Origin of the sequence: Leeuwenhoekiella blandensis MED217 (assembly GCF_000152985.1) — a bacterium.
Taxonomy (GTDB): domain Bacteria; phylum Bacteroidota; class Bacteroidia; order Flavobacteriales; family Flavobacteriaceae; genus Leeuwenhoekiella; species Leeuwenhoekiella blandensis.
Window position 1 is genome coordinate 1,193,517 of the sequence record NZ_CH672395.1, and the last position, 115,343, is coordinate 1,308,859.

General features: G+C 39.7%; 99 protein-coding genes and 2 pseudogenes (2 of these 101 cut by a window edge). 69 read left to right on the plus strand and 32 right to left on the minus strand.

Going from position 1 to position 115,343, the window contains the following annotated elements:
- The 4 genes from MED217_RS05205 to MED217_RS18465 form a co-directional block, all read left to right on the plus strand.
- A protein-coding gene (locus tag MED217_RS05205) for an OsmC family protein (RefSeq protein ID WP_009779431.1) crosses the window boundary here: on the plus strand, positions 1–78 show its end. Its footprint begins 342 nt before the window's first position; only the last 78 of its 420 coding nucleotides appear in the window; its start codon lies off the left edge, out of view; the stop codon is at positions 76–78.
- Between the two features lie 102 nt (positions 79–180).
- Positions 181–1,248, plus strand: a complete 1,068-nt coding sequence (locus tag MED217_RS05210; RefSeq protein ID WP_009779432.1) for an MraY family glycosyltransferase — start codon at positions 181–183, stop codon at positions 1,246–1,248.
- Positions 1,241–2,383, plus strand: a complete 1,143-nt coding sequence (locus tag MED217_RS05215) for an aminotransferase class V-fold PLP-dependent enzyme (protein WP_009779433.1) — start codon at positions 1,241–1,243, stop codon at positions 2,381–2,383. The genes MED217_RS05210 and MED217_RS05215 overlap by 8 nt, the downstream gene beginning before the upstream one ends.
- Before the next feature lie 2 nt (positions 2,384–2,385).
- The gene (locus MED217_RS18465) at positions 2,386–3,384 is read left to right on the plus strand and encodes a UDP-N-acetylglucosamine 4,6-dehydratase (RefSeq protein ID WP_009779434.1); all 999 of its coding nucleotides are present in this window, start codon (positions 2,386–2,388) and stop codon (positions 3,382–3,384) included.
- On the opposite strand, the gene MED217_RS05225 is transcribed toward MED217_RS18465, so the two are convergent.
- Complete coding sequence (locus tag MED217_RS05225) at positions 3,381–4,118, minus strand: tyrosine-protein phosphatase (RefSeq protein WP_009779435.1); 738 nt, start codon at positions 4,116–4,118, stop codon at positions 3,381–3,383. The two genes, MED217_RS18465 and MED217_RS05225, sit on opposite strands and share 4 nt — an antisense overlap.
- Positions 4,119–4,316: 198 nt before the next feature.
- Between MED217_RS05225 and MED217_RS05230 the strand changes: the two genes are divergently transcribed.
- The 9 genes from MED217_RS05230 (at position 4,317) to MED217_RS05265 (ending at position 20,429) form a co-directional block, all read left to right on the plus strand.
- The gene (locus tag MED217_RS05230; protein WP_009779436.1) at positions 4,317–7,127 is read left to right on the plus strand and encodes a triple tyrosine motif-containing protein; all 2,811 of its coding nucleotides are present in this window, start codon (positions 4,317–4,319) and stop codon (positions 7,125–7,127) included.
- Positions 7,128–7,375: 248 nt separating this feature from the next.
- Positions 7,376–10,411 (plus strand): SusC/RagA family TonB-linked outer membrane protein, encoded by a 3,036-nt coding sequence (locus MED217_RS05235; protein WP_009779437.1) that lies wholly within the window; start codon positions 7,376–7,378, stop codon positions 10,409–10,411.
- A gap of 10 nt (positions 10,412–10,421) precedes the next feature.
- Complete coding sequence (locus MED217_RS05240) at positions 10,422–11,900, plus strand: RagB/SusD family nutrient uptake outer membrane protein (RefSeq protein WP_009779438.1); 1,479 nt, start codon at positions 10,422–10,424, stop codon at positions 11,898–11,900.
- A 14-nt stretch (positions 11,901–11,914) separates the two neighbouring features.
- Positions 11,915–14,035 (plus strand): CIA30 family protein, encoded by a 2,121-nt coding sequence (locus MED217_RS05245; RefSeq protein ID WP_009779439.1) that lies wholly within the window; start codon positions 11,915–11,917, stop codon positions 14,033–14,035.
- Between the two features lie 20 nt (positions 14,036–14,055).
- On the plus strand, positions 14,056–15,702 hold the full coding sequence (locus MED217_RS05250) for a family 16 glycosylhydrolase (RefSeq protein WP_009779440.1): 1,647 nt from the start codon (positions 14,056–14,058) through the stop codon (positions 15,700–15,702).
- Positions 15,703–15,718: 16 nt separating this feature from the next.
- The gene (locus tag MED217_RS19185) at positions 15,719–15,898 is read left to right on the plus strand and encodes a hypothetical protein (protein WP_009779441.1); all 180 of its coding nucleotides are present in this window, start codon (positions 15,719–15,721) and stop codon (positions 15,896–15,898) included.
- 41 nt (positions 15,899–15,939) lie between these two features.
- A complete protein-coding gene (gene bglX, locus MED217_RS05255; RefSeq protein ID WP_230199237.1) occupies positions 15,940–17,997 on the plus strand; it encodes a beta-glucosidase BglX in 2,058 nt (685 codons plus the stop codon).
- Positions 17,997–18,761 (plus strand): glycoside hydrolase family 16 protein, encoded by a 765-nt coding sequence (locus tag MED217_RS05260; protein ID WP_009779443.1) that lies wholly within the window; start codon positions 17,997–17,999, stop codon positions 18,759–18,761. The genes bglX and MED217_RS05260 overlap by 1 nt, the downstream gene beginning before the upstream one ends.
- A gap of 108 nt (positions 18,762–18,869) precedes the next feature.
- Positions 18,870–20,429, plus strand: a complete 1,560-nt coding sequence (locus MED217_RS05265) for an NAD(P)/FAD-dependent oxidoreductase (RefSeq protein ID WP_040532597.1) — start codon at positions 18,870–18,872, stop codon at positions 20,427–20,429.
- A gap of 62 nt (positions 20,430–20,491) precedes the next feature.
- On the opposite strand, the gene MED217_RS05270 is transcribed toward MED217_RS05265, so the two are convergent.
- Positions 20,492–20,707: a hypothetical protein gene (locus tag MED217_RS05270; RefSeq protein ID WP_009779445.1), complete on the minus strand. Its 216-nt coding sequence runs from the start codon at positions 20,705–20,707 to the stop codon at positions 20,492–20,494.
- A gap of 143 nt (positions 20,708–20,850) precedes the next feature.
- Entirely contained in the window at positions 20,851–21,267 is a 417-nt protein-coding gene (locus tag MED217_RS05275; RefSeq protein WP_009779446.1) for a hypothetical protein, read from the minus strand.
- A 269-nt stretch (positions 21,268–21,536) separates the two neighbouring features.
- Here MED217_RS05275 and MED217_RS05280 point away from each other — a divergent pair, with 269 nt between their 5' ends.
- The 10 genes from MED217_RS05280 (at position 21,537) to MED217_RS05325 (ending at position 34,550) form a co-directional block, all read left to right on the plus strand.
- Positions 21,537–22,922 carry a glycoside hydrolase family 28 protein gene (locus tag MED217_RS05280; protein ID WP_040532599.1) on the plus strand — a complete coding sequence of 462 codons (1,386 nt, stop codon included), beginning with the start codon at positions 21,537–21,539 and terminating at the stop codon, positions 22,920–22,922.
- Between the two features lie 377 nt (positions 22,923–23,299).
- Positions 23,300–24,940, plus strand: a complete 1,641-nt coding sequence (locus MED217_RS05285; RefSeq protein ID WP_009779448.1) for a TldD/PmbA family protein — start codon at positions 23,300–23,302, stop codon at positions 24,938–24,940.
- Between the two features lie 31 nt (positions 24,941–24,971).
- Positions 24,972–26,288: a TldD/PmbA family protein gene (locus MED217_RS05290; protein WP_009779449.1), complete on the plus strand. Its 1,317-nt coding sequence runs from the start codon at positions 24,972–24,974 to the stop codon at positions 26,286–26,288.
- 117 nt (positions 26,289–26,405) lie between these two features.
- Complete coding sequence (locus tag MED217_RS05295; RefSeq protein WP_040533258.1) at positions 26,406–27,026, plus strand: DUF4159 domain-containing protein; 621 nt, start codon at positions 26,406–26,408, stop codon at positions 27,024–27,026.
- Positions 27,027–27,035: 9 nt separating this feature from the next.
- Positions 27,036–28,028: an AAA family ATPase gene (locus tag MED217_RS05300; RefSeq protein ID WP_009779451.1), complete on the plus strand. Its 993-nt coding sequence runs from the start codon at positions 27,036–27,038 to the stop codon at positions 28,026–28,028.
- Between the two features lie 6 nt (positions 28,029–28,034).
- A complete protein-coding gene (locus tag MED217_RS05305) occupies positions 28,035–28,931 on the plus strand; it encodes a DUF58 domain-containing protein (RefSeq protein WP_009779452.1) in 897 nt (298 codons plus the stop codon).
- 1 nt (position 28,932) lies between these two features.
- The gene (locus MED217_RS05310) at positions 28,933–30,165 is read left to right on the plus strand and encodes a BatA domain-containing protein (RefSeq protein ID WP_009779453.1); all 1,233 of its coding nucleotides are present in this window, start codon (positions 28,933–28,935) and stop codon (positions 30,163–30,165) included.
- Complete coding sequence (locus MED217_RS05315) at positions 30,162–32,381, plus strand: hypothetical protein (protein ID WP_009779454.1); 2,220 nt, start codon at positions 30,162–30,164, stop codon at positions 32,379–32,381. The genes MED217_RS05310 and MED217_RS05315 overlap by 4 nt, the downstream gene beginning before the upstream one ends.
- Complete coding sequence (locus MED217_RS05320) at positions 32,374–34,113, plus strand: hypothetical protein (protein ID WP_009779455.1); 1,740 nt, start codon at positions 32,374–32,376, stop codon at positions 34,111–34,113. The genes MED217_RS05315 and MED217_RS05320 overlap by 8 nt, the downstream gene beginning before the upstream one ends.
- Positions 34,114–34,250: 137 nt before the next feature.
- Positions 34,251–34,550, plus strand: a complete 300-nt coding sequence (locus MED217_RS05325; RefSeq protein WP_009779456.1) for a hypothetical protein — start codon at positions 34,251–34,253, stop codon at positions 34,548–34,550.
- Between the two features lie 120 nt (positions 34,551–34,670).
- Here MED217_RS05325 and MED217_RS05330 read toward each other — a convergent pair whose 3' ends face one another.
- Positions 34,671–35,303 carry a nitroreductase family protein gene (locus MED217_RS05330; protein WP_009779457.1) on the minus strand — a complete coding sequence of 211 codons (633 nt, stop codon included), beginning with the start codon at positions 35,301–35,303 and terminating at the stop codon, positions 34,671–34,673.
- A 93-nt stretch (positions 35,304–35,396) separates the two neighbouring features.
- On the opposite strand from MED217_RS05330, the gene MED217_RS05335 reads away from it, so the two are divergent.
- From MED217_RS05335 to MED217_RS05345, 3 genes are read left to right on the plus strand one after another with little or no spacing between them, the layout of a single operon-like run.
- A complete protein-coding gene (locus MED217_RS05335) occupies positions 35,397–35,756 on the plus strand; it encodes a winged helix-turn-helix transcriptional regulator (protein WP_009779458.1) in 360 nt (119 codons plus the stop codon).
- Positions 35,753–36,169 (plus strand): Fur family transcriptional regulator, encoded by a 417-nt coding sequence (locus tag MED217_RS05340; RefSeq protein ID WP_009779459.1) that lies wholly within the window; start codon positions 35,753–35,755, stop codon positions 36,167–36,169. Before MED217_RS05335 ends, MED217_RS05340 begins: the two co-directional genes overlap by 4 nt.
- 41 nt (positions 36,170–36,210) lie before the next feature.
- On the plus strand, positions 36,211–38,172 hold the full coding sequence (locus MED217_RS05345; RefSeq protein ID WP_009779460.1) for a heavy metal translocating P-type ATPase: 1,962 nt from the start codon (positions 36,211–36,213) through the stop codon (positions 38,170–38,172).
- 1 nt (position 38,173) lies between these two features.
- Here the strand turns inward: MED217_RS05345 and MED217_RS05350 are convergent, their stop codons facing one another.
- Genes MED217_RS05350 through MED217_RS05365 form a run of 4 tightly spaced genes read right to left on the minus strand, consistent with a single transcriptional unit; the run spans position 38,174 to position 41,050 of the window.
- Positions 38,174–38,833, minus strand: coding sequence for a hypothetical protein (locus tag MED217_RS05350; RefSeq protein ID WP_009779461.1), 660 nt, complete (start codon positions 38,831–38,833; stop codon positions 38,174–38,176).
- Positions 38,830–39,663: an ABC transporter permease gene (locus tag MED217_RS05355; protein ID WP_009779462.1), complete on the minus strand. Its 834-nt coding sequence runs from the start codon at positions 39,661–39,663 to the stop codon at positions 38,830–38,832. Before MED217_RS05355 ends, MED217_RS05350 begins: the two co-directional genes overlap by 4 nt.
- A complete protein-coding gene (locus tag MED217_RS05360; protein WP_009779463.1) occupies positions 39,660–40,511 on the minus strand; it encodes an ABC transporter ATP-binding protein in 852 nt (283 codons plus the stop codon). Before MED217_RS05360 ends, MED217_RS05355 begins: the two co-directional genes overlap by 4 nt.
- Entirely contained in the window at positions 40,505–41,050 is a 546-nt protein-coding gene (locus tag MED217_RS05365; RefSeq protein ID WP_009779464.1) for a hypothetical protein, read from the minus strand. The genes MED217_RS05360 and MED217_RS05365 overlap by 7 nt, the downstream gene beginning before the upstream one ends.
- Before the next feature lie 231 nt (positions 41,051–41,281).
- Here MED217_RS05365 and MED217_RS05370 point away from each other — a divergent pair, with 231 nt between their 5' ends.
- From MED217_RS05370 to MED217_RS05390, 5 genes are all read left to right on the plus strand, one after another.
- Complete coding sequence (locus MED217_RS05370) at positions 41,282–42,115, plus strand: GLPGLI family protein (protein WP_083777981.1); 834 nt, start codon at positions 41,282–41,284, stop codon at positions 42,113–42,115.
- Positions 42,116–42,117: 2 nt separating this feature from the next.
- Entirely contained in the window at positions 42,118–42,960 is an 843-nt protein-coding gene (locus MED217_RS05375) for a GLPGLI family protein (RefSeq protein ID WP_009779466.1), read from the plus strand.
- A 31-nt stretch (positions 42,961–42,991) separates the two neighbouring features.
- Positions 42,992–43,810, plus strand: a complete 819-nt coding sequence (locus MED217_RS05380) for a GLPGLI family protein (protein WP_083777982.1) — start codon at positions 42,992–42,994, stop codon at positions 43,808–43,810.
- Between the two features lie 10 nt (positions 43,811–43,820).
- Positions 43,821–44,633, plus strand: coding sequence for a GLPGLI family protein (locus tag MED217_RS05385; RefSeq protein ID WP_009779468.1), 813 nt, complete (start codon positions 43,821–43,823; stop codon positions 44,631–44,633).
- Positions 44,634–44,697: 64 nt separating this feature from the next.
- A complete protein-coding gene (locus MED217_RS05390; RefSeq protein WP_154648912.1) occupies positions 44,698–47,265 on the plus strand; it encodes a porin family protein in 2,568 nt (855 codons plus the stop codon).
- Here MED217_RS05390 and MED217_RS05395 read toward each other — a convergent pair.
- The gene (locus MED217_RS05395) at positions 47,262–49,067 is read right to left on the minus strand and encodes a family 43 glycosylhydrolase (RefSeq protein ID WP_009779470.1); all 1,806 of its coding nucleotides are present in this window, start codon (positions 49,065–49,067) and stop codon (positions 47,262–47,264) included. The two genes, MED217_RS05390 and MED217_RS05395, sit on opposite strands and share 4 nt — an antisense overlap.
- 256 nt (positions 49,068–49,323) lie before the next feature.
- On the opposite strand from MED217_RS05395, the gene MED217_RS05400 reads away from it, so the two are divergent.
- From MED217_RS05400 to MED217_RS05450, 10 genes are all read left to right on the plus strand, one after another.
- Positions 49,324–50,430 carry an adenylate/guanylate cyclase domain-containing protein gene (locus MED217_RS05400; protein WP_009779471.1) on the plus strand — a complete coding sequence of 369 codons (1,107 nt, stop codon included), beginning with the start codon at positions 49,324–49,326 and terminating at the stop codon, positions 50,428–50,430.
- A gap of 408 nt (positions 50,431–50,838) precedes the next feature.
- Entirely contained in the window at positions 50,839–55,128 is a 4,290-nt protein-coding gene (locus MED217_RS05405) for a caspase family protein (protein ID WP_195891555.1), read from the plus strand.
- Between the two features lie 603 nt (positions 55,129–55,731).
- Complete coding sequence (locus MED217_RS05410; RefSeq protein ID WP_009779473.1) at positions 55,732–57,519, plus strand: ParB/RepB/Spo0J family partition protein; 1,788 nt, start codon at positions 55,732–55,734, stop codon at positions 57,517–57,519.
- A 440-nt stretch (positions 57,520–57,959) separates the two neighbouring features.
- Complete coding sequence (locus MED217_RS05420) at positions 57,960–58,796, plus strand: DUF932 domain-containing protein (protein ID WP_009779475.1); 837 nt, start codon at positions 57,960–57,962, stop codon at positions 58,794–58,796.
- Between the two features lie 747 nt (positions 58,797–59,543).
- Complete coding sequence (locus MED217_RS05425) at positions 59,544–59,888, plus strand: single-stranded DNA-binding protein (RefSeq protein WP_009779476.1); 345 nt, start codon at positions 59,544–59,546, stop codon at positions 59,886–59,888.
- A 79-nt stretch (positions 59,889–59,967) separates the two neighbouring features.
- Positions 59,968–60,348, plus strand: coding sequence for a DUF6876 family protein (locus MED217_RS05430; RefSeq protein WP_009779477.1), 381 nt, complete (start codon positions 59,968–59,970; stop codon positions 60,346–60,348).
- Positions 60,349–60,359: 11 nt separating this feature from the next.
- Complete coding sequence (locus tag MED217_RS05435; RefSeq protein WP_009779478.1) at positions 60,360–60,557, plus strand: hypothetical protein; 198 nt, start codon at positions 60,360–60,362, stop codon at positions 60,555–60,557.
- Between the two features lie 444 nt (positions 60,558–61,001).
- Entirely contained in the window at positions 61,002–61,382 is a 381-nt protein-coding gene (locus MED217_RS05440) for a BfmA/BtgA family mobilization protein (RefSeq protein WP_187288269.1), read from the plus strand.
- An 11-nt stretch (positions 61,383–61,393) separates the two neighbouring features.
- On the plus strand, positions 61,394–62,425 hold the full coding sequence (mobB, locus tag MED217_RS05445; RefSeq protein WP_013071237.1) for a MobB family relaxase: 1,032 nt from the start codon (positions 61,394–61,396) through the stop codon (positions 62,423–62,425).
- A 5-nt stretch (positions 62,426–62,430) separates the two neighbouring features.
- Positions 62,431–64,014, plus strand: a complete 1,584-nt coding sequence (locus MED217_RS05450) for a type IV secretory system conjugative DNA transfer family protein (RefSeq protein WP_040533272.1) — start codon at positions 62,431–62,433, stop codon at positions 64,012–64,014.
- Positions 64,015–64,032: 18 nt separating this feature from the next.
- Here the strand turns inward: MED217_RS05450 and MED217_RS05455 are convergent, their stop codons facing one another.
- Positions 64,033–65,598 (minus strand): UvrD-helicase domain-containing protein, encoded by a 1,566-nt coding sequence (locus MED217_RS05455; RefSeq protein WP_009779483.1) that lies wholly within the window; start codon positions 65,596–65,598, stop codon positions 64,033–64,035.
- Positions 65,599–65,603: 5 nt separating this feature from the next.
- Positions 65,604–67,484: an ATP-dependent nuclease gene (locus MED217_RS05460; RefSeq protein ID WP_009779484.1), complete on the minus strand. Its 1,881-nt coding sequence runs from the start codon at positions 67,482–67,484 to the stop codon at positions 65,604–65,606.
- A gap of 144 nt (positions 67,485–67,628) precedes the next feature.
- Here MED217_RS05460 and MED217_RS05465 point away from each other — a divergent pair, with 144 nt between their 5' ends.
- Positions 67,629–68,999 carry an RNA-binding domain-containing protein gene (locus MED217_RS05465; protein WP_009779485.1) on the plus strand — a complete coding sequence of 457 codons (1,371 nt, stop codon included), beginning with the start codon at positions 67,629–67,631 and terminating at the stop codon, positions 68,997–68,999.
- A gap of 5 nt (positions 69,000–69,004) precedes the next feature.
- Here MED217_RS05465 and MED217_RS05470 read toward each other — a convergent pair whose 3' ends face one another.
- The 8 genes from MED217_RS05470 to MED217_RS05510 all read right to left on the minus strand — a co-directional run bounded on the left by MED217_RS05470 (position 69,005) and on the right by MED217_RS05510 (position 76,208).
- Complete coding sequence (locus MED217_RS05470) at positions 69,005–69,376, minus strand: hypothetical protein (RefSeq protein WP_009779486.1); 372 nt, start codon at positions 69,374–69,376, stop codon at positions 69,005–69,007.
- Between the two features lie 7 nt (positions 69,377–69,383).
- Positions 69,384–70,238, minus strand: coding sequence for a DUF4138 domain-containing protein (locus tag MED217_RS05475; protein ID WP_009779487.1), 855 nt, complete (start codon positions 70,236–70,238; stop codon positions 69,384–69,386).
- A complete protein-coding gene (gene traM / locus MED217_RS05480) occupies positions 70,235–71,164 on the minus strand; it encodes a conjugative transposon protein TraM (protein ID WP_009779488.1) in 930 nt (309 codons plus the stop codon). The genes MED217_RS05475 and traM overlap by 4 nt, the downstream gene beginning before the upstream one ends.
- 30 nt (positions 71,165–71,194) lie before the next feature.
- The gene (locus tag MED217_RS05485; RefSeq protein ID WP_040532604.1) at positions 71,195–71,809 is read right to left on the minus strand and encodes a conjugal transfer protein TraK; all 615 of its coding nucleotides are present in this window, start codon (positions 71,807–71,809) and stop codon (positions 71,195–71,197) included.
- An 11-nt stretch (positions 71,810–71,820) separates the two neighbouring features.
- Positions 71,821–72,663, minus strand: a complete 843-nt coding sequence (locus MED217_RS05490; RefSeq protein ID WP_009779490.1) for a hypothetical protein — start codon at positions 72,661–72,663, stop codon at positions 71,821–71,823.
- 1 nt (position 72,664) lies between these two features.
- Positions 72,665–73,246 carry a hypothetical protein gene (locus tag MED217_RS05495; RefSeq protein WP_009779491.1) on the minus strand — a complete coding sequence of 194 codons (582 nt, stop codon included), beginning with the start codon at positions 73,244–73,246 and terminating at the stop codon, positions 72,665–72,667.
- 4 nt (positions 73,247–73,250) lie between these two features.
- Entirely contained in the window at positions 73,251–75,653 is a 2,403-nt protein-coding gene (locus tag MED217_RS05500) for a TraG family conjugative transposon ATPase (protein ID WP_009779492.1), read from the minus strand.
- 270 nt (positions 75,654–75,923) lie between these two features.
- The gene (locus tag MED217_RS05510; RefSeq protein WP_009779494.1) at positions 75,924–76,208 is read right to left on the minus strand and encodes a hypothetical protein; all 285 of its coding nucleotides are present in this window, start codon (positions 76,206–76,208) and stop codon (positions 75,924–75,926) included.
- 189 nt (positions 76,209–76,397) lie between these two features.
- Between MED217_RS05510 and MED217_RS05515 the strand changes: the two genes are divergently transcribed.
- From MED217_RS05515 to MED217_RS05540, 6 genes are all read left to right on the plus strand, one after another.
- A complete protein-coding gene (locus MED217_RS05515; protein ID WP_013071244.1) occupies positions 76,398–77,033 on the plus strand; it encodes an N-acetylmuramoyl-L-alanine amidase family protein in 636 nt (211 codons plus the stop codon).
- Between the two features lie 165 nt (positions 77,034–77,198).
- Positions 77,199–78,521, plus strand: coding sequence for a hypothetical protein (locus tag MED217_RS05520; RefSeq protein WP_009779496.1), 1,323 nt, complete (start codon positions 77,199–77,201; stop codon positions 78,519–78,521).
- On the plus strand, positions 78,494–79,141 hold the full coding sequence (locus MED217_RS05525) for a condensin complex protein MksE (protein WP_009779497.1): 648 nt from the start codon (positions 78,494–78,496) through the stop codon (positions 79,139–79,141). The genes MED217_RS05520 and MED217_RS05525 overlap by 28 nt, the downstream gene beginning before the upstream one ends.
- Positions 79,138–82,389 carry a ligand-binding sensor domain-containing protein gene (locus MED217_RS18470; RefSeq protein ID WP_148211692.1) on the plus strand — a complete coding sequence of 1,084 codons (3,252 nt, stop codon included), beginning with the start codon at positions 79,138–79,140 and terminating at the stop codon, positions 82,387–82,389. The genes MED217_RS05525 and MED217_RS18470 overlap by 4 nt, the downstream gene beginning before the upstream one ends.
- A gap of 23 nt (positions 82,390–82,412) precedes the next feature.
- The gene (locus MED217_RS05535; protein ID WP_009779499.1) at positions 82,413–83,366 is read left to right on the plus strand and encodes a hypothetical protein; all 954 of its coding nucleotides are present in this window, start codon (positions 82,413–82,415) and stop codon (positions 83,364–83,366) included.
- A gap of 10 nt (positions 83,367–83,376) precedes the next feature.
- Positions 83,377–84,561: a Shedu immune nuclease family protein gene (locus MED217_RS05540; protein WP_009779500.1), complete on the plus strand. Its 1,185-nt coding sequence runs from the start codon at positions 83,377–83,379 to the stop codon at positions 84,559–84,561.
- A gap of 20 nt (positions 84,562–84,581) precedes the next feature.
- On the opposite strand, the gene MED217_RS05545 is transcribed toward MED217_RS05540, so the two are convergent.
- The 8 genes from MED217_RS05545 to MED217_RS05580 all read right to left on the minus strand — a co-directional run bounded on the left by MED217_RS05545 (position 84,582) and on the right by MED217_RS05580 (position 91,683).
- Positions 84,582–85,706: a DUF3800 domain-containing protein gene (locus tag MED217_RS05545; RefSeq protein WP_009779501.1), complete on the minus strand. Its 1,125-nt coding sequence runs from the start codon at positions 85,704–85,706 to the stop codon at positions 84,582–84,584.
- Positions 85,707–85,716: 10 nt separating this feature from the next.
- Positions 85,717–87,093, minus strand: coding sequence for a hypothetical protein (locus tag MED217_RS05550; RefSeq protein ID WP_013071246.1), 1,377 nt, complete (start codon positions 87,091–87,093; stop codon positions 85,717–85,719).
- A 72-nt stretch (positions 87,094–87,165) separates the two neighbouring features.
- A complete protein-coding gene (locus MED217_RS05555) occupies positions 87,166–87,828 on the minus strand; it encodes an ATPase (protein ID WP_009779503.1) in 663 nt (220 codons plus the stop codon).
- The gene (locus tag MED217_RS05560; RefSeq protein ID WP_009779504.1) at positions 87,812–88,564 is read right to left on the minus strand and encodes a hypothetical protein; all 753 of its coding nucleotides are present in this window, start codon (positions 88,562–88,564) and stop codon (positions 87,812–87,814) included. Before MED217_RS05560 ends, MED217_RS05555 begins: the two co-directional genes overlap by 17 nt.
- 3 nt (positions 88,565–88,567) lie before the next feature.
- Entirely contained in the window at positions 88,568–88,852 is a 285-nt protein-coding gene (locus MED217_RS05565) for a helix-turn-helix domain-containing protein (RefSeq protein ID WP_009779505.1), read from the minus strand.
- 310 nt (positions 88,853–89,162) lie between these two features.
- Positions 89,163–89,999 (minus strand): RteC domain-containing protein, encoded by an 837-nt coding sequence (locus MED217_RS05570; RefSeq protein WP_009779506.1) that lies wholly within the window; start codon positions 89,997–89,999, stop codon positions 89,163–89,165.
- A 260-nt stretch (positions 90,000–90,259) separates the two neighbouring features.
- On the minus strand, positions 90,260–90,769 hold the full coding sequence (locus tag MED217_RS19195; protein ID WP_230199238.1) for a LuxR C-terminal-related transcriptional regulator: 510 nt from the start codon (positions 90,767–90,769) through the stop codon (positions 90,260–90,262).
- Positions 90,770–91,197: 428 nt separating this feature from the next.
- Positions 91,198–91,683 carry an asparaginase domain-containing protein gene (locus MED217_RS05580; protein WP_009779508.1) on the minus strand — a complete coding sequence of 162 codons (486 nt, stop codon included), beginning with the start codon at positions 91,681–91,683 and terminating at the stop codon, positions 91,198–91,200.
- A 199-nt stretch (positions 91,684–91,882) separates the two neighbouring features.
- Here MED217_RS05580 and MED217_RS05585 point away from each other — a divergent pair, with 199 nt between their 5' ends.
- The 5 genes from MED217_RS05585 (at position 91,883) to MED217_RS05605 (ending at position 96,190) form a co-directional block, all read left to right on the plus strand.
- The gene (locus MED217_RS05585) at positions 91,883–92,269 is read left to right on the plus strand and encodes a DUF983 domain-containing protein (RefSeq protein ID WP_040533278.1); all 387 of its coding nucleotides are present in this window, start codon (positions 91,883–91,885) and stop codon (positions 92,267–92,269) included.
- Positions 92,266–92,892, plus strand: coding sequence for a Crp/Fnr family transcriptional regulator (locus MED217_RS05590; RefSeq protein ID WP_009779510.1), 627 nt, complete (start codon positions 92,266–92,268; stop codon positions 92,890–92,892). Before MED217_RS05585 ends, MED217_RS05590 begins: the two co-directional genes overlap by 4 nt.
- Before the next feature lie 60 nt (positions 92,893–92,952).
- A complete protein-coding gene (locus MED217_RS05595) occupies positions 92,953–93,756 on the plus strand; it encodes a sulfite exporter TauE/SafE family protein (RefSeq protein WP_009779511.1) in 804 nt (267 codons plus the stop codon).
- A gap of 6 nt (positions 93,757–93,762) precedes the next feature.
- Complete coding sequence (locus MED217_RS05600) at positions 93,763–94,644, plus strand: sterol desaturase family protein (protein ID WP_009779512.1); 882 nt, start codon at positions 93,763–93,765, stop codon at positions 94,642–94,644.
- 127 nt (positions 94,645–94,771) lie between these two features.
- Positions 94,772–96,190 (plus strand): MBL fold metallo-hydrolase, encoded by a 1,419-nt coding sequence (locus tag MED217_RS05605; RefSeq protein ID WP_009779513.1) that lies wholly within the window; start codon positions 94,772–94,774, stop codon positions 96,188–96,190.
- A 59-nt stretch (positions 96,191–96,249) separates the two neighbouring features.
- On the opposite strand, the gene MED217_RS05610 is transcribed toward MED217_RS05605, so the two are convergent.
- Entirely contained in the window at positions 96,250–96,843 is a 594-nt protein-coding gene (locus MED217_RS05610) for a class I SAM-dependent methyltransferase (protein ID WP_009779514.1), read from the minus strand.
- Between the two features lie 116 nt (positions 96,844–96,959).
- Between MED217_RS05610 and MED217_RS05615 the strand changes: the two genes are divergently transcribed.
- The 16 genes and pseudogenes from MED217_RS05615 (at position 96,960) to MED217_RS05690 (ending at position 110,929) form a co-directional block, all read left to right on the plus strand.
- On the plus strand, positions 96,960–97,619 hold the full coding sequence (locus tag MED217_RS05615) for a peroxiredoxin (protein ID WP_009779515.1): 660 nt from the start codon (positions 96,960–96,962) through the stop codon (positions 97,617–97,619).
- Between the two features lie 175 nt (positions 97,620–97,794).
- Entirely contained in the window at positions 97,795–98,139 is a 345-nt protein-coding gene (locus MED217_RS05620) for a rhodanese-like domain-containing protein (protein ID WP_009779516.1), read from the plus strand.
- A gap of 19 nt (positions 98,140–98,158) precedes the next feature.
- A complete protein-coding gene (locus tag MED217_RS05625; RefSeq protein WP_230199239.1) occupies positions 98,159–98,656 on the plus strand; it encodes a rhodanese-like domain-containing protein in 498 nt (165 codons plus the stop codon).
- 56 nt (positions 98,657–98,712) lie between these two features.
- Positions 98,713–98,868, plus strand: coding sequence for a hypothetical protein (locus MED217_RS19095; protein ID WP_009779518.1), 156 nt, complete (start codon positions 98,713–98,715; stop codon positions 98,866–98,868).
- Entirely contained in the window at positions 98,865–99,071 is a 207-nt protein-coding gene (locus MED217_RS18715) for a cation transporter (RefSeq protein ID WP_009779519.1), read from the plus strand. The genes MED217_RS19095 and MED217_RS18715 overlap by 4 nt, the downstream gene beginning before the upstream one ends.
- A gap of 175 nt (positions 99,072–99,246) precedes the next feature.
- Positions 99,247–99,642, plus strand: coding sequence for a hypothetical protein (locus MED217_RS05630; RefSeq protein WP_009779521.1), 396 nt, complete (start codon positions 99,247–99,249; stop codon positions 99,640–99,642).
- A gap of 91 nt (positions 99,643–99,733) precedes the next feature.
- The gene (locus tag MED217_RS05635; RefSeq protein WP_009779522.1) at positions 99,734–101,080 is read left to right on the plus strand and encodes a TolC family protein; all 1,347 of its coding nucleotides are present in this window, start codon (positions 99,734–99,736) and stop codon (positions 101,078–101,080) included.
- Positions 101,081–101,095: 15 nt separating this feature from the next.
- Positions 101,096–104,257 carry an efflux RND transporter permease subunit gene (locus MED217_RS05640; protein WP_009779523.1) on the plus strand — a complete coding sequence of 1,054 codons (3,162 nt, stop codon included), beginning with the start codon at positions 101,096–101,098 and terminating at the stop codon, positions 104,255–104,257.
- Between the two features lie 3 nt (positions 104,258–104,260).
- Positions 104,261–105,367 carry an efflux RND transporter periplasmic adaptor subunit gene (locus tag MED217_RS05645; RefSeq protein WP_009779524.1) on the plus strand — a complete coding sequence of 369 codons (1,107 nt, stop codon included), beginning with the start codon at positions 104,261–104,263 and terminating at the stop codon, positions 105,365–105,367.
- 72 nt (positions 105,368–105,439) lie between these two features.
- Positions 105,440–105,964 (plus strand): DsrE family protein, encoded by a 525-nt coding sequence (locus MED217_RS05650; protein ID WP_009779525.1) that lies wholly within the window; start codon positions 105,440–105,442, stop codon positions 105,962–105,964.
- A 393-nt stretch (positions 105,965–106,357) separates the two neighbouring features.
- Positions 106,358–107,609 (plus strand): annotated as a pseudogene (locus tag MED217_RS05660) (FAD-dependent oxidoreductase).
- Between the two features lie 103 nt (positions 107,610–107,712).
- Positions 107,713–107,916 carry a YgaP family membrane protein gene (locus tag MED217_RS05665; RefSeq protein WP_009779528.1) on the plus strand — a complete coding sequence of 68 codons (204 nt, stop codon included), beginning with the start codon at positions 107,713–107,715 and terminating at the stop codon, positions 107,914–107,916.
- Between the two features lie 82 nt (positions 107,917–107,998).
- Positions 107,999–109,330 carry an MBL fold metallo-hydrolase gene (locus tag MED217_RS05670; protein ID WP_009779529.1) on the plus strand — a complete coding sequence of 444 codons (1,332 nt, stop codon included), beginning with the start codon at positions 107,999–108,001 and terminating at the stop codon, positions 109,328–109,330.
- Positions 109,331–109,333: 3 nt separating this feature from the next.
- Positions 109,334–109,815: pseudogene (locus MED217_RS05675) on the plus strand (Dps family protein).
- Between the two features lie 59 nt (positions 109,816–109,874).
- A complete protein-coding gene (locus tag MED217_RS05685; protein ID WP_009779532.1) occupies positions 109,875–110,294 on the plus strand; it encodes a methyltransferase family protein in 420 nt (139 codons plus the stop codon).
- Positions 110,291–110,929: a class I SAM-dependent methyltransferase gene (locus MED217_RS05690; RefSeq protein WP_009779533.1), complete on the plus strand. Its 639-nt coding sequence runs from the start codon at positions 110,291–110,293 to the stop codon at positions 110,927–110,929. The genes MED217_RS05685 and MED217_RS05690 overlap by 4 nt, the downstream gene beginning before the upstream one ends.
- On the opposite strand, the gene MED217_RS05695 is transcribed toward MED217_RS05690, so the two are convergent.
- From MED217_RS05695 to MED217_RS05710, 4 genes are all read right to left on the minus strand, one after another.
- Positions 110,916–112,343 carry a bifunctional metallophosphatase/5'-nucleotidase gene (locus tag MED217_RS05695; RefSeq protein ID WP_009779534.1) on the minus strand — a complete coding sequence of 476 codons (1,428 nt, stop codon included), beginning with the start codon at positions 112,341–112,343 and terminating at the stop codon, positions 110,916–110,918. The genes MED217_RS05690 and MED217_RS05695 overlap by 14 nt on opposite strands.
- A 55-nt stretch (positions 112,344–112,398) precedes the next feature.
- Positions 112,399–114,483 (minus strand): protein-disulfide reductase DsbD family protein, encoded by a 2,085-nt coding sequence (locus tag MED217_RS05700; RefSeq protein ID WP_050759318.1) that lies wholly within the window; start codon positions 114,481–114,483, stop codon positions 112,399–112,401.
- Between the two features lie 76 nt (positions 114,484–114,559).
- The gene (locus MED217_RS05705) at positions 114,560–115,183 is read right to left on the minus strand and encodes a TlpA family protein disulfide reductase (RefSeq protein ID WP_009779536.1); all 624 of its coding nucleotides are present in this window, start codon (positions 115,181–115,183) and stop codon (positions 114,560–114,562) included.
- 10 nt (positions 115,184–115,193) lie between these two features.
- Positions 115,194–115,343, minus strand: the 3' end of a protein-coding gene (locus tag MED217_RS05710; protein WP_009779537.1) for a bifunctional metallophosphatase/5'-nucleotidase. The gene runs 1,494 nt beyond the window's last position; only the last 150 of its 1,644 coding nucleotides appear in the window; the start codon falls outside the window, past its right edge; the stop codon is at positions 115,194–115,196.

A 115,343-nucleotide genomic window follows, 5' to 3' on the forward strand; every position in this document is an offset into this window, starting at 1 on the left:
ACCAAAGCAAAAGAAAATTGCCCGGTTTCAAAATTATTGAATGCTGAAATCAGTCTCGATGCTACTTTAGAAGAATAAGAAAATCTTCAATATAAATTTAAAACCTCCCCGACGGGAGGTTTTTTTATGCGCAAGAAGCAAAAGTGTAAAGTGTATCTTTGACGAACAAAAAGATAAGAAGTGTCTCCACTAGTACTTTATATTTTACCGGCAGTTGCAGCCTTTTTAACCAGTTTTATGGTTGGGAGATTGCTATGTACACAAAAGCTAGCGGCGTATTTTATCGACAATGTTGGAGGGAAAAAACTACATCAAAACGCCGTGCCTGCTTCAGGAGGAATTGCGTTGATACTGGGAGTTTTAATACCGGTCATAATTTTTGAAGGAACTTATTTTTTGTGTAATTATTTATTCCTGTTTTGCGGTGGTATTGCGATGTTTGTGTTAGGCTTATACGATGATTTAAAACCTTTGGGATGGTTGCTCAAGCTTCTTCTTCAGATCGCTATAATTACTGCAGTGGTGCTTTTAGATGATATTCGGTTAGAATCGGTATTGTTAGAACATAGTTTTATCCGGCTGCCAAATGTTTTGAGTATTATACTAAGTGTAGTGCTGATCACTTTTTTAACGAATGCCTTCAACTTTATTGATGGTGTAGACGGTTTGGCGACGGCAGTAGCACTCGTATTTGTTTTGGGGTTATTGTATTTTCAAACGCCATTTTCCGGAGTGTTTTTAATGTGTATGGCGGCGGCTTTATTCGGTTTCCGGCAATTGAATCGCGAGCCGGCGGCGTTGTTTATGGGAGATAGCGGCTCGTTATTCATTGGCTTTTTTTGTGCGTGTTTGGCGATTTTCTTTTTGGAAGCAGATTTAAACATCAACAACACGCAACTAGACTCATTTCAGCAGCGTTTACCTGTTCTGCTTGCGCTTTTTTGGTTTCCTATTGCAGATACGATTCGCGTGTTGCTATTGCGATTAAGTCGGAAACAAGCGCTTTTCAAAAGAGATAAATTACACAGTTATTCTTCGCTCATTCGTTTGGGTTATGGGCATTCTAGAATTGTGACCATTGTGGTGGTTTTGACCTTATTAAATGTATTCGGTGCCTGGTATTTAGAACCTCTTGTAGGAGTATTGTTATTTCTTGTAGTACAGGTTGCATTTAGTGTAGCACTACATTTTTATCTCAATAGTTTGATTAAGAATTTCACTAATCAAAAAGAAAACAACAATGGATGAGCCCAAAAAAATAGCACTTGCGTTGCCGTTCATTGATGCGGATGCTACAGATTATCTAGCTGAGGTTGTCAATGAAAACTGGGTGACTTCCGGCGGACCGGCGGTGACAAAATTTGAAAATCAACTTCAGGAATTCCTGTATACGGAACGGGAAGTAGTGGCTTTAAATTCAGGAACTGCAGCCTTACATCTTGCTTTAAAATTAGCTGGCGTGCAAAGTGGCGATTTTGTACTCTGCCAAACGATGAGTTTTGTGGCTTCTTCAAATCCGATAGCCTATTTAGGAGCGATCCCTGTGTTTATCGATAGTGAAAGGAGCACTTACAATCTTGCTCCCGAAAATGTAGAAGAGGCTATTGAATGGTGTCTGAAGCAAAACAAAAAGCCGGCGGCTCTGGTCGCGGTTCATTCTTTTGGGATTCCCTGTCAAATGGAGGAAATTGCCAAGCTTTGTAAAGATTATGAGATTCCATTGATCGAAGATGCAGCCGAATCTTTGGGGAGCAGATACAAAGATCAATCCTGCGGACTTTTTGGCGATTACGGAATTTTATCCTTTAACGGAAATAAGATTATTACTACCGGTGGCGGTGGTGCACTGATTTGTAAAGATGCTCAAAAGGCTGAAGAAGCTAGGCATCTGGCGCGTCAGGCGAAAAGTGCTACAACAGGATTTGAACACGATGCCGTAGGTTTTAATTATGCGATGCCGGGATTGAATGCAGCGCTTGGTTTGAGTCAGTTACAAACGCTTAAAGAACGCATTCAAAAGAAGCGGGAGCTTCATCAGTTTTATCTGGAGTGCTTTACCGAAATAGAAGAAGTTGAAGTGCTGAGCGTTCAAAATGAGGAATACTATGCCAATTATTGGCTGACTGTAATTCGGTTTACAGGAAGTGATTCAACAAGAAATCCGGAGCAATTTCAAGTTTTTTTAGCCGAAAAAGGGATTGAATCCCGTTTCCCGTGGAAGCCCTTGCATCTTCAGGAGATCTATACTAAACAACATTATTTTGGAGCGCAACATGCGGAAACCTTGTGGAAGACTGGATTGTGCCTGCCATCGGGATGTGGTTTGACAAAAGAAGATCTTAACCGAATTCAACAGGCAATAAATGCTTATTTTTCGGGCTAATTATGGAAATATCTGAGCTTAAAAACCAAACCATTCTCATAACCGGTGCCGCGGGAAGTATCGGTCGCGAATTGGTTTTGGGCCTGGCGCAATACCAACCCAAGCGACTAATTCTGGTAGATATTTCAGAATTGGGAATGCATAGCTTGCTTCAGGAAATGGCGATCCATTTTCCGAAAGTGAAGTTGAACTACTATTTAGAAAGTATTTGTGATACAGCATTTATTTCGGCTTTATTTCACAGACAGCACATAGATATCGTTTTTCACGCAGCGGCCTATAAACACGTTTCTTTGATGGAAGAAAATGTGTGTGCAGCGGTGAAAACAAATATTATGGGCGCCAAATTACTTATAGACACTTCTTGTAAACACAATATCGCGCGCTTCCTGTTTATTTCAACAGACAAGGCGGTCGAGCCAATAAGTGTGATGGGAAAGACTAAAAAGGTTGTCGAAGAATATTTGCTTTTCAAACAGACGGAAACTACGACAACACAACTCAGTATTTTGCGTTTGTGTAATGTTTATGATTCTTCAGGTTCTGTGGTTCCTGTGTTTAAAGCGCGTATACAACAACAACTTCCGCTAGAAATAAAAGGCAAAGAGGTGCGACGCGCTTTCATTCAGAAGGCCTTGATTCTGGAGCTTGTTTTAAAACTGCTGCAGTTTGACGATTCCACAGGGGTTTTTATTCCCGGTCAAACAAACGTATTGACGGTGGAGCGTATTGCCGAAAAACTCTTGAAAGAATATGCCGATACGTCTATTGAGAATTATCCAATAACCTATTTGACACTTCCGGAATATGAAAAGCAAGAAGAACTTTTGTATTCTAGCAGAGAGCAAGTCGAAGCTTCTTCGGAAGACGTACTAGCAAAAGTATACACTCCTAAACCAAAATTGAATTTGGAGCGTCTGAAGCATTGCATTCTGGCTGCCGAAGCGTTTGACAGTGAAAAAGCACGGGAATTTTTAGACGAACTTACAGCTTATGTTTAACTGAACGTAGCTGTTGTATTGCTTATGATTCGGTCGAGGTCTGGCTCGTATTTTCCTGAGAACTTCACTTTTTTCAAATTCTCAACGTGACGCATATGATGCGTGTCTGTACCAATAAAATCATACATGCCTTCACTGAGTAATTTCAACGCGATTTTAGCGATTCCGGGTCCGTAGTAACCGCTTATAGACAGGGCGTTCAACTGAAATTTACAGATGTTTTTCAGTTCGTTGTAGGTGTTATATTTTGCGTGATAAAACGCATAGCGCTCAGGATGCGCCAAGACAGGGATATAGCCAGAATTACCCACTTTAAAAAGAATTTCTCTAAGATTAACAGGTGGCTGTAAATACGACATTTCAACCAAAACATAGTTGTCCTTTAACGGCAGGATCTGCTTATTCTCTAAGAGATTTACAAGGCCGGAATCCATCATATATTCTGAAGAAGATCTGATGCTGATGTCTTCGTGGCCGTTTTCCTTTAAAAAGCTTTTCAGTGTAGCTTCAGCATCTAAAATGGTCTCCGGCGTGTTGGGATAATAATCACTCATCGTGTGCGGGGTGCAAATGAGGTTGGTGATGCCCAATTCTTTAAACTGCGTCAATAGCTGAAGGGAATCCTTTGGAGTTTTGGCTCCGTCGTCAATTCCCGGAAGAATATGATTGTGGATGTCTGTGAATTCGCCCAGCTTAGAGGCTAAGAGTTTTTTCGAACTGAAAATAGAGAACATGTTGGTGAAATTTTGGCAAAAGTAAACATTTATAGGTGGAGATAACGCACGTAGAATCAGGATTAACCTGATTTTATCAACATTGAAAAACGGCATTTTGATACTCCAAAACCCTATTGAAAATATAAAGAGCACTATTCATTTTTGACGTTGTAGAAGCGTTAAAAGATTGCTTCTAATTGAGTATCTTGCCCGTTGATGCGATATACTATACCGTTATATATTCTGTTTTTTTTGTGCCGAAATTTTATAAGTGCTGCGCAAGAATTACCTCCTGTACTCAATTTTACTCCGGAGCAGTACAATGCTGAAAATCAAAATTGGGATATTGCTCAAGGAGAGCAAGCCTTTATTTATGTCGCCAACAATTCTGGATTACTGGAGTATGACGGGGCAAAATGGAATTTATACCCGACGTCTAATAAAACCATTATGCGGTCGGTTGCAGCGCAAAACGGACGCATTTATACCGGTGCGTATATGGAGTTTGGCTATTGGGAACGTGGTAACGGCGGTTTGCTAGACTATACTTCACTAAGCCAGAACGTGACGGTTCCGCTTATAGAAGATGAGCAGTTTTGGAATATCATCCTGGTAGATAATTTGATTCTTTTTCAATCTTTAGATCGCATATACAGCTATAATACAGATACCAAGCAGTTTCAGATCATCGAATCGACCTCGTCGATCGTGAGGTCTTTTCTGGTGGGAAAATCGGTTTATTTTCAACAAGAAGGCTTGGGGTTGTACCAACTTCAGAATGGTAAGCCGGTATTGGTTTCTGAGGATGCTGCTTTTTCAGAATATTTGCTGGTGGCGCTGTTTAGTAGGGAAAACAGCTTAATGGCGGTCACCCAAAAACACGGCATTTTTCAACTGAATCCAAACGGGGAAACTTCGTCTTGGCAATACCAGGCGCGGGAAGCGATCGTCAATGAAACCGTATATTCAGCCATTCAATTATCAGATCAAACCTTGCTTTTAGGGACTATTTCCAACGGTCTGTACCACCTTGACGCATCAGGAAGTATAAAGTATCAAATCGATCAGATTTCCGGGCTGTCTAATAATACCGTGTTGAGTCTTTGGGAAGATCAGGAAGCGCACGTGTGGCTCGGTCTTGATAATGGAATCAGTGTGGTCAATACCAATTCTGCATTTAAGGTGTACACCGATTATGACGGAAGTTTAGGAGCAGTTTATGCCGCCAAGAAGCATAACGGGTTTTTGTATTTAGGAACCAATCAAGGTCTTTTTTATAGAAAAGAGGAAGATGCGACAGATGCCTACCAACTCATTCCAGATACTAAAGGGCAGGTGTGGAGTTTAGAAGTTATAGGTGATGCTCTTTTTTGTGGGCATCATGAAGGAACTTTTCGCGTAGAAGAGGATCGGGTGATCTCCATTGCAAAAATCGCCGGGACTTGGAATTTGCAACAGCTTTCTCCTGATTTGATTATTCAGGGAAATTACAGCGGACTTTATATTCTAGAACGAAAAGAGACGGGATGGCAGTTGCGTAATAAACTTGAAGGTTTTGATATTTCAAGCAGGTATTTCGCTTTTAGCGATGCGCAGCAGCTTTATGTAAGTCACGAATATAAGGGTGTTTTTAAACTGCGTATTGATAAAGATTTTCAGCGAATAACCGAATCTACATTGTTAGAGCAAATCCCAAAAGGAGCCAAGTCGAGCATATTTGAATATAATAATGAAGTGATTTATGCCTATGAAGATGGAATTTTTAGACTGAATAATTCAACGCAAGTATTTGAAAAGGACAGCATACTTTCTAATGCACTTTTAGAATCGGGAGGCTATTCCTCGGGCAAGCTCACCTACGATGCGAGTAATAATAGGCTTTGGGCGTTTAATGCACAGGAGGTGCTTTATTTTGAACCCGGAATCTTGGCAGATCAATTGAAAGTGCGTAGGATCGCATTGCCTTCAAAAACCAGAAAGGATATTCCCGGTTTTGAGAACATCACCTATTTGGGAGCAAACACTTATTTGTTTGGGAATGCGACGGGGTATATTTTGTTTGATTTAGATAAGTTTAACGAGGAAACCTACACCATTAGGTTGAGAACCATTAAAAATGGGAAGCCGGAAGGTAGACTCCAAGCCATCGATCAAACTTCTACCCAACCTTTTCATTACCAGCAGAACAGTTTTGTGTTTGATTTTAGCGTGCCGGAATATGAGAAGTTTAGAGCGGTCGTTTACCAGTATCGTTTAAAAGGACTTTATGAGGAGTGGACCAATTGGTCTTCTTCTGCTACAGCATTTTTTGAAAACTTGCCGCCGGGGACTTACACTTTTGAAGCACGTGCGCGCATAGGGGATCAATTATCAGAAAATACAATTCAATACAGTTTTACAGTGGCGCGCCCTTGGTATTTATCAGTTGTCGCGATCACGATTTATGGATTGATGCTTGTTTTGATCTTTATAGGAATTCAAGTGTTCAACCGTAAATTCTATCGAAAGCAAAAAGAACGCCTTATAGAGATCAATCAGCGTAAATTGGAATTAGCCAATTATGAGAATGAACGCCGAATTATGAAGTTGGAGAATGAGAAGTTACAACAAGATGTAGAAAGCAAGAACAGAGAACTTGCCGCTTCAACGATGAGCATTGTCAAGAAAAATGAACTGCTCAATGCGATCAAAAAAGAATTGGATTCTGATGCACAAGAGAACGAATTGAAATCGGTGATCAAGATTATCGATAAGAACCTTAATCCTAAAAAAGATTGGGAGTTTTTTAAAGAAGCCTTCAATAATGCAGACAAAGATTTTTTAAAGAAAATCAAAGAGCTGCATCCTAAACTTACGCCCAACGATTTAAAACTATGTGCGTATCTAAGACTTAATTTATCCTCAAAGGAAATTGCACCACTTTTGAATATTTCGGTGAGGAGTGTAGAGATCAAAAGATATCGTTTGCGCAAAAAAATGGAATTAGAGCACGAAGACAGTCTTGTTGAGTATATTCTAGCGGTGTAGTATACCTCATCAATTCTTAAAATCACCTATACATTACCTATACGAAAACGATAGTAATTTAGTTTATAGGTGATTACAGCCTTTACAACATAAAGTTTAACATTCTCCTGAAAGCCTTATAACGAAAGCGTTTGCGATAGAATACATCTGTTATTTCGGTTAAAACAGCTTTTGTATATTTTTTGTTGAGGTTGTTTTCTCGAATACGATATAGTTAAAAGGTAGTTTTGAATTCCAAAACACAATTTATGAAATCAATACTATCCTTGATCTTATTCGGGTTGCTCACCTCGGGGCTCTTCAGCCAGACCGGTACCGATGTGCGCGTTACAGGTACTGTGACAGATATGTCAGGAATGCCATTACCGGGAGTTAATGTAATTGTAAAAGGAACTTCAACGGGTACAAGTACCGATTTTGATGGACTTTTCAGTTTAGATGTTCCGTCTTCGAGTACCTTGGTGTTTTCCTTTTTAGGCTTTCAAACTCAGGAAATAGCCGTGAATGGAGCTGCAGATCTCAATGTACAATTGGTTGAAGATACCAGTACACTAGATGAAGTGGTCGTAGTAGGTTACGGAACACAAAAGAAGAAAGAAATTACCGGTGCGGTAAGTGTTGTAGGTTCTGAAACTATTGAGGAGCAAAATCCTGTGCGGGTAGAACAAGCCTTACAAGGTCGTGTGGCCGGGGTTAATATCAGCTCCAATTCGGGATCGCCGGGTAGTGCTTCTACGATCTCCATCCGTGGTATTTCTACCAATGGTGACAACCGTCCTTTAATTTTGGTTGATGGTGCGGTGATCGAAGATCTTAGTGTGATCAACCCCAACGACATCGAGAGCATCAACGTTTTAAAGGATGCAACTGCCGGTATTTACGGGGTGCGTGCTGCGAACGGTGTGATCTTGATCACAACAAAAGGAGGTCGCAAAAACAGTGATCTGCGAGTGGATGTAGATACCTATGTAGGTTTGCAGGAAACCACGCGTAAACTTCCGGTGCTTAATGCAACCGAATATGGTGTGATCATCAACGAAGCCTACGCAGCAGGAAATCAAGTGCCACCATTTCCTAATCTTGCTGTGCTTGGGCAGGGAACCAACTGGCAAGATGAGGTCTTTAGACAAGCTTTACTTTCAGATATAAACGCTACCGTTTATGGAGGTGGTGAAAAATCGGCATATTCTATTGGTGCGGGCTATCTAGATCAGGATGGTATTGTAGGCGGTGGAGCGGTAAACTTCAATCGTTTTACAGGAAGAGGAAGTTATGATCTGGATATTTTAGATAATTTAAAGTTTTCTTCAACAGCGATTTACACGCACTCAAATAGAAAAACCCTTTCTGAAAATGCTTTGGGATCTGTATTGTTCAATGCGGTGAATATGGCGCCTACGTTCAGTGTGCGTGATGCCAATGGTGATTTTACGATCGCAAACGGTTTGGGGAATGAGGTGATCAACCCTATTGCACAAATCGCAAATACCTTCAACAATAATGAGGTAGATAAAATCACAGGAACAGTAGGATTTTCTTATAATTTCTGGGATCATTTTACGGCAGAATCACGCTATCAGTTTAACTATTCTGAAGTGCGTGGGCGTAGTTATCTTCCTTCAGGATTGAATTTTGGAGACGGAAAAGTCTTTAATAACCTGGGCGTAAATCAATATTTTGTAAACGACAGTTTCTTTAGAGATTATACATTTGATAACTTTTTAACCTATCAAAATACGTTTGCAGATGATCATAACCTTACCGTTTTATTGGGGATGTCTGCATTCAAGACCAGCGGCGAATTTTACAATTTCACCGGGCGAGATGTGCCGGGAACTACTTTTGCCGAAGCTACCCTTGACGGCGCAGGCGAGGTTATCGATGCACGTGACATCAGCGGTCCTGCTGAGTTTGATCAGCGTTTACTTTCTTATTTTACGCGTGTTCAGTACAACTACAAGGAGCGTTATCTGCTTTCAGCAGTGTTGCGCCGTGACGGTTCTTCAAACTTTGGGCCGGAGAATAAATTCGGTTATTTCCCTTCGGCTTCTATCGGTTGGGTAGCGAGTGATGAGCCTTTCTTCGGTTCTAGTGACCTGCTCAACTTTTTAAAACTTAGAGCGAGTTACGGTATTTTGGGTAATGACCGTATTGGAGCTTTCGGATACGTTTCTACGCTTAACGCAGAAGGAACTTACGTATTTGACAACGAACTCGTAAACGGTGTTGCTGCCGGTCAGCTTTCTAATCCTGAAATTAAATGGGAGCGTCAGAAGACTTTTGATGTTGGTTTTGATGCACGTTTGTTCAATAATCGCATCGATCTTACGATGGATTATTTCAAACGTCGTACCGATGATTTATTGCTAGTGCCTCAGGTTTCGGGAATTTTAGGGGTTTATGCGCCGGGTGCTGGTGCACCTATTGTAAACGCCGGAAGTGTGGAGAACCAAGGTTTAGAATTTTCGGTTTCTTACGATCAGCCTATTGGTGACGAGGCGGGATTCAATTTAAGATACAACTTCACCACGCTTCAAAATGAAGTACTTGAAGTAGGGAATGAAAGTGGCTTCATTCCGGGTGGAAGTTTTGGTTTTGGTCAGGAGCCACCTGCACGTATGCAAGCTGGTTTCCCAATCGGGTATTTCTACGGCTTACAAACCAACGGAATTTTTCAATCTCAGGCAGAAGTTGATACACACGCAACACAAACCGATGCTACCTTGGGAGATTTACGCTACGTAGATCAAAACGGTGACGGAGTCATTAATGGCGATGATCGTGTGAATATTGGAGATCCTATCCCAGACGTTACAATGGGGCTTAATTTAGGATTCAACTATAAGAATTTTGATTTTACAGCTTACGCATTTGCTTCCATAGGCAATGACATTGTGCGCTCGTATGATCGTAATCAAAACCTGACCAATAAGACCAATTATGTCTTAGACCGTTGGACGGGACCGGGATCTACAAACAGCTATCCACGCGTAACCGTTGGGCCAAATTCTAACCTGTTGTTCTCGGACTTTTATGTAGAAGACGGTTCGTATGTAAGATTACAAAACGTGCAGTTAGGCTATAGTTTAGGAAATGAAGTCTTAGATCAATTAGGCATCAGAAAACTACGTTTTTACTTGGCGGTAACCAATGCGTTTACGCTTACAGAGTATAAAGGATATGATCCTTCAGCTTCTTCGGGAGCGCCTATTGGTGGCGGAATCGACCAAGGATTCTACCCGGTGCCACGTACGTATACTGCAGGAATGAACTTCAAATTTTAAAAGAAGAGCGATGAAAAAATATAATATACAACTTACTTTTTTAAGCCTCTTAGCCGCAGTGCTCATGGTGGCTTGCGGGGACGATTTTGTAGAAGTAGACCCCATCAATGAGAATTCAGAAGATTTTTTCAATTCTGAAGAAGACTATCAGGATGCCTTAGTCGGCGCTTACGATCTGTTACAAGCAACCTATTTGAATGTAATGGTCGGTGAGATCGCTTCAGACAATACCCTTGCCGGTGGCGAGAGCGCTACCGATACGCCGGGAATTCAGGAAATTGACAATATGACCCACACGCCGGTCAATCAGCAACTGCGTGACATTTGGGGATGGATGTTTGCCGGAGTGAATCGTGCAAATTACATTCTGGAGTTTCAGGATAAAATCGATTTTTCAGGAAAAGATCAAATCATAGCGCAAGCCCGTTTTTTACGTGCGTACTATTATTTTGAATTGGTAAAGTGGTTTGGTGACGTGCCGCTAGCGGTAGATCAACGTCTATTATTTGGAGATCAGTTTAATGTAGATCGAACTCCAAGAACAGAAGTGTATGCGCAAATTGAGCAAGACCTCATTTTTGCTGCAGAAACGCTTCCGGCAACACAGGCTGAAGAAGGACGTATCACTAGTGGCGCTGCACGCGCATTGCTAGGAAAAGCCTATTTGTATCAGGATAAATTTACCGAAGCAGCAAGTGCTTTAGATCAGGTGATCGCCGGTCCTTACGACTTGGTAGACGATTATTCCACCATTTTTGAATTAGAAGGTGAGAATAATATTGAGTCGGTTTTTGAAGTGCAATACACCGATAAAGAAGGAGCAGGTTTTGGTTGCTTGCAGTGTAGTGAAGGAAATGTAGCGGTTGGTTTCAACGGAATACGTAATTACAGCGGACCTTTATTTGACTCTGGTTTCAGCTTTAATGTTCCTGTACAGGAAGCTTATGATGCCTTTGAACCGGGAGATAGTCGTCGCGATATCGCTATTTTGAATATCGAAGAATTCGCCGCTGCAAACGGCGCTACGTACAATGAAGGTTACGAGCATACCGGCTTTTATAACCGAAAATACATCGCGCGTAAAGGAGATGCCAATTTGGGAGATGCAAATCTTACCAATCCTAACAATTATCGTTCTATTCGCTTTGCAGATGTCTTGCTTATGGCGGCAGAGGCACACAACCGTAAGGCAAATCCTAACGATGCCTTGGCAAGAGAATACTTAAACCGTGTGCGTCGTCGTGCTTTTGGCGATACCGATCACGACATCGCTGCCAGCGGTGCAACCCTTACCGATTTCATTTACGACGAAAGAAGACTAGAACTCGTAGGAGAAGGACATCGGTTCTTCGACTTGGTACGTACAGGCAGAGCAGCACAAAACATTCCGGGCTTTACACCCAATAAAAACGAATTATTCCCAATCCCTACAATTGAAATTCAGCTGGCTGGAAATCGCTGGGAACAAAATCAAGGATACACTAATTAATACACTAGGATACGATGAAAATTTTAAGATTACTAATAGCATTTTTGGCAGTAGCTCAGGTCTTCACCGCTTGTGAAGATGATGTAGTCACAAATTATGCCTTACAAGAAATATCTGCACCTACCGGTGTAGCGGCAAACTTTGCGATCACTCAGGACGATACCGGGATGGTAACCATTACCCCTGTAGGAGAGGGCGCTTCAACCTTTACCATAGATTTTGGTGTTGAAGGAGAAGCACCGCAAACCATAAATGCCGGAGAAAGTGTAACCTATACTTATACAGAAGGGGAGTATCTCGTGCGTATTACAGCAACAGGAGCTACAGGCTTGACCAGTGAGTTTAATCAGATGATCAATGTGTCGTTTACGGCACCAGAAAATCTGGATTTTGAAACTACCGTAAGTGGTCTTACTGCTGTGGTAACACCAACCGCCGACAATGCGATGATGTATGATGTGTATTTTGGTGCGAGTGAAGATGAAGAACCGGTAAGTATAATGGCAGAAAGTTCGGCTGAATTTACCTATGAAGAACCTGGTGATTATGTGGTACGCGTTGTTGCTAAAGGTGCAAGTGTAAACACGATCGAATTATCAAAAACGGTAACCATCACAGGTGCTGTAGATCCTATGGCGTTGCCGATCACCTTTGATGATCCTACGGTAAATTATGCATTCGTAACCTTTAACGGCGCTTCTTATGAAGTGGTAACCAATCCAGATCTTTCTGGAGCGAACACGACCGAATCTAACGTAGGAGCGATTACAAATTCTGGTGCACAGTATGAAGGTGGAGCATTCACCTTGGGTACTCCGGTTGATTTTAGCGGAGCTAATAAAACCATCACCATGAAATTCTGGTCTGATGTTGAAATACCTGTATTATTGAAATTTGAAGGTGGCGTTAACGGAGAGCGTCAAAACGAGATCACCAAAACCCATACGGGTTCAGGATGGGAAACGCTAAGCTTTGATTTTGCTACCGAGGCTGTAAAAAGTTATATCGACGGAAGCCAAGGTGTGGGTGAACCATTTGTACCTACGGGTCAATATGCAACGATGGTGATTTTTGTTGATGGTCCGGGTACCACTGCAGGAACCTTCTATATCGATGATATTGAACAAATCGGTGGTGCGACAGAGCCTATGATGGCTGCGCCAACTCCAGATGCTGCTGAAGCAGATGTACTTTCGATCTTCAGTGATTCGTATACAGATCCGGCTTCAGTGAACTATTTCCCGAATTGGGGGCAATCAACAACCTATGAGCAAGTAGATCTAGATGGAAACGCTGCAATTAAATATGGAAACGCTAACTATCAAGGGATCGATCTTGGCGGTGAGTACGATGCTTCCGGATACGAATTTGTGCATATCGATGTTTGGTCTGCAGATTATGCGAGCATTCCGTTTTTCATCATTGATACTTCAGGAGAGCGTCCGGTAAATTTAGAGGTTACCGCAGGAGAGTGGACAAGTATCGATATTCCGCTTTCGGCATTTATCGATCAGGGAATTTCGGTAACTAATGTATTCCAATTCAAGTTTGATGTACAGCCAGATACCGGAGGAACCTTCTATATCGACAACCTGTATTTCTATAACGAAGCGGCTGCGGCGCCAGAAAGCCCACAAGCGGCAGCACCGGCACCAACCTTTGACGCAGCAAATGTGATCTCATTATTCAGTGATGCGTATACCGATGAGGCGATGGCAACCTGGAGAACAGATTGGTCTGATGCAACACTTGAAGATATCGCAGTAGCAGGAAATGCGGTAAAGAAATATTCAGCATTAAACTTTGTAGGAGCAGAGCCGGTTAATCAAATTGATGCAAGTGCTATGACGCACTTCAGCACCGATATCTGGACAGGAGATGCGACACAAATCCGTATCAAATTGGTTGATTTTGGAGCTAACGGAACCTATCAAGGAGGAGATGACAGCGAGCACGAGATCGTATTGAATTTCGATAACGGTGACTTCACGCGCAATACGTGGGTGACTTTAGATATTCCATTGGCAGATTTCACCGGACTAACCGCGCAATCTAATATTGCTCAGTTGATCTATTCCGGAGGTCCTGCAGGAGCAACAACGGTTTATGTAGACAACGTATACTTCCATAACTAGGAATTAAATAGTAAGATATCATGAAAACGATAATTCAAATAACATCCTATTGCTTACTGCTGTTTTTAGCAGTAGGCTGTCAGGATGATGACAATACCCTTGAGCAAATCTTGGTACCTCAAAATCTTGAGGTCACTATGGATGTGACAGACGACGGCTCAGGAAACGTAACCTTTACCGCAACGGCAGATAATGCGGTGACCTACAGGTTTGCTTTTCCTGACGGAACCACAGCGGTGGCACCTAGTGGCGTGTACACCAAACGCTTTACAAGAACCGGACTCAACACCTACCAAGTGACGGTAATGGCTTACGGTCAGGGTGGAGTGAACAGTTCAAGGTTGGTAGAAGTTACGGTAGAAAGTGATTTCTCAGACCCTGAAGCGATCGAGTTGTTAACCGGAGGTGGAAGCAAAACCTGGTACTGGGCCGCAAGTGAACCTAACCATTTGGGTGTTGGTCCTAATAACGATGACCCTACGCAAAACTATTTTTGGGCGTATTTCTCATTCACCGAGCCATTTGCGTTAGCAGATATTCCTGCTGCGACCTGTGCCTATGATGACGAGTTTATCTTCAGTACCACGACCGGTGAAGATTTGACCTATGAGTATGATAATAATGGGGCGAGTTTCTTTAACAGAACCTACGCAAGCGTGGTTAATGGGGAATCACCAGATGATAGCTGCTATGAGTTTGACACGACTGGCGAGCGCGCGGTGAGTTTAGCACCATCAGAGTCTGTAGTTGCCGCAGAGCGTAAGCGCGGTACCACGATGACCATAAGCAATGAAGGTTTTATCGGTTATTATATTGGTACTAATGAATATGAAATTCTATCCCTAACCGAAAACCGCATGCTGCTTAGAGCAGTACAAGGTAACGATCAAGGTTTAGCGTGGTATATTATTTTAACTGCTGAAAAACCGGTACAGGGTAGCGGACCGCAAGCGGAAGAAGATGACTTTCCTAATTTGGTTTGGTCAGACGAATTTGACACCGACGGTGCTCCCGATCCTGCAAACTGGACCTACGATTTAGGTAACGGTCAGGTAGGCTGGGGAAATAATGAATTGCAATATTATACAGACCGAAGCGAAAATGTAGTGGTTGAAGATGGAATGTTAAAGATTACCGCGCAACGCGAAAATTATATGGGATTCGACTTCACTTCGGCACGTTTAAAGTCTGAAGGTTTACAGGAATTTACCTTTGGTCGTTATGAGATCAGAGCTAAACTACCCGAAGGTGTAGGAACTTGGCCCGCGATCTGGATGTTGGGAGCAGATTATCAAACTAATGCGTGGCCGGGAGCCGGAGAGATCGATATTATGGAGCACGTGGGACGTAATCAAAATGAGATTTTATCTACGTTGCATTTCCCCGAGAATTCTGGAGCTAATGGTATTTCTGAGATGACTACCGTTGAAACGGCAAGCAGTGAATTCCACGTGTATGCGGCAGAATGGACCGAGACGCAAATTCGTTTTTACGTAGATGATGAGTTGTATCACATTTTTGAAAACGACGATACCAAGCCTTTTGACAAGGACTTCTTTATGATCTTGAACGTAGCTATGGGTGGAAACCTTGGTGGAGACGTAGATCCTGCTTTTTCTGAGAGCGCTATGGAAGTAGATTACGTACGCGTGTACCAGCGCGATTAATTTGAAACAAAAAACGATGAAACAGTTCAAAATTGTATTGATAACAGTTTTTGCACCGTTATTTGCGTCACAAGCCCAAACCAATGGAATCAACGATTTGGATCCTGTGGTAGAGCACAAAATTGATTCGATTTTAGAATTGATGACGGTAAAGGAAAAGGTTGGGGCAAATGGTGCAATACAACGGAAGCTTTGATGTAACCGGTGCGCCTTCAGATATCGATTCAAAAACGAAACTTGAAAACTCAAGAATGGCGAAGTAGGTCTATGTTGAATGTACTCACTGCCGAAGCTACTCGTGAAGCGCAGCAGGTCGTGATGGAAAATTCAAGACTGAAGATTCCGTTGCTTTTTGGCTATGACGTGATTCACGGCTATAAAACCATGTTTCCGGTGCCTTTAGGAGAAAGCGCAAGCTGGGATCTGGAAGCGATGGAATTAAGTGCGAGTATCGCGGCTAAAGAAACAGCCGCCGCAGGAGTACACTGGACCTTCGCACCGATGATCGATGTGTCTCGTGATGCACGCTGGGGTCGTATTATGGAAGGTGCCGGTGAAGATCCTTATCTCAATGCGGTGATCGGTGTGGCACGCATTAAAGGTTTTCAGGGCAGCGATTTGACAGATATTAATACCATCGCGGCTTGTGCAAAACACTTTGCTGGTTATGGCTTTGCCGAAGCCGGTAGAGATTATAACACCGTGAACGTTGGAACTTCTGAGTTGCAAAACGCCATTTTAATGCCATTTAAAGCTGCTGCCGAAGCCGGTGTAGCGACCTTTATGAATTCGTTCAACGAGATCGACGGCGTGCCTGCAACGGCATCGACCTACTTACAGCGTGATATTTTAAAAGGCGCTTGGGACTATAAAGGTTTTATGGTTTCAGACTGGGGTTCTATAGCTGAGTTGATTCCGCATGGCTATGCTGAAGATAAAATGCAGGCGGGCGAATTGGCCGTAATCGCCGGTAGCGATATGGATATGGAAGGCCGTGTGTATGAAGAAGCGCTGGAGCCTTTAGTGAATGATAATACAATTGATGAAGCCCTTTTAGATGATGCGGTACGACGCATTTTAAGAGTGAAATTTCAGTTGGGGCTTTTTGAAGATCCTTATAAATACAGCGACACACAACGCGAACAAGAAGTATTGCTCGCAAAAGCGCACCTTGAAGCGGCCCGTGATATCGCACGCAAATCAATCGTATTGCTTAAGAATGAAAATTCGGTTTTACCATTAAGTAAAGCACTAGAAAGCATTGCTGTGATCGGTCCGTTGGCAGATGATAAAGATTCCCCATTAGGGAACTGGCGCGCACAAGCCGATAAGAATTCGGCGGTTTCCGTTTTAGAGGGAATAAAAAATATGGTGGGCGATGCGGTTCAAATCAATTATGCTAAAGGTGCTGATTTAGGAATGGGAGAACGCAGTTTCCTGATGCCATTAGAAATCAATGAAACCGATACTTCCGGCTTTGCTCAAGCGATTGAAGCCGCCAAGAAGTCTGAAGTGGTTGTTATGGTTTTAGGTGAAGATGCTTTTCAAAGCGGGGAAGGCCGCAGTCAAACCGGGATTCAATTGCGAGGTGTTCAGCAGGAATTACTCGATGAGGTGGTCAAAGTAAATACTAACGTGGTTTTGGTATTGATGAATGGCCGTCCCTTAGACATTAGTAAACCAAACGAACAAGTTCCGGCGATCGTAGAAACTTGGTTTTTAGGTTCGCAAGCGGGTAATGCGATTGCAGATGTACTTTTTGGAGCCTATAATCCGTCAGGGAAATTACCGGTTTCTTTTCCACGAAATGTAGGTCAAGAACCTTTATACTATAATCAAAAAAATACAGGAAGACCTGCGAGCGATATGGTGACCTATTCAGGCTATCAAGACAGTTCGCGTGAAGCCCTATTTCCTTTCGGTTTCGGGTTGAGCTATACGACTTTTGAATATGGAGCGATCAGCTTAAGCGCAAGCGAATTTTCAGGGGATGAAAATTTAGAGGTAGCCATTGAATTGACCAACACAGGAACTGTTGCCGGTAAAGAAACAGTACAGCTGTATCTTAGAGATTTGGTTGCTAGCCGTACACGCCCGGTCAAAGAATTACGAGACTTTAAGCAGGTAAGCTTAAAGCCCGGAGAAACCAAAAAAGTGACTTTTGAAATTTCAGCAAAAACTTTAGAGTTCTATACTGCTAATAATACCTGGGAAGCGGAGTCGGGAAGCTTCAAAGTGATGTTGGGAAGCAATTCAAGAGATCTAAAAGAAGCAAGCTTTCAATATAAAAAGTAATGAAAAGAGTTCTAATAGTTATAGCACTAATCAGTTTCGGAGTTCACGCACAAGAACGCAAATTGGTATGGTCTGATGAGTTTAACGGCGATGTCCTGGACCTCACCTCGTGGAATTTTGAACTCGGTGACGGTTGCCCTGATCTTTGTGGTTGGGGAAATAATGAGCGGCAGGTGTATACCAAAGAGAATCATCGTCTGGAAGATGGCAAGTTGATCATTACTGCAAAAAAGGAAGGAGATCGTTACACTTCAACCCGCATTACCACACAAGGCAAACACGAGTTTCAGTATGGAAGAATGGAAGCCCGCGCAAAAGTGGCGTTAGGACAGGGAATCTGGCCTGCATTCTGGATGCTGGGAAGCGATATTAAAGAAGTTGGTTGGCCGGCTTGCGGCGAGATCGATATTCTGGAATACGTGGGCAGAGAAGAAGATATGGTGTATACCACTTTACACGTACCTGCGGGGCACGGCGATACTGCCTTCAGTAAAAAAACGAAGTTTGAAGCTATTGAAGAAGGATACCACGTATATGCAGCAGAATGGTCTCCTGAGCAAATTGAGTTTTTCGTAGATGATCAATCGGTTTTTGTGTTCAGTCCCGAAGATAAAACCAAAGCGGTTTGGCCTTTTGACCAACCGTTCTACTTCATTATAAATCTGGCTATCGGAGGGAACTTCGGCGGTCCCGAAGTTGATGATAGCATCTTTCCGCAAGAGTATGCCATAGATTATGTGCGGGTCTATGAGCTTGAAGAGTAGTTTAATTTTTAGATATAGTGTTGTTTAGTTTGGGGTCTTGTGCATGCACAAGACCTTTTTTTGTACGACTACCTAAGATGATTGAAATACCGAGTATATTTGCAGCTTATGAGTACACTTACTGCGATCACCATACGGCCCGAATTGTTGGAGAATCAGGATTATATTCTTCAACAAGCCTTGGCTAAAGCCAAAATCAAACCGGCAGCGGTTAAGGATTGGCGCATACGCAAGCGCTCTATAGACGCACGGAATAAACCCGTAAAATTGCAATTGCAGATTGAAATTTGGCAGCAGGATGAACAGCGCAAACCTTTAAATCGTTTTGAGCCCAAAGAAGTAAGTACTGCACCAAAGATTGCGATTATTGGCGCCGGTCCTGCCGGATTGTATGCAGCTTTACGCGCCATTGAAGCCGGCTTAAAACCCATCGTTTTTGAACGCGGTAAAGATGTGCGCGAACGCCGAAGAGATCTGGCAAAGATCAATAAGGAGCAGCTTGTAAATCCGGAGTCGAATTATTGTTTTGGTGAAGGAGGTGCAGGAACCTATTCTGACGGAAAATTATATACCCGTTCAAAAAAGCGTGGTAATGTGCTTAAAGGATTAGAATGGCTGGTGCATTTTGGAGCGGACGAAGATATTTTGGTAGATGCACACCCGCACATTGGGACTAATAAATTGCCAAAAGTGATTTCCGCCATGCGGGAAGCGATCATCGCTGCCGGTGGAGAAGTGCATTTTAATGCAAAACTCACAGATTTGCGTATTGAAAATAAGGTCTTAAAAGGCATCGAGATCAATAAACAACAGCGATATGCTTTTGATGAGGTGGTCTTGGCTACCGGGCACTCGGCACGGGATATTTTCTATTTATTGCATGAGAAAGGAGTGAAGATCGAAGCCAAACCTTTTGCACTTGGTGTACGCGCAGAACATCAGCAGGAAGTGATCAATTACATTCAATATCACGGGGAAACTGACAACCCATATTTGCGGCCAGCGGCTTACAGCCTGGTGGAGCAGGTAGACGGGATGGGCGTGTATTCGTTCTGTATGTGCCCGGGTGGGATCATCGCTCCTTGTGCTACCCAACAGGAAGAAGTGGTCACAAACGGCTGGAGTCCTAGTAAACGCAATAATCCGTACGCCAATTCGGGAATTGTGGTTAGCGTTGAGCCTAAAGATTTACCCAATTATACTCCAGACGATCCTTTTGTCAGCTTGAATTTTCAGAAGGAAGTAGAACGTGCCTGCTGGATTGCGGGCGGAAAAACACAGCAAGTGCCGGCACAGCGTATGACCGATTTTGTAAACGGAAGAATAAGCAATGATTTTCCAAAGACTTCCTATCAACCGGGAATCGTGAGTGCCGATTTGAATAAAGTGCTTCCAAAATTGATAGCAAACCGACTCAGGAAAGCTTTTGTACTTTTTAATAAGAAAATGCCGGGATATCTTTCAAAAGATGCGGTATTGCACGCGCCCGAAAGTCGCACTTCGTCTCCGGTATCTATTCCTAGAAATGCTGAAACTTTAGAACATATAGAAGTTCGAGGATTGTACCCGTGTGGAGAAGGAGCAGGATATGCCGGCGGAATTATGTCTGCAGCAATCGACGGCATCAACTGCGTAGATGCGATAGCTAAAAAATACCAAGTGGTATAAAATGACAAAGCCCTGCATGATGCAGAGCTTTGTGTGTTTTAAAAGCTGAAAAACAGACTTGATTATTCAGCTTCTGGAGTAGTAACAGCAGCGCTGTCAACTACAACTTCAGCAGGAGCTTCAACAGGAGCCTCTTCTAATACAGGAGCTTCAGGAGTTACTTCCTCCATAGAAGTTTCTTGCATAGCCTCATCTGTAGTTGCTTCTGCAGACTCTCTGCAAGAAGAAACAGTGATGAATAAACTCAGTGCGAAACCAGCTAAAATATTGCGTTTCATAGAATGTGATTTATTGCGTTAAAAATGCGAGCGAATGTACTTTAAATTCCAATTCGCGCAACAAAAGCAATACTATTTTTTTAAACTTTTAAAAATCTGAAAATCAACGTTCTGATTGTTGTTTATCTGTGAAATAATACACTTTAGGCATAAACTTTAGCCAAAGACGAGATTTTGGACGCCAGATATTCATCACGCTGAGAAAATTCGACCCATTCCGGATGGATTTTTCTGAACTCGATCAGGGTGTAATTGCGTACGATCTGCTCTAAGAGGATACGGCGCGACTTTCTGAGCGTGGCCAGATTGATTTCCAAACATTGCGAACTGTTAGAAAAACTGATTTGCGTGCGTACAAGAGGATTCCAATAGGTTTTGATAAGTAATACCTCTTCCTGAGAATTGTGAATGTGGGAGAAAAGTTCTTGGATTTGTTGAGCTTCTTCTTCGGTTAGGTTCTGAAGCAGTTGGTTTTGAAAAAACGAACTTTTAAGTACTTGTGTGGTCCTTCTAACGGCGCTATCCACTAGAGGGTTTTTTCCTTGATAGATTAAATTCATAATGGGCAGGTTTGAATTTAGATTTAAAAAATAATTCTTTCATTAGGGTGGAGCTATGGTTGGATTGTTCTAAAAGTACTAAAAACTATAGGTTAATTAACTGTTAATCAATGTTTTTAGTGTATTTTCAACATTTCCTCTTTTAAATCTTTATAATTGATTTATACTCTTAAAGAATTGTAAATCTTTCAATAACAAGCGCGCAGGAAAGGACAGGATGAACAGTCTGGATCAAAACCATAACTTACTTTTCTAATCCAAATGTATAGATGAAAAGAATAAGATTGCTGCTAATGTTCTTGCTTACGCTCCATATAGTAGCGTGTAAACAAAAAAAATCTAGGGAGCAAGCGTTCGCATTAACACGAGACACACTTCAGGTAGAAGCTCCTTTTGGTGCCTACACAATTCAATCTCCAAACTTCGAGAATGCTCCTCGTTTGCTGATTACCGATTTTGGAGCAGACCCTAACAATAAAAAGAAAAATACCGAAGCTATTGCGGCTGCTATTGATAGCGCACATGCAATTGCTGGAGGTACAGTAGTAATTCCTAAAGGAGAGTGGCTCACGGGTAAAATCCATTTTAAAAGCAATGTAAACCTGCATTTAGAAGAAGGAGCGACGTTGCTGTTTTCAGAAGATCCTCAGGATTACCTTCCGGCAGTTTTGAGCACTTGGGAAGGGATGGAATGTTATAATTATTCACCGCTTATCTACGCCTATGAATGTGAAAATATAGCGATAACCGGAAAGGGTAAATTGAAAGCCAAAATGGATACTTGGGAGGTTTGGTTCGCCAGACCCTCAGGACATATGCAAAATCTGAAACGGCTTTATGAGATGGCTTCAAAAGACATTCCGGTAGAAGAGCGACAGATGGTAAACGATTCTGCAAACTTTAGACCTCAGTTTATTCAGTTCAATCGATCTAAACATATTTTGCTTGAGGGGATCGCTATTGAAAATAGTCCGTTTTGGGTAATCCATCCGTATTTATCTTCTGATGTTATTATTAGAGAGGTAAATGTGTTTGCGCACGGTCATAATAATGATGGCGTAGACCCCGAAATGAGTCAGAATGTGTTGATCGAGAATTGTGTTTTTGATCAGGGAGATGATGCTATTGCAGTAAAAGCAGGACGTAATCAAGATGCCTGGCGTTTAAATACACCAGTTAAAAATATCGTAATCCGGGATTGCTCCGTAAAGAACGGACATCAGCTGTTGGCGATCGGGAGCGAACTTTCTGGCGGAGTAGAAAATGTGTATATGGGCAATTGTGAGGTAGCGCCTAATGCAAAGCTCAACCATTTACTATTTATAAAGACCAATGAACGCCGCGGGGGCTATGTAAAGAATATTTATATGGAAGATATCAAAGCGGGAAGAATTGATAAGGGCATCTTAGGGATTGAGACCGATGTGCTCTATCAATGGCGGGATTTGGTACCCACGTATGAGCGCAGGTTAACGCAGATAGAACAGGTGAATATGACCAACATCAAAGCGGCGAATGTCGATTTTGTTTCCCGTATTTTAGGAGAAGAAGAGGCACCGGTTCAAAACATAAGCTTGCGTAAGGTCACTGCCGACACGATTAGAACGGAATCAGAAATACATCAGCATGTAAATGGATTTACAAATACACAGTAAAAGAAAGGTCCTAAAGTAGTCCAACTTCAAAAAGCTCCTGTAACCTGCAGGAGCTTTTTTTGTGTTTTTAAGAGGTTAGCGAATTAATAAAATTGAAGATGGAATATTTTCAAACTGATAATAAAAAGGATTCAAATTATCGATTTAGCAGTAGGCTTGAAAAATTGATAATACCGCTTATAGATTCTGTTAAAATTTTAAGTTTTTAAGCTTTTTTTAAGATATTGAGAAAATTATATCGATTAGTTTAGGGCTCGTCTCTCACTGGATTTACAGAAGATTTACTGATTTTGAATCTTGCTTTTTTAGCAGAATTTTAAAGGTTTAGGCTTTAGTGGTGGGATATAGTTCATTAATCAAAAACTCAAACCGTTTTTATGAAAAGAAGAAATTTTGTGCAATTAGCAGGATTGGGAGCGGGAGCGTTGATGGTGCCTTCAGCAATGATAGGAAACAACATCGCCGCCGAAGCATTATTAGAACCTGGTCTTGATATTGCTACCAAAAAATCACTGGCCGATGTGGCGCTAAACACCGCACGCTCCCTCGGCGCTTCGTATGCCGATGCGCGTATAGGTCGCTACCTTAATCAATATGTATTTACCCGCGAGGATAAAGTGCAGAATGTAGTAAATACTGAATCTTTTGGTATTGGGGTACGCGTGATCGCTAATGGAACCTGGGGCTTTGCATCAACTAACGATGTAACCGATGCGGGAATCAAAAAAGCCACGCAGCAGGCGGTTGCTATAGCAAAGGCAAATTCAAAAATTCAAACGGAGCCGGTAACGCTTGCTCCGGTAGAGGCACACGGCGAAGTAAGTTGGAAAACACCTATCGTCAAAGACTTTAGAGAAGTTCCGGTTTCTGAAAAGGTAGAACTGCTGCTCGACGCAAATTCAGCGGCGATGAATGCAGGAGCCAACTTTGTGAATTCGGCCTTGTTTATGGTGAATGAGCAAAAGTATTTCGCATCGACAGACGGTTCTTATATCGATCAGGATATTCACCGCATCTGGCCCACCTTTGGCGTTACAGCCATAGACCGTGAAGCCGGGAAATTCAAGTCTCGTGATGCACTCAGTGCGCCGATGGGAATGGGATATGAATATATGGACGGATTGGATAGCGAAAAGCTGAAGAGTCCTGCCGGATTCAACCTGTATCGCAACAGCTATGATATTATAGAAGATGCAACAACAGCTGCAAAGCAAGCCAAAGAAATGCTTACTGCGGAATCTGTAATGCCGGGCAAATATGATTTGGTGCTAGAGCCGAATCACCTTGGTTTGACGATTCACGAATCGGTAGGACACCCGCTGGAGCTTGACCGTGTATTGGGTTACGAAGCCAATTATGCAGGAACCAGTTTTGCTACCTTAGATAAATGGAAAGCCGGTGACTTTAAATACGGTAGCGATATTGTAAACATCGTAGCCGATAAAACCCAACCTCATTCTCTTGGTGCTGTAGGTTATGATGATGAAGGTGTGAAGACCAAGAAATGGGATTTGATCCGTAATGGAACGCTGGTAAATTATGAAGCGATTCGTGATCAGGTAAGCATCTTAGGGCAGAATGAATCCCACGGATGTTGTTATGCACAGAGCTGGAATGATGTTCAGTTTCAGCGTATGCCTAACGTTTCACTCGAGCCGGGCAAAGAGCCGTATTCAGTAGAAGAAATGATCAAAGACGTAGAAAAAGGAATCTACATCGCAGGGCGCGGTAGTTATTCTATAGACCAGCAGCGCTATAACTTCCAGTTTGGCGGTACGGTATTCTACGAGATAAAAGATGGTAAGATTGTAGGCATGTTGAATGACGTGGCTTATCAATCAAACACGCAGGAATTCTGGAATTCATGTGCAAAGATCTGTGACGAGAAGGATTACCGATTATTCGGTTCGTTCTTTGACGGAAAAGGACAACCTTCTCAGGTAAGTGCCGTTTCTCACGGTAGTTCAACGGCACGTTTTAACGGAGCTAATGTCATCAACACGGGCAGATCGGTCTAACTCTTTTATCTAACAACTAATACAAAGTACAATGGCAATATATACAGAACAAGAAGCACGTGAGATCTTAGAGAAGGCGATGAGCTTTTCTAAGGCTGATGCGTGTGTAATGAATCTTGGCGGAAGCGAGAGCGGCAACATTCGCTATGCGCGAAATACCGTTTCTACCGCCGGCCACCAGTCTAATCAAAGCTTGGCTGTGGTTTCTAGCTTCGGAAAGAAATCAGGAACGGCAACCATAGACGAATTTGACGATGAGTCTCTGGAAAAAGTAGTGCGTCGCTCAGAAGAATTGGCGCAGCTTTCACCAGAGAACCCAGAATATATGGAACCTCTAGGGCCACAAACCTATGACGAATCAATTACCTACGTAGAAGCTACAGCGAATGTAACTCCAGAATATCGTGCCGAGGTGGCTGCAAACAGTATCAAGCCTGCTGCTGAGCAGGATGTGACGGCGGCAGGGTTTTTAGATGATGGAGCAGGCTTTAGCGCAATGCTCAATTCAAACGGATTGTTCGCTTACAACAAATCGACCAATGTTGATTTTACAGTAACGATGCGTACCAACGATGGTACCGGTTCGGGTTGGGTGACCCGCGATTATAATGATATTACCAAGTTTGATGCAGAAGAAGCATCAGCAATCGCAATAGATAAAGCGGTGATGTCGCGTGAGGCGAGAGCGATCGAGCCGGGGCGTTATACCGTGATCTTAGAACCTGCTGCGGCAAGTGATCTGTTAGGTAGATTCCGTGGCGCGTTCAACGCACGTACTGCTGATGAAGGCCGAAGTTTTATGTCTAAAGAAGGTGGAGGAACAAAATTAGGAGAGAAAATTGTTGACGAGCGCGTGAACATTTGGTCAGATCCATTGCATCCTGACGTGCCTGCTTCTACCTGGAGCGGCGATGGTTTACCACGCAAAAAAACACAATGGATAGAAAACGGAGTCGTAAAAAATCTTGCCTACGACCGTTATTGGGCATCGCAGCAAGGTGTTGAGCCGGTACCTTTTGCAGCCAATATGATTATGGAAGGTGGCGACACCTCTTTTGAAGAAATGATCAAAAGCACAAAACGTGGAATCTTAGTGACGCGTTTCTGGTACATTCGTTCGGTTGACCCGCAAACGCTCTTGTTTACAGGACTAACCCGCGACGGGACTTTTTATATCGAAAACGGACAGATAAAATATCCGGTGAAGAATTTCCGCTTTAACGAGAGTCCGATCATTATGCTCAACAACCTTGAAGCTTTGGGTAAACAGGTACGCGTAAATGGAAACCTCCTACCGTACATGAAGGTCAGAGACTTTACGTTTACCAGTCTTTCAGACGCGGTTTAAACAAAAAAACAACGATAAACTGGTTACTTTATAAGTAGCCAGTTTTTCTTTTTCATTAAAATAGATTGAAGTTTGGCTTTCGCCAAAAATAGAAATAGCAAACCCCTTAAACTTCCGTTGAATACCGAATTTTTCTTCACACGATTGCAATACGAGTCGGGCGACTGGGATGTAGACCAGCGTATGCCCTCCAATATGCTCAACTCGCTTGTAGAATATACCACCCTTAAGATCAGTACCACCGAAAATATCATCTCGCTAAGTAGCGATGCGATTTTTGAATGTCCGTTTTGTTATATCTCGGGACATAAACTGGTGCAGTTTACACCCAAAGAACGCGAGAATTTTGAGAATTATGTGCGCAACGGTGGTTTTGTATTTGCAGACGATTGCAATCACGATATCGACGGACTCTTTGCAAAATCTTTTGAGCGACAAATGGAAGAGATTTTTGGCCCTGACAAACTCAAAAAAATCCCGAACGATCACGAACTCTATTCTTCCTTCTTTGAATTTGAAGACGGTCCGCCGGCAACCTCTCAGGAGCTCAACGGCTGGGGAGATGACTTGGTGCACGAGTACTTAAAAGCTATTGAGATCAATGGCCGCATCGGGGTGTTGTACAGCAATAAGGACTACGGTTGCGAGTGGGATTATGACTTTAGGAACAAGCGATTTTATAGAATAGACAATACACGATTTGGGGTGAACATTGTGATGTATGCCCTGACCTCATAACTTAAACGTATGGATAACAACTTGGTAAAAATCGAGCAGGAGGTAATGAGCCTTACGGCGAAAATCAAACAGCTCAAACAAGAAATAGGTAAGATCATCATCGGTCAGGAAGAAACGGTCGAGCAGTTGTTGATCACTTTTCTTGCTGGAGGTCACGCCTTGCTGGAAGGGGTTCCCGGGCTGGCAAAAACCTTGATGATACGCACATTGGCACAAGCCATAGATCTTAAATTCAAGCGCATTCAGTTTACGCCAGATTTGATGCCCAGCGACATCATAGGAACCGAGATTCTCGAAGAAGATCAAACCACCGGAAAGAAATTCTTTGAGTTCAATAAAGGACCTATTTTTTCAAACATCATCCTTGCCGATGAGATCAACCGTACACCGCCCAAAACACAGGCGGCCTTGCTCGAGGCCATGCAGGAATTTGAGGTGACCTATTCCGGGAAGACTTACGCCCTGGATAAACCCTTTTTTATTCTCGCAACGCAAAACCCCATCGAACAATCGGGAACTTTCCCTTTACCGGAAGCACAACAAGACCGTTTCTTGCTCTACATCCGCATCGGCTATCCAACCGAAGCAGAGGAAACCACGATTTTAAAAGCGACTACGAGTTCTAAAAAAACAAAAGTTGAATCGGTGCTTAGCGGCGAGGAGATCATACGCTTACAGCAACTCGTACGCGAAATTCCCATCAGTGACGAACTGATAAGCAAAGTGAGCAAGATCATTAGAGCAACCCGCCCTGAAACGACGAGTGACGAATACGTCAAACAATGGGTAAGTTGGGGTGCAGGTCCGCGTGCTGGTCAGGCGATGATCTTAACGGCAAAAGCCAGAGCGCTTTCACAAGGCCGGCTATCGGTGACTCCAGACGATTTGAAGTTCGTGGCTTTCCCGGTGTTGCGTCATCGCGTGATCGTCAATTTTAAAGCGGAGGCTGCAAATATTACGACAGATACCGTGACTCAAAAACTATTAGAAACCATTTTATAAATCGGGATGCAAACCAACTATCAAGAATTGCTCAAACCAGAAATCCTACACGAAGTGTCAGGACTTAACCTGATCGCTCGGGTGGTTGTTGATGGTTATTTACAAGGTTTAAATCGCAGTAAAAGTCTGGGCAGCGGTATGGAATTTAGTCAGTACCGCGGTTACGAGCCGGGGGATGATCTGCGTTTGCTCGACTGGAAAATGCTGGCGCGTTCCGGGAGGTATTACATCAAGCAATCGGAGATCGAATCTCAGGTTTCGGTGAAGTTCATTCTCGACGCGAGCAACTCGATGGCGCACCAAGAAGGCGAGCTGACCAAAATGGATTATGCTCGGGTATTGGTGGCAAGCCTTGCGTATCTCGCACATCAACAAGGGGATGAGGTAGGTCTTTTCGCTTTAAGCGAAAACCACTTGACCACCATTTACCCCAAAGCCAGTATACAGCATTTTAACCGTTTGCTTCAGGAATTACTTACGGTAGAAACCACCGGAACCTGGCCGATGAATGCGATAAGCAATGAGCGCTTGCACGAGCGAGGACGCAAAGAACTTATCTTTTTTATTACTGATATGTATGAGCATAGCGACGAACTTTCAGCATTCATAAAAGCCTTGAAAACGGCACGGAATGAAGTAGCGGTCTTACAAATTATGGGGCAGGACGAAGTGAATTTTGACTATAAAGGGACAGTGACTTTTGAAGATCTGGAGACCGGGAGCAAATTGAAGGTTTCGGCAAAAGAGGCCAAGAAGCACTATTTGGAAACCCTGCAAAACAAGCTTATACAGACTGAAGAACTATTGCTCCATCAGGACATCAGTCATCAGGTATTTACGATGGGCGAACCGCTGGGAGAAACCCTGAATCTGTTCCTCAAAAAACGCATAAATCTCGTTTAATATGTTTTTTGCCAATCCGATGTATTTATGGGCTTTACTGGGACTCGCCGTTCCTGTAGCCATACATCTATGGAGCAAAGATGAGGGCAGAACCATCAAAGTAGGCAGCATTACCAACCTTAGAGAATCTGAAAACGCGCAAACGAGAACCCTACAGCTCAATGAATGGCTGTTACTGCTGTTACGACTGCTGGTGATCGCTTTGTTAGTTGTTATTTTGGCGGAACCTTTCGCTAAAACAAAAACCAAAAATCAGGATTTGGTGTATCTGGTTGAACCGGAATTATTAGAGATTGATACCTTCAAAACTTCTATGGATAGCCTGGCGGAAATCAAAGCAGTAAGATTACTTCAAGAAGATTTTCCGGAGTATAATCCAGCCGATTCGGTGAAAACCGCTGCGACCAACTATTGGCAACTGGCACAGGATTTTGAGAAACTAAAAGCCGATAGTCTGGTAGTGTATTCGCAAACGCTCCTTAGTGGATTCAAAGGAAAACGCCCGGAAATTACCGAAAATGTAAATTGGGTAACCATTGATTCCGCTCAAACCACAGCAGGGGTTGTAGCCTTGACCCAATTACAAGATTCGATAGAAGTGCTTGAGGTAAAAAGCACGAAGGAACAGCTACGCTTTAAAAAGTCTTTTAGTGAACCTGCTGTTGTACAAAACCTGGACACGGATCTCGAGATTCAAGCGGTAGACACGCTTCAGGTTTACGCATTCGCGGAAGACAACCTGCAAACCGATCTCAAATTCCTCAAAACCGGTTTTGAAGCTTTATCTGCGTATTTAAAGCGTCCGATTGCGATCACCGATATTATTCCGAATGAAACACCGCAGGAAGGAATTTTGATTTGGCTCAGCCCAAGCGACCCGCCTGAGTTTTCAGGGATGCTACTGGATTATCAGCCGAATGCGTTTGCTTCTGATTTGATCGTAAAAAACAGCACCCATTTTTCAATGACCCAAAACCTTACCCGAAAAAATGTGGTCGAACAACATCTTGCAGAACAGTTATTGCCGCTACTCAACTTATATCCCGAGTTGGATGAAGCGGTTCACAAATACGACCGTCGCGTGCTGGCCGATGCATTTGCAACACCCTTGCACACAGCAGAAGAGCAAGAACTAAACCAAGCCTCAAACATCCCGTTGACGCACTGGTTTTGGTTGGCCTTGCTCATCACCTTGATTGTTGAACGTGTGTTATCCCGAATTCGAAAGCAATGAGCAATACAGGAAAACATAGCGTCCTAAAATTCAAACAGCGTTGGCAAACCCAGTTATGGCTATTGGTGCTTTTATTGGCGTTACTTCCGGCGGTGTTGTTATTTATTTTGACCAAGGGTATTGTGGTGAGTATTGTGCTATTTATGGTCTTAGTACTCATCGGATTTTTGCTTTACAAACCTTTGGCGCTGGGGATTTCAAAAGTGCTTGCATACATAGATGCGCGCATTCAGTATTCGGAATACAGCGCAGGATTGGTATTTCAACCTACAGAAGAATTGAGCAGTTTAGGACAGATTCAGCGGTACCGCACCGAGCAGAAATTGGCAAACGAACTTAAAGCCTTAAAACCGCCTATCGATTTTAAAGGTTTCGGTTTATTGCTTTTTGGAGTACTTGCTGCCACGGTGATTTTCAGTTTTGTATTAAATGCAAATGACAGTCTTTTTGAGGAGGAAGCAATCCAACCGGAAAACGAAATGCTCATCCGCGCTGTGGATTCCGCGGAAGCGAAAATAATTCCGCCTAAAATCATCGAGCAATCCGTTACCGTGCGTTATCCCGCATATACCGGTATAGCTCCACGCACGAGCGAAAAAATGGATATCAAGGCGCTTGAGGGTTCGCAAATCACCTGGACCTTGAAATTTGACCAGTCGGTCGATTCGGTTTTTATGGAAAGTCAATCCACGCAGTATGCGATGAAAACCAACGGAAAAACTTATCGAAGAACACAGCAATTGACGACTTCTGGGTTTTACAGTTTCCGCTTTGTGGATACCTTGGGCAATGCTTACGTTTCCGATTTACACAGCATTGAGACTTTGGTTGACGCGCCGCCACAGGTGGATCTTTTGAATCTCGACCAGTTCACTTCGTTTGAGCCAGGAGACGACAAAAACATTGCTTTTGACACTCAGATCATTGACGATTACGGTATTGGTGCTGCTTATATTGTGGCGACGGTGAGCCGCGGTTCGGGAGAATCGGTGAAGTTTCGGGAGGAGCAGATAGCTTTTAATTCCGCTATAGCGAAAGGAAGCAAACAGCAGTCGCTTTCGCAAAAGCTAAATCTGGATCAGCTCAAAATGGAGCCGGGTGACGAACTTTATTTTTACGTGCACGCACAGGATTTGAAAACACCAAAGCCCAATGTAGCACGTAGCGAAACCTATTTTGCGGTGATCAAAGACACGACCGAATATGAGTATGTCGAAGCCGGAGGAATGGGCGTCGATTTGCTTCCGGATTATTTTAGAAGTCAGCGCCAACTCATCATCGATACCAAAAAACTGCTCAAAGACAAACCGAATTTAAGTACCAAAGAATTCAATTCGACCAGCAACGAACTCGCTTTTGACCAGAAAAGTTTGCGTCTAAAATATGGAGAATTTATGGGCGATGAAGCCGAAGGTGGTCTTGCGGCACAAACCGAAGATCCCGGTGTGCTGAGCGAGGAAGAAGGTGACCCGCTTGCAGAATATTCGCATCGGCACGACAGTTCCAATGAGCATAATCTGGTGGACGAGGAGCACGAGCACGAAGGCGAAGAAACAGAGGAGGAAGATCCGCTGGAAAAATACGTACACAACCACAGCGACCCCGAAGAATCGACCTTGTTTGCAAAATCTCTAAAACAGAAGCTGCGCGAGGCGCTCAATATTATGTGGGATGCAGAATTGCACCTAAGAATGTTTGAGCCTAAAAAATCCCTGCCGTATCAAAATGAGGCGTTGAAATTGATTCAAGAGATCAAAAACAGTTCGCGTATTTATGTGCACCGTATCGGTTTTGATCCGCCGCCCATCAAGGAAGATAAACGCTTGACCGGCGAGTTAAAAGAAGTTTCAAGCACCACAAAACAGGAGGATATGGAACAAGAGGTCCGTTTTGAAGCGATTCAAAAGGCCATCTCAAGATTAGAAGCCTTGATTGTACTTAAAGCGAAACCAACTCCAGAAGATCAGGAATTGTTTAAAGAAGCTGGTAACCAACTCGCAAGCTTAGCCATCGAGCAGCCTGGGAATTATCTGGAAACCCTACAACAACTCAATTGGATCTCGCAAAACTTGGATACCGATGTCGAAACTTTGAAAGAATTACAAAACGGGTTGCTAAAAGCCTTGCCCGCTGAAGAAGTAAAGCCCAATACACAACATGCCAAATATTCTAAACTGGATGCGGTGCTGGTAAAAAATCTGGATGCCGATGAGTGAGTTGACCTTTGTACATAGCGCCTATTGGATTCCGGGATTGATTGCTGCGGTAATATTATTCGTAGTTTTTGTAGTGAAAGAATGGCCGCGCAGAAGCAGCAGTTTTGTGTTGCGTCTTGTAGCGGGATTGGTAGCCGTTATGGCACTCTTGGCAATCGCTTTAAAACCGGCGCAGTGGAGTCTGGTTGAAGGAAAACAAGGAGTTTTACTCACTTCAGGATATCAGGAAGCACAGCTGGATAGTTTGCGGGAAACAAATCCTGAGTTAAAGGAGTTGGTGTATCAAGACCATATCGACCGGGACGAATTGGATTCAATCTCCCAACTTTTTATTCTGGGAAGTGGAATACAACCGTATGATTTTTGGCAGTTAGAAGGAAGAACTGTAAACCTTTTACAAACGGAAATCCCTGATGGAATCGATCAGCTTAAGTATTCAAAAACACTGGCAGAAGGAGAAGATTTAAACCTGACGGCCCGGTACACTAAGCCGAAACCCGGAAATCAAATCGTATTGCAAGCCCCGGGAAATTTAGGGTTAGATTCGATTAAATTTACGTCTAAAGCAGATACGGTTTTTTCGCTTCAAGCGACAGTAAAAGCCCCGGGAGATTTTGTGTATACTGTAGCGGAGAAGGATTCGCTGGGAACTCTGGTGAACAATCAACCTTTACCAGTACACATAAGCCCGGAAAAGCAATTGAACGTTGTGATGCTTTCGGCATTTCCGTCTTTTGAGTTCAAGTACTTAAAGAATTATCTGGCAGAGTTGAACCATCAGGTTTTGGTGCGCAGTCAGTTGACGCAAGGCCGGTTCAAGTATGAATATTTCAATCAAGAGCGGAAGTCTTTTAATGCGTTGGCTACTTCCGGTTTGAAGGATTTAGATTTACTAATTCTCGATGCGGGAGCCTGGCAATCCCTTTCCCGAAACGAACAAAACAGTATCAAAGAAGCAGTAACGCAGGAAGGACTGGGCGTGTTTGTGATGCCTAGTGAAGACCTGTTTTACGGCAGTCAGCCCTTGATCGATTTTAAGTTCACCCGAACCGCACAGACGGAAGTTGAGCTACAAGACGGCACAGTAGTTTCAACCTTTGGCTACTATTTAGATCCTGCAACCAACTTTAATGCGACACTAAAGTCGGGAAATCAAATTTTGGCCGGACAACGATTCTTAGGATTTGGAAGCGTAAGCACCACCGTATTGTCGAATACCTATGCCTTGCAATTAAAAGGAAATCAGGAGCGGTATAACAGGTTATGGAGTGCACTATTAACCTCGGTACTCAAACCGGAAAGCGATGTGGTCTTCTGGGAAGAACGGGGAGGAATAGGTACACCTAACGAACCCTACACCATAAAATTTCGCACTGCGGTTTCTGAATTCACCCTGACCGATACAGATGGGAATTCCATTCCTGTCATACAAGATCCAGACATCCCCGAGTTATGGTTAGCCACATTTTATCCCGAAGAAACCGGTTGGTTTACCTTAAGATTTTCCACAGGAGATACGGTTTCAGAATATGCATATTATGTGTTTGCCGAAGTGGATTGGAAAGCTAGAGCAGCGCAGGGGCTCACCAAAGCCAATCAGGACTTTTTTAGAAAAGGAGATGCTGAAGTAGAAGAACTTCAAGTTAAACGTCCTATCAATCCAATATACTTTTTTGTTCTCTTTGTGCTGGCTATGGGCTATTTATGGTTGGAGCCAAAGCTGCAAAGTTAAATTCTAATACGATTTCTTAAAATATATCATTTGGGCTTATAAAATTTAGAAAGCCTTAGCATATGATGCTAAAGTACTTTTAATCTTTTGCTGGTGAGCGCTAATGCTTTGTAAATTAGAATTATAAATTTTGAACGATGAAAACTTTACTAAGCATATTCAGCATAATCACACTAAGTTTAAGCACCGCGGTAATACCGGTGAATGATGATCCTAGCACCCAACAACTCACCTTTGATGGCTATGAAGGCGGGTACTATTTTTTCTCAGACGAAGCCTATCAAGCCGTGGTTCTGGAAAGTGATTCAGAACTTGTGATGGACCTAAAAAATAATGATGCGGTAGGTGAGCAATTTGAGGTAGCTTACGAACCTAAAGCACAAACTGAGACTTCTTCAAGTCAAGGTACCATTGAAAGCATTAAAAAAATTAAATAATTTATTTTGATTCCCCTCAACGAGAAAGTCCGGATTGTGAATCCGGACTTTTTTTAGGTCTACACTTTTCGGAAGATTAAATCCTAAAAGCTATAGTGTAGAATGCTTCGGGCTGTATGCTTATTTAATTTCGGTGATGAAATCCTCTTTAGGCGTACGCACTTTTTTCATATTCACTAACCAATCATTATCGGCATCGCGATAGCCCAAAGTGAGCAACAAGGTACTTTTATAACCAGAACCTTCCAATTCTAATAATTTATCTACTTCCGCAGGAACAAAACCTTCCATAGGCGTTGCATCAACTTTTTGTTCTGCCGCAGCAGCGATAGCCATCGCAAAAGAGATATAACTTTGTTTTGAAGCGTGATCTGCCTGCCACTCTTTACCTAAGGGTTCGTACAAACTCATAATATTTTGCTTGTAATCATCCATGGTTTCGTGCGGTAACCCACGCTGATCCATCGTATAATTAAAAACAGCACTTACGCGCGCATCGGTATACCCGTCCCAGGCAGCAAAAACCAATAAATGCGAGCAATCGGTAACCTGGCTTTGATTCCAGGCCACATTCTTAATTTTTTCAAGTAATTCCTTATTGGAGATCACAAATACTTTATACGGCTGTAATCCCGAAGAAGAAGGTGCCAGGCGGGCAGCTTCTAAAATATAATCCAGTTTTTCCTGAGGTACTTCAGCACCATTCATACTTTTGGCTGCGTAGCGCCATTTTAGATCATCTAATAAACTCATATGCTAATATAATTTTTAAGCAAAATTAGCCAAGCATGGTTACATAAAGTAACTTTGTAACAAAATAGCTAGTAACATTAGAGTAACCGGGTTATGTGTGAAGCAGATTTAAATTGTAAGGAGAAAATAAGAGCCATTCACGATACTATGGATGTGCTGAGCGGCAAATGGAAAGTTTCGATCATCGCCTGTCTGTGTTTTCAGGGGATGCGATTCTCTGAATTGCTTCGGGAGGTCGAAGGTATTTCAGGCCGTATGCTCAGCAGAGAGCTCAAAGATCTCGAGATGAATAAGTTGATCGAGCGAACGGTGGTAGATACCAAGCCGGTAAGCGTGTTTTATAAGATCACGCCTTATGGTGCTTCGTTAAAAGAATTAACCGATGTTATTGCCGAATGGGGCATCAAGCATCGCGCCGTGATCACCGAAGATTTTAACAAAGTCAGCGTATGAACGAGATCGAAAGCAAACTGAAACAAAAAGACGTGCGGCCTACAGCCATGCGTATGTTGATCTATAAGTTTATGGCCGAAAAGGAGGCGGCTCAAGCTTTGACCGATGTCGAACTGGCGTTTACTAAAGCAGATCGTACCACGGTGTATCGCACCCTAAAGACCTTTGAAGAAAAAGGGATCGTACATCAGATAGACGACGGTACCGGCGTGCTTAAATATGCGCTTTGCGAACCCGGATGCCGTTGCGATATCGATCGGGATTTGCATCTGCATTTCCACTGCAATTCCTGTGACAAAACCATATGCCTTACCGAGCATAAAATACCTCACATCAATTTACCACAAGGCTTTATTGCCGAAGATGCCAATCTGGTGGTTAAAGGCATTTGTGATGCCTGTAGCAGTTATTAAATGCACTTCTGTTGCACGTTGCTTTTATAGAACTTGCAACTATGAAAGAGCATAAACATCCTCATACGCATATAGCTGATGACGCGTGCTGCGCCAAACACAGCAAAGCACCCGCTACAGAACATCAGCATCACCATACGTTGGATTTTAAAACCTACGCGCCCGGATTGTTCAGTTTTTTGATGCTGGCTTCAGGAATGCTGCTAGACCATTTTGAAGCTTCCTTTTTCAAAGAAAGCTTCCGCTTGATTTGGTATATCGTGGCCTATATTCCGGTAGGGATCCCGGTGCTTAAAGACAGTTGGGAAAGCATTAAGAAGGGAGCGGTATTTACAGAATTTCTTTTGATGAGCATCGCAACGCTGGGCGCTTTTATTTTGGGCGAATATCCCGAAGGGGTTACGGTAATGTTGTTTTATGCCGTGGGCGAACTCTTTCAGCATGCTGCGGTGGATAAGGCCAAAAGCAACATCAAGGCACTGTTAGATGTACGGCCCAACGAAGCCCTGGTGTATCGCAATGCAAAGTTCACTCCGGTTGCTCCAGATGCTGTTGAAGTAGGGGAGCGGGTTCAGGTGCGGAAAGGTGAAAAAATACCTTTAGATGGAATCTTATTAAGTGCAAAAGCTTCATTGAATACGGCTGCCTTAACCGGAGAAAGTAAACCCGATACCATTACCCAAGGCGAAGCGGTTTACGCCGGAAGCATCAATAGGGATGAAGTGATCGAGCTGCAAACCACTGCGGTTTTTAAAGAAAGTGCGATCGCACGTATTCTGGAGTTAGTTCAAAATGCCACTTCGCGAAAGTCTAAAACCGAATTATTCATCCGAAAATTCGCTAAAGTTTACACACCTCTGGTGGCTTTTTTGGCCTTAGCCTTGACCTTTTTACCCTACTTCTTTGTTGCCGATTATGTCTTTAAAGAATGGTTATACCGCGCCCTGATCTTCCTCGTGATCTCGTGTCCCTGTGCTTTGGTGATCTCTATTCCTTTGGGATATTTTGGTGGTTTGGGTGCTGCTTCCCGCAACGGGATTCTATTCAAAGGTGCTTCTTTTCTGGATGCTATGACCAAAATAAAGATCCTGGTCACCGATAAAACAGGAACCCTTACCCAAGGGGTGTTCCGTATAAAAACCATCGAAGTGCATAACGGATGGGACGAAACCCGGTTTATGGCTTATGTTAAAGCTATTGAAGCCCAATCGACCCACCCCATCGCCAAAGCGATTCAGGAGTACGATGTCGAGTTAGAAGATCTGGAGGTGAAGAACGTTGAGGAGCACAGCGGACAGGGACTGAAAGCAACCATTAATGGAAAAACGGTGCTTGCCGGAAATGCCGAGTTGCTGAACAACCATAATATCGAGGTTCCGCAAAGCCTCGATGCTATTGCGGAAACCTTGGTGCTCGTCGCCATTGAGGACCAATTTGCCGGTTATATCGTGGTTGCCGATGCGCTGAAGGCAGATGCTAAAACAGCGATTCAAAAACTGAAAGAAGCAGGAGTGCAACAAACCGTGATGCTCTCGGGCGATAAGGACAGCATAACCCAACAAATAGCGCAAAGCCTGGGGATCACGTGGGCAAAAGGCGGACTTTTACCGGAAGAGAAACTGCGTGAGGTGGAGGAATTACAGGCGCAAGGGAGTACCAAAGTAGCCTTTGTAGGCGACGGTATCAATGATGCGCCGGTCCTGGCAACGGCAGATGTCGGCATCGCTATGGGCGGTTTAGGAAGCGACGTGGCCATCGAAACTGCAGATGTGATCATTCAAAACGACGAACCTTCAAAAGTGGCGCAAGCCATGCAGATCGGAAGGTCTACCCGTAAGATCGTTTGGCAGAATATAGCTCTGGCATTTGGTGTAAAAGCAGCGGTTTTAATTCTGGGAGCCGGCGGACTTGCCACTATGTGGGAAGCGGTGTTTGCCGATGTGGGCGTAGCATTTCTCGCGATTCTTAATGCGATCCGCCTACAAAATATGAAATGGAACTAGCTTAAGGCTGAAGGTCGATCTTGTAATCGGTGATCTTCAGTTTTAAGATGCCGGTTTTGGTATCCATATTCCGCATGGTTTTGCGGTCTATTTTTGTGTCACTTCCCATAAAATTCAGTGGGATTTTAAGCTTTTCGATAGCAAAGGCAACTTCTACATAACTGGGCAACACCGTCGATGCTCGATCGTATTCCATTTTGAGTTTATAGGTACCGTTCTTTTTGGTAGTGATCTCGGAGGCAGTGATGCGTTGCTGTTCTGTATCCAGAAACAAGGTTGCCAGCGCCATATCTGAGTCTTCACCGGTAGGAATCACATTGAGCACTTTTACTGGGGTTCCGTCAAGTGTTTGCATCCCGCGATCTACGGTGATAAACGGATGTTCAAACAATTCAGAAAGTGTAAAATCAAGACCGCGTTTGGGTAAGATCACAAAGTCATCACTAGAGAATTTGAGGTCTTTCCCACGCTGATATTCCATCGTAGCGCGTTTAGTGGGCATATTGATAAACGGCGCGTCGAGATCTAGTTGAAGCTTTGCCGAAAAGGTATTCACAGCGTCCATCTTTGCTTTTATAGCGAGTAAATCGGCATCAATTTCCTGAGCATTGCAGTTCAAACCGAACAGTAAAAAAGCGATTAAATATAAGGGTTTTATCATCCTACATCTTGTTTAGTAAACAGGTACATTCCGCCAAGGGCGACTAAAAAAGTATACACAGTCAACGCGATATTATCGATTAGAATCTCCTGTAATTGCAATTCGTAATCAAAAAAGCGCTGCCAAGAATTGGTAAGTTTAGCAAAGAAAAAACGTTCCATACTACCTAAACCGAAATCGGCTTTTAAAAGCAGCGAACTCAAAATAAGAAAGAAGGCTGAGGCGATCCAGGTTTTTGCAGGTTCTTTCAACAGTATCCCAAGCGTAACACTAACCGTCGTAAAAAAAAGCATACTCAAAGTTCCCGAAGCGAAGGCCATCAGGATGCGTTTAAATGCTTCTTCCGCAGGAAAAAAATTGAGCGTTCCCAAATACACCACCAGATCACCGCTACCAAAAATACCATAGGCGAGGACAAAGGTACTCGCCATTAGCAAAAGCAACATCAACAATGTGAAAATCGCTGAGGTAAGATATTTGGCCAGCATTAATTTACGCTTGCTTACGGCCTGAAGCATCAGCGTTTTTAATGTGCCGTTTTTATATTCTTCGGTGATGAGGGCCGAGCTGACGATCATTAAGATGAGTGGTAGATTAAACCACAGCGAGTTAAGAATGATGTAGAGCAGCAAGTTTCCGTTTAAAAGTGTTCCTTCAAAATAGAAGGATTGCCGCAGATTGTCGAGTAATAATTCTAAGATCGTTGCCCCTTGAAAGTAGGCGGCGATAAGAATGATAAACTCGATAAGCAAGACCGCAGCGACCGCATACCAGGTTTTACTTTCTCTAAAAAGCTTAAATAATTCAGCTTTTAATAAGGGAATCATCATGCGTTAAGCGGAATTATAAGTTGTTCTAAGGAAATGTTGGGAACACATGAATGTACCTCATATCCTTCTTCTAAAGTGCTTCGGAGTACGGCTGAAATTGGAACGTGTTCACAATTGATGGTCACCGTGTTTGTCTCGGCGTGCAGCACATAGGGTTGAAGACTTTGAGCTTTTTCAATAGCAGTTCCTGTGAGTGTATATACCGATATAAGCGCGTTGAGCAGGGTTTGCGTAGGACCTTCATTAACGATTTTACCTTGATCGATCACATACAGATAATCGCAGGACTTTTGAAGTTCTGCCATCAGATGCGACGAAACCAAGATTGCGATATTTTGTTGCGCAAGTGTTTTAATCAATTGAATAAGCGAAGCCACTCCCGTAGGATCCAAACCAGAAAAAGGTTCGTCTAAAATTAGCATATCAGGCGCGTTGAGTAAAGCGATGGCAATGCCCAGACGCTGCTTCATCCCCATCGAAAAGTTGCGCACAGGATCTTTACGATCTAGTGGAAGTCCCACTTGAGTTAAATAATTTTCCAGCGAAGTGCGATCTGCCGGAGCAGCTTGAATTTGAGCAAAAAGTTTGAGGTTTTCGTAAGCGTTGAGGTAGGGGTACAGTCCCGGTTCTTCGATCACAGCACCTATAGGTTTAGCTTGTTTTGAAGCAATATGCACCTCACCAGAATCTGGCGTAACTAACCCACAGAGTATTTTAAACAGGGTGGTTTTTCCTGCACCGTTGCGACCTAAGAGTCCGCTGATTTTTCCGGGTTCAAGAGCGATCGAAACCGCATCGAGCACCTTTCCTGATTTATAGGATTTGCTCAGCTTGATCGCATTTAGCATTCCGTTGTGATTTTTTGTGCGTTTCTAAATTCAAATTTTGGTTCGTAATATTTCTCTAAAAAGGTACGGGACCAAAAGTATTTTTTAAAAGGAAACAACGGATCCTGAATCATAAACTGCGGGATAAAGTGATACCATTTTATACCCGCTTGCGCATAATGCTGTTTGATCTCCGTTTCCATTCCTAATTCTTTAGCAGCAGCGTATAACGCCATGCGCTGGCATTTACTGCCTTTGTAATGTTCTGCGATTTTAGGCGTAAACCCGTGCTGAAACAAGTGATCTTTGATGCGTTTGTAGTTTTGAAAACGCGACCAGACATCCATCGTCACCAGAAAAATATGAATGAAAGAAAACATCAGGCACCACAACCAGAACGCGATGATAAGTATTGTTTTTTCGGTGTAGGCTTCTACAAATTTAGTGTAGTAAAAAACCGTTTCCAGAATAAACAAAAACAACGCGCCATATAAGAGTTTGCTTACATTCCAATAGGAAACAAAGGTGCTGGGTTGTTTAGGTAAATCACTAAAGTGCATGAATAAACGGGCTGAGTGCTACAAGTATACGCATTTACAGGTTTTGATAACAAGAAAGGCTTAGGATTAACGGTATTTTTTAGGGATTAGTAGTGCACAGCGCAATTTTAGAGTATTCTTAAAAATATGGTCAGCGTGCGTACAATTTGATATAAATACTATAAAAGTAGTTTCAAAACTATTTTTGTAGTTTTAAATGAGTATCTTGTAGCCTCATCAATCAAAATATCTATGCGAACCTTTATTGTAAACTTCATTATGTTCATGTTCTGTTTTAATCTTTTTCCGCAAGCAGATACCAATTATAAGATCACGTATCAGCTTACTTACAAGCCGGATAGTACCGATCTGGCTCAATTGAAAACTGAAAATTTTCAGCTCTTTACAAATGCTAAAACCTCATATTTTCTTAGTAATGCTGTGGTCTCAAAAGATTCTACTCGAAGAAATTTTGGGATAGGAGATATAGGCAGTGATGCCTATAAACGTGCTGCAGCATCCTGGGAAACCAACTTTTCTTATAGGATTTATAAAAAGCCGCTAGAAGAGCTGGTTTATCACTGTGAAAAAATCGCAACTGATAATTTTTATTATGCTGAAGACGTACATTTTGATTGGCAGATAGGGCAGGAGACTAAAACTATTGAAGGCTTTAGCACGCAAAAGGCCACAACAAGCTTTGCAGGACGAGACTACACAGCTTGGTTTGCCGCAGCAATCCCGATCTCAGACGGACCGTATAAGTTTTACGGACTACCGGGATTGATCCTCGAAATTGAAAGTACAGACGGCGATTATAGGTTTACGATGATCGGAATTGAAAAGACATCCTTTTATCCGGTTGTAAACACACCTCCAAAATCGCTGCAAAAAGCCACTAAAAAGGAACTCTTAAGGCTGCAACAGGAGTATTATGATGACCCAATAGGCTTTTTAAATAATTGGGTAGGGAGCAACGGTGCTTCGGTACATATAGGTCTTGAAGGTAAAGCTAAACAAGACCACTATGCCAAATATGGGAAACAGTTAGCGCCCAAGATGAATAATTTTATAGAGATCTACTAGCTATGAAGTATAGCTACCTTTTAATATCCCTTTTGCTAAGTTTCAATGGGATCAGAGCTCAGCAACAAGCTGAGGTTGAATATGACTATAAAGCGGTCTATAGGCTTACGTTTCAGCAGGATTCAACCGATATTTCTTCGATAGCGGAGGAAACCGTTTTGTTATACCTCAACCCAAACCAATCCCGGTATTTGAGCTTGGGACAACAGACCAAAGATTCCCTTTTTGCCACGCTCGATCGAAATACTAAAAGTATGGCGCAGTTTAGTCGAATACGAGCGATGATCCCAAAAACGGCATTCAATTACATCATCTTTAAGTCTACCAAAAAACAGCAACTGCTGTATGCTGAAAAAATTGTAAAAGATAAATTTAAATATGTCGAAAATCTACCCTTACAATCTTGGGAGATTCAAACAGAGACTAAAGCGTATTTAGGGTATACGGTGCAACGTGCAACAACTACTTTTGCAGGTAGGAAATATACCGCTTGGTTTACTGCAGCGCTTCCCTTTAGTGACGGACCGTATAAGTTTGGCGGGCTACCCGGCCTCATCCTTGAAATTTATGACGCGCAAAAAAACTATCATTTCAGCCTTAAAGGTTTTGAAAAGCTTAAAGAACCGGTGCAGCCTAATATACGTTTGAACACCTATAAGCGTGTTACAAAAGCCGACTTTCTACAGATTAAGGAGCATTATGAACAAGACCCTTTGGACGCAATGGAGTCGGCTGGAATCAAACTCGATTTTTCTAATAGCAGCTTAAGCCGCGCACAGGCAAAACAGGATTTAAGAGCTTCTCATCAAAAAAAGAACAATGCTATTGAGCTTTTAAATAACTAATTCGTTAGTTTTAACTAAATATGTAGTAGATATGATTGATTTTAAACTTCTAGTTACCATATTAATAACTATGTTTTCTCTGAATACCTTCAGTCAAAACAAACTCAAAGGAAAACTGGAATATAAAGTCACGTATAACTTGAGCTTTCAGCTGGATTCTACAGATGCCAACTCCCGCAAGGCAGAATTGATGATTTTGTATCTGGGGGAGGATTTTTCCAAATACTTAAGTCGGGCAAAAACCATCGCCAACCCAATCGTGGTAGAAGGGAACTCTGCTCATACCTCTCGTAATGCACTGACCAATTTTCATTATGAGATCATCAAAGAACGAGATAAGGACAGTTTATTGTATCTGCTCAAGATTGATAAATCAGATGATCGTTTAGTTTATGCAGAATCTAAGCATCAATTTGATTGGCAAATAGAACAAGAGACCAAGACCATTGAAGGCTTCACTGTACAAAAAGCGATAACAAGCTTTACGGGTAGGGCGTATACTGCTTGGTTTACTACAGAAATCCCGATCTCAGACGGGCCGTATAAATTTAACGGTTTGCCGGGTTTGATCCTTGAGATCACCGATACGCAAGGCTATTGGGATTTTAAATTTGTGGGGCTTGAAAAACTCTCGCCAAAGATCACCTACCGACTCAACCTCAAACAATACGAGAAAACCACAAGACCGGCGCTAGAGAAGCTGTGGCATCGGTATAGACAAGATCCATTTACATTTGGAGGAGGCATACCTGATAATATTACCATAAGTCCGGAGGTTCATAAAAAGTATGTTGAAAGTTTTGCTAAAATGTTAGAGAAAGAAAATAATCCATTAGAACTAAAGCAATAAAGGATTTCCTATGTCAAATTTTAAATTCTTCTCGATTCTAACTTTTATACTGTTTGCTTTGAATAGTAGCTTCAGTCAAAACAAACTCAAAGGAAAACTGGAATATAAAGTTACCTATAAGCTGAGCTTTCAGCTGGATTCTACCGATGCCAATTCCCGCAAGGCGGAACTGATGATTCTTTACTTAGGTGAAGACTTTTCAAAATACCTAAGTCGGGCAAAAACCCTCGCCAACCCGATCGTGGTACAAGGGAATTCTGCACATACCTCGCGCAATGCGTTGCCCCATTTTCATTATGAGATCATTAAAGAACGAGAAAAGGACAGTTTGTTGTATCTGCTTAAAATCCCTAAAATGGAAGATCGCTTTGTCTATGCAGAATCCAAGCATCAATTTGATTGGCAAATAGCGCAAGAGACCAAGACAATTGAAGGCTTCTCCGCACAAAAGGCGACAACCACGTTTGCCGGTCGGGAGTATACTGCTTGGTTTACTACAGAAATCCCCATCTCAGACGGGCCATATAAGTTTAACGGATTACCCGGATTGATCCTTGAGATCACCGATACACAAGGCTATTGGGATTTTAAGTTTGTAGGGCTGGAAAAACTTTCGCCTAAGATCACCTACCGACTCAACCTCAAACAATATGAGAAAACCACCAGGCCGGCACTTGAAAAGCTTTGGCATCGCTACCGAAGCGATCCTATGGGCTATGCTAATAATCCTAATGTTGTTGGAACTCCTGAAGTAGATCAATTTTATCGAGACGCGTTTGCCGAGATGTTACGTAAAGAAAATAATCCTTTAGAACTAAAATAGGTTGAAGCATAGGTTTGGATTGATAGTGCTTATTTGGTGTTGGGTTTCGGTCCTTAATGCGCAAATGATCCTTACGGGCACCGTTAAAGACGAAGCGAATAAAAACCTAAGCGGGGCGACCCTTACCATCAGCAAAGATTCGGTTTCCTCGATTCTGGCCTATGCGATCTCTAAAAGCGATGGAAGCTTTAAAATACGTATCGATAATGCTCCGGAAAAACTCTTTATCAAAGCTTCGTATATAGGCCTTACCACCTTCAAAAAAATACTGGAGCGCAAATCTCAGGAGCTCGAGATCCAACTGCGTCCTTCTTCAGAAGAACTGAAAGAAGTGGTGGTCAAATCAGAAATCATTCAGCGGCGTGGCGATACGCTTAGTTTTTCAGTAGAAGCCTTTAAGGATAAAAACGATCGGGTCATTGCAGATGTTTTACGGAAGATGCCGGGGATTACGATCAAGCCGGGCGGACAAATCTATTATCAGGGTAAACCCATTCAAAAATATTATATCGAAGGGCTAGACCTATTGGAAGGGCGTTACAGCCTCGCCAATGAAAATCTTGCGGCAGACGATGTTTCTAAAGTAGAAATTTTGGAGAACCACCAACCTATAAGAGTATTAGACAGTCTGGAATTTTCTGAACGCGCCTCGCTCAATATCAAACTAAAAAACGACGTCACCCTAAGCGGAACCGCAAAGCTTGGTTTGGGCGCAACTCCGCTATTGTGGGAAGCCAATGTAACCCCGATGCTCTTTAATAAAAAACGCCAGTTTATTGCGAGTTATCAAAGCAACAACACCGGGAAAAATGTAGCCAATCAGGTACGGGATTTCAGCTTCAATCCAGGAGGTTCTACCTACGACATTGCCAAAACAGATTGGGTTTCCTTGCTCAATCCTGCAACGCCACCATTTTCTCAAGACCGCTGGCTCGACAATAATGTGCATTTGGCTTCGGCTAACGGAATTCAGCGATTGAAAAGTGATCTGGACCTCAAACTGAATCTTTCCTATCTCAACGATTACCAGCAACAACAAGGGAGCACACAGACTACCTTGTATACGCCGCAGGATACGGTTTCGATTTCCGAAGTACTAGACAACCGCCTGTTTATAAAGAATGTTCAAGGCAAGGCTACGCTGGAACAAAACACCAAAAAGAATTACCTCAAAAACCAATTGGAGTTTAATACCTATCGAAATACTGAGCGGGGAATGTTGCAACGCACGGATGCAGCGATTGCACAACACTTAAGCACTCCATTTTACGGATTTAAGAATAATTTTGACCTCTACAAAACCTTTGGAAAGCAATTGGTACGCTTCAGTTCGAATACCGGTTTTTCAGAATCTGATCAATTTTTACGGGTGCGGCCTGGGCAGTTTGAAGACTTTTTAAATGCAGGGAATCCGTATGCGGAAAGTCTGCAGAACATCACATCCAAAAAATTATATACCGACAATTCAGCAGGAATGACCAAAATGCTGGGCAAATTTACCACCACTTTAAAACTGGGCGTAGCGCTTCAGAAGGAGTCGTTAACAAGTGATTTGGTTCTGGATGATAGTGATACCCCATTAGGAAATGCTTTTCAAAATGATACCGATTTTAAAACTTCAGAAGTTTACCTCAAGCAAAGTTGGCGCTTTAAGAATACTTCAGAAACCTGGAACATCAGACTAGGCGTGCCGGTGGCTTTTAAAGCATTTGACTTAGAAGGAAGCAACGCGCAAGCGCTTGATGCCTTTGTGTTTGAACCTTCGGTATATATTCAGCACAAACTGGCGGCCAAATGGGAGCTTTCGATCTCAGGAAATCTGGATTATAACTTTGGCGGACTCGAGCGCTTGTACCCTGGATTTATTCTCACCAATTACCGAAACTTGCAACGCTATAACGCGCCTATTTTGGAGCAAGTGACACAGAATTATTCGACGTCTTTAAATTATAGAAACCCGATCAAACGACTCTTTGCCAAGGCTTCCTACAGCTATGGAAAAACTAAAAATAATTTGCTCTTTGGCAGTCAAATAGATCCTAACGGTACCAGCATTCTCGAAGCGGTGGTGCGGGATAATTATGCCAATAGCCACCGATTTAATGTTGAAGCTAGTAAATATTTGAGCCGACTTAATACTTCCCTCAAGCTGAATGCTTCGTATAGCATTTCAGAACGGGAGCAGTTGCTCAATGCAACTTTAGTCAAAAATGAGAATACCAATTTTAACCTGAATGGAAGTTTAGAATCTGAATTGAGTGCCTGGTTAAGTTTGACGTATTCCGGAAGCCTAATGTTTTACAATTCGAAGCTGAACAACTCAGAATTGCAGCAACTCAACACGCAGCAGCATAATGCTGAAGTGTTCTTTTATCCTTGGGAAAATCAATACTTCAGTTTGGGTGGCGAATACTTTAAAAACTCGCTTACCGAAGCCAATCGTAATTACTTTTTAAACCTGAGTTATCAATACACCTTTACCAAAAGGAAGATCGACTTGAAGCTCAGCTGGAATAATATGCTGAATACTGAAAATTTCATCAATGCGTCGAGCAGCGAATTTTACATCATCCAAACCCGTTATGTATTGCGGCCTTCTCAGGTTTTGGCAAGTGTTTCATTTAACTTTTAATCCACTTTGATCACTTGCGTTTGTGGGGAGATCCCATTTTCATTAAAGGCTTCGATCGAAAAGTAATAGGTCTGATCCCTGTCTAAACAACGCATAAAGAGTTCGTGCTCGTCATAAACCAACCACGACTGATATAGTTTATCAGGTGCAATACCCCAACGGATGTTATAGCCTTGTGCATTTTTGACAGTGTCCCAAGTAAGTTGCGCATCCCTGCGGTCGGTTTGTCGGTCTACTTCAAAGCCGTTTACCTTAGCCGGCTTTTTACCATAGCCTGTACCAAAAACGCGAATTTCAGAAAGCGCGAGATTGTTTCCGGGAACTTCAATATTCCTATAGCGCACATACTTAGCTTTTACCGGTTGATTGAGTACCAAATAGGCATTGGGCGTGTCTTTATAACTTTTAGAACGATCGATAACCGTTTGCCAGTTTGCACCATCTTCTGATGTTTCAATGATGAATCTATGTTTTAAGCCTTCCACACGCGTATAGATCCCGCTTTCGTGATCGTGAAAATTCAGCTGTAGTGCATATACGTTTCCGGGTTGAATCATTTTAATCGTTACCCATTGTTTAGCATCATTGGCTTCAGCAACCCAAAACGACTTCGGGTTTTCATCGGTCAATACTTCAGAAAGAATACTTCCGTCAGCATTGGTTTTTTGAGGCAATTCGGTGACTTCAAAAGCTCCATCAGTGATCGTGCTTTTGGTGATTTGCAATTGCGAGGACGAAACGGTCACCTTCCCTTTATACGATAATAACATCCAGCCGTTGTGTTCACCGGCTTTGGTAGGATGGCTCGGTGCAAAACGCGGATAATCCCCATAGCTGGTGTTGGAATACATGAGTCCGTCTTCATCAAAATACGTTGGAAACATACACAGGCGGCGCTCCCAATGCGAGTTAGAAGCCAACGCCATCGTCGCAAAATGCCAGTACTGCCCGTTGGTTTGCTTTACTGTGATCCCGTGGCCCGCTCCGTTGGTAAAGCCTCCGGGTTTAAAACTCATCGGGTTGTTGGGCATATATTCAAACGGACCTAGCGGCGTTTCGCCCACATAGACCCCGTCTCCATAGACATTGAATTGCGTTCCCGGTGCTGCGTATTGCAAATAATACTTACCCTCGTGTTTGGTCATGGAAGCGCCTTCCATATAGCCTTCTTTAAGTGTAGGGTGAAAGTTGTTTTCGCCAAAACGCTCCCAGCCGTGGGCTTCCTCATCCAGATTGATGAGGTCCTTTTTAACGCCGGTTTCCAGCATACGATCGTCTTTATCCAGCATTTTTACGCGAATAGGATGCACATTAGAAGAACCCCAGTACAAATAGGTCTTCCCGTCATCGTCGATAAACAATTCAGAATCCTGAATATTATTGCTTATAGAAGCTACCGGATTCCATAGGCCTTCCTTGGGATTATCGGTGTATAGAATGCTTCCATAGCCAGCAGGATCTCCGGCAAAATAAACCAGCGAATCCTTATAATTAAATGCGGTAGGGGCGTTGCTTCCCTCAAAAAACCACTGCTTGGGTTTAATGAATTCCCAATTAACCAGATCGGTAGAATGCCAATAGCCAAATGAGCGGGTGACAAACAGATAGTATTCCCCGCGGAATTGGATCACCGCAGGATCTGCACCCGAGCGGTACGAAATATTCTTACTCGAATTGTAAACCATATAGGTATAATCAAGATCTAAGGGATTGATATAGCTTTCAGGAATCACGGCTTGCGCCCAACTCGACGAAGTAAGGAGCGAGAGGAGTAGGATAGGAAGTAGCTGTAGTTTTTTCATAGGAGTGTTGATCTTGGTAAAAAGAACAGGGCTTAGGGAGCATAAGACCCATAGCGAAACAAGCCCGGGCTGCAACCCAAGTTTTAAGGTAAAGATAGCGTATATTCTTTGGAAGACGGGCGGAGAAGGGGAGTATGCAGGCTCCATACACCTATCAAACCCAAAGCAACACACCAAAAGTTGAGCTAACCTGCTTGCTGTTAAAGACCTAGGCTGTATTTTAGCTGAGCATAAAACAATAGCCTAGTTAAAAAGCATGGCCCTTTCAGCAAAAACCAACTATCATCTGAAACGGATTCTACCCATTGGGCTCATTTGGCTCTTTATTGGATGGGCTTTTTTATGGAGTGAATATGCCGTGCTGGGAGACGGAGCAAATACGCCCGAATCTGCCATACGCATCACCCCGCGCATTATCGTTTTTGCGAGCATCAGTGTGTTTGCCGTTGGCTGCCTGGTAGGATTTATCGAAGTGCGTTTGATCAATAAACTTTTCGCTAAAAAAAGCTTTCCGCAAAAGTTAGTCGGTAAGTTTCTGCTTTACGCCATCCTGATGTTTTGCATTATGTTGGTCTTCTTTATATTGGCTGCCGCAATTGAGCTACAGGAATCGATCTTCAGCAAAAACGTATTGGACCGCTATGTGCTGTTCTTTTTCAGCATCACCCATATCAGTACAGCAGTGCAGTTGCTCTTCTCTTTGATCGTATCCCTGCTGTATGCCGAGATCAGTGAAAATATAGGCCAACACGTATTGCTCAATTTTTTTACGGGGCATTATCATAAACCGAGGGTGGAGCACCGCATGTTTATGTTTGTCGATATGAAAGACTCTACCAGTATTGCAGAAAAGATCGGGCACAAGACCTACTTTAAATTGCTTAAGGACTATTACCAGAGTTTTTCGGAGGCCATCATCAGGAATTATGGCGAGGTCTACCAATATGTGGGAGACGAGATCGTGATCACCTGGAAGCTGCAGCGCGGACTCCAAAACAACAACGCGCTCCAATGTTTTTTTGAGATGAAAGCCGCATTGCAAAAACGACAACACCGCTTTAAGAAGGAATACGGCCTGCTTCCCGATTTTAAGGCCGCTTTGCATATCGGCCAGGTGACTACCGGGGAAATAGGAGCGTTAAAAAAGGATATCTTTTTTACCGGAGATGTACTCAATACCACAGCACGTATATTGAGTTTGTCTACCGAATTACAACAGGATTTTTTGATTTCCGAATGCCTTGCTAACCAACTTAAAGTCCCGGAAAATCTATGCTTAACCGACCTTGGCATTCAAAGCTTAAAAGGGAAAACCTTGCCGATTCGTATTTTTGCGATTAACATTAAAGAGCCGCTAACTTAGGCCTTAAAGCCACCCAACGCCCAGGCATCCCCCAGGCAAAGCCTAGGATGGTGTATGAAGAGTGTATGAAAACAGCTTTTTTTAGGCTGGAATTTCACATTTTGTTAACACACAGTAAAGTGCTGAATTTTTGAGGGGTAAAGGAGTCTTTCTTTCAAACGGGTTCTTCTCTTTGGAAAATGCTCAAGAAAAGTTTAATATCTTGAATGTAAATTATAACAGAGTATAGCAGAGTCATTTAATGATAGATATACGACGTATATTTATGTTTCGGAGGATAGTCTGAACACTCTTACTAAGACTACCAATTAAAAATTGCAGGAGGTCAAAATATCTATTCCTTTGGCGAGTATTTATCAGATAATAATAATGAGAAGACAATTGAAAATGTACTTGAACATTAAAATCATGAAGACCTTGATTCATTTATTCATGTTCTTAATAGGCACTGCCTGTTTCTCACAAGTTAAAGAACATCAGCCCGGCGTAATACTAAAGGATGTTCACTATGCTCCTGTAAGTGATGTAGTGGTTTTGGAGCAGAGAGATGAGGTGTATTCTGCAGATACCTCAGGTAAAATTATAGTACATGATCAGCAGTCGGGTAAATACTTATCAACCTTTAAAGAAGCAGATAATTATCCCATAGCTCAATTACTAAAGCTAAATGACAAGCAATTGACCGTTATTAAAAAGTTTTCTATAACGCCTAACCAACCGGTTGATTCTGTATATTCTTATGATCTTGATACTAAAAAGATAGTATCAAGATTTGCTTTTAAAGGAACTTTAAATGGAAAAAGTAATGAAAATTATATTGCTGCGGTAGTCGACGCTGATAGTCAAAATGGGATGGTTCTTTTTCAAAAAGACCCTTTTATTCAATTAGATCCTATAAAAACGAGTAAAACAGTACGAGACATTTCGTTTGCACCCAAGGATTCTATATATGCATTCACGCAGAATATCGGGTTTGATTATAAGAACGAATTGGTGGTTCAAAGATTTAATGGTGAGGTTTTACATAAGGAAGAACTTAAAGAAAGTGGCACAACGTATAGGGTGCTTTTTGAAAGTCAGGAGTCATTTTTACTTTTTCAATACGATCAAAATTTAAAGTCTCTGAGCATTTTTAGATACCAAATAGATGGTTTTGTAAAAAATACAGTTTTAGAGACATCATTTTTTACCACTGATTTACGCTTAGAACTATCAGCTGATGGGGATCAATGGGTTGTGTTCTCAGACACAAATACCTTGGAGACTCCCCTAGTGTATGGCCGTCGCATTAAGGACTATTATACCCTTTCAGAATTAAAAATAGAGAAACCCTTAAGTTACCTTTACATAGCCAAACCAAATTTGATTAGAGGCTTTATCACCTCTGATCCGGGGCGTGATGAGCCTCATACAAGTATTGAATTTAATACGCTTACCAACCAATCTCTTGCAACGGGTAGGTCTTTGGCATATGGTGATAACCGTGCTTTTTTTCTATCCAATGGGGATTACATTCTGCAAGAATACCTTTCAAATTTTGAAACTAATATTAGATATTACAAGGCGTCTACCTTTCAAAATAAATATAAGCGATTAAAATTTGGAGACTGGCTCAAACTCAATCAAGGTATTGATCTTTATGACAGGTATTTTGATAAAGGCCAACAAGAGTTTCATCATAATAGTATAGCATTTTTAGGGGAATATAAGGACCAACTTAGACTTATTGACTATAATTTAGATAAGGATACGTTCTCTTACCTGTCACCGGTTTTAAATAAGAGGAAGAGCATAGTTGATTATAGTAGTATAAAAAAACTGGCTATTGTTGTAGACCAACCTTTTTCAATTACTGAATATCCTAGTTTAAGAACTTTGGAGGTATGTACCGAGAAGAGATGCGTTCCTATGGAAGGCTTGTTTCAAAAAGCGGCATTGAGTGAAAACGGGGAGCTTCTTGCTACTATTGATCAAAATTTCTTATTTGAGATACGCAGTGTGCAGTCAATGCAAAGTATCTATAAAGAGCAGCTGATTGAAAAACATCAGTATAAGCTTCTTTCTGTGGATACGACGTCTTTTGCTCTAGCAGTACAACCCCCTTTTAGATTTGACCAATGCGTGAAGTATACGGTGTTCTATGACGTAGATGAACATCAAGATGTAAAGTCTCAAAGAAATGAATGTTTTGAGATCGATGCTTTTACTTTTCAGAACAGCAAGCTTGCCATAGCCGTCGATAACCTCGGAATTTTTATTGACGATCGGTTAATCCCAATAGATCAGGCTAATCCCACGGTTGAACTCTCTTTTAATAAAGATGCCAGTCTGTGTTTCGTGAGCCATGCAAAAGGGAATATTGATATATACGATACTACGAACTACGTTAGGAAAGCACAGTGGATTCTCGAGAATGATGAACGCCAAATGCTGGTAAGTGATTCGGGATATTATTTCGCCAATTTTGAGGCAAGTGATTTGTTGACTCTTGATCAAGAGGCCAATGGCAAGATCAGCGATTATCTAAAGCCTGACGAGGTACTCAAAGTGCTGGGCGAAATTGATCAAGAATACCTCGCAGCAATCGGAAAAGCAGAAGAACTAAGAGCAAGGGCCATAGCAACTCAACAGGCTTCCGTTGATGTTGATATCAACGCTATTCAACTTAATGGTAGTGCCAGTTTAACAACAACAAAACTTGAAAATACGATAAGTTTTGACTTCAATGGAACTCCCGAAGAATTAATTTTTAAACACAACGGAGTGAAGTTGAACAGTGAGCAATGGCACGTAGCCGGAGAGCAAATCAACCTTGATTTTGAAGTAGTAGATACACTTAATTATATAGAGATACTAGACCAGAAAACCAATAATCGAATACTAAGAGCTACAATAAATTACGAGGGTCCTACATTGGAGCCTACGCTTCATGTTTTGGCAGTGGGTGTGTCGCAGTACCGGCAAGCTAATAATAACCTGACCTTTGCAGATAAGGACGCTCTTGATATAGCGAGGTTTTATGGGGATATCCCTAAAGAGGATATTCAAGCCTATTATGACAAATTTTATGCAGAACCCTTGAGTATTCATAATGTTAATGGTGATCTTCAAATGGAAGTCATTAACAGGTTTAGAGAATCCCGTCCATATTTAGAGTATCTAGGGGCAGGTGGCCGTTACTGGTATACCTATGACGCCATTGAAGAGCGCTTTCTATTATATGATTTTAAAAATGCTAAGGTTTCTACTATGCACTTACCGCCTAAGGAGAAGATTGCACCATTATTCTCCGGGAAAGATAATTTTATTAGAACTGTTGATGGCGATGCATTCTATTTTTTGAGTAACGGTAAATGGAACCGGTATGATTTGATAAATAATTCTTTCAAACCAATCGATTTTAGTTTTGATGTTGACCTGCAATATAACAGTACGAATCTCTACCCGCTTAGCGACGAGAGGTGGTTCTTTTACGAGCCTAACTATGATGGCTTAAAGACCAATGTGACCATTACGATATATGATGGTAAGAATAAACAAACGATCAACAGCGCGATAGAAAATGACCAAGGACTCACCTTATTAAAGGTCTCATCAGATGGCTCTCATTTTTTATATAAGGATTTTTTTGAAGGACTTTATCTCTATCGTTTAGAGAATAAATCCTTTAGCTTAATTTCTGCCAGTAAAGAAATTTCAACGGCAACATTAGATAAATACTACATCAATGTAAAAGAAGGTACGATCTCCCGATCTAACGATTCTTATGAGAAGGATCAAAGGCGACTGATTTGGGAAAAATATGATTTTGATTTTCAACTTCTAAAGCAAAAGAGGCTCTTGATCGACATGAATAATGTGTTGGATGCTGTTGTCGACGCTGGTGAGTTATTTGAACTTAGACAAAGGAAAAGTTTAGCTAATAAAGATCAAGTGCTTTTATTGAATAAAGAAGATGTTTACGCGAAAGCGGGGAAGCCAGCTTCTTTCAAAAAAACAAGAGTTACGTATTTATTGAACGAACAGGCCACAAAAAAGGCAATAAAGCAAGCGCTCCAAAGCTTAAAATCTAAAGTGGGGCCCCAAGACCAAGTGATCGTATTTTTCGCAGGTCATGGAGTATTGGATCAAGAATTGAACTACTATTATGCACCACATGATATGGATTTTAATAAGGTAAAAGATTATGGGGTTTCTTTTGACGCTATCATTGCTTCTTTAGGGGAAACGCAGTCTACCAAAATGCTTTTATTGATGGATACCTGTCACTCAGGAAATACGCTGGATATGGATGCTTATGAGATTACTCAGACCAAGGGAAAAGATGGTGAGCGTGGTCGTATTGCCAAGAAGATAGGGAAAACGAAAAACCCTATTAAAGTAAGCGATGTGGTAACCACGTTATTTGATAATTTGAATACGGTTAATGGAGTGACGGTATTAGCTGCATCTTCAGGTCAGGATGTAGCTTTTGAAGCTAGAGATTTGAGTAATGGCGCTTTTACAACCGCGTATTTGCAAGAGGTAAAGTCTAGATCGAATAATAGCATGCAATTACAAGCTGAAGATGTGCCGGCAGTAAGCCTTTCGCCAAAGTTTATCAGTGACCTACGCGTCAAGATCTTAGAACTTACTCACAATAAACAAGAAATGGACATAAGAGAAAGAAACGAGCTTACCACAATACGCTTGTGGTAAGGATGCTTGTTGATACGCGCTAATAGTGTTCTTTAAGACTTTAAAAGCGCCCCATTAAAGAGAATACATAGAAAGCGGTAGGAGACTATGAGATGTATATGAATTTTTATCTAAAGCAAAATCTTCGGTTGATTTAGTGCATTTCTGACCATCAGGATAGGTTGAATGCTGTTCAACAGCACCTGAGTTCCCTAAGGCTTGAATATTGTCTAATGCGTTAATCTTGCAAAGATAAGGGGGAGTTTATAGGCTTTAGGTAATTTATATAAAAGTGCAACTATTTTCCGATACAATATCTAACTTTCCTTTGTTTACAGTAGTTTAAAAGGCTTGAGGTGTAAATGAGGTGCAAAAGGAAAAATTGTTGATAAAATTAATACAAACAACCTCAAAATTAATGTTGAGTGAAATTTATGTAGTAAAGATAGTTTATAATCATACAATATTCCCGAAAGTTAAACTCGTAAAATACTTCCATCAAAAGACTACGGCATAAAGCCATCGCTTCTGCCACTACTCATTTATTCCGTTTCCTTTTGAGCCAAGATTTTATCTTCCGTTTGGTTTCTGCTCAAATATTGTTTAATCAAAAATTTGAGTATTATGACAACAAAAGTGAGTACAACAAAGAAGCGCAATAGAGCAAAATCTACTGCTAAGAAAGAAGTAAATGGAAAGAAATCATCCGTACATCAAATTCAGAATCTGTCCATCGGCAACATCAAGCCTGACCCAGAACAGCCGAGAAAGACATTTAACGAGGATGCGTTAAAGCAGCTTTCTGAGAGTATCGAAAAGCACGGTGTGTTGCAACCAATTACGGTTAGGCAACTAAATGGCCACTACGTCATCGTGATGGGCGAAAGAAGGTATCGTGCAAGTAAATTGGCAGGTAAGAAGACTGTGCCCTGTATCGTAAGAACTTATGAGAACAATGATGTTCTGGAAGTTCAAATCATCGAAAATCTGCAAAGACAGGATGTCGAGCCTACCGAAGAAGCTGAGGCGATTGCTTACCTGAGCGAGAGATATGTACCTACCGAAATTGCAAAGCGATTGGGTAGAACGAATAACTTTATCAGACAACGCCTAAAACTGGCAGGTTTGATTGAAGGTTTTAAACAATTTGTCCGCAATGGCGAAATGACTATTTCTTTGGGTGTTGGTGTTGCACTTTTTGAACCAGAGGAACAACAGATGATGTTGGAAACGATGGGCGAAGATTTTAATGCACATCAAATCAATAGGATGATTAAAGACCAGACCTTTGACTTGGAAAAGGCATCTTTTGATGTAACTGATAAGAAGTTGGTGCCGAAGGCTGGATCTTGTGTAGAATGTCCGTTCAATGCGGCCAATCAAGGTAATCTGTTTGGCGACGGTAAAATGGTCTGTACCAAAGCAACTTGCTTTGAAACAAAGAAAAGCAAGTCGTTCTTGAACTTGATTGAGAAATCGAAGAAAGAGAATATTCTCTTGATTCCTGAAATACGACAGTACTGGGCAGATGACGAAAACAATCAGCTCATTATTTCACAGTTGGAAAAGAATGGTTTGAAAGTCTATTTACTGGATGATGTTGAAATCATCGAAAATCCAATTGAGCCAACAATTGAGGCCATCAAAATAGAATATCAACATTACGATTATTCAGAAGATGAATTAAAAGCTGAGCTTAAGGAAGCCATTGAGAACTACGAAGAAGAATTAAAAAATTACAATTCAGCAACTGACAATGGATTTGTAAATGGCATCGTTTTCCATCCTGAGACCTACCAAAACAAAAAAGTGTTTGTCAAGGTCATTGAAAAGTCAAAAGATAAATCCACGGAATATTCTGCACCATTGGCCAACAGAAAAATGGCAGATTGTACACCCGAAGAACAAATCGTGAAAATCAACGAAAGGGAAATCCGCAAGAAGCACATCGAGAACAACAAGCAGTTTGAAGAAGTTGTCCAGATGATTCGTGAGACAGACTATATCGATACCAAAAAAACACTTTCGGTAGATGAAATGGTTGCCTTTTCAATTTCGCTATTTGAAAACAACGTCGATTATGTAGGTCGGCAAAAGCACTTTTCCAAGTTTTTAGCGGGTACTTCGAAGATGACAGATGTTGAAGTTGTTGAACATTTCAAGAAGAATTTCAAAAAGGAAATTTTCCACAAATTGATTCGCTACATACTTACGAGACAAGTCCATTTTGGTGAAAGCAACCACGTCAACAATCTGACGAATATTTCATTCTACAATGCGATGCAGGGATATTACAAATCCAAAATTGCAGGCATTGAGAAGGAATATGCCGAAAAACGAGACAAGCGTGAAGCACGTTTGAAAGAGCGCATCACAATTCTTGAAAAGAAAATTCAGGAACTCAACGATTAGCTTTTGTTGTTTTGAAGAAGGGTCGGCATTTGTGCTGGCCCTTCTTCTTTTTTATGATAGTACCTAAAAATGTATTTACGAGGAAGTGGTTATCAATCAATAGTTAGCGCAAAGGTAAACTCGTAAAATACACCCATCAAAAGACTACGGCATAAAGCCGTTGCGCGCATTCCATTCCTCATTTATTCCGTTTCCTTTTGAGCTGTGATTTTAGCTTCCGTTTGGGTACTGCTCAAATATTGTTTAATCAAAATATATCATTATGAAGGAGTATCCAACAAGCCCAAAATTTCGCTACAAGAAGCTGAGGCACATTATCAATCCAACAAAAAAAAATACACGATTGAAGGTGCAGAAAGCCATTTGGCCTATTACAGAGAAAAGTATCCAGAGTATTACGCTGTGCTATCACAAAACGTTTAACCTAAAATTCAAAAGTTATGTATTTACAAAATTTGCAACAAGATGAAATTTTCGTTTCCAATGAAATGAAATCCTTGAAAAGTCTGACCCAGATGGAATCCCGACGAGGGCTTGAAAATGCCATCATCTCAAATGGAAAAATCGTTAACGTGGTATCGAACAGTTACGGGCACATTCCGAATCAATTGTTCTTCAGGAAAGCTGAAGAAATGTTGACCGATGCACAACTGAACTTCCACAAGCGCACCATCAATAAAAACGATAGGTCGTTCATCACAGACTTCATCATCGACGATAAAAGCCAATTTACGGTCAAAAACGATAAGGATTTGATACTTCCGATGCTTCGGTTCAAAAACTCTTATGATGGTAGTGAAAAGACCTCTGGCCATTTTGGGTTTTATAGAGAAGTGTGCTCAAACGGTCTGCACGTTTCACAAGCAGAAATTGAGTTTTCCATCAAGCACAGCAGGAACAATACCGACCTCATTATGCCGAGGTTGAACAATCTGTTCGATAAGTTTCTGGATAATGAGTTCTACACCATTACCAAGAAATTCGATAAAATGAAGGAATTTAAAATCATCGACACACAAGAGTTTGTGAAAGCAGTTCTCGATAAAACAAAACTTTTTAGATACGAGTGTAGCGACAAGAACAGCGACCCTTCAAAAAAGTCTCGTGAAGTCATTGAGATATTGAACCACGAAGCCTTGTTGCTCAATGAAGAACCGAATCTTTGGCTGGGCTATAATGCATTCAATTCTGTACTTCATAATGTTTTGAAGAAAAGTTTCGGCCAACAAGAACGGTTGGATAAAAAGCTGTTTGATGAAGTCTATGCTATGGCATAAATTAAATAAAGGTTTGTCCAGTACCTTAAACTGGATGGCTATATGGTAAGCATTTACTTCCAATCCCACTCAGCACATTCCCCTTCATTCCGTTACTCTTCATTTCGGGAAAAGAGCTTCACTACAAAGGTCTTGGACACAATCCCTAATTTCAGCTTTCCATTCCGTTAACCCTTTCCGCTATGCTGGAAAGGAACACTACATTCCCGAGCCAAAATTGTGAATAGAGTCCGCTTTTTCATCGGAAAGCCATCACTTCGATTTTATTAACAGGATTTTCGGTGCGGTCTTCTTGAGCCGTCACTCGAAAATCCTTAAAAACCAAACCGCTGTCTTACACATTTTAAGGGGTTTATAATGGATAAAGCCTTTGTTGTTTTTCGGGGCGTCGAAAAACAGGAACGACATAACCAATTCTAAATTAAACCCAGCCACTCATTTCGCTTAACTGTCGGTACGCTCAAATCGTAACCGGATTTAAAAGAATTGCTAATGCCCTTATGGAACTTGTCAAGACTGTACAAAGTTTTAGTGAAAAATAAGGAATCTACTTCCTTGAATCCCACAAAACGGCGGGATTACTACGTCGCAAACACACCTGATTTATTCCCTAAAAGTCTTGACAAAACCCACTCTATCCATTGTGCGATGCACGAAAGAAAAGAACAAACACCCCTTAAAATTTAATCTGAATTGAAAAGGGAAATATTAATCAAGCCTTTAAAGGGCATTTAAAACCATTTAGTTATGAGTTCTATTAGAAATCACGTACAGTTGATTGGAAACGTTGGACAAGAGCCAACCATTACGAACCTTGAAAGCGGAAAGAAAGTAGCCCGCTTCTCACTCGCTACGAACGAGTATTACAAAGACAGCAAAGGCGAAAAGCAAACGGACACCAACTGGCATACCGTAGTGGCTTGGGGCAAGACTGCTGAAATCGTTGAGAAATATGTCGAAAAAGGCAAAGAAGTAGGAATCACGGGAAAACTAAAGACCCGAACCTATACCACGGACGATGGAAACCAACGCTATGTTACCGACGTGGTAGCAGATGAAATCCTTTTACTTGGAAGCAAAAGCGACAAGTAATCTTCAAAATTAAAGAGGGTGTTTCCGTCGAAAGATGCACCCTCTTTTTCATTATCCATTAATTAAAATTAAGATAACAATGAAAGCACAAGTTAACGAAATCAAAGAGCGGTTGCAATATTTTAATGGAACAGAAATGTTCTATCAAATCCCGCTATTGAAAACACGATTTACCGATGGATTGAAATATCTTTCCGAGGTTGCCGAATGTTTTTGGCTTATTACGGATGCTTCCGTAATTGCAAAAAGTCTGATGAACCGAAGCGAATTTATAACCATCGACTTTAAAAGGTTGCCCGAAGAAAAACAGGATTATTCGGGTTACGAAGCCGAAATAATTTACAGCGATGGAAACGATAACATTTTGGAAAAACACGGCTATCGTGCCACCGATTTTCCACTCGATGAACTGCGGTTGTTTTTTGTAAATGATACGCTGATGTCACCAAGTGAATATTAAAATCTATCGCTATGGTATATCTCAATTTTACAGACTTGAGCGAGGAAGCTCAAAACCGACTTTTGGAAACGTCCAAAGAAGATGTGAAGCGAAAATTTGGGGATAGCATTCGCAAATACGTAAAAGAAAATTATGGCTGTTTTGAAACGTTGATAGAGGAAGAAGCACTTAGAAATTTATATTCCTATACCTACGTTTTCAATATATAGTTTTCGGCAAAAATGAAGCAAGCACCTCTAAAATTTTAGAGGTGTTTTTGTATGCAATTACATCTACATCAAAAAAAATTACTATTTTTATTTGGCTGAAATTCAGCATTCAAATTAAAGTAAGGTTATCCACTTTTCGACTTTCGCCGATACCCTTACACATCGAATAAATAACATATCGGAAAATCATTTTCCCTGAAAATGGCAATCGGCTTTTTAGCCGGATTGTATGGATTTTTGTCACGCGCAAGCGTGACGAAAAGGAATAGCAAGAGGGTAACGGGCTGCGCCGCGTTACATATTCCATTTTCGTTTTAATCCATTGATTTTTAATTAGTTAAAAACAAAAAGGATTTAAAATTTCCAACAATTTGCGTCAAATGGTCTTGGAACACCAGTAAACAGGGATGGATTTACGTCAAATCTTTAAAAAAGCGAAAGGAAATGGATTCATTCATCACTATCAGGTTCAAAAGAAAAACTGCCAAGCGGTTTCAGGAATTTTCAAAGATGCACTTTAAAACACACACCGAAGCGATGGAAAACATCCTTGATTTTTTCCTATATAATGAGATTTCCCCAAAGGAAAAATTGGGACCAACAGGACGTACTATCGAGGCTAAATTACTCAAAAGAATCAATGCGGTCATCGCCATAATGCGTGATGTAGAAAAAACCCAAACCAAACCTACGGTCGCAATGTTGCAATCCCTTTTTGTGATGGAAGAACCTAACAAAAAGCCATTGATAGTTGAAAAGAAATATGCCGAAGAAAAGAAAGAAGTACGCTTCCGCGAAAGGCGTAACATTAAGAACGAACTATAATTTTTTCAGCTATGTATATCACAATAACACCTCAAAAAATGGGCGGTAATTTTTCCAAAAGTTCGGCAGATTTTGTTGGCTATTTAGAGAAAGAAAATCAAGGTCTGGAACAACAGGATATGGAACATTTTTTCAATCAATACGGCGATGAGATTTCTGCTGAGGCAGTCATTAGGGAAATCGATGGGAATACCGCAAAATTGGAAAAACACGAACCAAGATTCTATTCAATTACTATTAGTCCTTCAAAATATGAATTGCAAAAACTTCAGAACAGCAGCGAAGATTTAAAACGATACACCAGAGAACTGATGAAAGATTATGTGGCTTCATTCAATAGGGAAATCAAAGGGCGACCGGTTAACATCGATGATATAAAGTACTACGCAAAAATAGAGCATCAACGCACATTTAAAGGGACAGATTTTCAGGTAAAAGAGAACCAACCGTATGCCACGAAAATTCTTCAGCTCAAAACGGAAATCCGAAACGTTCAGGAAGGACGAGCTGAGGGGAATATTAAAAAGATGAAAAAGGAAATAGCAAAATTGGAAAAACAAGCGCCCCACCAACAAAACGGAAAACGGATAGTCCAGGGAATGCGAAAAGATGGAAACCAGAGCCACATCCATATTGTCGTTAGCCGTAAGGATGCGTCCAACAGATTCAGTTTATCGCCAGGAAGCAAATACAAAGCATCCGATGTGAAGTTGAATGGGGAAACCGTAAAACGGGGTTTTAACCGAGACAAGTTTTTTGAAAGAGCAGAAAAAACATTTGATAAGACTTTTGGCTATAAGCGAAACTTTGCCGAGACCTACAAAGCCCGAAAGGATTTTGTTAAAAATCCCAATCTCTATTTCGCCGCCTTGATAAAACTTCCAGCTAACGAAAAAGCCTTGGCTTTTAAAATGATAGCAAAAACCGGATTGCCGATAGTGCCAAATATTCCAGTTAGTCAAACACAGGTTGCACTTCGGGTTCTTAAACGGTTGAGACGTGGTGCTGAAATAGCAATCAAATCAAGTTCCATTGGAATTTAATGTGTATGCAGGTGGATAATCTCATAACGATACTTTCAATTATTGGTCTGGCCAGTTGTATTTTCTATGCAGTTTTTCGGATAAGTCGGTATGCATTCATCATTAATTTTCTTGTGCTTGGTGCGATGGTATTTTATTTGAACGAGGAAAACCGACTGATTCTGATTTCTCTCTATCTGGGTTGCCCTCTCATATTAATTAACATAGGAATGTATGTGTTCCTGCATAAAACTGACAAGCCGACAAATGGCGATAGCAAATATCAGGTCAGCTTTACCACCACTAAGGGCAATTTCAAACTGGATAACATCAAACGTGGTGCATCCATCATCGGTTCCGCTGGAAGTGGTAAGACCGAAAGCGTTGTGTATGGATTTCTGAAACACTTCCGGAAAGATAGCTTTTGCGGAATTATCCACGACTATAAGGATTTTGAACTGACCGAAATGGCATATCCACTTTTCAAGGATAGCGATATCCCGTTTAAGGTCATTTCCTTTGATAAAATCATTCACAGGGTAAATCCTATCGCGCCACGCTATTTAGAGAACGAGGAAAGCGTAAACGAGGTGTCGAGAGTGTTAATCGAAAACCTTTTAGAGCAAAGAGAAAGCGGAACAACAGGAACAACAAAGTTCTTTAACGATGCAGCTGAAGGTTTGATTGGTGGGTTGATTTGGAAACTGAAAACCACCTATCCACAATTATGCACACTTCCACATTTAATTGCCATCTACCAATATCTGGACACGGACAGCCTTATCCAGTTCTTGGAAACCAATACCACATCAAGGGCAATGGCAGATGCTTTTATAAGTGGAAAGGATTCGGATAGACAAACGGCTGGTGTAAAAAGTACCCTGGCCAATGCGCTGAAACGCATTAGTACACAACGGATTTTTATGGCGTTGTCCGCGGATGAAGTGCCGCTCAATATAAACAATGAGCAAAATCCAGCGGTCATTTCAATAGTCAACAACCCGAAATTTGAAACATCATATTCGCCTGTTATTGCCACCATTATTCACACCATAACCAAACAAATGAGCGTGCGAAACAGCAAGCCGTCTTTTTTGCTGATGGAAGAAGCGCCAACCATACGGTTATTGAATATGCACCGGATTCCGGCCACGCTTCGGAGTTATGATATTGCCACTATCTATGTGATGCAGGACAAGATCCAGAACGATATGATGTATGGCGATAAGGCGAGCAAAGCTATTCTGAGCAATCTATCCTATCAGTTTTTTGGTAAGGTCAATGACCCAGACACCGCAAAATATTACGAACGCTTTTTTGAAATCATCAAGAATCCTACAAAAAGTATTAGTCGAGGGCATAACCTTGATTTTGATACCCGTATTACCACGGGCGAAAAGGAAACCCCAAAGATTAGGGCTGATATATTTTTTAGATTAAAGCAGGGCGAATTTATCACCTATGCAGATGGGAAGGATAAGAAAGTACAGTTCAAACTATCTAAAATCAACAGGCAACTACCAGAAGGAACCAAGCAATATTCAAGTGCTGATATGAACGCTAATTTTGAGCGGGTTTATGCTGAAGTGCGGTCGATATTCCAGAATTAAGTAAACGCTATTGATAGCTTAAATTAAGCTGGGAAACTGTAGGGTTGGTGTATCGATTTCAACACCCAAATTATTTAACTTTTGTTTTGTATTATCTGAAATGGACTCTAAACAAGCAATGCATAATACTTTTCTTGCTCTGCTAAAAGCAACATAACCTAACCTGGGATAATCACTTGTTCCCCTGTCAGAATGTGCATCTCTGAAATCTGTACTCGTTTCCAACCATAGATTGAGCTCGGCTTCATTTTTTGCTACTGCAAGGATGGCATCTAATTCAAGTCCTTTAAACCTATGAATATTTGAAACCATTATGGCTTCTGCATTGGTATTAGAAACGATGATTTGACGCAGGTTTTCTAATTTGAAAGGAATATCATTTTTTATAATATAGCCAAATGTATCTTTAACAAAAATGGCGAAAGAATTTTCATTAGTTATCATTTCTGAGCGAATAGCACGTATGATTTGAACAGCCATTATTCTTAAATCAAATGGTGTTAATCCGTGAGCTTCACAAAACGCACTTTGATTAGTTCCCAACGATGATAGTAGTGTGTCTTTTATTTCAGAAACGGCTGAGATCTTTGCAGACTTATCAGGGGCAAGAACATTCCCATTTAAAGCAGCAATAGCTTTTTTAACTACGTCATTTTTTTTGGCAATTATGCCGCGTTCTTTATGCGGAATATTTTCTTTTTCACATCGGGCAAAAAATTCAGGTAGCATCGATGTAATATTTTGGGTTGCATTTATAAACTTTACAGGTGTGCCAGGTATCTCGTTATGGCAATGTTGCTCAAATGTATTGTCCTGGTAAACTCGTTTGCTAAAGTTGTTTAAAAAAGTTACAATCGTCTTTACAGAGCGTCTATTCGTTTTATTTAGCTCGGTCTCATATTGATTCATTCGTGAAGCTTTGAGAATCGGGATATTTTGGAAGTTTTTAATGGAAGAATCAAAGCTTTGAATGTATTGTTCTGGGTCGCCTACGCAATATATTATTGTCTTTTTTTCCTTTCTAAGAGACTCTATAATAGAAAACATCTTATTTCCAGTATCTTGAAATTCATCGACATATAAAAACTGAATTCTGTTAGACAACATCTCTTTTATTCTTTTGTTCGTTATAGCTTTTTCAGCTAAGCTGAGCGTTTGGTCGTAAGTAATGTAGCCGTTTTTATGAAGAGAAGTTGTCAATCTACTTTTTATATAATTTTTGGCTTTGTAGTCAGGTGTCTCGCCACTATTATCAAACATTCTTTTTAGAACATCATCCGTTCCACATTGAATAAATAATTTTTCACCATTGACATCATCATTATGTAAACTTGAATACGGTATAACAATAAATTTATTCAAGAAAGAATGTATGGTCCCGATAAATAAATTAGGTGGTATGGCTATTTTCTTACCGAGCCGTTTCTTTATATTTTTTGTAGCCGAATTGGTATAGGTAACAACTATCATATAGCGATGTCGTTCCAATAATTTTAGAGCTTGGATAATTTCATCAACCATACCGTGGGTTTTTCCAGCACCAGGTCCAGCAATTACAAGTTTTGGTTTACCCACATTTACCATATTTTTTACATTAAAGGGTCTAAGAATTTAATTCCGTCCTCTATATATTTTGGGATTGAAAAACCGCTTTGGTCTTCAGTCAACGACAAAGAAAGTTGTAAGGCAAACTCACTTTTATAATCTTCAATCAATGCAAAATATTCTTCGATATCAATATCATTTGTGCCTAATTCTTCTACATATTTTTTTCCTGCATTCGGTCGTACTATTGGAATCACTTTGCACAAAATAGTCTTACCACTTCCAGATTTATTGCAGTTTATTAAATCCTTTTCAAATGTAGATAACTGAGAAATTTGGATATCTATTTCGTTTACGCCATCATATTTATTTTTAAGTTCTTGTGCTCTATTTTCAGATTGAGTCCCAATATCGCTATCCGTAAGAACTAAGCATTTAGTATGAAAACCATTCACAATTATTTGAAGAAAATTCTTAAATGCAAGCCCATTGACATTTACTACGGCAGTTGCAGATTGGTCAATTGTTTCGCCAGTCTGGATTTTATAGAATAAAGGAAAGAGAAGTTTCTCAGAAATTCCTTCTACCAATGCCAATCGTCTTGAATAAAATAAATTGACATTTTCACTATCAAGGTATTTTTTGAGGTAGTTTACCTGTCTTTTCTCTTCAGCTGTAGTTCCAAAACCATCTAATATATAATGAGCTTGAACATTGCCATTTTTGTAATGAAGGACAACGGTGTTATCGAAATCTATTTTGGTTGTAATATGGTTGGAATGTGAAGTTAGGATCAGTTGTATATCCTTTCTATAAGTACCATCCTCTTTTTTTATGAGCCCTTCAAGATTTGAGGCTAAGTGATTTTGAAGATTTGCGTGAAGATGTGCCTCTGGTTCTTCAAGTCCCACGATTCTAAAAAAAGTGGACTGTGCACGCTCTGGGTCTTCTATAAATGATAGTATCAACGAAATGAACAAAAGGTTATTTCGCCCAGTTCCATTACGTTCAATTTTTATAGGATTATCATTGTAAATTAAGCTCAATTTTCTAAGCAAGTCTGAAACATTTGGAAGAGAGAATATTAGGTCAACAACGTTATTGGACGTTTCCGTACTTAATGAAATTTTATCAAGTTGTTCAGAAATGCGATTTTTTATACCTGAAATAGCCACATTTTGTTCGATAGCTCTTTGAAGACCCACTAACCGCTTTTTCAAATCTTGATAATCGGTTTCCTCATTTGCATTTAAAACTCTAAACAACAGCCCATTATTTCTACTCGCCGAAAGTTCGGATTTTGCATCCCTCAATGCATCAAGTAGCTCAAATTTTAGTTGGTTTAGATGGTAGGCGTTTGCCAAGCTTTCATTTTGGTTACCACCGTGTATGCGATAATGGTATTTTGAAATTGGAAAATTTATTAGAATTAGTATTTCGCTTTGGGGTATTTTTTTAAATTCTTCAGGTCCTATTTCTTTTTCGTAATCCTGAAGAAATTGCCTTTGTAGGGTTATTTCTTCAATTTTATCAAAAGATGATATTGGTGCGAACGTATAAGTAAGTGTGGCCTCTGTAAAATCAGAATTACTCATCCAGTCTGTTATTACAGCCTCTTGTTTTAAATCCCAGTCTTTAAGTGTAGCTTTTATTACAATTTTAGGATATGAAATATTCTTTGGTTCAATAGAAGTATCAAGGATTGCTTTTTTAAGTTCCAGAATAGTCTCGTAATTAAAGTCTGAAATGTCTAACATACGTCTTTTGAAGAAAGATACTTCTTGGCTGAATATTAAACCTAATGAATCCAAAAGGTTGGATTTACCGATATTATTTTCGCCAATGATTTGTGTAACTGGTTTTAGTTGTACAGTAAAATTTTTAAAGTTTCTGTAGTTTAATATTTCAAGTTGGGATACATACATATAGTAATCGAAAGGTTATTTTTAGGTTATAAATTTAACAAACATTTTCCTGCATTTTGAATTAGTGTAATCCTTTTATGGTTGTTAAAACCAATTCCCACAATTTAATTTCAATATCTTTACTGTTCGATTTTTAATTAAAGAATGCCAGAAACAAACCGCATAGAATACAAACGAGAATTGTCCGATGGACTTGAAAAAGAGGTTATTGCATTTCTCAACTACCGTGAAGGTGGCATTCTATACGTAGGTATAAATAAAGACGGAAACACCTACGGTTTGGCAGATGCGGATGGCGACCAACTTAAAATTAAGGATAGGCTGAAGAACAACATCCGGCCTTCAGCTTTGGGACTTTTTGACATCGTGAGCGAAGAACGAGAAGGTAAGGACATCCTCAAAATCATTGTGGCCAGCGGTCCTGAAAAACCTTATCATCTTAGAAAGTATGGGATGAGCGAAAAGGGGTATTTTATCCGTATGGGTTCATCTGCAGAGCCGATGCCACAGAAAATGATAGACGAGCTCTTTGCCAAGCGTACCCGAAATTCCATCAGCAAAATTAAAGCCGGACGACAAGACCTGAACTTTGGCCAGTTGAAAATCTACTATGAGGAAGCTGGCTATAATCTGGGCAAAGCCTTTGCAAAGAATCTGGAACTGCTTACTGAGGATGGCGCATTCAATTATGCAGGTTATCTTTTGGCCGACAAGAACAATACCTCTATTAAAGTGGCCAAGTATTCAGGCAAGACCCGTACAGACCTTATTGAAAGCAACGAATATGGCCACGAATGTTTGGTGAAAGCCACCAAACAGGTCATTGATAAGATTGCCGTCGAGAACAGAACAACCACAAAAATTACAGCCAAGGAACGGCAACAAGCCAATCTTTGGAATCCCATCGCCTTACGGGAAGCCATCATCAATGCTTTTGTGCATAACGACTATACCAATGAGATAACACCTAAGTTTGAGATTTTTGCCGACAGGATAGAAATTACATCAGCTGGTGGACTTCCAGAAGGCTTGAGCAAGCAAGAATTTTTTGAAGGTTTTTCCGTGCCACGCAACAAAGAACTGATGCGGATTTTCAAGGATTTGGAACTGGTAGAGCAATTGGGTTCTGGCATCCCTCGTATTTTGGAACACTATGGCAAAGAGAGTTTTGGCTTTTCTGATAACTTTCTTAGAATGACATTTAAGGCCAAAGAAACTACTGTTGAAGATGGTGGTGCAAAAGGTGGTCAAATAGGTGGTCAAATAGGTGGTGTAAGAGGTGGTGTAACAGATGCTGGAATTGATGCCGCAACTACACTTACTAAAAGACAAAAAGAAGTAGTTAAACTTATAGCTGCTAATTCTTCTATAACTTACAATGAAATAGCAGACGCTTTAGGTATCAATGAATCTGCTGTTGGTAAACATATAACAGCTATTAAGAACAAAGGTGTTTTGGTACGTCAAGGTGGTACACAGGGCTATTGGGAAATCAATCTCGATAGAAATAAATAGGCTTTTCAAAAAGGCGATTTATCTTTTGAACTTCTGGCATCTGCCAGCCACTTCCCGTTTTGCTTAACCAGCTTAAAGAGACCTGGGGTTTTATCGTAAGCTGTTGTATATTTTACCCAAGCCACATCACCCATAATCGTGTCCTGCAAAACAGTAAACTTGGAATCATCTTTTGGCGTAGCATTGAACATATTTATAGTATTCATATAGTTTGAATATGCCTGTGGTGTCGAGTTGGCCTTTAAGGCTTCTTTATCCTTTTCATAAAAGCTTTCGATAACAACTTGAGCTGTAGCACTTGGTCCTGAAACTTTAGTTGTGGAATCAGCACACGAAAGGAACAGCAGTACGAGCAATAAAACACCAATATTTTTCATAGTGACTTTAATTTGGGTTATTGATATATCTGTGCGATAGTTTCATTTCAATATTTCGTTCACCATCCTTTTCATTTAGTTCTAAAATTGCCCTACGGTCATTGGACAATGAAAATTTTGGCAACACATAAACGAACCGTACCGTTTCACCTTCTGCAATTTTTGAAGGCAGATTATGTTTGTAGATCGGCTCTTGAAAAAGGCGTTGTAATGATTTCCTTTTTCCTTTCTGTCGAGTTTCAATCGAAAGGTTCAAGAAATTTAAATCGTAATCCAAGGTGGAATTATTCTCAATCTGGATAACGAAGTACAGCTCTTCTTTATCAAAAACGATATTCTCAATACTTAAGACAATGCCTTCATTCCGCTTTTTGATTCGACCTATGCGCTGTTTTCTATTGAGAAGATACGAGCAGAATTTTTGGTAATAATAGGTTCTGTTATCTACACGCTCTTCAGAGGATTCAGCAAGAATTGAATCGGTTACAGTCGGTTTTTCATTCCCGATACTACTTGATATCGGAATAAAATAATTGAGCTTAGAAAGCTGTTTTTTATACCTTACAATATACGAAAAAACCGAACCATTTCGGTTGACTACCAGTAAATTACTTTCCTTTCCTGGCTTGGCTTGCAACAGGCCGAAATACTGTTCTTTTTCACGGTTATAGGTAAAGACAAAATTATCTGAACCGGTTATGCCTTGCCGAATAGGTTCTGGAAAGAAAAGCGCAACATTCTTGGTGTCGTTCGCATAAATGGTATCGAGTACTATAATTGATTGTGCTGTAGCCTGTGCCGAGCATAGTCGAGGTACGAAAGTGGAAATAAGTATTGCTAATATTATAATTTTTGCTCTCATAATTTAGGTTTTAGAATTAATCTGTAATTGTTCAGTACGGTTACTTTTACCCTTCGGTTAGAGCGCCTGAATACTTGGGTAAGTCCGCCAACTTGTGGAACACTCGGGATATTTATATCACCAATAACATCATCGAGAACCTCTCTGGTTGCTTCTTCCCTAAAGTTGTTCTCAACATAGATGCCCTCGCTACCGTCTTGCAAATCGAAGGCTTTGAGTTTGGTGGGATGGTGCTTTATGTTTTCAATTTCAATCAAGGCACGATTGGGCTGAAAACTGATAAATCCGAAAATCGGTGTGTTCTTTGGCATCAGTTTGCCATTTATTGTAGCAGCTTTGGTAAGGCGCATCCGTAATCGGGTATTTGTCTGAACAATTTGGTCGCCATCCACGACTACATAAATTGTTTCGTCTGTATTGCCGATAATTGAAACTTCATTGGGTTTGGGCGCAGCGGCAAAGAATAGTTGATGTTCCAAGCCCAGTTCTTTAGCTTCAATTTTTTGTTCTCTTTTAACTTCAGCTGAATCCACCTTTGGTACTGTTTGTTGAACAGCTCGCCTTTGCCCTAAATTTTGATACCGCTTTTCGGAATACTTAATTTTGCCAGCATCATAGATACTATCAACAATGCGTTCTTTTTCACGTTCCGGTAAATCTGGGTCGTAAAAGCCCAGGGAATCAATCAACTTTTCATCATAGATGCTGGGTGCATTAGTTTCGCGCACTTCCTTCAGGTCGTTAATCGCATCGAGCTTGGACTCGTATTCTTTTTGGTCTTCTTCCAAATCAGGCACTAAAGTCTGTTGTAGGCTTTCATTCTCGCTATCATCATCGCCCATTACCATTATGGAATAGGAAATGAGGAATATGAAAATCACGGCCAATACCGCTACAAATACTATTTTATTCTTTTCTACTTTCATAATCGTGGTTTTTAAATGCCGATTATCGGCTCAACTTTCATCATTCAGTTTTTTTAAGGTGTTCTCGAAGTAATTCGTAATCAAAAGTCCGTGAGGATTATTGGGAAAGTTTCGGTCAACCATAATCAGGTTTCCGGTGGAAACCAATTCATAAGTGTCAATTATTGAACCTCTATTAATTTCAAAAATGGTGGTGGTTGTAAAACTATACGAGCCATTATTTTCGTTTATCCTTGAGTCAATACTCAATACTTTTTGAACTAATGAATACTGAAGCAATCGGTTATAAACGCCATCAGCTTTCTTCTGACGGTAAAGATTGTCCACAGAGCTATTGCCTAACCAAAGTGCTTTTTCCAAGTTTCGCTCATAGTTACTGGCATCGATGTTATAGAAGTAGTTGTGGAACAGTTCTAAATGTGCCAGAGCTTCGACCCGAAAATTTTCCTTTTGAGTCACGAGCTTCAGCGGAATAATACTACCATCGGTATTAATGGCAAAAGCACTATTGAGTGCTTTTTGATTGGTGTTGAACACCATCCAAACTGAAAAAGTGCTGGACAGCAACGCACAGGCAACAACTGCCAAAACGATAAATCGATTCAGTTTTAGGACATTATAAATATTCTTATATGGTGTTTTCATATTAATCTGATTTAAGCAGTAAATAATCTGAGTGTAAAGGACGTAGCACGTTTATACAGTTTGAATTTCAGGAAAACAATAAAGCCTACTGAACCCAACTGAACTACAGGTGCAAAAAAGCCTTGACCTGTATCGGTTCCGAATAAATTGACCCAGAAATTGGTATTGATTTCGGTATAGAGCGCATTTACAAAAACGTTGACCAAAAAGAAGGCAGGTACCAGCATATATACAGCTGCATACAATTTGAAAAATGTGTAAGCAAGTGAACGGAACTTTTCAAATACCGCTAAGCTTATGACCAAAGGGAAAAAGGTTTGCATAATTCCGAGTAGAAAAAAGCGTTCTGCCAAAAACAGCGGATAGATAAACAAATCCAATATCCATAGGAAAAGACTAATGATGAACGCAAGTATCTTGAAACCGTAAAGTGGTGTGACCAAGGCTTCATATAACAGCGTCATAGCCGATTGTGCAACTTCAATAATACTAACGTCCTCTTCGATGGGAATATCTTGCATCTGCAATGGCAATAAGGCTGGTGCTGTTCCTCGATATTGCCCTTCGATAGCTACTAATATGCCATCAAAAAATCCTAAGACCTGAGTTGAGAATATGACCAAGATGACAATGGCAAAATTCTTGACCAGTTCGCCTGGACTCAATCCCCAAGTATAACCATCCTTATCTGCAATGCCTTCATTATATTTTTTAAGAATGTTGACCAAAAAAAACAGGACAGCGAGCGTTTTTATTCCGGCAATAGTGTATTGCGAAAAGTCGCTAGCCTGTATGGTCTGGAAAACGGCATCTATATATTCCAGTCCGATCCCTAAGAGAATTGTGGCAGTCATTTTAGTATTCGGTTTCGCGATTATTGACTTTATCCTGCATTTTTCTGAAGGAAATAATGTCACGATAGCGTTTCGTTTTTGTAGTGATGTTAGAAACCATTTGTTTTGATTCCATCTCTTTTGCTTTTAGAATTTCAGCACGTTCGGCATCACTCATTTTTAGATAGTCGCTGGATAGAACTTCATCTATGAAATCTACCGTGTCCAATGAGTTTTGAACTATTGCATCAAACGATTGCACAACCCTTGAAACTTCATCGGGTTTTATATAGGGCGAATTCAGAATGTCCTGTACATCGTTTTGCATTACGCTGATAAGGTGTTGATTGTTTTGTCCAATTTCCTCAACTGCTCTCAGTTGTTCGACAACGCTTGACACTTTTTCTATAGCCTCTTTTGCATCTTTCAGAAATTTTACAGACTTTATCATTTGAGCTGTCTGTTTCCCAGATTCCAAAAGCTGTTTTACCAAACTGATAAAATTGGTATTGTCATAAGTGGGCATTCCTTGTGCAGTAGCTTTACCCGACATAAATAAGGTCAAGGCTACTGTCATTACTAAAATTTTGATTTTTGTCTTCATAATATTATGTTTTTGATGTGAATTGAATTATTGCTTTTTGCATATCGTTATGCTCGTTGTAGAGCTTCATTATTTCTTCGTTTTCCTGTCCATCGGTCAGGTAAGCTGCATATACTTCCTTCGGGACTTCCAACCGAAAAATGTTACTTTCCCTACCTATTTTGATGAACATTTCGGTGTATTTGCGTGGTCCGGTAAGGTTGTTCTTGATGGATTTTAACTGGTTCAGGTCGTGGCTGGACAGATTGAGTCTTTTGACCAATCCGTCATAGCCTTTTTCATTATTCAGACTGTAGATGACCTGTGTGTTTTCAAGGATGCTTGCGGAAGTCGAGTTGTTCGGAAGCTGATTGATAGATTGCAGAATAATCCCAATTGCACCGTTCTGTTTACGGATAGCTTGATAATAGAACTCGACACTTTCCAATACATTTTCAAACTTTAGTTGTTTGGCAAACTCATCAAAAAGGATGATACCTTTTTCGGCTCTGTTTTTCCAAATAGTTCTTTGTATGGCGGACTTAATGAGCTTCAACATTACAGATAAGATCTCTTTGTTGTCCTTTACTTCATCCAGTTCAAAAACAATTAATCGTTTGTCCTCAATCTTATAGGTCTGGTCTTCGCTAACTTCAAAGAGGAAGCTATATAGACCATCGCCGACGTATTCGGACATTACGTGCAAGAAGCTCGTGACATTGAAGTAATCGGGATGGATTTTTAAAGTGCTCAGAAGGTCTTCCTGATTCCTTTCTATAAAGCTGTAAAAACCATCTAAAGAGTGATTTTCTGAAGTGCTATCGTAATAGTAGCGCAATATCTTTTTAACCGAAACCGATTGTGCTTTTGTGACTTTTAAATCTGAAGTAAACAATTCAAATAAGAAAACTGACAGGTCTTCCAACCGTTCTGGTGTCAAGTCATTTTGGTTACTTATATAAAATGGATTGATACCCAAATTCTTACCGCTTTCATAGCGAAGTACTGTGTATTTTTCTGGGTAGAGTTTGGCAAACTTGGTGTAAGATCCACCAAGGTCGATAATGACCAATCGCACACCACTTTCAAAATACTGGCGTAAAATGTTATTGGCTAAAAAGGATTTGCCTTCGCCCGTTGGTGCGAAAATGGCGAAGTTCCGAGCTTTGATGCGTTTCTTGCGCTCGTCCCAAACATCCTTTAGAACGGGAATATTATGCTCTCGGTCATTGAAGATGATTCCGGTATTGTCGGATTTGTAATTGGTGTTATTGATGAACAGGCAAAGCGCGTGCTTTAAGTCTGTGACATATAAATCGTTGTTTGAAAAGTTGGAAGAGAAACAACAGTAACTGTTCAGAATGTAATTTTTACGTTCTTCACCTCTTGGATAGTATGGGATGATATCGAGTTCCTTAAACTCAGTCTTGATTTTTGAGGTTATTTTATCAAGCTCTTTGGCATCTTTAGACCAGTACACGATGTTCAGATGCCCACGAATGATTCTGGCATTATCATCGGCATTGATTTGGTCGAGAATGTGCTGGATTTTGCCAAGCACTACTTTATTCTGCGAACCAAAATTGGAACTTTTGTTAAGTTCCTCGATTTTCTTATCCAGTAACTTGCGCCACTTCTGTTTATCATCTAAATAGATGATTTGGTTGACGATATGGTTTTCATTAAGCGTAAGCCCTAATCCATCAATAAACCCTTGATGAAATACAAAATCGTCAGAAGTGAATTTCTCATTGGTTTTGCTACTCTGTACACTTTCGCCAAAGCACAGTTCGCTATTGATGGCAAGGGCATCAAAATGGTTTTCGCCAATATTGACGCTTTTTTTATCTAATATGATGTCCGTATCAAAACCCTCATTGAAACCGTTGAAATAACCGTTTGTGAGGTGCTGTATCTCATCCGCTTTAAGCGGAAGGAAAGCCATCTTTCGGCTATTATTAATGAAGGAAACAGAATCGCTTACAGAGTTTACAAAACTCTTAATATTATCGTCCAGTTCCTGTACAATTCCCTTTGAAATTTTTCTAAAGGGATTGACATATTTTGAGTTGTTAAGTGCCTTGTTCTTGGTTAAGATGAAGAACAAATAACACTTGTGTTCAATATGCCCACGACCCTTAAAATGCTTGTGAGTAGCTTTTTCGAGAAAAGATGTATTCGGAAGTTGTTCTGAAGTATAGGATTTCTTCAGGTATATATCCTGTTTGTGAACCACGGTTCCCACAGGCAATGATTTTAGAGCTTGAAACCAAGCACCGTGCATATCTTCAAAGTCCTTTTCGGAAAGCGAATAAATTTCAGGTAGATTCCCTGTATAGCACAAGACCACATTGCCATTATTGGCAAAGACGATATTGTCTTGGATATCTGTAATCGGTTGATATGCCGAAAGGTTAATCTTATTCATAGTTAAAACCTGAATTTCTTTTGTTACTTATAATTTTTGGAAAAGCATTGGCTGTTTGAAAAATCTGTGGGTTGTGGGTAATTCTTGTCAATGCCACATAGAGCGCAGCGTTAAAAACGAGAATACCTATAATCATCCCGAAGCTGAAAGAGAAAATTACTATGAGCAATGAGGCTAATATGGAAACCATCATTAAGGCAAACAGGGAAATGGGCAAGCCGAAAATGACTGCCCGTTTCCTAATGTTTTTATAGACCTCGAACCGCTTCATTATACAACGATTCCGATTAAGTATGTGAAGATGCCGACTACAGCGCCTGCAATCAAAACGAAAACGAGAACGCGGGTAATCCCCTTTTTGAGATCAGCATTTTCGCCAAAGAAATGTCCTGCGTTAAACAGGAACCCGATGAGGAAAATAACCCCTAATATGATTGGAAAAATAGTTCGGATGGTGTTAGAAACATCATCGACCGAATCTTCAATGCCACCAATTTGAGCAAATAGCGAAGTGGATAAGAGCGAAAGAGATGCTAAATAGAGTGATTTTTTCATAACGTAACAGTTTAAATTTTTGTGATGTTTTCGTTATGGGAAATTTACATATATTTGATTATAAATAACTGAATATCAAATATTTGTGAATAAAATATTATTTAGTTTTGTTTGAATTCCGTTGCTATTATTTGGCATCAAATGGTATGGATTTTTGAAGTGGAACTGTTGAAAACATAAAAATTGAAAATGAAAAAGTGGCTCAAAAACGTCAGTTTTATGATTTTGCTTCTCAAAAGTTGCATCCTTTTGTGTCAGAATTTGGACACAAAAAAGATAGTCGTAATTGACCCTGGCCACGGTGGAAAAGATTCGGGTGCAATCGGTATAAATGGCATCCAAGAAAAGGATGTTGCGTTGAATATCGCAAATGCCATTTTGAAGCTAAATGATGAGTTGGATAAAACTTTGGACATTTATTTGACAAGGCACACCGATACCCTCATTTCTATATCGGATAGAACGAAGTTGGCCAAAGTCCTTAAAGCTGATTTGTTCGTGTCCTTACATTGCAATCATTCGGATAATGTACATTCAAGAAGGGTTGAAGTTTACGTGGCTAATCAAAATTCTGAGTTTTCGGAAGAAGCCATTTGGTTAGCTTTTCAACTACAGGCAGACCTTAAAAAAAAACTTGGTTTTGAAAGTAGGGGTGTGAAGTTTGCAAATTTTCAGGTGTTGCGTGAAACCATTGCTTATTGCTCGTCATTATTATTAGAATTGGGGTTTTTGAGTAATTGGGATGAGAATATGTACTTGTCAAATTCGAATAGAATTAAAATCATAGCTTATTTAATATATGAATCAATAAAATATAAAAGATGAACGAACTATTTAAAGAAGTAATTCTATGTATTAAATCAACCTTATGTCGTTTGTTTTTAGAATTAAAGTTGCTATTTATTAGAAATGTGGATAACCGTAAATAAAGGAAAAGTTATTTAATTATCTTTATGAGATTTTTCCCTTAAAATGGATGAAGCATAAGAATTGAATGATAACAACAATATAAATTTTGATTTTGTAAAAGAAATTAAAGAACCTGGTGTTTACCAACTACTTTTTCCAAAGAAGGAAGTCGGGTTGGCAGTTATGGTTTTATTTGAGAAAATTGAAAACAAAACGCTACCAGATGGAAAATTCATCGAAAAGGATCTTCACGATGCGTTTGCGCAAATAAGCAAACCAAACGAGAGATACCCAAAAGAAATTTACAGTGAACATATTAAAGATCTTCAGGAATACTTTTTAGACTACAACCAAGAAACTCAAAAATATTACTTTAAGGATTATGCACATAGGTTCTATGCCTATGCAAAGGAAACTTTAGAGGGTAACTTTAATCCAACTCATATTGAAAAGATTTGTAGTCTTCTTACAGCTTCATTAAAACAAAGAGAAACTTTAGAGGATTTAAAGTTTTGGCTCAAATCAGAATTCAAAAAATATGAACCTGATCTTCGGGAACAGGTAGACTTTTTGGACAGACAGATTATTGAATCTGTAAATAAACTTAAAAACAATACCACAAATTCCGATAAGAATTTTATTGAACTCTTGCGAGAAGTAGAAAGCAATCTAGATAAAGCACAAGATCAGAGTAAAGAATTAGCAGCCGCGTATTCTGAAACTAAAGTGATACGCTCAATCCTAGAAAAACGAGAAGATACAGATTCAGAAGCAGATGATTTAATAGCAGATGTTCACTTCTTTATCAAATATCTCAACGAGAGACTGGATTCTATAGATGGAAAATTAGATAGGATTCAACCAAAGATTAGACATTTATTTTCTATCCTAAATAGACCTCAGTTCAACAGCAAGATTGAAAAGTTTCTACATTTTCTATTAGATAAGAGTACCGTGACCGGTAAAAAGGATACGGTTTTACCAAAGTCGGTACTGAATCCAGTTTTGCATATAGACACCCCTAATTTTACCATTGTTGAGCGAGAAAGAGAATTATTTCCCTCTAAGCCAAAAAAAAGAGTTTCTTACAAATCAAATGAAGTTAAGATTGAGGAAAACACAAAAAGTATATTAAAAGTACTCACTCAACAGGATTTGATTAGAAAATGGGAACAACACATTATTGCCGAAATAGAATTAAGAGGTGGCATCGATTTATCCGCAACGTTCTTTGAAATTATGGAAGATACTAATGATGGACAGATAGCTGTAAGTGCAATATACAGTTCAATACAACAAGCACGTAAATCAAAAAGATTTGATTTTAAAATGAATAAAACTAAACAGACCAACAGTAAAATAGAGCATATTAGTTTATGGAAGATGAACATACAAAAGATATAAGGGTACAGTTTTTAGACCATCCTGATACAGAAGAACTATTTGCTTCCTTAGACTATATGTTGAAGGATGGTGTACATTTTCAAAGGGAAGGAAGTCAGGCAAGATATTACAATTACATCTACTCTAATGTAGATAGCTTAAAAGCGTACTACCAGTTTTTATTTAATGTTGAATTGACATTTGGCGGTACCGAAACAAGAGGTTATTACTACTTAGATTTTATTGGTAACACAAGGGGTCAAATAGATGCTGGGCATAGATATCATATGAAGAGCGAACACGTTATAATTGGCTTTATCATTTACAAGATTTTTTTCATTGATAATCAAATTGATGTGGCTTCGGTAGAAGACTTGCAAAAAAAGATTAGGACCGATTACGAAGATTTAAAACCTGGTATTTACAGATTGATTGCAAAATCAAGGAATACCAATCCCGGGAATTTAAATGACGATGCCATAGATTCAACTGTAGAATCTGCACTTAGAGAATTCAAAAAAATTGGTTGGGTAACATTAAAGGATGATGAGTTCGACCTGTTACCAGCTTTCGATAGGTTGATTGCCATACACGAAGACCACATAAATAATATAGATGAAACTCTAAATGAATTGAAATGAAGAGATACCCTAGAATAAAAAGACTATCTACTTTGGGCATCGTGCATCATCAATCATTTGATTATGATTTTAATCCATTCAGAACAGATTTTGTTGGCGAAGGTGGTTCTGGTAAGAGTATGATTGCAGATATTTTGCAACTCATTTTTGTAGGTTCTGCTGCCTTTCATTCACCTACAGATAGTAGTGAGCCAAGGAAACCCAAAACTATGGTGTTAAGGACATCTGGTAAAGGTACAGATATGGGTTACGCTTTTATCAATATAAAACTCGAAAAAGATGCCTTTGTAGTTATAGGTATATATCTTGAAAGTACCGGAAGCTCACGTTCTTTTATTATTCAGCAAGGAGAAAATTTTGAACCAGAAGATGAATTGCTTCCATTTAGTAAAGCCCTTAGTTTTTCAGATTTTCTAAAGGACAACAGTATTTTACCAATAGAAGATTTAAAAAATCACATATTCGACACCAAAGGATATGTATGCGAATCTTGGACACGACCAGACAAGTTTCACAAACTGTTGTTTGAAAACTTTATTATACCGGTTGACTTGTCCATCAACCAAGAATCACTAAAGAGCTATGCTAAAATCATTCAGGCATTCTCTAGAGAATCTTTAGACATCAAGAAAAGCGAAAAAATTCAGGAATTTCTATTCGGAAGTGACAAAGAAAAAGAGCTGAAACTAGAATTTGATAAAGCTGTTGAAGAATTGAGTGGCGATATCCGTCAGTTTGAATCTAACAGGGATGAGATAGATATGTTAACCCACAAGCAGACAGAGCTGCAAGATCTTCTCAATCTGAAAAAGAAAAGGGACAAAGCAAAGAGCGAATTTTTAAACACAAAATTTCATTATTTAAATCAGCAGATAAATCTATCTAATGGTAAAATGACTGAAAAGTTAGATGCCTTTTTTAATAATCGAAACACATTAAATGGACTTAAGAATTTTGCAGAAACTAAAGTTGAAGAGCTGAAATTAAATATACCTGCTCTAGACGAAGACTTTGAAAAGGCTTCTGCGGAAAGGATGATATGGCAAGGAAAAAGCAAGAATTTGAAAAAGTATTTTTCTTGGATGCAATATTTTGAAAAGACAGGGGAAGAACTTTCAGAACATTATCACAGTTATCATAAAAACAAGCAGGACATTGAGCGAATAGCACAATTAAAGTCCTTACTAAAGTATAATAATATCTACGGCTTCTTCGGGAACAATGATAAGCTTGACAAGAGCACTTTATTGAATATCGCCGAAACGATAAAGGGATTTGAGTCTTCACTAGAAGAAAAAAGGAAACTCAAAGTGCTAAACAATTTGGACGATACCGCTTCACTTGCGCATTGGGCATTAAATCTCAAACGGAAGTTGAACTTAAAAGAGGAAAGTGTAGTTCACAAATATCAAAACGATAATATTACCACCGAAGAACCTACAAACGGGATAAAGGAAAGATATATTCCAGAGCCAAAACTGCTCATTAAAAATCTGCAAATCACAAAGGATCAAGATGATGGTTTTTGGATAGACTTGGGTGGGGTTCGCGAGTATATTCCGTATGTAAAAAAACCAATTTTTGATACGGGTAACTCAGATAAAATCAAAGATTATTTTTCAAAACAAAAAACAACTTTAGAAAATGATATTAAAGATTTAGAAAAGGAATTGAAGAGTTGGACAATTTTAAAAGAGCTTTTAAATAACTTGGAAAACGCATCAACATATCTTTTGTCTTGGGAATCAAAAGATGTTAACTCTAAGTTTGACAAGCACGAACTGTTTGGGGAAACCCCAGATACCATAAAGCAATATTTGAAATTACTGGATGAAGATGAACTGATAGATGACGGTTTAAGAATGGCAAATAAGGTCTATAAGAAGATAGATGAAAAGCGTTCTGAAAATATTTCGTTAATTAAGGGGTTAGAGACAAACCTAAAAACAATTTCAATTCCTGAAATCGAAGAAGATGTTAACCAACTAACCGTAAAATATAACTATGAAGTAAAAGATACGAATGGTTTTGTCAGATTGAAAAAAACGTTAGTTCAAAAAAAAGATTTCTATGACACTTTTGTTTCAAAGCTTCAAGAAGAGATAAAAAATGAAATAGCTGTTGAAGATTTAAAATTTGAAGACAAAGCAATAGATGTTTTTAAGACAGATTTGCAAAAATTAATTGCTGACCATCCAAAAATCACTTCAGAAACTTATCAGGATGAGATTGAACTTTCTTCAGATTTATTAGAAGAAAAGGATACCCTAAATGCAGAATGTCAAAAACACTACAATACTAAATACGTTTTAGTGATAAAGGAATTTTTGAAAGAAAAAGCCAATCGCTATTTAGAAACAGATGATTTTAGACAAATATGCTCTGAAATTCTACCACCAGAGATTTTTTCAGAGAAGGATTTAGAAGATGATGAAATCATTCCACGTATAAAAAAGTTACTCAATGATATCAACATCAAGAATAAGCAGCTCAACATAAGAAAACTTCAAAAACTAACGAGTATAGTGGATAAGGTTCGTAATGAAGTAAGTGAACAGATATATTACTCAAGAAAAATTAGGGATTTTATAGATGCAGATGATAAGACGATAACTGGCGGTCACAGAGCTAAATTGTCTATTAATTTTGAAAATAGCTATCCTAAAGAGTGGATGGAAGATTTTATTGATAAAATACGGGAAGACATTCGAGTATCAAGTGAGAATAATCTATTCAATGATTTACAGGGCGTTTCTAATGAATTAGAAAAATATACATCGCTAGAAGAAAAAATGCAGGAAGCATTTTATAGATGTGGCGGTTCTAGAAATTTAAAGCCTAAAATTATAGAATTACTCAACCCTAAATCATATTATGGGTTAAACTTTACTATCAAATCCTTGCACGGAAAAACCAATCCAGGAAGCACGAGTCAGACCTATGCAGCAATTGCACTTTTATGTATTGCTAGGCTATCACTAATTAATAGAGTTGCCAAGGACAAAGTAAGGGATGGGATAAGGTTTATGCCTATTGACGAGGCTGCTGGTCTAGGAAGTAATTTCGATATGCTTTACGATATCGCCAAAGCTAATGATTACCAGATTATTTCGTTGTCAATTCAGCCTTATAAAGTTGATATGCTAAACCAGTATATCTACTTACTTCATAATAATCTAGAAGAATCTGATAAAGTAAATTATGAACCAGTTCCAATATTTGGGGATTTTGATGATAACTTAAATTAACTGGAAAACTGCTCATTGCCATAATGAAGAAAAACGTAGAGTGGAAATATTTAATTGGTCTTAACCAGTTGTACGAGAAGGGTAGAACTAACCTTAGAATCGAGAATAATAGTTTTATCAAACAAGTATTGATGAGGCAGAAAAAGCTAATAAAACCAAAAATGGGCAATCCTAAAATATTGGAAGCCAAATATGGTTATAAGGACTATTACAAAGAGGAATTTTTGAGCTACTTTGAGTACTATTCCAAGTTTTTTGAAAAAGCGGGATTAGAAAGTAACGCCCACAAAACCTACAATGAAGACGATTTAAAAAGTTTGGCTTTCATTTATTATCAAAAAGACCAGCTGAAGAAGAATCTAACAACCGAATATACATTTTCAACAAGAGTCTTCAAGGGTAAAGGTGCTAAATATTTAACTAATAAACCCAGTTTGCGCAATGCCGTATTACAGCTTTTAGAGATTGATGAATTTCCAGAGAAAGACCCGAAGAATGCTCAATGGCGATTTGTAGTCGATTGTGAAGATCCTAAGTTGGTTGTTATTTGCGAAAACATAGCCTGCCTTAAAGTGCCTTATGAATACAAACAAAATAACATTGAGTTATGGTACGTAGGCGGTAATAATACAAATCCTTTAAAGGATATTTCTGCGAAGAAAATAGAATTACCTCTCTTTTATTTTTGCGATTGGGACCATCACGGACTATCTATTTATTCTAGAATAAAAGGCATCTTTCAGGAAAAAGGAAAAGAAATAAGACTAGTTGAACCTACCACATTAGATAATGCACTACCTGTAGATTCACCACACCACAATAGTAAGTGGCGCAAAAAGGAATTTTCAGGATTAAAAAAAGAGAACTTTTCTGTGCAACAACAAGACATAATTAACAACTTGATTCAAGATAATATATGGGTAGAAGAAGAATCAATGGATTTGTTAGAACTTCTGGGAATGAAAAGTTTAAATTAAAAATAAAGATTTGGTAGAGATAGAAAAAATAGATTCAAAACTTGTATTAAAATACTATTCCGACTATGAGCCTACGGAATGGCTAGATAAGAAATTAGAAACGCTAATTCCTTTTAAAATCAAGCATATTTTTAATGTAGGAAGTAAGTCTCTACTTAAAAAGATTGAAAATGAATTTCAAGAATCTGAGTACTTCTTTGAGATTGGCGAATTAATGGATGGCTACTATGGTGTTTACAGAGAAGTTTTGGGTGTGTCTAATACATTTTTCTTTCATAAATCTTTGGATATTAAACTCGACTATTTTTTCGTAAAATCTAAATCCTCACTTCTGTTGCAAATAGATAAACATTTGCAAGAAGACATTTATATTGGTGGTCCAAAAGAAACTATATTACCAATCGAAGAATTTGAAAAACTCATTAAAATTTTCCCCACTACTCACGAAATTACCCTATATCGTCAGGCAAAAGTCACATCAGTTTTAAAGAATTATTTTGACTATATTACAGATAAGGAAGAATCTTATCAAAACTATCTAAACAATAAAACACCCAACTATGGTAGCAACTTAAGAAAAACGTTTCGGGAAGCCGATATTGTCAAATATCAAACGCTTTTAGAGAAACTAAAGGAAATGCTTTCCAATGAAGTGAAGTACACAGAACATCAATGGCAAGCTGAAATTATTGAAATAATATTATTACTATTTCCTAAATACATCGCGGTATTTGACGAAGTAAAGTTTAAGGACATCTACAATAACAAAACCAGAAGACTAGATTACGGATTAATCGATTTTATGGGGAATCTAGACATTGTTGAAATAAAAATTCCTTTTGATAAGAACATCGTATCGGCTAACCCTTACAGAGATAATCACATTCCAAATAAGGATTTATCTGGAACAATAATGCAAATAGAGAAATACATATTTTATTTAAACAAAACTGGGGCAAACGGGGAAAAAAGATTGACTGAAAAATACAAAGACCAACTACCAGAAAAATTGAAAATTAAGATTACAAACCCGAATGGAATGATTATTATGGGAAGAGATAATAACCTAACAGAAAGTCAACTTTCAGATTTTGAGATAATTAAAAGGAAGTACAAGAACATAATAGATATTTTTACATACGACGATTTAATGCGTAGAATGGAAATAATGTTGGCGCAGCTAGAACGGATATAAGATTTTTGGAATTTGAGAATCTATTCTTGCTCAATGAGAGTATTAAGGGTGTGCATTCTGCTTTGTTCAGTTGTACCAGTTATTTGATGAAAAAAGCCTGGATTGTGGTTATCAGATTTAGAAATAATCTTCACGTAAAGCTGAAGATTGCTTTTTTGTAAATCATTTAATTTTTCAAACTCTGAGATTATTAGTTTTTCAGGATGATTATTTATGAAACTATGATATTTAGAGGTTAAGCCTACTATGATATCGGAAAATTGAATCATAATTTCTGATTTTGAATCTTTGAATACATAGTTGTTCAAAGTCCTTTTTCCATCAATAAGATTAAATCGACCTATAATTTTTTGGATGGCATCTTCATTGTCAAACGTATGTGTAGAGTTTTTGAACATATAAATTTGTTTGATGTAAAACTGGTAAAACTCTTCTATTAACATATTATCTTTTTCTCCGCCTAGAAAAGGCATTTTTCGCTCCATACCTGAAAAGTCAAGTATTTCTTTGAGAATTTTTAGACTTTTCTGATTTTTTACATTTTCATTGTCATAGCTGGTTATAGCTATAATTTTTATTATAAATTCAGGAATATCTTCCTCACTTATGTTTGGGTATTTAAAATCAAAAAATAGAGCTCTAGTTTCATCTAAGTGTTCTCTAAGAACTTGGTGCATAACATCTTTTAGCTCTGCAATAAAATGAGGTCCACGGTCTAACAATTCTTTACGATTCATAAGTGCAGAATCCACAATATCAACTATAGAATAATACAAAAGATTAATACTAGAAAGATGAACTAATATATCTTCATTATCAATAAATTGTAGATAGGTATTTATTTTTTGAGAGTTTAAGCAACTTATAAAATCGCCACTAGCTAAATGTTTGAACTTGATTTCCTTTACATTTTTTTGCAATTGTAAAGAATCCTTAAGCTCTTTGAAGTTGAATACATTCCCAGCATCAACTATTCCACCCAAAACAAAACTACCAGTTATTGAGGAGTTGAAATCTGTTTCTTTGGTGTATAGTTTTCTCGGGTTATTGGATTCATCATAGAAAAAATGATATTTTCCATCAAAGTTGATATGTGGAGCGAGTGATTTCTGACCATCTCTTATTTTGTTTATGGGAAAATCCATTATGAATTTATTATGTGGTAATTGTGTTGTAATTCATTGAAGCATAAGGATGGAAATCTGGCGTATAACTTATTAATTCTCCATCTATGAATTTGTGATGTCCTATATTTGGAAAGTATTCCATATCAATAGGGTGTTTTGCTTTCGGATTATGAAATAAGTTTAAACCTTCTCGCCAAGTCTCTTTTGTGTCCTCTGAGACCTTATATTTAAATGAAATTGGGTCAAAACTTTGTGGGTCTGGATTTACACAATCTCCTATTCGAATAACTATCTGTCCCTCTTCTGCAAAGCCAGCTTGAATTCCCATACGTGTGAATTTGGCTAAGGTACCTGTAGCTGAAAATAGTATCGCACTTACATATTCAGTATCAGGTTGGTCAAAAAAACCTGTTGGGATTATTTTTCCTGAAGGCTTGGTGTAACTATTTGCTTTTACAGTCTTGATGATTTCTTTACCCTTCTCATCTTTCTCAGAAATTTGCTTATGACCATATAGATACTCTGTAAGAGCAACAAAAGACCATATCATAGAGGCGTCGCTATGAAAATCTGCGATTGCAAAAACAAGAGGCCTGTTCTTTACGTGGTCAAGTTTCCAATATTCCTTTCTCAATTTAGAGTAAAGAGCACTACCATAACGCAGAGGAGTTTCATTTTTTAGCTTTTCTTCAATGTCCTGTAGAGTAGTTGAACGAGGTTGTATATGGACTAGTTTAGGAGGATCATTTTTACGACCTAAAATAACTGCTTCTACAGCAATAGTTAAGTCATCTTTTTTAATCAAAAAGTCAGGTCTATTAAATTCTCTAAGCATTTCAAATTCTAATTCTATGAAGGAAGCAAAAAGATATAGCTCCCAAAGACGTGCATCAAATCCATTTATGGATTGAAATTGTTCTACAAAATTACCATCTATATCATCTAAATGATTAGATATTTCTATAATAGCTTGTTTTGAAGCTTTTGAACCTTTACTGTTTTTGAGGTTCTTGAAATAAGGATGAAGTTTTTCTGGTGATTGATTTACCTCGAATAGCTTAAGGCCTTTTGGAGGGCCACCTTGTTCAACAATAGTCAAATTTTGAGAACTATGCCACTTCATTGAATTAGTTAGAGCGGTTATGCATTTTTCTTCTGTAGTGTAATCTGTTTTGATTTCAAATGCGCGAAACTGCCTATTTTCATCCCTTGCCATTAGTATGTAATTATAGTCTTTGTCTGTATAGTCAAGAATAACAACCCCTAAAATAGTGTTAGTGTCATTAGTATAATAGTGTAGTTCTTTGGCAAGAAAATTTATAAACGGATGCCTTGTAAAAAGCATAAAAATATCGAAGCGATTTTTATTAATTTCTATTATTTTGATAGGTATTATTTTTTTCATAAACAATGGTTCAGATTATTGAAGATCAAGTCGTAATATCTAAAAATTGTTTTAAAATCAAAATTTTTTACATTATTTCCTCTTATCCCCAGCCCCTTTATCAAAAGCAATTAAATTAAAGAGTTCCCGCATTCGGCTACGAACGCGGTTGCCGTAACGTTCTTCCAATTCCTCGGCATTGAGGTTGGTCGTGGCGTGAGTCTTTATTTTTCTTTTGGTGCTTAAATAGAGTTCGTATCGGGATAACAGTACTTCACCCATCACATTTAAATCCTTACCATAAAAACGACCGGCAGGTTCGACACCCAAGTCATCAAAACAATAGAATTTTGTATTACCATACTCTTCGACCGTTTTAAAACCGAGATGGTTAAAGCTGAATGTCACGTTACGACAAGGAATCATTTCATAGGGTCGTTGTAATGGAACGATATGTCGTAGCAATTTCATCAAACTGGTCTTGCCACAGCCTACTGGTCCGGAAAGTAGAATCCCTTTGTCAATGTCAATTCCGTAGTTCTTGCAGTTCTCTTTGTCTCTTATGAAATATGAACAAAGCTTAAGCAGAATATCCTTATCCTCATCGTAAATCCTGAATTTTTTGCCGAACAATAGTTTGCCTTTGGCATTCACGTAAATCAGAATTTTTGGAAAGTCGTAAAGAACACTTTTTCCATCAAATTTGCCGAGCGAATATTCCACGCCGCCTTCCGTAATTTTAGAGGGGTTGTCCATAGTCTTTAGTTTTAGTGGTTCGTAAGTTGTCCTTGATTTGGGACGGTAGTTTTTTCTTTGGCTTGTTTTCTAATTCAAATAATTCGGTTCTGTCCATCCAGTTGATGGCTACAGCTCGCCAATCTCGAATCGGTTCGCCATCGCCTGTTTGCCAATCTCGTTCAGCATAATGCTGGTAAAACTTTTCAGCTTCAGCTTTATCAAAATTCTTTTCTTCAAAAAAATCAACGACAGCCAGACAGTCCTTTGGCTGTTTTATTAGGTTTTCTTGTTTGATATTGTTTGTATTAGATACCAATGCTTGTCCACCTATGGGACGGTGTTGGTACGTAGCCTGTCCATTTTTGGGATGGAGGTGTCCCTCAAGTGTTACACCTCTGGGATAGTACTGTTCCGCAAGCTGTTCCAATATGGGATTGTACTGTCCCGAGACAGGTTCATCACTTGTACCGATAATGGACATCTTGATTTTACTGCCCTTGTACGGATTATTGGATGGAAAGTAGGATAAGTATTCCCAGGAATGAAGCTCGGTGATGCACCTGTGGTAAGTTGATTTTGACCCGATTTTGGCCACGCGCATCAGCTCCCTACGGTTAACATAAAATTCGTCCATAAAACGGCAACTGTTCCATTCCTGGAACAGCGCCATATACAAACTGATATGGGTAGGATTTAGACGGTCATCAAAATAGAACTTTTCAAAAGCCGCGTTAAGTAGCTTTATATAGTTCATCGGTTAAGAATTTAAACCGTGCTGCACACGGTTGGCTTCCATTACTTTTTGAATTTCTTCTGTATCGTAATAGATAATTCCACCTACTTTGGTGTAAGGTAATGTGCCATTGATACGAAGATTCTGTAAAGTGCCTGGACTTACTTGAAGTAAATCCATAACTTCAGAAGATTTGAGGTACTTTTTTAGTTTTCCTTTGGACTGATTGGTAAGTAGTTTTTTGATGTCATCGAGCAGTTCCATTTTGAATTCTCGAAGGTCGTCTGTAGTAATAATACTTGTCGGCATAATAGAACGGTTTTGTGGAAAGACACTATCTGGTCTTGTGTTTTTAATTGATAGTCCCTGACCTGATTTAACTTTCGTTCTACAAATTTGAATAGGTTTATTGAATTTTATTCCACAGTACGACCGTACTACGGTCAAAATTTAACTTCTTTAAATTTGTTTTATTTTACTCGATTTTGATAGGTCTAAGTATGCTTTTGAGAAAGCGAAAAGAGGACAATTCATTAAAAAATCGAAAAACCTTAGTTCGACCGTACTACGGTATTTTTTAAACAGTTTAAAACATAATATTGATAAAGGAATTTAAGATTTATTCCTCACTTCTATTCATTTCAGAAAGTAGAGAAGTGCTTAGGTCATCAAGAAATAGCGTTCTGCTTTTTTTTCTGTTTTTGATGTCCTGAAAGGTTTTGTAGATGTCTTTCGGTTCAATATTAAAAATTTGTTCCAACTTCTTAGAAACTTGCATAATTCCTTGATTATTTCGTTTTCCCAATCCTTTTGAACATAGTGCGTACAGCAGTTCCACATAATCTGTGTTAGAAAACGGCCAATCAATTTTTTCCATTGGTTTGATCCTCTCGTGTTTTCCATTTAGTCCATTATGAACCCTATCTTTCTTTTCATCAAAATAGGTCACTAAACAATCGTATGCCTTGTATTTTCCCAAAAGCATATCTCTTGGAGTGCAAAAATCAGGATCTTGGAAGTAGAATTTGGATGTTGTGATATGAAAGGTTTCCAAATAATCCCGTGTGTAATATTCCTTGTCAAAATGTGTAGCACCAGAATTGACATATCGACCAAAATCAATGTTATAGAGAAAGAAGCGATTTAGTTTGTTGATTTTCTTTTTAAGGAATTTTAATTGACAATCTTTATTCCCCTTAGGGAATTGGACTTCAAACGAATAGATTTCAGAAAAGTAGATAAGTCTTATTAATGGCACCTGTTTGGTCTCTTTAAAGAACTGGATTTCTTCTTTGATGGTTTTAAATTCTTTACTGAGGATTTCATTTTTATAAACAGTTAATAAATTACGGCAGGCTTTTATAGAGCGCCAAGCACATTCTAAAATGTTTTCATTTTGAACCCTTATTTCATCCAGATCCTCTAATAGCTTTTTTGATAATAATTGTGAGTTCATAAGCAGGTGTATTTTGATATGAAACCATAGAAATCGGATTTAGTTAATACGATTAGTTAGATGAGATCATAGTCCTGTAAAACGGTATAAATGAATACCACGGGTAATTTAATTTGTGGCTCATTGGGGTATTTATAGAACCCAAATTAAAATAGTCGGTCTAGGTAAACGTACAAGGGAATCTTGCCGTATTTAATTACGGAATAAACCGTATTTCTCTACGGAAACTTTGTTAAACATTGAAAACACTTAGGTGATTGTTAAGGCAATTTATTCATTTTTTTTTGGCGAAACCGCTTTAAAAACTCACGCCGGTTCTTTACACCGGTTTTCTTAAAGATGTTTGATGCGTGTTTTGATACGGTGCTTTCGGCAATGAATAGTTCGTGGGCAATTTTCTTATAGCTTAAATTACTCAAGATCGATAAAGCTACTTCAATTTCCCGTCGCGTCAAATCCTCATAGATGATCTTTTGCTTTATGGACTCTTCACGCTGTTTTTTCTTTAAAGCAAATACTTCATACATCCGTGTATTATTTTCTAAAAAGTATAAATACCTGTCTACTTCAATAGCTGTGATGGCAAAGAAGGCTAAGTTCATTACAGTAAAGGTTATCCATTGATAATCACCTATTACGGTGCATATTGGTAACAAGGCTATACTCGCTACACTTACCATAGAAAGTTTGTTCCGTCTTAAAATAAAGGCATTCGGATTTCTTGGGTTTGAAATGCGACGGTAAAAAATAATGAGAAATATGAATGCCATTATGGATATCGGAATCGTAAAAAGAAAGCGAGCTGCCTCCAAGGAATTTGTTAGAAAATACGGTATCAAGAATAAAACTACAAAGCTAACGCTCGCCATTATCGCAAGATTTCTAATTGAGGAGTTAAACTTCAATACAACAATATCATACTCTTTATATAGGTAGTAAATAATATAAACGCATAATGCAATGGCCACACCATAAGTAATGATGTATTGAAGTATTAAAGGTCCAGGAAAATTATCTGCTGGCAGAAATCCACCAGTAGCATTATAGGCTATAAACAAATAGCCAAGATACAGAAATCGTCTTAAGCTACTGCGAGTTTTCTTTCTTGAAAAATAAAAGGCAAGCAATAAAATTACCGTATCTATTAAAAGATAAAAAAACGTTGTCCAGTGTATTGAAGTTCCAAACATCTATATTCCTACTCATTGCGCTCAAATTTGTTGGTTTCTAAATTTTTTGAAACATTATTCCAAAGTAAAACCTGTCCGTTCATAGCAATATAAACATCCGGTTTTAGAAGCTGTAATGAGCTTATTGCATAGCCTAAATTAAATGGTGCATCAGTGTCTGCAGATGACCCCAAAATAAAAGATCCAACCAGTACTATGGTTTTTTTCAGGTTGAGTTTGCCGATATATTTTGCGGTATCTTCCATTGTAAAAGTACCGTGGGTTATTAAAATCTTTGTTGAATTAGCATTTCTAATCCTTTGTACTAACAGTTGTATGTCTTTCTCATCAATAGCCCTACTATCCTTTTTAAACACACTTTCAACAGCGTATTCAAAATCAACATTCGCCTTTTCAAGAAAGGTTTCAATAGTAACGCTTGATTGGGTAATGCCTTTTCCATCTACATAGTCCAACCCTTCGATCGTGCCACCGGTAGTGAATATTTGTATCATATCAATAGATTCTAACTGAACTATTAAATTTAACTAAAATGAATTCTTGCATTTACGCAACTGTTGCCCTATTTTCAAACCATATACTGTTTTAAAGTTCTTTTATTACGAACCTACTTCTTTTTAAAGTTTCTTTATGTAACATCAGTTACCAAGATTGGAATCAATTCTTAATATTTTTGTTATTAAAAGAAAAAAATTGAAAAGACCTTATCTTTACAGTCTCTTGTTTTTAAAGTGCCCGCAATGTAGGCAAGGGGAGTTTCTTGAAGCGCACCCTTACAAGCTTTCCAAAATGAACAAGGTCAAAGAGTCTTGCCCGAAATGTGGACTAAAATATAGTATTGAACCTGCTTTTTACACTGGTTCAATGTATGTGTCTTATGGGGTGGGAATTGCAGTAGGTGTTGCTGTTTTCGTCCTGACCTATTTTACAGGATTAGCAAGACATCCATTGGCCATTTTTGGTTATATCGTTTTGGGTCTGTTTTTATTAATGCCCTACATAGGTGCCGTTTCAAAATCTATTTGGGCGCACTTCTTTTTCAAATACGACCCAGAGGTTGCTAAAAAAGTAAAAGGATGATTCAAGAACTAAAAAAACACTATGGCTCTGTATTTGAACCAGCACTTATAGACGAAATAAACCAGGTCGCAACCTTTATGGAAGTACCCGAAGGGCAAGATTTATTAAAACCTGGTCAGTATATTAAATCGATGCCTTTATTACTTTCTGGAAGCATAAAAATAATGCGTCCCGATGCCGATGGAGAAGAGTTATTACTATACCATCTTGAAAAAGGCGACACCTGTGCAATGACGATGACTTGCTGTATGGGAAATACAAAGAGCGAAATACACGCTGTTTCTGAAACACCTGCAAAGCTACTTATGGTACCTATTGGTAAAATGGAAGAATGGTCGAGAAAATATAAAACTTGGCGCAATTTTGTTTTTGAAAGTTATCACGTGCGTATGATGGAAATGCTTGAAAGCATTGATAATATTGCGTTCAACAATATGGACGAACGATTGGAAAAGTATCTTCAGAATAAAATTGAAATTTTAAATAGTAAGCATATTTACACGACCCATAAAGAGATAGCTCAAGATTTGCATACAAGTCGTGTCGTGGTTTCCAGACTGCTTAAAAGAATGGAAAACGATAAAAAAATTATATTACATAGAAGTTTTATTGAAGTCTTGTAACATCAGTTACAAAAATTTAATATACCTACAAGTACATTTGTCCCATAATTGATTTGACAAATGGAAATTGTAGAAATTTTAGGATACATAGGTTCGCTTTTCATTGGGCTCGTTTTAGGATTAATTGGCGGTGGTGGCTCAATTCTTACCGTTCCCATTTTAGTATATGCACTTTCTCTCAACCCAATAATAGCTACAGCATACTCGTTGTTTGTGGTGGGTACAACTTCATTGGTAGGAGCAATTAAAAATATGAAAAAGGGTAAAGTAGATTTTAAAACAGCCCTTATTTTTGCCGTTCCCGCTTTTACAGCTGTATATTTAACAAGAGCTTATTTAATCCCAGTAATTCCAGAACAACTTTTTGATGTTAAAAATTTTATGGTCACAAAAAATTTGGCCATTATGCTCTTTTTTGCCATTGTAATGCTTTTGGCATCTATTACTATGATTCGCAATGGAAATCGGCAGTTTAATTCCGAAGTAATTGAAAAAAAATCTAATTATCTTTTATTGAGTGTACAAGGTCTTTTCATAGGAGTTGTAACCGGAATGGTAGGCGCAGGAGGTGGTTTCTTGATTATCCCTGCTTTGGTACTCTTAGCCAAATTACCAATGAAAAAAGCAGTTGCAACCTCTCTTTTTATAATTGCTATTAATTCGTTAATAGGGTTTTTGGGAGATGTACAAAATTTAGATATTGATTGGCCATTCCTATTGATCTTTACAGGAATTTCAATAGTGGGTATTTTTATTGGGATTTGGCTTAATAAATTTATTGATGGTAAAAAATTGAAAAAGGCATTCGGATGGTTTGTGCTCATAATGGGAGTCTATATTATTTATAAGGAATTAAGTACATAACAGATTTTGGAAAAGTATATTGACATCATCTTAAATTCATTTTCAGGTTACTGGAATTATCTTGGCAAGGAAATATCCGACCCATCTTGGACCAATTATTTTTATTGGTTGTTAGCATTATCCTTACTCGTGTTTCTATTGGAAATTATTGTGCCTTGGCGAAAGAAACAGTCTATAATTAGAAAAGGGTTCTGGCTTGATGCTTTTTACATTCTTTTCAATTTCTTCTTGTTTTCTTTAATTGGTTACAATGCACTATCTAATGTTGGCGTAGCATTATTTAATGACTTCTTGGGCCTATTTGGTATTACAAATATTGTGGCATTAGAGGTGCAGACACTTCCCGTATGGTCGCAACTTTTTATAATGTTCATCGTTGCAGATTTCATCCAATGGAACGTTCACAGATTGCTACATCGTGTACCGTGGCTATGGCAATTCCATAAGGTTCATCACAGCGTAAAGGAAATGGGATTTGCCGCACAGTTCCGTTTTCATTTTATGGAAACCATCGTCTATAAATCCATTCAATATGTCCCATTTGCATTGATAGGTTTCGGTATCGAGCAATTTTTTGTCGTGCATATGTTTGCCGTCTTTGTAGGCCATCTCAATCACGCAAACCTTGACTGGAGCTATGGAAAGTTAGGCTACGTATTCAACAATCCTCGTATGCATATTTGGCATCATTCCAAAGAATTGCCAGAAAAACATCCATATGGGATGAATTTTGGTCTTACCTTGAGTATTTGGGATTACCTTTTTAGAACCGCCTACGTTCCCAAAAGTGGTAGGGATATCGAATTAGGCTTTGAAGACGACACTAATTTTCCAAGAACTTTTTTGGAACAGATGAAATATCCGTTTAAGAAAACCAAAGAAGCGTAACATTGGTTACTGAAAAACAGTATTGTGCCGCATAATTTTATCATATAAAAAAAGTAATTCAGCTTTCGCGTCGTGCCTGCCAGCAGGCAGGAAAGCGTAATTTCAAAAAACATTAAAATCAAATAGTATGAAAATCGAACAAATTTATACTGGATGTTTGGCGCAGGGAGCCTACTATATTGAAAGCAAAGGCGAAGTAGCCATCATAGACCCGTTGCGTGAAGTGCAACCCTATATTGACAAATCGGAAGCGGCAGGCTCAAAAATCAAATACATTTTTGAGACCCACTTTCACGCCGATTTTGTTTCGGGTCACGTAACCCTTTCAGAAAAAACGGGTGCACCCATTATTTATGGGCCCAATGCCAATCCAAATTTTGAATCGATAACAGCAAAAGATGGGCAGGAATTCAAATTGGGCGAATTGACTTTTGTAGTACTGCATACACCAGGACATACAATGGAGAGCACTACCTATCTGTTGCGTGACAAGAACGGAAAAGACCACGCGTTGTTTACGGGCGATACGCTCTTTTTAGGCGATGTTGGCCGTCCAGACCTTGCGCAAAAGGCAGCACATATGACACAGGAAGAATTGGCCGGAACGCTCTACGATAGCCTGCGCAATAAAATAATGCCCCTTGCAGATGATATTACGGTTTATCCCGCACACGGTGCAGGTTCGGCCTGTGGCAAGAATATGATGAAGGAAACCGTGGATACATTGGGCAACCAAAAGCAAATGAACTACGCGCTGCGTGCCGATATGAGCAAAGAAGAGTTCATCAAAGAAGTGACCGATGGCCTACTGCCGCCACCAGCCTATTTCCCGATGAATGTAAAACTGAACAAAGAAGGCTATAAGGATATTGATGACGTCATCGCTCAAGGCGAAAATGCCCTGTCCCCAGATGCCTTTGAAGCGGCCGCCAATGAAACAGGTGCCGTAATGTTGGACACGAGACACCAGAACGATTTTGCCAAAGGGCATATTCCCGGCTCAATTTTCATAGGTATCGATGGTAGTTTTGCGCCTTGGGTGGGCGATTTGATAAAAGATGTTCAACAACCTATTTTATTGATAGCAGATAAAGACCGCATAGAAGAGGTCATCACACGTTTATCGCGTGTAGGTTTCGATAATACGATGGGTTATCTCGATGGTGGTTTTGAAGCTTGGAAAAAAGCGAGCAAAGAATATGACACGGTAACTTCCATTCCAGCAACAGAGTTTAAACAGATTGAAGATGACAGTAATAATGATGTTCCCGTATTTGATGTAAGAAAGTCAGGGGAGTTCCAGAGTGAACACGTTGTTAATGCAAACCATACATCCCTGTCCGAAATTAACGACCACTTAGCCGGATATCCAGACAATGAAACTTTTTACGTGCATTGTGCAGGTGGCTATCGCAGTATGATTGCAGCTTCCATTTTAAAAAGCAGGGGTATCCACAACTTAATTGATGTTCAGGGTGGTTTTAAGGCTATAAAAGAAGCAGGAGTGGAAACCACCGATTATGTGTGCCCATCCACGTTAAAATAAAAGCTTGGTTTTAGTAAAGCAAAGAGTATAAAGCGGCAAGTGATTGTCGCTTTATATTTTTAGGATTTTTTCTTAAATACTAATGTGGTCATCGCTCGCTCATCTTGTACATTAGTAGTTTTTACGGGTTCAATGAGCTCAACCGTAAATTCCTTTAGTAAGTTTTCAATCCTTTCACGAGTAAGATAATATGTCCCCTTTTGCCCATTTTCCTTATATGTGATTTCTGGGGCATTACCGTCCAGACCAATATTTGATGCCATTCTAATGAGCAATGAGCCATTGGGTTTCAGTACACGAACCAATTCTGAAAACATAGCGGTAAATTGGGTTTGGCTTTGTGCGAAATGCAAAACAGCGCAACATAGAATATGGTCAAAACTGTTTTGGTCGTACGGTAACTTATCTAAACTTCCAACACTAAAATTTTTGCCGTATTCTGGGTATTCCGCTTTCGCGAAAGCGAGAAAATCAACATCCTTATCTATTCCGTACAGCTCAAAATCGTTTTGGTAAGACCATTTTAGGTTTCTGCCCTTTCCGCATCCCGCATCTAGGATGGATTGACCTTCTTGATAGCGTCCTTTTAGGATTTGGTCAATCACGTAGATGTCAACATTGCCGATTAAATTGAAAGTGTTCTTGTAATTCATACATCCATAATTGAATCAACAATATAAAAAGAATTAATCGCGGTTTATGTAACTCTTGTTACTGTCTTTGCACGGTATTCTGCATAATTTTATACCTCAGAACAAAGGGAAATACTATGGAAAACACAATTGAAAATGGCGTAACATCAATGCCAAGAATTGGCGACGAAGCCCCCGATTTTAAAGCAAAGACAACTAAGGGCGACATCCAGATGGCAGACTTTGCAAAGGACAAATGGATAGTGATGTTCTCTCACCCAGCAGACTTTACACCCGTTTGTACCACCGAGATGAGTGGCTTTGCAACCCGTAAAGAAGAATTTGATGCACTTAACACGGAACTTCTTGGATTAAGCATCGATAGCATACACGCTCACTTAGGGTGGGTTGCCAACGTAAGGGAAAAAACAGGGGTTTATTTTGACTTCCCGATTATTGCAGATATCGATATGAAGGTTTCAAAGCTTTACGGAATGCTGCAACCCAACGAGAGTGAAACTGCAGCCGTACGCGCGGTTTTCTTTATCGACCCTAAAAAGAAAATCCGTTTGATTATGTACTATCCGCTTAACGTGGGTAGAAATATGGACGAGATTTTAAGATCCCTTGAGGCTTTGCAAACTTCAGATAAACACGGCGTGGCTATGCCGCTGGACTGGAAAAAAGGCGACAAGGTAATTGTGCCGCCACCAAAAAATCTTGAAGAAATGGAAGCACGTATCGCAGATGATAGCTGTGAAAAAGTAGATTTTTATTTAGCGAAAAAATTCTTGTAAGCAATCAAGTTGGTTTTGCAAGTTAAGGTTGGTTAGTAGGGAAGCGACGAGTAATCGTCGCTTCTTTTTTGGACTACTGTAACATAGGTTACTAACTTCTTACTTCTTCATCCTTAATTTTAAATTTTATTGGTAGTGAAAAATAATGAAGAAAATAGCAATAATTATAATACTTATGAGCACTCTCTCTGGCGCAAATGCGCAACAAAACGACACATTAAAAATCTTAACAGCTTCAGAATTTAATGAAGCCATCAAAAACAACAATGTTCAGTTGATAGATGTACGTACTGCAAAAGAATTTAGCGAAGGAGCAATTAAAAACGCATTGAATATCGACTTCTTTCAGCAAGAAACGTTCAATAAAGAATTTGGTAAGCTGAATAAAGAACAACCTGTCTATCTCTACTGTCGTTCAGGAAACCGAAGTCAGCAGGCAGCCAGGAAGTTAGACTCTTTAGGTTTTAAGAAAATCTATGATTTGAAAGGCGGTTATATGGGCTGGCCGTATAAAAAATAGCCCGATGTATCAAACAAATATGAAGACTCTTCTGACGATTTTTGCGGTTACCCTATTTGCCTTGACCACGGCTGCTCAAAAGCCCGTGGACAATCCAGAGTATCAAAAAATGCTGGACACATTGTTAACGCACTCTGTAAATGAGATTTCGCCAAACGAAGTTCAACCCAATAAGGATGTTATTTTCCTGGACACAAGAGCAAAAAAGGAATTCAAGGTAAGCCGTATAGATGGGGCGATTTGGGTAGGTTTTTTATCTTTTAATAAGCGTAGAGTAAAAGAGATTCCAAAAGATAAAAAAATAATTCTCTATTGTTCAGTAGGATACCGAAGCGAAAAAATTGCAGAAAAATTACAAGAAGAAGGCTTTACCGATATCCATAATCTATATGGAGGCATTTTTGAATGGCTCAATAAAGGTAAGATCGTGGTAAATGATAAAGGACCTACCCAAGAAATACATCCTTACAACAAACATTGGGGACAATGGCTGGATAAAGGGGTTAAGGCTTATTAAGTTGATATAGCCTACGACTTTAGAGAATAATTCAAAATTATTTTAGATTCTTAGTGATGACGGAAAAAGAGCAATATGAAACCATAGAAAAAGAAATACATAGTGATGAAAGTCCTGTTGGTATCGATGCCAAAAAAACACACATCATCATCATTCACAAATTAATGAAAATAGAAGAACGCTTGACCCAAATAGAAAATAGATTAAAATGAAAACAACACTAAAATTACAGAATGTGAAGTGTGCCGGTTGCACAAATGGCATCGCTGTACGATTGTTAAAGTTATCAGATATTCACGAAGTAGCGATAAGTAACGCAACTTCAGAAGTTACCTTCTCTTATGAAACTGTAACTGACCTCGCCAACGCAGAGCGCACACTCACAAATGGGCGATCCAACGGAAGATATAGATAATGCGATTGTGAACAAAGTAAAATCATACATAAGTTGTTTGGAAAAGGCAAAAACAAGTGGTCAAATAACTAAATTGCTCAAATTAAACGTGTTTAAAATTTATTTTGGACAGGATTGAAAAGATATAATCAAACAAGGCTAATTATTTTTTTTGTTTAAATTTGCCCTTATTCTAATGCATAAATATATCCTCATATTTTTTTCCTTTTGGATGATCGTTACCAATTCGTGTGCGCTAAAAAAGAGTGTGCTTAATTGGGTAAACAACGGTGATGTAGAAAATTATTACCAGCATTCAGAAAAAACACTTCCAGAAACTGAGGTCAGCAGTTTTTCAATTTGTAAAAAAGGGATAAAAAATGCTGTTGAGGCCATTTCATCAAATTTTGTATTTCTTGTAAAATTTGTTCAGGATTCTCAGGCGCTTTTACTTTCTTTATATGCTTCTTTTTTGGTGAGTTTTTTGCTTTTTGCAAAGTCTAGGAAAAGAAAATATGTTATAAAAACCTTACCCTTAGGATGCAGTCCGCCATTCTATATTCAGTTTCAGCGTTTGCAATACTACGCATAAACATTCCATCCATTTCTTTGTTTCGTTGATACCGGGTTTTTCGGTATGAACTCCCTTTGATTTTTATTTATCATTTTAAAAACACAGCATTATGAAATATGGAATGCTGATAATGGGATGTTTTGCGCTATCGTATTCAGTTACTTCTGCACAAACTTCAGAAAATATTCCGTTGTCACAACTTTATCAAAAGGCTGCTGCCTATCCCGGGTTACAAGCAGAAGTCTCAAGCATTAAATCTGCCGATTACGATTATAGACTCGCTAAACAAAAAATCCTACCTGACCTTAATCTGCAGGCGCAAAATACATTTGGGACTTTTGAAGGTGCTGCCGGTGCCTTTGTTCCATTGCCCGGTTTTTTTAACGTCAGTGGCGAAGGTATTAATGGAAATACTGCGGTAAACGCTATGGCCTCGGCTACGCTAAAATGGGATTTTCTTCGGTTTGGAAAATACAGGGATCAGGTTCAACTAGCTCAGGTAAACCAAGATCAGGCGCAGACGAGTTTTGATATCGAAGCGCTTAAGCTAAAACATCAGGTCACTCAAGCGTACTTAGGTTTGATTTACGGCAAAGCGATGCAAGGCTGGGCCAAGCGGGAAGCCCAGCGCAATAAAAATTTACTCCAATTATCTTCCAGTCTGGTACAATCTGGACTGGCATCTGCTGCCGATTCCTTAATTGCATCGACAAGCCTGAAGCAAGCCGTCGCTCTACAGAAAAAATGGGAAGGACAAACCAACCGTTTTCAAAATCAGCTTTTGGAATATACCGGCACTGAGGTAATGAATGAAAATGTCCCACAGCCATTCTTTTCGATCAAGAAAGCTGAAATAAACGATTCAGCCCTTAGCCACCCATTAATAACGGCAAAAGAGCAACAGGATAAAGCGCTCAAAGTACGTGAAAAGATGGTGAACCATCAGGTTTTACCCGATGTTTCCTTGCTTGCCGGGGGACTGGCAAGAGGAGTTGGATTTGGTGATGATAGTCAGGCTTTTCAAGACAGTTATGAGTTACCCATCAGTAATTACCTGGTGGGCGTGGGGCTTACGTGGGATTTAAGCCAATGGTATTCCAAAGGATTAAAAACGCGAAAAGTACAACAGGAGCAGGAACGGGTTTCCCAAGAAAAGGAAGTTGTGGAACGCTCTTTAAATGAACAGCAAAATTCACTGCAATTTCATATTGAAAAATCAAAGGAAGAAATTCAGGAAGCGGAAGGTGCCTATCGTTCAGCTTCCGAATCGTACCGCTTATTTAAGGTACGTTACGAAAGTGGTTTGATAAACCTAACCACCTTATTGCAAATTCAGCAAACCCTTCAGTTTACCGAAAAAGCACGAATACAGGCGTATTATGATTACTGGCAATATTGGAACAATTATGCCTATACACAAGCCGATTTTTCAGTGCTCACCACAGTATTCAACTAAAAAAATAGAAAACGAATGAATATAATCAGATTCGCTTTACGAAAACCGATAGCCATCATCGTGACAGTCCTTGCGCTGCTCTATTTTTCGGTATTGGCCATTCAAAAAATTAAAGTAGATATTTTCCCGGAAGTAGAAGCGCCGGCAATTTATATCGCAATGCCTTATGGAGGGCTGTCACCTGCCTATATGGACGGATTTATGTCCAATGAGTTTCAAAAGGTACTCGTGTTTGTAGGTGGTATTAAAAATATGGAATTCAAAAGTGTGCAGGGGTTGACTTTGATGAAGTTAAGTTTTTATCCTGGGACTGATATGGCACAAGCGCAGGCCGAGGTGGCCACGCAAGTATCCCGCGCAATGGCTTTTTTACCGCCCGGTGCGGTACCGCCCCAAGTGGTACGTTTTGATGCCGGTGCGCAACCCGTTGGCCAATTGGTTTTTGAAAGTGACCAGCGGTCTACCGGCGAACTTCAAAACCTGGCCATTACCCGTATTCGACCTTCCTTTGTGAATATTCCAGGAATTAGTGCTCCCGCACCTTTTGGCGGAAATGTGCGCACGATGGTGATTAATGTAAAGCCTGAAGAAATGCAGGCGTATGGGCTTACTGCAGATAAAATCCTGGAGGCGGTGGGTAAAAATAATTTCCCTTCCCCTGCCGGGAATGTTCAGATAGGGAACACCAATTATATGGCACCGGTAAATACGTTGGAACTGGGCGCAGAAGACTTTATGAATACCCCCATCAAAACCGGTTCGGGACCTACCGTATTTGTTCGAGACGTGGCCACTGTTACCGACGGGGCCGATAAAACCACCGCGTATGCCCTCGCTAATGGAAAGCGTACCGTTTATCTGCCCATCATTAAAAAAGCAGATGCCTCTACCCTGGCCGCCATAAATAACCTAAAGGATGCTATGCCGATGTTATCGGACGCCTTGCCGGAGGACGTATCGATCAAATTCGTGTTCGACCAGTCTACCTATATTGAAAATGCCCTTTCCAATTTATTGCACGAAGGAATTTTGGGAGCAGTCCTTACCGGCCTAATGGTACTGCTGTTTCTTGGAGATAAACGAGGGGCTCTAATTGTGGTGCTCACCATCCCGATTGCGGTACTCACCGCTATAATTATGTTATACCTGCTGGGGCAGACGATCAATATTATGACCTTAAGTGGTCTGGCATTGTCCATAGGTATTTTGGTAGATGAGGCTACAGTCACCATTGAGAATATTCATCAGCATTTTGAAATGGAAAAAACCAAACAACGAGCGATTTTAGATGCTTTATTGGAGATTTCGATACCAAAACTTCTAATTTTGCTATGTATTCTTGCTGTCTTAATTCCGTCATTTATGATGGTAGGAATTCCCCGGGATATGTTTATGCCTTTATCCATTGCGGTAGGCTCGGCAATGATTGCTTCTTTTTTGGCCTCACAGACTTTTATTCCTGTGGTGGCCAATTGGATAATGAAAAAGCATCCCCAAAAACATTCCGATACAAAGAAATCCCGGTTTGATAGGTTTAAGGGGCGATACCTAAAATTTATTCAGCAGAAGGAACGCTATAAAAAGCCTATTTTCTTTGGGTATTTGTTGGTTGTAATAGCCTTGTCAGGGGTTTTATTTGTTTCCATCGGGACCGATATTCTGCCACCCAGCGGTTCTAAGGATTTACAGTTGCGGATAAAAGCCCCGGTGGGTTCTGCTTTAGATCAAACGGAAGATTACGTATTGGCGGTAGAAAACCACATTCGAGAACAAATTGCACCTGACAAACTGGAGATCACTTCAGGATTCGTTGGAATGCATTCGCCAAATACACCAATTAACCCTATTTTCTTATTTACCAGCGGTTCGCAGGAAGCGATTTTACAGTTTTCGCTACCGGAATCGTTTGATGTACCGGTGGATGAACTGAAAGACGATTTGCGTACCAGTCTTAAAAATGAGTTTCCTGAACTTCAATTTACATTCGAACCGATGGAACTTGTGGAAAAAATTATGGGTCAAGGCTACAACACACCTATTGCTATTGAAGTATTAGGAAAAAACCTGGATCAGGTTACTTTGTATGCCCATAAGATCACGGATGCCTTAAAAGATGAAAATTACCTGACCGATGTGCATTTGAATGAACCCGTTGATTATCCCAGTATTTCGATAAACGTAGATCGTGAACGTGTCGCACAACTGGGACTAACAATGCGTGAGGTGAGTACGGCACTTACCACGGCGACGTCTTCTTCCCGTTTTGTAAGTAAAAATGTATGGGTAGATCCAAATTCAGGTCTGGTTTTTCAGGTTCAGGTTCAATTACCGGAAAATCAGGTTAATTCATTGAATGATCTTCAAAACCTTCCGCTAAAGCCGGGGGCAATGAGCCCCGTCCTTGATGATGTGGCAGATCTGAGTTTGGCGACCGAACCGGGACAGGTAAACCGAAAAGGCCCTAACCGTTTTGTAACCGTTACCGCAAACACCAATCACTCCGATTTGGGAAGTGCCTCCCGGAAAGTTCGTAAAATTCTTAGCGAATTGGACGCCCCGCCAAGAGGCTATAGCGTTAGAATGGCCGGAGAGGTAAATGTGCTTAGCGAGACTTTATCGGGCTTGCAATCTGGATTGCTGGTCGCCATTGTGGTAATTTTCTTAATGCTGACCGCTTACTATCAATCTTTTAAAACCTCTTTGGTTATTTTGGGGATTATACCTGCTGTGGTGGCGGGCAGTCTTTTAAGTTTATCACTTTTGGGGAGTACACTCAACCTGCAATCGTATATGGGTATGATTATGGCCGTAGGGGTTTCGGTATCCAATGCGGTACTTATTATCAACCAGAGCGAACTTTTTAGAAAAGAGAAACTGGAAAATGCGGCCGAATCTTCCCTATTGGCGGTAGCCTCCCGTTTTCGACCTATTTTAATGACCGCCCTGGCAATGATTGCCGGGATGATCCCAATGGCACTGGGACTTGGTGATGGCGGATCGCAGGTCGCCCCGCTGGGACAGGCCGTAATTGGAGGATTGGTATTTTCAACTTTTACCTCCCTACTGGTTTTGCCATTTATCTATACAATCGCTTATGCAAATACCCAGCCTAAAAAAGTGTCTTTAGATCCAGACGATCAGCACAGTAAATACTATCAAAAAAACTTAAAATCCTAAAAAATGAAATTTTACATAAAATCTATTTCTTTTTCCTTACTTACCCTTCTTTTAATGGCGTGTGGTAATGCTGAAAACAAAGCAAAGAAGGAAGATAAACCTTTAAAACCTACCTATCAGGTTACCAACGTAAAAAGTGATACGTTAAAATATAAACTTTCCCTTCCCGGTGAACTAAAACCCTATGAAGAGGTGACTTTATATGCCAAAATTGAAGGTTTTGTTGAAAAGCTAAATGTAGATCGAGGAGATTTAGTAAAAAAAGGAGAAATTTTATTAAATATTGAAGCTCCGGAAATTCAACAAAAATTATTGGCCGCCCGGGCAAAGCAGCGTGAAATAGCTGAAAAGCTAAGTTTTAGTGCACAAAACTACCAACGGATGAACCGAGCTTCTGAAGTTGAAGGTGCAATATCATCAATAGAACTTGAACAGACCAAAACGCGTTTTATGGGTGACAGTGCTGCTTTGAGTGCTGTAAAAGCAGAAGTAGCGGCCGCTGCGCAGTTGGCGGGATATCGTAATATCAAGGCGCCGTTTGATGGGGTGGTTACCAGCCGGTTTGTTTCCCCAGGTGCCTTGGTAGGAAGCGGAAAGGAACCACTTTTAAAATTGGCGCGGGAAGATAAATTGCGCCTGGTAGTGGCTATTCCTTCGAAACACGCAGATGCCCTTTCTGCAAATACCAAGGCCAGTTTTACTGTGAATGGTGCTCCCGGAAAAAAGTTTCCGGTCAGTTTTTCCCGTAGCAGTAGGGCACTCGATCCTGAGCTACGTTCGCTAATGGTTGAATTTGATTATGATAATTCAGCTAATATCTTAAGTGCTGGAGCCTATGCACAGGTTCATTTGCAATTAAGGCGTAATCAACCTACTTTAAAAGTTCCTGCCAGTAGCATTATAACCACCCCAACCCAAACCTTAATCGCAAAGGTCAAGTCGGGTAAAATTCAAATGATTCCTATTACAACGGGAATCTCTAAAGATGGAATGATAGAAATATTCGGAAATCTTGATAGCGGAGATCAAGTTGTTTTAAAAGGAAATTCAACCCTTAAAAACGGAATGGCTATAGAAGCGGTAAATGCAAAAAAACAGCTAAATAATTAAAGAGCTTTCCTAAACCGATCTAAGATTCACTTATTTTAAACAATTAATTACTAAACAATAAACAGAAATACTATGAAAACAATTTTTTGGGGTATCTTACTCCTTTTCACACAAATAATTATGGCGCAGGAATGGAGCAATCCGAGAATTAAAGGTTACGGAAAAATCCATTTTAATAAAGACCTGGGTTTCCAGCCCGATGTAAAAAAAACCTATAAGTTAGTGTTCAACATAGATAATAATGCAGAAAAAGAAGGAGTAAATATGAGGTTATGGAAAATTGCAAGGGAACTCAATTTATTAAAAGCCGCTGGGATACCCGATCAAAACGTGCAAATAGCGGCGGTAGTTCACGGAAAAGCCATTGCCATAAGTTTGACCGACCAAGCTTACGAAAAACGCCACCAAAAGAAGAACCCCAACACAAATCTGGTAAAAGCACTTGATGATGCCGGGGTCAAATTATACTTATGTGGACAAACTGTGGCAGGTATGAAAATTGAACAAGACGAGTTGAACCCATCTTGGGAAGTTACCTTATCGGCATTGCTAACCCTACCAATTTTAGAAAGTGAGGGATATTTGATGGTTCCCTAATTATTTTGAGGCTAGTAAATATACTTATTAATAGTTAAAGGAATATCGATAATCCACTATCTGCAATAATTAATCTCTGCGTCATTCCGAACTTGATTCGGAATCTCACAAAGTTCTTAAAATCAAAGGTTATTAAGTGAGACCCTGAGTCAAGTTCAAGGTGACGACTCTTTTATGAAACATAACGGACATTCAAAAGGAATATTCATTTTATGGAACTAATATAAACACGAAATAAATTTGTAATTAGACGTGGTCAGTACGGCTATAATAGGTCTTGGCGTATGCCATAAATTTAAGAATTATTTCAATCGATTGCGAGATGTGTAACAAAGGTTACCAATCCTTAAGATAACAACCCATATCTTTAAAAGATTTAAAAATACAAAAACTATGGCAACGCATCATCAAGTGCTCATTATAGGTGGCGGTACCGCCGGTATTATGGTGGCCGCACAACTCTTAAAACAGAAAAAATCCAATAGTGTCGCAATCATTGAACCGGCAGATACGCATTACTATCAGCCTGCTTGGACGCTCGTAGGTGCAGGGACTTACGACTATGATAAAACGGGCAGGCCTATGGCAGACGTAATGCCTAAAGGTGCAAAGTGGATAATGGACAAGGCCACCAGGTTTTGATGCAGACAACAACACGGTACATACAGAGGTAAGTGGCGATATTACCTATAACTATCTGGTCGTGTCACCCGGGCTCACTTATGATTTCAGTCTGGTTCCCGGACTGGGAGATGCTATAGATAATGGTGTGGTGTGTAGTAACTATACAGACCCCAAGCATACGTGGCACGTCGTAAAGAATTTTAAGGGAGATACAGCGCTTTTCACGCAACCTACAACACCTATCAAGTGTGGTGGTGCACCGCAAAAAATAATGTATCTGGCAGAGTCCCATTTTCAAAAATCTGGGGTAAGAAAAAACACCAAAGTGGTTTTTGCCACCGCAGGTACCGTAATTTTTGGGGTAAAGGAAATAGCCAAAACCCTAATGAAAGTCATTGACCGAAAAAACATTGATTTAAGACTGGGCCACCAGCTGGTAAAAATTGACGGACCCAATCAGATAGCTTGGTACAAAATGGCCGAACACGAAGGCTATCACAACAAAGACAATGGTGTAAAAGTAGAAAAAGATGGCGAGCTTACGGGCATCCACTACGATATGCTGCACACCGCACCACCATCTGTAGCACCTAAATTTGTTCAAGAGTCTAATTTGGTTAATGATGCTGGATGGTTGGATGTGGATAAGCACACAATGCAACATAATAAGTACGCAAATATTTTTGGGCTGGGAGACGTGGCCGGCTTACCGACAGCAAAAACGGGAGCCGCCATACGCAAGCAAGTACCTGTAGTGGTAGATAATATCGATTTGCTTATTCAACACGATAAAATGGGCAAGAAATCATATAACGGTTATTCTTCCTGCCCACTCGTTACCGACTATGGAAAAATGGTATTGGCAGAGTTTGACTATGATAAAAATTTTATTCCAGACCCAAAATTGAAAAACCTATTTATTTCTGATAGTTCCAAAGAACATTGGAGATTATGGATGCTCAAAAAATACGGACTTCCCTACCTATATTGGAACAAAATGTTGAAAGGTAAGGATGTATAGCATTGGACAGGCAAAGAATAAAAAAATTGGTCATTGTCTGTATCCTTTGTGCAGCAATAGTTACAGGACTTGTTTTGTCAATACAATTTTTAAATAAATGATTATGAAAAAAAATATGGGCGGTGCAGACCGCATTATCAGAACCATTATTGCAATAACGGTAGGTGTGCTATACTGGCAAGGAATTATCGAAGGTACCTTGGCGTATGTTCTTCTTGCGCTATCGGCCGTATTTCTATTGACCAGTTTTATAAGTTTTTGTCCGCTGTATAAGTTGGTAGGATTGAATACGTGTCCAAGAAAATAAACGCTTGAAATTTAGAGTTGTGTATCTAAGGTTACAGCCATTGGTTGTGACCTTTTTTATTTTTATATAAAATTTGGAAATTATGAACATCAAACAATTTGAATACAAACCGCTGGCACATTATTCGTATGCCATCGCAAGCGAAGGTAAGGTAGCCATCATTGACCCAGAGCGCGACCCATCGCAGTATTACGCTTTCGCGAAAGCGAACAACGCAGAAATCGTTGCCGTAATAGAAACCCACCCACACGCCGATTTTGTGAGTTCGCATCTTGAAATCCATAAAAAGACAGGTGCAACCATTTACAATAGTGAAAAACTGGGCGCTGACTATCCGCATCAATCCTTTGATGAAGGCGACGAGATTAGATTGGGAAAAATTTCCCTCAAAGCGATAAACACACCTGGACATTCGCCAGACAGTATAACCATTGTGGCCACCGAAGGCGAAGACACGGCATTGTTTACGGGCGACACATTATTTATTGGCGACGTAGGCCGTCCAGACTTGCGTGAAAAGGCAGGAAATATGCAAGCAAAACGAGAGGAACTTGCCGAGATGATGTATGACACTATCCAAAATAAATTTACCGACTTGCCAGATGATGCCGTGGTCTATCCCGCACACGGTGCTGGTTCGCTATGCGGAAAAAATTTGAGGGATGCCAACAGTAGCACCTTGGGCAATGAACGTATGGGCAACTGGGCTTTTAAAGAACAGTCCAAAAAAGAATTTATGGACACCATACTCGATGGCCAGCCGTTTATTCCGTCCTATTTTGGCTTTGACGTGGATATCAATAAAGCCGGTGCAGCTGATTTACAACCTTCAATCGAGGATATTCCATTTACTGAAAAGACAACTGCTGAAGGACTTATAGTCGATATTCGGGAAGAAGCTACCTTTAAAAAAGGTCATTTAAAGGGAAGTATCAACATACAGGCAAATTCAGAAAATGCGAAGTTCGAGACGTGGTTAGGTTCTATTGTTGAGCCTAAAGAAGCATTTACCCTCGTAATAGATAGCGCCGAAAATAAGGACATCCTATTACACCGCGTGGCAAAAATCGGCTACGAAAAACAGCTTACAAAAGTCATCACGCTTGCTAATGAAAATCTGGTAAAAACCGAAAAGCTGGATTTGGCAGATTTCAAGAAAAACCCTGATAACTATACCATTGTCGATATTCGTAATACAAGTGAGGTAGAAGAAGGAAAGTTTTTTGATAGTGCCGTTTCTCATCCATTGAATGAGTTGCGAGAAACAGCCGATGAAATCCCGACGGACAAGCCTATCGTGGTGCATTGTGCCGGTGGCTATCGTAGTGCAGCGGGAAGCAGTATCCTTCAAAAAAAGATAAAAGGCACTATTGTCTATGATTTAAGTGAAGATATTAACGATTTTAAAAATTAGAATATGGAAACTATAAGCAAAAACAACATAGGATTAGACATAGATAAATCAAAAATCATTGCTGAAAAGCTAAATGAATTGCTTTCAAATTATCAGCAGTTTTATATGAACCTACGAGGGTTTCATTGGAACATCAAAGGAAAAAAATTCTTTGAGTTACATCTTAAGTTTGAGGAGCTTTATAACGATGCATTACTTAAAATAGATGAAATCGCAGAACGTGTTCTTACCTTGAGCGAAACGCCCGTTCATTCGTTTAGAAAATATCTTAAGATTTCCGAAATAAAACCTGCCGAAAATATTACCAATGGCGAACAAGCAGTTGATAAGGTTCTCTTGAAGCCTTAAAGGTATTGCTGGCAAAAGAAAGAATTACATTAAATATGGCTTCCGAAGCCAATGACGAAGGTACTGTTGCTTTGATGAGCGATTATATTGTTCAGCAAGAAAAACTGGTTTGGATGCTTTCATCCTTCTTGGATTAAAATTGATATTTTAATTAAAAAGTTAATTGATAAAAAATAAACCGTCATATCGAGATTATATGTACGTAGCAATACAATTGTCATTGTTCGTCATATATCTTTTACCGGTAAAAATAGTTTCTACACACCTTCCCGAATGGCTACGCTATTCGGGTTTGGTTTTACTGTGTTTAGGTGTGATTTTGGGGGCAGTTGCGTTGCTTCAACTCAATACAAATCTTTCGCCTTTCCCAACACCAACTTCAAACGGAACATTGATTACCACAGGTGCTTACAGGATTGCGAGACACCCTATATACACCGCCTTGATTTTTTGTGGATTGGGATATGCATTCTACAATCAGTCGAGTTATAAGGCACTAATATCTATTACATTGCTCATCCTGTTTTATTTCAAATCAAAGTATGAAGAAAAGTTGTTATTGAAACACTTTCCCGAATACAGGCAGTATCAACAAAAAACGAGAAGATTTTTATGAAAGAATATCCAGCCGATTTCTGGAACAAAATGTACGGTGCTGATGAATATAGATACGGTACTAAACCCAACAGATTCTTTAAACAACAGCTCGACAAACTTAAATCTGGAAATATACTGCTTCCTGCCGAAGGCGAAGGCCGTAATGCGGTTTATGCCGCTTCCCAAGGTTGGGATATATCCGCTTTTGATATTAGTAAGAAAGGCAGGGCAAAGGCCTTGCGTTTGGCGAAAGAGCGGAAAGTATCCATAACGTACGAACTTACAGGCGTTTTGGAATTTCGGAGTGAGACACAATTTGATGTTATCGGTTTATCCTACGCTCATTTTCCCGCGTCTATTCGTAATAAAGCACACAAGCACTTGTTACAGTATTTAAAACCTGAAGGCATTGTGATTTTTGAAGCGTTTGCGAAAGCGCAACTGGGAAACCCATCTGGTGGCCCCAAAAATGAAGCAATGTTATTTTCAGTAGAAGAAATCAAGGAGGAGTTTCCACAATTAGAATTTGAGTTTTTGAAGGAAGTAACCATCCAACTTTCCGAGGGAAATTTCCATAAGGGAAAAGCTGAAGTCATACGTTTTGTAGGAATAAATAAGATGTTTAAAAACCATTTATCCTTTATACCAATCTAAAGCTTCCAATTGGGTCAGAATTAAAATCTGGATGTACTTTTAAATACATCTTCATAGCTTCCACCGCTTTTGGAGGATGTTCTATTCTATTTTTTCCATATTTCTTGGGGACGCCCTGTATAGTGATGAAACTAACCCTATATGTTTTATCCATTTCAAGGTGCTTGCCATTGTAATATATTTCTTGGATACGATGTCCGGTAGGGTTTTCTATGCGCATATTGATTTGCAGGCCCAAAACGCGTTTCACATAGCCGCCCATTTGTTTAAATGCATCGCTAGAGAAAGTACGCTCAAGGTTCTCTTCCAGCATCTGTTTTATTTCTTTGCCCGTAAGCTCTACGGTAGAAAGGGGCGGATTCATAGGGGCGATATTGTACAGGTCATTTTCAGTTATAGATCCTACAGGAATTGGTGCACCGTATCGCCATCCGTTGGAAAATACAATTGAGGTATCAGTAGCGTGAGCTGTGGCCTTTAGTAACAATTCATCCATAGTGGAGTTAAGGGTATTATACCGATGCAATACCGTCTTTGTACGTCCTATGTTTTTATTGCGCATATCTTCATAAGGCTCTAGTGACTTGTTCACGAGTTGTGCCATCGCTTCGTTCTCGGGTATGGAATCATCCACTTTGAGCATTTCATAATCGCAAATTTTGATTTTTTTATCTTCAAGTTCAATTGTAAAATTACCAACGAAGGCGCCGTGGCATCCACATTGGACAATTTTTGCACCATTGACTTCAATGGGCTTGTAAATCCGGTTGTGGGTATGGGCACTCAAACAAATATCAATGCCGTCAACTCTCTTGAGTAGTTCAACATCTTGGGGAAAGCCATTGTGGGATAGCACTATGATAATAGCTGCATCATTGGCTTTTAGTTCTTTAATATGATGCGGAACCTCTTCCACCCCAGAAGTGAATTGGAGACCTTTGCTCATCTTCTCCGGCATCACTTTATCGATAATCATCGAGCAAAGACCCACAACGCCAATTTTCACACCTTCTTTTTCGAACATAGCCGTGGGTTGCAAAAAATGATCACCGTCTATGGTGAATACATTGCAACCTAGCATAGGAAAATCTAACTGCTTATTGATTTTCTCTAATTGGTCTGGTCCGTAACCAAAATCCCAATGTCCCACCAGGGCATCGATATTAAGAGCATTTAAAATAGGAACCATAGCCATACCGTTTGAAGCTACAATAGGTTTTGTTCCGTATAAGGTGTCGCCACCGTCAAAGAGCAATGTATTAGGATTTCCTTCTCTGATGGCTTTCACTACGCTGGCAATCCTTGCATAACCACCCGCAGTCTCAATAATCTCTCCGGTTTCATCATAGAAAAGTTCGGGATGTGGTGCAAGGTATCCGTGCACGTCGTTTATAAACAATACATTTAGTTTCATCAATTTAATCTTCTAGTGTTAATGACATTTTGTGTTTTATCGAAATTGGTTACGATCAATTTATAATTGGGTTATGATTTACACCTTCGGAATCGCTGTTCACTAAAACGTCTTTTGTGTTTCTAATTTTAAATTCTTCAAGACCATTGTCTAAAAACTCAACAAAGTTCTGCACACTCAAATCATATCCTTTTGGCGCATTTAATAAAGAACCATTTGTATCAACCAAAGTATAATAGGGCTGAGCATTTGCATTGAGCCGCTGAATCATAAAATCAAGATTTTGGCCTCCTATGGTTTTTTTCAAGCGCTCATCGTGAGCAGAAACATACCATTCCTTTTCGGGCAATTCAGTCTTTTCATCAACATAAAGTGCCACGACAACATAATCTTCCTTTAGCCTTTTAAGTACTTTTGGATCAGACCAAACAGTTGCTTCCATTTCCCTACAATTTACACAACCGTGACCGGTAAAATCTATAAACAGCGGTTTATCTTGTTTCTTTGCGCATTCTAAAGCTTGAGTATAATCGAAATAGCCTTGAATACCCAATGGTAATTCTAGCAGGTCTCCGTATTTCGGCACTCCACATTCTGCGGTTTTCATCGTATTGTTGGAAATGGAAGTGACTTGAGGTGAGTTCATCACAAAACTTTGTGAACTTAACGGAGGCATATAACCGGCCAATGCTTTTAAGGGCGCACCTACTAAACCTGGGATAAGATAAACCACAAAACTGAAAACCAACAATGCCGAAATTATACGGCCTACCGATGTCTTCTGTTGTTTTTGTTCGTGAGGAAATGTGATTTTCCCCAAGAGATAAAACCCAAGAAAAGCGAATATAACAATCCATAAGGCAAGGTAAACCTCGCGGTTTAATATATCCCAATGGTAAACTTGGTCCACAATGCTGAAAAATTTTAATGCCAGTGCTAATTCTATGAAACCGAGTACCACTTTAACGGTATCTAACCAACCACCACTTTTAGGTAAAGATTTTAACCAATTTGGGAAGACCGCAAAGAGTGTGAAGGGTAATGCAAACGCCAGGGAAAAGCCCAGCATTCCCACAATAGGTTGTATAGTATCGCCATTAGCGGCTTGTAACAGAATAGTTCCAGCAATTGGTCCAGTACAGCTAAAGCTGACCAGAACCAAAGTAAATGCCATAAAAAAGATACCCAGCACACCGCTTTTGTTCGATTTTGAATCTATTTTATTAACAAATTTATTGGGCAGTGTTATTTCAAACAGACCAAAAAAGGAAAGCGCAAATATTATGAAGATCGCAAAGAAAAATAGATTTGGGATCCAGTGCGTACTTAAAAAGTTAGCGAAATCTGCACCAAACAATACCGAAAATAGAGTACCAACGATAGTGTAAATCGCTATAATGGAAACGCCGTACAAAATGGCATAGGCAATTCCCTTCTTACGACTCGTATTGGATTTTGTGAAGTAACTTACCGTCATCGGTATCATTGGGAACACGCAAGGCGTAAGTAATGCTATTAGACCTGCGCCAAAGGATATGAAAAAGAATGTCAAAAGAAAAGATAAACCCTGTCCTTCGGTCTCGGTGGTCTCAAAATCATTGTCAAAGGCTTCGAGGACCATAGGTGTCGAGGCATCGGCATCGCTCTTGGCCGTATCTAATGGTTTTTTGAGAACATTGTTAAATACAGCAACGTCACTTTCAAAGGGAATACATTGGCCATTGACATCTGAACATATCTGATAGGAAACCAGCCCTTTAATATCAGGACTTTCTGAATGGATAACAAATCGCTGTTTGAATTTTGCTTTTTTTGTAAAATAGGTGTACTCACCCTCAAACAGCTCATCATATTTTTTCTTTTGCCCTATGGCTTCAACATTTCCCAGTCGCTCAAATTGTTCGTTTTCGTAAAAATTGAATTCCGTAACCATTGGCCCAAGTTTTGGGTCAAAGTCGCTTGAATACATATACCAATCTTCCGGAATTTTAGCCTCGAAAAACACGGTTATTGTATCACCTTCAACAATATTATTTTCTTGGACTTCCACATTCCATTTGGGGACTTCCATAACTTGCGAATGCCCAAAATGACTGATTAGAGCAAGGACAAATACAATCGTTAGTTTATGATATCGCATACTTTGCTATATATTATTAGTTACTCCGAAAAAGGATGGGCATTGGTAAGAATCCATCCCCATTTCAGAACAAAATCTATTTTAAACTATTCAGGAACTCCCTAAATTCTTCATTGTTATAATCTGCCATACCTTTATGTGTAAGGGCAATGTTTCCTTCAGCATCAATCACATACGTAGTAGGCAGCGCGGTCGATTCATAAACAGCGGGCATAGGGCCAGCTTGCTCATAAATGGGTAGTCCATAGTCCTTCCGCTCCATATAGGCCTTGGCCGTTTCAAAATTTTTGTCAAAGGAGAGCATTACAAAGACTACGTCGTTCCCCATATCCTTGTATAATTTTTCGATACTCGGCATTTCTGCCACACAAGGTGGGCACCACGTGGCCCAAAAATTCAAAAAGATGACCTTGCCTTTGTACTTTTCCAGCGATACAACATTTCCTTTAGCATCGCGCAGTTTTAAGTTATAATCCGCTTTCGCGAAAGCGGAACTCTCAACAGTTTCTACATCACTATTATTTTGTGCAATTACTTCTACATCTGGATTCATAAAGCCAGTTGCGAGCAGCCCACGTTGCACAAAACCTATAACTTCGGTATGTAAACCCGTGGCGTAAAGTGTTATGGCCACTATCGCAAATATCCCGTACTGAATCCAGGTTTTTTTAATGTTCTTGTCTTTTTGGTTCTCTTCCATCATTAAAGTTTTATTGAAATTCGTAATCAGTTTTAGGCACGGTTGAGAAAGAATACTGTCCCAGATAATCGCAATACGCCCTACCTTCCAATGTTGGTGAAACGGGCGAGTTTTCCTGAAGATATTCTTCTACCACATCGTGAATGGTATAGTCTTTTAC

What these genes read in the sequence shown, in the direction of transcription:
- MED217_RS05615 (WP_009779515.1), top strand. Translation starts at nt 96,960, where the DNA reads ATGGAAAACACAATTGAAAATGGCGTAACATCAATGCCAAGAATTGGC.
- MED217_RS05230 (WP_009779436.1), top strand. Translation starts at nt 4,317, where the DNA reads ATGCGATATACTATACCGTTATATATTCTGTTTTTTTTGTGCCGAAAT.
- MED217_RS05570 (WP_009779506.1), bottom strand. Translation starts at nt 89,999, where the DNA reads ATGAACTCACAATTATTATCAAAAAAGCTATTAGAGGATCTGGATGAA.
- mobB (WP_013071237.1), top strand. Translation starts at nt 61,394, where the DNA reads ATGTATATCACAATAACACCTCAAAAAATGGGCGGTAATTTTTCCAAA.
- MED217_RS05595 (WP_009779511.1), top strand. Translation starts at nt 92,953, where the DNA reads ATGGAAATTGTAGAAATTTTAGGATACATAGGTTCGCTTTTCATTGGG.
- MED217_RS05695 (WP_009779534.1), bottom strand. Translation starts at nt 112,343, where the DNA reads ATGAAACTAAATGTATTGTTTATAAACGACGTGCACGGATACCTTGCA.
- MED217_RS05545 (WP_009779501.1), bottom strand. Translation starts at nt 85,706, where the DNA reads ATGGATTTTCCCATAAACAAAATAAGAGATGGTCAGAAATCACTCGCT.
- MED217_RS05470 (WP_009779486.1), bottom strand. Translation starts at nt 69,376, where the DNA reads ATGAAAAATATTGGTGTTTTATTGCTCGTACTGCTGTTCCTTTCGTGT.
- MED217_RS05345 (WP_009779460.1), top strand. Translation starts at nt 36,211, where the DNA reads ATGAAAGAGCATAAACATCCTCATACGCATATAGCTGATGACGCGTGC.
- MED217_RS18470 (WP_148211692.1), top strand. Translation starts at nt 79,138, where the DNA reads ATGAAGAGATACCCTAGAATAAAAAGACTATCTACTTTGGGCATCGTG.
- MED217_RS05690 (WP_009779533.1), top strand. Translation starts at nt 110,291, where the DNA reads ATGAAAGAATATCCAGCCGATTTCTGGAACAAAATGTACGGTGCTGAT.
- MED217_RS05620 (WP_009779516.1), top strand. Translation starts at nt 97,795, where the DNA reads ATGAGCACTCTCTCTGGCGCAAATGCGCAACAAAACGACACATTAAAA.
- MED217_RS05635 (WP_009779522.1), top strand. Translation starts at nt 99,734, where the DNA reads ATGAAATATGGAATGCTGATAATGGGATGTTTTGCGCTATCGTATTCA.
- MED217_RS05370 (WP_083777981.1), top strand. Translation starts at nt 41,282, where the DNA reads ATGCGAACCTTTATTGTAAACTTCATTATGTTCATGTTCTGTTTTAAT.
- MED217_RS05355 (WP_009779462.1), bottom strand. Translation starts at nt 39,663, where the DNA reads ATGATGATTCCCTTATTAAAAGCTGAATTATTTAAGCTTTTTAGAGAA.
- MED217_RS05475 (WP_009779487.1), bottom strand. Translation starts at nt 70,238, where the DNA reads ATGAGAGCAAAAATTATAATATTAGCAATACTTATTTCCACTTTCGTA.
- MED217_RS05290 (WP_009779449.1), top strand. Translation starts at nt 24,972, where the DNA reads ATGGCAATATATACAGAACAAGAAGCACGTGAGATCTTAGAGAAGGCG.
- MED217_RS05285 (WP_009779448.1), top strand. Translation starts at nt 23,300, where the DNA reads ATGAAAAGAAGAAATTTTGTGCAATTAGCAGGATTGGGAGCGGGAGCG.
- MED217_RS05330 (WP_009779457.1), bottom strand. Translation starts at nt 35,303, where the DNA reads ATGAGTTTATTAGATGATCTAAAATGGCGCTACGCAGCCAAAAGTATG.
- MED217_RS05440 (WP_187288269.1), top strand. Translation starts at nt 61,002, where the DNA reads ATGGATTCATTCATCACTATCAGGTTCAAAAGAAAAACTGCCAAGCGG.
- MED217_RS05390 (WP_154648912.1), top strand. Translation starts at nt 44,698, where the DNA reads ATGATCCTTACGGGCACCGTTAAAGACGAAGCGAATAAAAACCTAAGC.
- MED217_RS05400 (WP_009779471.1), top strand. Translation starts at nt 49,324, where the DNA reads ATGGCCCTTTCAGCAAAAACCAACTATCATCTGAAACGGATTCTACCC.
- MED217_RS05580 (WP_009779508.1), bottom strand. Translation starts at nt 91,683, where the DNA reads ATGATACAAATATTCACTACCGGTGGCACGATCGAAGGGTTGGACTAT.
- MED217_RS05310 (WP_009779453.1), top strand. Translation starts at nt 28,933, where the DNA reads ATGTTTTTTGCCAATCCGATGTATTTATGGGCTTTACTGGGACTCGCC.
- MED217_RS05430 (WP_009779477.1), top strand. Translation starts at nt 59,968, where the DNA reads ATGAAAGCACAAGTTAACGAAATCAAAGAGCGGTTGCAATATTTTAAT.
- MED217_RS05565 (WP_009779505.1), bottom strand. Translation starts at nt 88,852, where the DNA reads ATGCCGACAAGTATTATTACTACAGACGACCTTCGAGAATTCAAAATG.
- MED217_RS19095 (WP_009779518.1), top strand. Translation starts at nt 98,713, where the DNA reads ATGACGGAAAAAGAGCAATATGAAACCATAGAAAAAGAAATACATAGT.
- MED217_RS05275 (WP_009779446.1), bottom strand. Translation starts at nt 21,267, where the DNA reads ATGAATTTAATCTATCAAGGAAAAAACCCTCTAGTGGATAGCGCCGTT.
- MED217_RS05490 (WP_009779490.1), bottom strand. Translation starts at nt 72,663, where the DNA reads ATGACTGCCACAATTCTCTTAGGGATCGGACTGGAATATATAGATGCC.
- MED217_RS05495 (WP_009779491.1), bottom strand. Translation starts at nt 73,246, where the DNA reads ATGAAGACAAAAATCAAAATTTTAGTAATGACAGTAGCCTTGACCTTA.
- MED217_RS05510 (WP_009779494.1), bottom strand. Translation starts at nt 76,208, where the DNA reads ATGAAAAAATCACTCTATTTAGCATCTCTTTCGCTCTTATCCACTTCG.
- MED217_RS05670 (WP_009779529.1), top strand. Translation starts at nt 107,999, where the DNA reads ATGAACATCAAACAATTTGAATACAAACCGCTGGCACATTATTCGTAT.
- MED217_RS05700 (WP_050759318.1), bottom strand. Translation starts at nt 114,483, where the DNA reads ATGCGATATCATAAACTAACGATTGTATTTGTCCTTGCTCTAATCAGT.
- MED217_RS05590 (WP_009779510.1), top strand. Translation starts at nt 92,266, where the DNA reads ATGATTCAAGAACTAAAAAAACACTATGGCTCTGTATTTGAACCAGCA.
- MED217_RS05645 (WP_009779524.1), top strand. Translation starts at nt 104,261, where the DNA reads ATGAAATTTTACATAAAATCTATTTCTTTTTCCTTACTTACCCTTCTT.
- MED217_RS05640 (WP_009779523.1), top strand. Translation starts at nt 101,096, where the DNA reads ATGAATATAATCAGATTCGCTTTACGAAAACCGATAGCCATCATCGTG.
- MED217_RS05435 (WP_009779478.1), top strand. Translation starts at nt 60,360, where the DNA reads ATGGTATATCTCAATTTTACAGACTTGAGCGAGGAAGCTCAAAACCGA.
- MED217_RS05340 (WP_009779459.1), top strand. Translation starts at nt 35,753, where the DNA reads ATGAACGAGATCGAAAGCAAACTGAAACAAAAAGACGTGCGGCCTACA.
- MED217_RS05625 (WP_230199239.1), top strand. Translation starts at nt 98,159, where the DNA reads ATGAAGACTCTTCTGACGATTTTTGCGGTTACCCTATTTGCCTTGACC.
- MED217_RS05500 (WP_009779492.1), bottom strand. Translation starts at nt 75,653, where the DNA reads ATGAATAAGATTAACCTTTCGGCATATCAACCGATTACAGATATCCAA.
- MED217_RS05385 (WP_009779468.1), top strand. Translation starts at nt 43,821, where the DNA reads ATGTCAAATTTTAAATTCTTCTCGATTCTAACTTTTATACTGTTTGCT.
- MED217_RS05605 (WP_009779513.1), top strand. Translation starts at nt 94,772, where the DNA reads ATGAAAATCGAACAAATTTATACTGGATGTTTGGCGCAGGGAGCCTAC.
- MED217_RS05225 (WP_009779435.1), bottom strand. Translation starts at nt 4,118, where the DNA reads ATGTTCTCTATTTTCAGTTCGAAAAAACTCTTAGCCTCTAAGCTGGGC.
- MED217_RS05375 (WP_009779466.1), top strand. Translation starts at nt 42,118, where the DNA reads ATGAAGTATAGCTACCTTTTAATATCCCTTTTGCTAAGTTTCAATGGG.
- MED217_RS05465 (WP_009779485.1), top strand. Translation starts at nt 67,629, where the DNA reads ATGCCAGAAACAAACCGCATAGAATACAAACGAGAATTGTCCGATGGA.
- MED217_RS05280 (WP_040532599.1), top strand. Translation starts at nt 21,537, where the DNA reads ATGAAAAGAATAAGATTGCTGCTAATGTTCTTGCTTACGCTCCATATA.
- MED217_RS05405 (WP_195891555.1), top strand. Translation starts at nt 50,839, where the DNA reads ATGAAGACCTTGATTCATTTATTCATGTTCTTAATAGGCACTGCCTGT.
- MED217_RS05350 (WP_009779461.1), bottom strand. Translation starts at nt 38,833, where the DNA reads ATGATAAAACCCTTATATTTAATCGCTTTTTTACTGTTCGGTTTGAAC.
- MED217_RS05245 (WP_009779439.1), top strand. Translation starts at nt 11,915, where the DNA reads ATGAAAATTTTAAGATTACTAATAGCATTTTTGGCAGTAGCTCAGGTC.
- MED217_RS05240 (WP_009779438.1), top strand. Translation starts at nt 10,422, where the DNA reads ATGAAAAAATATAATATACAACTTACTTTTTTAAGCCTCTTAGCCGCA.
- MED217_RS05525 (WP_009779497.1), top strand. Translation starts at nt 78,494, where the DNA reads ATGGAAGATGAACATACAAAAGATATAAGGGTACAGTTTTTAGACCAT.
- MED217_RS05485 (WP_040532604.1), bottom strand. Translation starts at nt 71,809, where the DNA reads ATGAAAACACCATATAAGAATATTTATAATGTCCTAAAACTGAATCGA.
- MED217_RS05395 (WP_009779470.1), bottom strand. Translation starts at nt 49,067, where the DNA reads ATGAAAAAACTACAGCTACTTCCTATCCTACTCCTCTCGCTCCTTACT.
- MED217_RS19185 (WP_009779441.1), top strand. Translation starts at nt 15,719, where the DNA reads ATGAAACAGTTCAAAATTGTATTGATAACAGTTTTTGCACCGTTATTT.
- MED217_RS05305 (WP_009779452.1), top strand. Translation starts at nt 28,035, where the DNA reads ATGCAAACCAACTATCAAGAATTGCTCAAACCAGAAATCCTACACGAA.
- MED217_RS05215 (WP_009779433.1), top strand. Translation starts at nt 1,241, where the DNA reads ATGGATGAGCCCAAAAAAATAGCACTTGCGTTGCCGTTCATTGATGCG.
- MED217_RS05235 (WP_009779437.1), top strand. Translation starts at nt 7,376, where the DNA reads ATGAAATCAATACTATCCTTGATCTTATTCGGGTTGCTCACCTCGGGG.
- MED217_RS05610 (WP_009779514.1), bottom strand. Translation starts at nt 96,843, where the DNA reads ATGAATTACAAGAACACTTTCAATTTAATCGGCAATGTTGACATCTAC.
- MED217_RS05410 (WP_009779473.1), top strand. Translation starts at nt 55,732, where the DNA reads ATGACAACAAAAGTGAGTACAACAAAGAAGCGCAATAGAGCAAAATCT.
- MED217_RS05425 (WP_009779476.1), top strand. Translation starts at nt 59,544, where the DNA reads ATGAGTTCTATTAGAAATCACGTACAGTTGATTGGAAACGTTGGACAA.
- MED217_RS05560 (WP_009779504.1), bottom strand. Translation starts at nt 88,564, where the DNA reads ATGAACTATATAAAGCTACTTAACGCGGCTTTTGAAAAGTTCTATTTT.
- MED217_RS05335 (WP_009779458.1), top strand. Translation starts at nt 35,397, where the DNA reads ATGTGTGAAGCAGATTTAAATTGTAAGGAGAAAATAAGAGCCATTCAC.
- MED217_RS18465 (WP_009779434.1), top strand. Translation starts at nt 2,386, where the DNA reads ATGGAAATATCTGAGCTTAAAAACCAAACCATTCTCATAACCGGTGCC.
- MED217_RS05630 (WP_009779521.1), top strand. Translation starts at nt 99,247, where the DNA reads ATGCATAAATATATCCTCATATTTTTTTCCTTTTGGATGATCGTTACC.
- MED217_RS05450 (WP_040533272.1), top strand. Translation starts at nt 62,431, where the DNA reads ATGCAGGTGGATAATCTCATAACGATACTTTCAATTATTGGTCTGGCC.
- MED217_RS05315 (WP_009779454.1), top strand. Translation starts at nt 30,162, where the DNA reads ATGAGCAATACAGGAAAACATAGCGTCCTAAAATTCAAACAGCGTTGG.
- MED217_RS05325 (WP_009779456.1), top strand. Translation starts at nt 34,251, where the DNA reads ATGAAAACTTTACTAAGCATATTCAGCATAATCACACTAAGTTTAAGC.
- MED217_RS05515 (WP_013071244.1), top strand. Translation starts at nt 76,398, where the DNA reads ATGAAAAAGTGGCTCAAAAACGTCAGTTTTATGATTTTGCTTCTCAAA.
- MED217_RS05270 (WP_009779445.1), bottom strand. Translation starts at nt 20,707, where the DNA reads ATGAAACGCAATATTTTAGCTGGTTTCGCACTGAGTTTATTCATCACT.
- MED217_RS05300 (WP_009779451.1), top strand. Translation starts at nt 27,036, where the DNA reads ATGGATAACAACTTGGTAAAAATCGAGCAGGAGGTAATGAGCCTTACG.
- MED217_RS05360 (WP_009779463.1), bottom strand. Translation starts at nt 40,511, where the DNA reads ATGCTAAATGCGATCAAGCTGAGCAAATCCTATAAATCAGGAAAGGTG.
- MED217_RS05265 (WP_040532597.1), top strand. Translation starts at nt 18,870, where the DNA reads ATGAGTACACTTACTGCGATCACCATACGGCCCGAATTGTTGGAGAAT.
- MED217_RS05535 (WP_009779499.1), top strand. Translation starts at nt 82,413, where the DNA reads ATGAAGAAAAACGTAGAGTGGAAATATTTAATTGGTCTTAACCAGTTG.
- MED217_RS05365 (WP_009779464.1), bottom strand. Translation starts at nt 41,050, where the DNA reads ATGCACTTTAGTGATTTACCTAAACAACCCAGCACCTTTGTTTCCTAT.
- MED217_RS05260 (WP_009779443.1), top strand. Translation starts at nt 17,997, where the DNA reads ATGAAAAGAGTTCTAATAGTTATAGCACTAATCAGTTTCGGAGTTCAC.
- MED217_RS18715 (WP_009779519.1), top strand. Translation starts at nt 98,865, where the DNA reads ATGAAAACAACACTAAAATTACAGAATGTGAAGTGTGCCGGTTGCACA.
- MED217_RS05685 (WP_009779532.1), top strand. Translation starts at nt 109,875, where the DNA reads ATGTACGTAGCAATACAATTGTCATTGTTCGTCATATATCTTTTACCG.
- MED217_RS05455 (WP_009779483.1), bottom strand. Translation starts at nt 65,598, where the DNA reads ATGGTAAATGTGGGTAAACCAAAACTTGTAATTGCTGGACCTGGTGCT.
- MED217_RS05460 (WP_009779484.1), bottom strand. Translation starts at nt 67,484, where the DNA reads ATGTATGTATCCCAACTTGAAATATTAAACTACAGAAACTTTAAAAAT.
- MED217_RS05420 (WP_009779475.1), top strand. Translation starts at nt 57,960, where the DNA reads ATGTATTTACAAAATTTGCAACAAGATGAAATTTTCGTTTCCAATGAA.
- MED217_RS05320 (WP_009779455.1), top strand. Translation starts at nt 32,374, where the DNA reads ATGAGTGAGTTGACCTTTGTACATAGCGCCTATTGGATTCCGGGATTG.
- MED217_RS19195 (WP_230199238.1), bottom strand. Translation starts at nt 90,769, where the DNA reads ATGGCATTCATATTTCTCATTATTTTTTACCGTCGCATTTCAAACCCA.
- MED217_RS05665 (WP_009779528.1), top strand. Translation starts at nt 107,713, where the DNA reads ATGAAAAAAAATATGGGCGGTGCAGACCGCATTATCAGAACCATTATT.
- MED217_RS05650 (WP_009779525.1), top strand. Translation starts at nt 105,440, where the DNA reads ATGAAAACAATTTTTTGGGGTATCTTACTCCTTTTCACACAAATAATT.
- traM (WP_009779488.1), bottom strand. Translation starts at nt 71,164, where the DNA reads ATGAAAGTAGAAAAGAATAAAATAGTATTTGTAGCGGTATTGGCCGTG.
- MED217_RS05705 (WP_009779536.1), bottom strand. Translation starts at nt 115,183, where the DNA reads ATGGAAGAGAACCAAAAAGACAAGAACATTAAAAAAACCTGGATTCAG.
- MED217_RS05250 (WP_009779440.1), top strand. Translation starts at nt 14,056, where the DNA reads ATGAAAACGATAATTCAAATAACATCCTATTGCTTACTGCTGTTTTTA.
- MED217_RS05555 (WP_009779503.1), bottom strand. Translation starts at nt 87,828, where the DNA reads ATGGACAACCCCTCTAAAATTACGGAAGGCGGCGTGGAATATTCGCTC.
- MED217_RS05550 (WP_013071246.1), bottom strand. Translation starts at nt 87,093, where the DNA reads ATGAAAAAAATAATACCTATCAAAATAATAGAAATTAATAAAAATCGC.
- MED217_RS05380 (WP_083777982.1), top strand. Translation starts at nt 42,992, where the DNA reads ATGATTGATTTTAAACTTCTAGTTACCATATTAATAACTATGTTTTCT.